Annotated in this window: 111 protein-coding genes, 2 tRNA genes and 1 other RNA gene (1 of these 114 cut by a window edge); 65 read left to right on the top strand and 49 right to left on the bottom strand. The window is 65.2% G+C overall.

Going from position 1 to position 110,370, the window contains the following annotated elements:
- The 6 genes in view from gntA to A6F65_RS11825 are tightly spaced (at most 8 nt apart) and all read left to right on the top strand, a layout consistent with a single transcriptional unit that may run on beyond the window.
- Positions 1–546: the 3' portion of a guanitoxin biosynthesis heme-dependent pre-guanitoxin N-hydroxylase GntA gene (gene gntA / locus A6F65_RS11850; RefSeq protein WP_067790626.1), read on the top strand. 105 nt of this gene lie to the left of the window's left edge; the window shows 546 of its 651 coding nt (coding positions 106–651); its start codon lies beyond the left edge, outside the window; the stop codon is at positions 544–546.
- The gene (locus A6F65_RS11845; RefSeq protein WP_067789155.1) at positions 543–1,139 is read left to right on the top strand and encodes a DUF1989 domain-containing protein; all 597 of its coding nucleotides are present in this window, start codon (positions 543–545) and stop codon (positions 1,137–1,139) included. The genes gntA and A6F65_RS11845 overlap by 4 nt, the downstream gene beginning before the upstream one ends.
- On the top strand, positions 1,139–1,420 hold the full coding sequence (locus A6F65_RS11840; RefSeq protein WP_067789152.1) for a hypothetical protein: 282 nt from the start codon (positions 1,139–1,141) through the stop codon (positions 1,418–1,420). The genes A6F65_RS11845 and A6F65_RS11840 overlap by 1 nt, the downstream gene beginning before the upstream one ends.
- Before the next feature lie 8 nt (positions 1,421–1,428).
- The gene (locus A6F65_RS11835; protein WP_157093135.1) at positions 1,429–1,929 is read left to right on the top strand and encodes a hypothetical protein; all 501 of its coding nucleotides are present in this window, start codon (positions 1,429–1,431) and stop codon (positions 1,927–1,929) included.
- Between the two features lie 8 nt (positions 1,930–1,937).
- Positions 1,938–2,192, top strand: a complete 255-nt coding sequence (locus tag A6F65_RS11830; protein ID WP_067789146.1) for a hypothetical protein — start codon at positions 1,938–1,940, stop codon at positions 2,190–2,192.
- Entirely contained in the window at positions 2,189–3,292 is a 1,104-nt protein-coding gene (locus A6F65_RS11825) for a glycosyltransferase (protein ID WP_067789143.1), read from the top strand. Before A6F65_RS11830 ends, A6F65_RS11825 begins: the two co-directional genes overlap by 4 nt.
- On the opposite strand, the gene A6F65_RS11820 is transcribed toward A6F65_RS11825, so the two are convergent.
- Entirely contained in the window at positions 3,285–4,172 is an 888-nt protein-coding gene (locus A6F65_RS11820) for a glycosyltransferase family 2 protein (protein WP_083989509.1), read from the bottom strand. The genes A6F65_RS11825 and A6F65_RS11820 overlap by 8 nt on opposite strands.
- On the bottom strand, positions 4,169–6,208 hold the full coding sequence (locus A6F65_RS11815) for an HAD-IIB family hydrolase (protein ID WP_067789140.1): 2,040 nt from the start codon (positions 6,206–6,208) through the stop codon (positions 4,169–4,171). Before A6F65_RS11815 ends, A6F65_RS11820 begins: the two co-directional genes overlap by 4 nt.
- An 80-nt stretch (positions 6,209–6,288) precedes the next feature.
- On the opposite strand from A6F65_RS11815, the gene A6F65_RS11810 reads away from it, so the two are divergent.
- Positions 6,289–7,320 (top strand): glycosyltransferase family 4 protein, encoded by a 1,032-nt coding sequence (locus tag A6F65_RS11810; RefSeq protein ID WP_067789137.1) that lies wholly within the window; start codon positions 6,289–6,291, stop codon positions 7,318–7,320.
- On the opposite strand, the gene A6F65_RS11805 is transcribed toward A6F65_RS11810, so the two are convergent.
- The 3 genes from A6F65_RS11805 to sppA all read right to left on the bottom strand — a co-directional run bounded on the left by A6F65_RS11805 (position 7,317) and on the right by sppA (position 10,293).
- A complete protein-coding gene (locus A6F65_RS11805; RefSeq protein WP_067789134.1) occupies positions 7,317–8,060 on the bottom strand; it encodes a Crp/Fnr family transcriptional regulator in 744 nt (247 codons plus the stop codon). The two genes, A6F65_RS11810 and A6F65_RS11805, sit on opposite strands and share 4 nt — an antisense overlap.
- Before the next feature lie 192 nt (positions 8,061–8,252).
- Positions 8,253–8,327 (bottom strand) — tRNA-Val (locus tag A6F65_RS11800).
- Positions 8,328–8,415: 88 nt separating this feature from the next.
- Positions 8,416–10,293, bottom strand: coding sequence for a signal peptide peptidase SppA (gene sppA, locus A6F65_RS11795; RefSeq protein WP_067789131.1), 1,878 nt, complete (start codon positions 10,291–10,293; stop codon positions 8,416–8,418).
- A gap of 135 nt (positions 10,294–10,428) precedes the next feature.
- Here sppA and A6F65_RS11790 point away from each other — a divergent pair, with 135 nt between their 5' ends.
- A complete protein-coding gene (locus tag A6F65_RS11790) occupies positions 10,429–11,466 on the top strand; it encodes an aspartate carbamoyltransferase catalytic subunit (protein ID WP_067789126.1) in 1,038 nt (345 codons plus the stop codon).
- Complete coding sequence (locus tag A6F65_RS11785; RefSeq protein ID WP_067789123.1) at positions 11,463–12,692, top strand: dihydroorotase; 1,230 nt, start codon at positions 11,463–11,465, stop codon at positions 12,690–12,692. Before A6F65_RS11790 ends, A6F65_RS11785 begins: the two co-directional genes overlap by 4 nt.
- Positions 12,693–12,774: 82 nt before the next feature.
- On the opposite strand, the gene A6F65_RS11780 is transcribed toward A6F65_RS11785, so the two are convergent.
- The 3 genes from A6F65_RS11780 to A6F65_RS11770 are packed head-to-tail and all read right to left on the bottom strand — an operon-like array spanning position 12,775 to position 15,581.
- Positions 12,775–14,217, bottom strand: a complete 1,443-nt coding sequence (locus A6F65_RS11780; protein ID WP_083989507.1) for an SPOR domain-containing protein — start codon at positions 14,215–14,217, stop codon at positions 12,775–12,777.
- Positions 14,218–14,238: 21 nt separating this feature from the next.
- Positions 14,239–14,841 carry a hypothetical protein gene (locus tag A6F65_RS11775; protein WP_067790617.1) on the bottom strand — a complete coding sequence of 201 codons (603 nt, stop codon included), beginning with the start codon at positions 14,839–14,841 and terminating at the stop codon, positions 14,239–14,241.
- A gap of 23 nt (positions 14,842–14,864) precedes the next feature.
- Positions 14,865–15,581, bottom strand: coding sequence for a ParA family protein (locus A6F65_RS11770; protein ID WP_067789118.1), 717 nt, complete (start codon positions 15,579–15,581; stop codon positions 14,865–14,867).
- Between the two features lie 277 nt (positions 15,582–15,858).
- Between A6F65_RS11770 and A6F65_RS11765 the strand changes: the two genes are divergently transcribed.
- The 3 genes from A6F65_RS11765 (at position 15,859) to bfr (ending at position 19,277) form a co-directional block, all read left to right on the top strand.
- The gene (locus A6F65_RS11765) at positions 15,859–17,043 is read left to right on the top strand and encodes an SPOR domain-containing protein (protein ID WP_067789114.1); all 1,185 of its coding nucleotides are present in this window, start codon (positions 15,859–15,861) and stop codon (positions 17,041–17,043) included.
- A gap of 44 nt (positions 17,044–17,087) precedes the next feature.
- Positions 17,088–18,398, top strand: a complete 1,311-nt coding sequence (locus A6F65_RS11760; protein ID WP_067789111.1) for a DUF418 domain-containing protein — start codon at positions 17,088–17,090, stop codon at positions 18,396–18,398.
- A gap of 387 nt (positions 18,399–18,785) precedes the next feature.
- Positions 18,786–19,277, top strand: coding sequence for a bacterioferritin (bfr, locus tag A6F65_RS11750; protein ID WP_067789105.1), 492 nt, complete (start codon positions 18,786–18,788; stop codon positions 19,275–19,277).
- Positions 19,278–19,295: 18 nt separating this feature from the next.
- Here the strand turns inward: bfr and A6F65_RS12980 are convergent, their stop codons facing one another.
- The 3 genes from A6F65_RS12980 to der all read right to left on the bottom strand — a co-directional run bounded on the left by A6F65_RS12980 (position 19,296) and on the right by der (position 21,502).
- Positions 19,296–19,502, bottom strand: a complete 207-nt coding sequence (locus A6F65_RS12980; RefSeq protein ID WP_157093134.1) for a hypothetical protein — start codon at positions 19,500–19,502, stop codon at positions 19,296–19,298.
- A gap of 102 nt (positions 19,503–19,604) precedes the next feature.
- Entirely contained in the window at positions 19,605–19,946 is a 342-nt protein-coding gene (locus A6F65_RS11745) for a PilZ domain-containing protein (RefSeq protein ID WP_083989503.1), read from the bottom strand.
- A 68-nt stretch (positions 19,947–20,014) separates the two neighbouring features.
- The gene (gene der, locus A6F65_RS11740) at positions 20,015–21,502 is read right to left on the bottom strand and encodes a ribosome biogenesis GTPase Der (protein WP_067789097.1); all 1,488 of its coding nucleotides are present in this window, start codon (positions 21,500–21,502) and stop codon (positions 20,015–20,017) included.
- A gap of 164 nt (positions 21,503–21,666) precedes the next feature.
- Between der and A6F65_RS12745 the strand changes: the two genes are divergently transcribed.
- Positions 21,667–22,305, top strand: coding sequence for a CHAP domain-containing protein (locus A6F65_RS12745; protein WP_083989501.1), 639 nt, complete (start codon positions 21,667–21,669; stop codon positions 22,303–22,305).
- Here the strand turns inward: A6F65_RS12745 and A6F65_RS11730 are convergent, their stop codons facing one another.
- Together A6F65_RS11730 and A6F65_RS11725 are read right to left on the bottom strand one after the other, a co-directional pair.
- Complete coding sequence (locus A6F65_RS11730; RefSeq protein ID WP_067789095.1) at positions 22,306–22,623, bottom strand: DUF3297 family protein; 318 nt, start codon at positions 22,621–22,623, stop codon at positions 22,306–22,308.
- A gap of 52 nt (positions 22,624–22,675) precedes the next feature.
- Complete coding sequence (locus A6F65_RS11725; RefSeq protein ID WP_067789091.1) at positions 22,676–22,876, bottom strand: hypothetical protein; 201 nt, start codon at positions 22,874–22,876, stop codon at positions 22,676–22,678.
- 159 nt (positions 22,877–23,035) lie between these two features.
- Between A6F65_RS11725 and A6F65_RS11720 the strand changes: the two genes are divergently transcribed.
- From A6F65_RS11720 to A6F65_RS11710, 3 genes are all read left to right on the top strand, one after another.
- Positions 23,036–23,120, top strand: a tRNA-Leu gene (locus A6F65_RS11720).
- 59 nt (positions 23,121–23,179) lie between these two features.
- Entirely contained in the window at positions 23,180–24,751 is a 1,572-nt protein-coding gene (tig, locus tag A6F65_RS11715; protein WP_067789088.1) for a trigger factor, read from the top strand.
- Entirely contained in the window at positions 24,748–25,329 is a 582-nt protein-coding gene (locus tag A6F65_RS11710; protein WP_157093133.1) for a hypothetical protein, read from the top strand. Before tig ends, A6F65_RS11710 begins: the two co-directional genes overlap by 4 nt.
- A gap of 21 nt (positions 25,330–25,350) precedes the next feature.
- Here A6F65_RS11710 and A6F65_RS11705 read toward each other — a convergent pair whose 3' ends face one another.
- A complete protein-coding gene (locus A6F65_RS11705; RefSeq protein ID WP_083989682.1) occupies positions 25,351–26,985 on the bottom strand; it encodes an amidase in 1,635 nt (544 codons plus the stop codon).
- 41 nt (positions 26,986–27,026) lie between these two features.
- Positions 27,027–29,144 (bottom strand): TonB-dependent receptor plug domain-containing protein, encoded by a 2,118-nt coding sequence (locus A6F65_RS11700; protein WP_169817028.1) that lies wholly within the window; start codon positions 29,142–29,144, stop codon positions 27,027–27,029.
- Between the two features lie 253 nt (positions 29,145–29,397).
- Between A6F65_RS11700 and A6F65_RS11695 the strand changes: the two genes are divergently transcribed.
- The 5 genes from A6F65_RS11695 (at position 29,398) to A6F65_RS11675 (ending at position 34,032) form a co-directional block, all read left to right on the top strand.
- On the top strand, positions 29,398–30,087 hold the full coding sequence (locus A6F65_RS11695; protein ID WP_067789076.1) for an ATP-dependent Clp protease proteolytic subunit: 690 nt from the start codon (positions 29,398–29,400) through the stop codon (positions 30,085–30,087).
- A gap of 190 nt (positions 30,088–30,277) precedes the next feature.
- Positions 30,278–31,546, top strand: coding sequence for an ATP-dependent Clp protease ATP-binding subunit ClpX (gene clpX, locus A6F65_RS11690; RefSeq protein WP_067789072.1), 1,269 nt, complete (start codon positions 30,278–30,280; stop codon positions 31,544–31,546).
- Positions 31,547–31,629: 83 nt separating this feature from the next.
- Positions 31,630–31,875 (top strand): phosphotyrosine protein phosphatase, encoded by a 246-nt coding sequence (locus A6F65_RS11685; RefSeq protein WP_237164823.1) that lies wholly within the window; start codon positions 31,630–31,632, stop codon positions 31,873–31,875.
- A 112-nt stretch (positions 31,876–31,987) separates the two neighbouring features.
- On the top strand, positions 31,988–32,482 hold the full coding sequence (locus A6F65_RS11680) for a MarR family winged helix-turn-helix transcriptional regulator (RefSeq protein WP_067789065.1): 495 nt from the start codon (positions 31,988–31,990) through the stop codon (positions 32,480–32,482).
- Positions 32,479–34,032 carry a serine hydrolase domain-containing protein gene (locus A6F65_RS11675; protein ID WP_067789062.1) on the top strand — a complete coding sequence of 518 codons (1,554 nt, stop codon included), beginning with the start codon at positions 32,479–32,481 and terminating at the stop codon, positions 34,030–34,032. Before A6F65_RS11680 ends, A6F65_RS11675 begins: the two co-directional genes overlap by 4 nt.
- A gap of 97 nt (positions 34,033–34,129) precedes the next feature.
- Here the strand turns inward: A6F65_RS11675 and A6F65_RS11670 are convergent, their stop codons facing one another.
- The 7 genes from A6F65_RS11670 to A6F65_RS11640 all read right to left on the bottom strand — a co-directional run bounded on the left by A6F65_RS11670 (position 34,130) and on the right by A6F65_RS11640 (position 39,787).
- Positions 34,130–34,696 (bottom strand): fasciclin domain-containing protein, encoded by a 567-nt coding sequence (locus tag A6F65_RS11670; RefSeq protein ID WP_067789058.1) that lies wholly within the window; start codon positions 34,694–34,696, stop codon positions 34,130–34,132.
- Between the two features lie 82 nt (positions 34,697–34,778).
- Positions 34,779–35,489, bottom strand: a complete 711-nt coding sequence (locus A6F65_RS11665; protein WP_067789055.1) for an anti-sigma factor — start codon at positions 35,487–35,489, stop codon at positions 34,779–34,781.
- Positions 35,486–36,058 (bottom strand): sigma-70 family RNA polymerase sigma factor, encoded by a 573-nt coding sequence (locus tag A6F65_RS11660; protein ID WP_067789050.1) that lies wholly within the window; start codon positions 36,056–36,058, stop codon positions 35,486–35,488. The genes A6F65_RS11665 and A6F65_RS11660 overlap by 4 nt, the downstream gene beginning before the upstream one ends.
- Position 36,059: 1 nt before the next feature.
- Positions 36,060–37,013 carry a cation diffusion facilitator family transporter gene (locus tag A6F65_RS11655; RefSeq protein ID WP_067790614.1) on the bottom strand — a complete coding sequence of 318 codons (954 nt, stop codon included), beginning with the start codon at positions 37,011–37,013 and terminating at the stop codon, positions 36,060–36,062.
- Between the two features lie 5 nt (positions 37,014–37,018).
- A complete protein-coding gene (mtgA, locus tag A6F65_RS11650; protein ID WP_067789047.1) occupies positions 37,019–37,690 on the bottom strand; it encodes a monofunctional biosynthetic peptidoglycan transglycosylase in 672 nt (223 codons plus the stop codon).
- A gap of 93 nt (positions 37,691–37,783) precedes the next feature.
- Positions 37,784–38,704: an RNA polymerase sigma factor RpoH gene (gene rpoH, locus A6F65_RS11645; RefSeq protein WP_067789042.1), complete on the bottom strand. Its 921-nt coding sequence runs from the start codon at positions 38,702–38,704 to the stop codon at positions 37,784–37,786.
- 138 nt (positions 38,705–38,842) lie between these two features.
- Complete coding sequence (locus A6F65_RS11640; protein ID WP_067789039.1) at positions 38,843–39,787, bottom strand: RluA family pseudouridine synthase; 945 nt, start codon at positions 39,785–39,787, stop codon at positions 38,843–38,845.
- A 124-nt stretch (positions 39,788–39,911) separates the two neighbouring features.
- On the opposite strand from A6F65_RS11640, the gene A6F65_RS11635 reads away from it, so the two are divergent.
- The 4 genes from A6F65_RS11635 to rnpB all read left to right on the top strand — a co-directional run bounded on the left by A6F65_RS11635 (position 39,912) and on the right by rnpB (position 42,156).
- Complete coding sequence (locus tag A6F65_RS11635; protein WP_067790613.1) at positions 39,912–40,310, top strand: M67 family metallopeptidase; 399 nt, start codon at positions 39,912–39,914, stop codon at positions 40,308–40,310.
- 72 nt (positions 40,311–40,382) lie between these two features.
- Positions 40,383–41,036, top strand: coding sequence for a histidine phosphotransferase family protein (locus A6F65_RS11630; protein ID WP_067789035.1), 654 nt, complete (start codon positions 40,383–40,385; stop codon positions 41,034–41,036).
- 1 nt (position 41,037) lies between these two features.
- A complete protein-coding gene (locus tag A6F65_RS11625; RefSeq protein WP_067789032.1) occupies positions 41,038–41,745 on the top strand; it encodes an N-acetylmuramoyl-L-alanine amidase in 708 nt (235 codons plus the stop codon).
- A 9-nt stretch (positions 41,746–41,754) separates the two neighbouring features.
- Positions 41,755–42,156: RNase P RNA component class A (gene rnpB, locus A6F65_RS11620), an RNA gene on the top strand.
- Between the two features lie 4 nt (positions 42,157–42,160).
- Here the strand turns inward: rnpB and A6F65_RS11615 are convergent.
- Positions 42,161–42,967, bottom strand: a complete 807-nt coding sequence (locus A6F65_RS11615) for a metallophosphoesterase family protein (RefSeq protein ID WP_067789028.1) — start codon at positions 42,965–42,967, stop codon at positions 42,161–42,163.
- 242 nt (positions 42,968–43,209) lie between these two features.
- Here A6F65_RS11615 and A6F65_RS11610 point away from each other — a divergent pair, with 242 nt between their 5' ends.
- Together A6F65_RS11610 and A6F65_RS11605 are read left to right on the top strand one after the other, a co-directional pair.
- Complete coding sequence (locus tag A6F65_RS11610; RefSeq protein WP_067789025.1) at positions 43,210–43,944, top strand: TorF family putative porin; 735 nt, start codon at positions 43,210–43,212, stop codon at positions 43,942–43,944.
- A gap of 119 nt (positions 43,945–44,063) precedes the next feature.
- On the top strand, positions 44,064–44,501 hold the full coding sequence (locus A6F65_RS11605) for a VOC family protein (protein WP_067789022.1): 438 nt from the start codon (positions 44,064–44,066) through the stop codon (positions 44,499–44,501).
- 16 nt (positions 44,502–44,517) lie between these two features.
- Here A6F65_RS11605 and nhaA read toward each other — a convergent pair whose 3' ends face one another.
- Positions 44,518–45,726, bottom strand: a complete 1,209-nt coding sequence (gene nhaA, locus A6F65_RS11600; protein ID WP_067790610.1) for a Na+/H+ antiporter NhaA — start codon at positions 45,724–45,726, stop codon at positions 44,518–44,520.
- A 109-nt stretch (positions 45,727–45,835) separates the two neighbouring features.
- On the opposite strand from nhaA, the gene A6F65_RS11595 reads away from it, so the two are divergent.
- From A6F65_RS11595 to A6F65_RS11575, 5 genes are all read left to right on the top strand, one after another.
- Complete coding sequence (locus A6F65_RS11595; RefSeq protein ID WP_067789019.1) at positions 45,836–47,227, top strand: glycosyl transferase family protein; 1,392 nt, start codon at positions 45,836–45,838, stop codon at positions 47,225–47,227.
- Positions 47,224–48,492, top strand: coding sequence for a hypothetical protein (locus tag A6F65_RS11590; protein WP_067789016.1), 1,269 nt, complete (start codon positions 47,224–47,226; stop codon positions 48,490–48,492). Before A6F65_RS11595 ends, A6F65_RS11590 begins: the two co-directional genes overlap by 4 nt.
- A 103-nt stretch (positions 48,493–48,595) precedes the next feature.
- A complete protein-coding gene (locus A6F65_RS11585; RefSeq protein WP_067789012.1) occupies positions 48,596–49,504 on the top strand; it encodes a sulfite exporter TauE/SafE family protein in 909 nt (302 codons plus the stop codon).
- Entirely contained in the window at positions 49,504–50,256 is a 753-nt protein-coding gene (locus tag A6F65_RS11580) for a TIGR02186 family protein (RefSeq protein ID WP_067789009.1), read from the top strand. The genes A6F65_RS11585 and A6F65_RS11580 overlap by 1 nt, the downstream gene beginning before the upstream one ends.
- 87 nt (positions 50,257–50,343) lie before the next feature.
- Entirely contained in the window at positions 50,344–52,095 is a 1,752-nt protein-coding gene (locus A6F65_RS11575) for an ATP-binding protein (protein WP_237164821.1), read from the top strand.
- Positions 52,096–52,097: 2 nt separating this feature from the next.
- Here the strand turns inward: A6F65_RS11575 and A6F65_RS11570 are convergent, their stop codons facing one another.
- Genes A6F65_RS11570 through A6F65_RS11555 form a run of 4 tightly spaced genes read right to left on the bottom strand, consistent with a single transcriptional unit; the run spans position 52,098 to position 56,847 of the window.
- Positions 52,098–52,877 carry a hypothetical protein gene (locus A6F65_RS11570; RefSeq protein WP_157093132.1) on the bottom strand — a complete coding sequence of 260 codons (780 nt, stop codon included), beginning with the start codon at positions 52,875–52,877 and terminating at the stop codon, positions 52,098–52,100.
- 22 nt (positions 52,878–52,899) lie between these two features.
- Positions 52,900–53,646, bottom strand: coding sequence for a 7-carboxy-7-deazaguanine synthase QueE (locus A6F65_RS11565; RefSeq protein WP_067789003.1), 747 nt, complete (start codon positions 53,644–53,646; stop codon positions 52,900–52,902).
- Positions 53,646–54,131 (bottom strand): DUF2262 domain-containing protein, encoded by a 486-nt coding sequence (locus tag A6F65_RS11560; protein WP_067788998.1) that lies wholly within the window; start codon positions 54,129–54,131, stop codon positions 53,646–53,648. Before A6F65_RS11560 ends, A6F65_RS11565 begins: the two co-directional genes overlap by 1 nt.
- 4 nt (positions 54,132–54,135) lie before the next feature.
- On the bottom strand, positions 54,136–56,847 hold the full coding sequence (locus A6F65_RS11555) for a valine--tRNA ligase (RefSeq protein ID WP_067790606.1): 2,712 nt from the start codon (positions 56,845–56,847) through the stop codon (positions 54,136–54,138).
- Between the two features lie 110 nt (positions 56,848–56,957).
- Here A6F65_RS11555 and A6F65_RS11550 point away from each other — a divergent pair, with 110 nt between their 5' ends.
- The 4 genes from A6F65_RS11550 to A6F65_RS11535 all read left to right on the top strand — a co-directional run bounded on the left by A6F65_RS11550 (position 56,958) and on the right by A6F65_RS11535 (position 60,544).
- Positions 56,958–58,073, top strand: a complete 1,116-nt coding sequence (locus tag A6F65_RS11550; RefSeq protein WP_067788994.1) for an ABC transporter permease — start codon at positions 56,958–56,960, stop codon at positions 58,071–58,073.
- 65 nt (positions 58,074–58,138) lie between these two features.
- Positions 58,139–58,987 (top strand): ABC transporter ATP-binding protein, encoded by an 849-nt coding sequence (locus tag A6F65_RS11545; protein WP_067790603.1) that lies wholly within the window; start codon positions 58,139–58,141, stop codon positions 58,985–58,987.
- A 10-nt stretch (positions 58,988–58,997) separates the two neighbouring features.
- Positions 58,998–59,936 carry an MlaD family protein gene (locus A6F65_RS11540; RefSeq protein WP_067788992.1) on the top strand — a complete coding sequence of 313 codons (939 nt, stop codon included), beginning with the start codon at positions 58,998–59,000 and terminating at the stop codon, positions 59,934–59,936.
- Between the two features lie 8 nt (positions 59,937–59,944).
- Positions 59,945–60,544, top strand: coding sequence for an ABC-type transport auxiliary lipoprotein family protein (locus A6F65_RS11535; protein WP_067788989.1), 600 nt, complete (start codon positions 59,945–59,947; stop codon positions 60,542–60,544).
- 7 nt (positions 60,545–60,551) lie between these two features.
- On the opposite strand, the gene A6F65_RS11530 is transcribed toward A6F65_RS11535, so the two are convergent.
- Genes A6F65_RS11530 through crcB form a run of 5 tightly spaced genes read right to left on the bottom strand, consistent with a single transcriptional unit; the run spans position 60,552 to position 63,777 of the window.
- The gene (locus tag A6F65_RS11530; RefSeq protein ID WP_067788986.1) at positions 60,552–61,247 is read right to left on the bottom strand and encodes an ATP12 family protein; all 696 of its coding nucleotides are present in this window, start codon (positions 61,245–61,247) and stop codon (positions 60,552–60,554) included.
- On the bottom strand, positions 61,244–61,495 hold the full coding sequence (locus tag A6F65_RS12975) for a hypothetical protein (RefSeq protein ID WP_157093131.1): 252 nt from the start codon (positions 61,493–61,495) through the stop codon (positions 61,244–61,246). The genes A6F65_RS11530 and A6F65_RS12975 overlap by 4 nt, the downstream gene beginning before the upstream one ends.
- Entirely contained in the window at positions 61,488–62,144 is a 657-nt protein-coding gene (locus A6F65_RS11525) for an HAD-IA family hydrolase (RefSeq protein WP_067788983.1), read from the bottom strand. Before A6F65_RS11525 ends, A6F65_RS12975 begins: the two co-directional genes overlap by 8 nt.
- Entirely contained in the window at positions 62,141–63,361 is a 1,221-nt protein-coding gene (locus A6F65_RS11520; protein WP_067788978.1) for an RluA family pseudouridine synthase, read from the bottom strand. The genes A6F65_RS11525 and A6F65_RS11520 overlap by 4 nt, the downstream gene beginning before the upstream one ends.
- The gene (gene crcB, locus A6F65_RS12970) at positions 63,361–63,777 is read right to left on the bottom strand and encodes a fluoride efflux transporter CrcB (protein ID WP_067788975.1); all 417 of its coding nucleotides are present in this window, start codon (positions 63,775–63,777) and stop codon (positions 63,361–63,363) included. Before crcB ends, A6F65_RS11520 begins: the two co-directional genes overlap by 1 nt.
- Positions 63,778–63,998: 221 nt before the next feature.
- Here crcB and rpsU point away from each other — a divergent pair, with 221 nt between their 5' ends.
- The 9 genes from rpsU (at position 63,999) to gatB (ending at position 74,093) form a co-directional block, all read left to right on the top strand.
- Positions 63,999–64,205 carry a 30S ribosomal protein S21 gene (gene rpsU, locus A6F65_RS11510; protein ID WP_067788969.1) on the top strand — a complete coding sequence of 69 codons (207 nt, stop codon included), beginning with the start codon at positions 63,999–64,001 and terminating at the stop codon, positions 64,203–64,205.
- A 117-nt stretch (positions 64,206–64,322) separates the two neighbouring features.
- On the top strand, positions 64,323–64,928 hold the full coding sequence (locus A6F65_RS11505) for an FKBP-type peptidyl-prolyl cis-trans isomerase (RefSeq protein WP_067788964.1): 606 nt from the start codon (positions 64,323–64,325) through the stop codon (positions 64,926–64,928).
- Positions 64,929–64,951: 23 nt separating this feature from the next.
- Positions 64,952–66,685 carry a DUF4153 domain-containing protein gene (locus A6F65_RS11500; RefSeq protein ID WP_067788961.1) on the top strand — a complete coding sequence of 578 codons (1,734 nt, stop codon included), beginning with the start codon at positions 64,952–64,954 and terminating at the stop codon, positions 66,683–66,685.
- A 44-nt stretch (positions 66,686–66,729) separates the two neighbouring features.
- Positions 66,730–68,499, top strand: coding sequence for a patatin-like phospholipase family protein (locus tag A6F65_RS11495; protein ID WP_067788958.1), 1,770 nt, complete (start codon positions 66,730–66,732; stop codon positions 68,497–68,499).
- A gap of 33 nt (positions 68,500–68,532) precedes the next feature.
- Positions 68,533–68,835 carry an Asp-tRNA(Asn)/Glu-tRNA(Gln) amidotransferase subunit GatC gene (gatC, locus tag A6F65_RS11490; RefSeq protein ID WP_067788953.1) on the top strand — a complete coding sequence of 101 codons (303 nt, stop codon included), beginning with the start codon at positions 68,533–68,535 and terminating at the stop codon, positions 68,833–68,835.
- A gap of 114 nt (positions 68,836–68,949) precedes the next feature.
- Positions 68,950–70,437 (top strand): Asp-tRNA(Asn)/Glu-tRNA(Gln) amidotransferase subunit GatA, encoded by a 1,488-nt coding sequence (gene gatA, locus A6F65_RS11485; protein WP_067788950.1) that lies wholly within the window; start codon positions 68,950–68,952, stop codon positions 70,435–70,437.
- Positions 70,431–71,393 (top strand): class I SAM-dependent methyltransferase, encoded by a 963-nt coding sequence (locus A6F65_RS11480; RefSeq protein WP_157093130.1) that lies wholly within the window; start codon positions 70,431–70,433, stop codon positions 71,391–71,393. Before gatA ends, A6F65_RS11480 begins: the two co-directional genes overlap by 7 nt.
- 42 nt (positions 71,394–71,435) lie before the next feature.
- On the top strand, positions 71,436–72,524 hold the full coding sequence (locus A6F65_RS11475; protein WP_067788944.1) for an acyltransferase family protein: 1,089 nt from the start codon (positions 71,436–71,438) through the stop codon (positions 72,522–72,524).
- Between the two features lie 63 nt (positions 72,525–72,587).
- Complete coding sequence (gene gatB / locus A6F65_RS11470) at positions 72,588–74,093, top strand: Asp-tRNA(Asn)/Glu-tRNA(Gln) amidotransferase subunit GatB (RefSeq protein ID WP_067788942.1); 1,506 nt, start codon at positions 72,588–72,590, stop codon at positions 74,091–74,093.
- 50 nt (positions 74,094–74,143) lie between these two features.
- Here gatB and A6F65_RS12965 read toward each other — a convergent pair whose 3' ends face one another.
- The gene (locus A6F65_RS12965; protein WP_157093129.1) at positions 74,144–74,776 is read right to left on the bottom strand and encodes a hypothetical protein; all 633 of its coding nucleotides are present in this window, start codon (positions 74,774–74,776) and stop codon (positions 74,144–74,146) included.
- 112 nt (positions 74,777–74,888) lie between these two features.
- On the opposite strand from A6F65_RS12965, the gene A6F65_RS11460 reads away from it, so the two are divergent.
- On the top strand, positions 74,889–75,344 hold the full coding sequence (locus A6F65_RS11460; RefSeq protein ID WP_067788933.1) for a tRNA (cytidine(34)-2'-O)-methyltransferase: 456 nt from the start codon (positions 74,889–74,891) through the stop codon (positions 75,342–75,344).
- Between the two features lie 99 nt (positions 75,345–75,443).
- On the opposite strand, the gene A6F65_RS11455 is transcribed toward A6F65_RS11460, so the two are convergent.
- The 3 genes from A6F65_RS11455 to A6F65_RS11445 all read right to left on the bottom strand — a co-directional run bounded on the left by A6F65_RS11455 (position 75,444) and on the right by A6F65_RS11445 (position 80,092).
- A complete protein-coding gene (locus A6F65_RS11455) occupies positions 75,444–78,338 on the bottom strand; it encodes a M16 family metallopeptidase (protein ID WP_067788928.1) in 2,895 nt (964 codons plus the stop codon).
- An 84-nt stretch (positions 78,339–78,422) separates the two neighbouring features.
- Complete coding sequence (locus A6F65_RS11450) at positions 78,423–79,148, bottom strand: ABC transporter permease (protein ID WP_067788926.1); 726 nt, start codon at positions 79,146–79,148, stop codon at positions 78,423–78,425.
- The gene (locus tag A6F65_RS11445; RefSeq protein WP_067788923.1) at positions 79,145–80,092 is read right to left on the bottom strand and encodes an ATP-binding cassette domain-containing protein; all 948 of its coding nucleotides are present in this window, start codon (positions 80,090–80,092) and stop codon (positions 79,145–79,147) included. Before A6F65_RS11445 ends, A6F65_RS11450 begins: the two co-directional genes overlap by 4 nt.
- An 89-nt stretch (positions 80,093–80,181) precedes the next feature.
- On the opposite strand from A6F65_RS11445, the gene A6F65_RS11440 reads away from it, so the two are divergent.
- The 3 genes from A6F65_RS11440 (at position 80,182) to clpB (ending at position 83,575) form a co-directional block, all read left to right on the top strand.
- On the top strand, positions 80,182–80,640 hold the full coding sequence (locus tag A6F65_RS11440; protein ID WP_067788917.1) for a hypothetical protein: 459 nt from the start codon (positions 80,182–80,184) through the stop codon (positions 80,638–80,640).
- Complete coding sequence (locus tag A6F65_RS11435; RefSeq protein WP_067788914.1) at positions 80,640–80,861, top strand: helix-turn-helix domain-containing protein; 222 nt, start codon at positions 80,640–80,642, stop codon at positions 80,859–80,861. The genes A6F65_RS11440 and A6F65_RS11435 overlap by 1 nt, the downstream gene beginning before the upstream one ends.
- Positions 80,862–80,995: 134 nt before the next feature.
- The gene (clpB, locus tag A6F65_RS11430) at positions 80,996–83,575 is read left to right on the top strand and encodes an ATP-dependent chaperone ClpB (protein ID WP_067788911.1); all 2,580 of its coding nucleotides are present in this window, start codon (positions 80,996–80,998) and stop codon (positions 83,573–83,575) included.
- 19 nt (positions 83,576–83,594) lie between these two features.
- On the opposite strand, the gene A6F65_RS11425 is transcribed toward clpB, so the two are convergent.
- The gene (locus A6F65_RS11425; protein ID WP_067788908.1) at positions 83,595–84,791 is read right to left on the bottom strand and encodes an acyltransferase family protein; all 1,197 of its coding nucleotides are present in this window, start codon (positions 84,789–84,791) and stop codon (positions 83,595–83,597) included.
- A gap of 296 nt (positions 84,792–85,087) precedes the next feature.
- Between A6F65_RS11425 and A6F65_RS11420 the strand changes: the two genes are divergently transcribed.
- From A6F65_RS11420 to A6F65_RS11410, 3 genes are all read left to right on the top strand, one after another.
- Entirely contained in the window at positions 85,088–85,870 is a 783-nt protein-coding gene (locus A6F65_RS11420; RefSeq protein WP_067788904.1) for an SDR family NAD(P)-dependent oxidoreductase, read from the top strand.
- Between the two features lie 19 nt (positions 85,871–85,889).
- A complete protein-coding gene (gene mtnP, locus A6F65_RS11415) occupies positions 85,890–86,768 on the top strand; it encodes an S-methyl-5'-thioadenosine phosphorylase (protein WP_067790600.1) in 879 nt (292 codons plus the stop codon).
- A 61-nt stretch (positions 86,769–86,829) separates the two neighbouring features.
- Positions 86,830–87,303, top strand: coding sequence for a MarR family winged helix-turn-helix transcriptional regulator (locus tag A6F65_RS11410; RefSeq protein ID WP_067788900.1), 474 nt, complete (start codon positions 86,830–86,832; stop codon positions 87,301–87,303).
- A 97-nt stretch (positions 87,304–87,400) separates the two neighbouring features.
- On the opposite strand, the gene A6F65_RS11405 is transcribed toward A6F65_RS11410, so the two are convergent.
- From A6F65_RS11405 to A6F65_RS11375, 7 genes are all read right to left on the bottom strand, one after another.
- Positions 87,401–88,414 (bottom strand): type II secretion system F family protein, encoded by a 1,014-nt coding sequence (locus A6F65_RS11405; protein ID WP_067788897.1) that lies wholly within the window; start codon positions 88,412–88,414, stop codon positions 87,401–87,403.
- Positions 88,415–88,427: 13 nt separating this feature from the next.
- Complete coding sequence (locus tag A6F65_RS11400; protein ID WP_067788891.1) at positions 88,428–89,399, bottom strand: type II secretion system F family protein; 972 nt, start codon at positions 89,397–89,399, stop codon at positions 88,428–88,430.
- 75 nt (positions 89,400–89,474) lie between these two features.
- A complete protein-coding gene (locus tag A6F65_RS11395) occupies positions 89,475–90,770 on the bottom strand; it encodes a pilus assembly protein CpaE (RefSeq protein WP_067788881.1) in 1,296 nt (431 codons plus the stop codon).
- A gap of 1 nt (position 90,771) precedes the next feature.
- Complete coding sequence (locus A6F65_RS11390; protein WP_067788877.1) at positions 90,772–91,425, bottom strand: CpaD family pilus assembly protein; 654 nt, start codon at positions 91,423–91,425, stop codon at positions 90,772–90,774.
- Between the two features lie 11 nt (positions 91,426–91,436).
- Positions 91,437–93,020 (bottom strand): type II and III secretion system protein family protein, encoded by a 1,584-nt coding sequence (locus A6F65_RS11385; RefSeq protein WP_067788873.1) that lies wholly within the window; start codon positions 93,018–93,020, stop codon positions 91,437–91,439.
- Positions 93,021–93,087: 67 nt separating this feature from the next.
- Complete coding sequence (gene cpaB / locus A6F65_RS11380; protein ID WP_067788870.1) at positions 93,088–94,197, bottom strand: Flp pilus assembly protein CpaB; 1,110 nt, start codon at positions 94,195–94,197, stop codon at positions 93,088–93,090.
- Positions 94,198–94,271: 74 nt separating this feature from the next.
- Positions 94,272–94,766 carry an A24 family peptidase gene (locus A6F65_RS11375; RefSeq protein WP_067788867.1) on the bottom strand — a complete coding sequence of 165 codons (495 nt, stop codon included), beginning with the start codon at positions 94,764–94,766 and terminating at the stop codon, positions 94,272–94,274.
- 91 nt (positions 94,767–94,857) lie between these two features.
- On the opposite strand from A6F65_RS11375, the gene A6F65_RS11370 reads away from it, so the two are divergent.
- Genes A6F65_RS11370 through A6F65_RS11360 form a run of 3 tightly spaced genes read left to right on the top strand, consistent with a single transcriptional unit; the run spans position 94,858 to position 97,176 of the window.
- Positions 94,858–95,829 carry an alpha/beta fold hydrolase gene (locus A6F65_RS11370; RefSeq protein WP_067788864.1) on the top strand — a complete coding sequence of 324 codons (972 nt, stop codon included), beginning with the start codon at positions 94,858–94,860 and terminating at the stop codon, positions 95,827–95,829.
- Positions 95,826–96,944, top strand: coding sequence for an NAD(P)/FAD-dependent oxidoreductase (locus tag A6F65_RS11365; RefSeq protein WP_083989489.1), 1,119 nt, complete (start codon positions 95,826–95,828; stop codon positions 96,942–96,944). The genes A6F65_RS11370 and A6F65_RS11365 overlap by 4 nt, the downstream gene beginning before the upstream one ends.
- A gap of 55 nt (positions 96,945–96,999) precedes the next feature.
- Positions 97,000–97,176, top strand: coding sequence for a YegP family protein (locus A6F65_RS11360; RefSeq protein WP_067788861.1), 177 nt, complete (start codon positions 97,000–97,002; stop codon positions 97,174–97,176).
- Here A6F65_RS11360 and rnhA read toward each other — a convergent pair whose 3' ends face one another.
- Genes rnhA through ispH form a run of 3 tightly spaced genes read right to left on the bottom strand, consistent with a single transcriptional unit; the run spans position 97,177 to position 99,605 of the window.
- Positions 97,177–97,629 (bottom strand): ribonuclease HI, encoded by a 453-nt coding sequence (gene rnhA / locus A6F65_RS11355; protein WP_067788857.1) that lies wholly within the window; start codon positions 97,627–97,629, stop codon positions 97,177–97,179.
- Positions 97,630–97,638: 9 nt separating this feature from the next.
- Positions 97,639–98,610, bottom strand: a complete 972-nt coding sequence (gene thrB, locus A6F65_RS11350; RefSeq protein ID WP_067788853.1) for a homoserine kinase — start codon at positions 98,608–98,610, stop codon at positions 97,639–97,641.
- A gap of 8 nt (positions 98,611–98,618) precedes the next feature.
- The gene (gene ispH, locus A6F65_RS11345) at positions 98,619–99,605 is read right to left on the bottom strand and encodes a 4-hydroxy-3-methylbut-2-enyl diphosphate reductase (RefSeq protein WP_067788850.1); all 987 of its coding nucleotides are present in this window, start codon (positions 99,603–99,605) and stop codon (positions 98,619–98,621) included.
- Positions 99,606–99,682: 77 nt separating this feature from the next.
- Between ispH and A6F65_RS11340 the strand changes: the two genes are divergently transcribed.
- The 9 genes from A6F65_RS11340 (at position 99,683) to tatC (ending at position 107,177) form a co-directional block, all read left to right on the top strand.
- Positions 99,683–100,333 (top strand): hypothetical protein, encoded by a 651-nt coding sequence (locus A6F65_RS11340; RefSeq protein WP_067788847.1) that lies wholly within the window; start codon positions 99,683–99,685, stop codon positions 100,331–100,333.
- Positions 100,334–100,441: 108 nt separating this feature from the next.
- Positions 100,442–102,190, top strand: a complete 1,749-nt coding sequence (gene argS / locus A6F65_RS11335; RefSeq protein WP_067788844.1) for an arginine--tRNA ligase — start codon at positions 100,442–100,444, stop codon at positions 102,188–102,190.
- Positions 102,191–102,193: 3 nt separating this feature from the next.
- Positions 102,194–102,970 carry an SPOR domain-containing protein gene (locus tag A6F65_RS11330; RefSeq protein WP_083989487.1) on the top strand — a complete coding sequence of 259 codons (777 nt, stop codon included), beginning with the start codon at positions 102,194–102,196 and terminating at the stop codon, positions 102,968–102,970.
- A gap of 80 nt (positions 102,971–103,050) precedes the next feature.
- Positions 103,051–104,070, top strand: a complete 1,020-nt coding sequence (gene nagZ, locus A6F65_RS11325; RefSeq protein WP_067788842.1) for a beta-N-acetylhexosaminidase — start codon at positions 103,051–103,053, stop codon at positions 104,068–104,070.
- Positions 104,067–104,885, top strand: a complete 819-nt coding sequence (locus tag A6F65_RS11320; protein WP_067788839.1) for a segregation and condensation protein A — start codon at positions 104,067–104,069, stop codon at positions 104,883–104,885. The genes nagZ and A6F65_RS11320 overlap by 4 nt, the downstream gene beginning before the upstream one ends.
- Positions 104,882–105,532: an SMC-Scp complex subunit ScpB gene (gene scpB, locus A6F65_RS11315; protein ID WP_067788836.1), complete on the top strand. Its 651-nt coding sequence runs from the start codon at positions 104,882–104,884 to the stop codon at positions 105,530–105,532. The genes A6F65_RS11320 and scpB overlap by 4 nt, the downstream gene beginning before the upstream one ends.
- Positions 105,533–105,591: 59 nt before the next feature.
- Complete coding sequence (gene tatA, locus A6F65_RS11310) at positions 105,592–105,852, top strand: twin-arginine translocase TatA/TatE family subunit (protein WP_067788832.1); 261 nt, start codon at positions 105,592–105,594, stop codon at positions 105,850–105,852.
- A 53-nt stretch (positions 105,853–105,905) separates the two neighbouring features.
- On the top strand, positions 105,906–106,346 hold the full coding sequence (tatB, locus tag A6F65_RS11305) for a Sec-independent protein translocase protein TatB (protein ID WP_067788830.1): 441 nt from the start codon (positions 105,906–105,908) through the stop codon (positions 106,344–106,346).
- A 3-nt stretch (positions 106,347–106,349) separates the two neighbouring features.
- Positions 106,350–107,177 (top strand): twin-arginine translocase subunit TatC, encoded by an 828-nt coding sequence (gene tatC, locus A6F65_RS11300; protein WP_067788826.1) that lies wholly within the window; start codon positions 106,350–106,352, stop codon positions 107,175–107,177.
- 88 nt (positions 107,178–107,265) lie between these two features.
- Here tatC and A6F65_RS11295 read toward each other — a convergent pair whose 3' ends face one another.
- On the bottom strand, positions 107,266–108,960 hold the full coding sequence (locus tag A6F65_RS11295) for an amidohydrolase (protein ID WP_067788823.1): 1,695 nt from the start codon (positions 108,958–108,960) through the stop codon (positions 107,266–107,268).
- A 119-nt stretch (positions 108,961–109,079) separates the two neighbouring features.
- Here A6F65_RS11295 and A6F65_RS11290 point away from each other — a divergent pair, with 119 nt between their 5' ends.
- Complete coding sequence (locus A6F65_RS11290; RefSeq protein WP_067788817.1) at positions 109,080–110,321, top strand: threonine ammonia-lyase; 1,242 nt, start codon at positions 109,080–109,082, stop codon at positions 110,319–110,321.
- The last annotated feature ends 49 nt before the right edge of the window (positions 110,322–110,370 follow it).

The following is a 110,370-nucleotide window of genomic DNA, read 5'->3' as shown; positions in this document are numbered from 1 at the left end:
CTGACGAGCGCGTGGAATGACGTGGCCGTTCACGGCCAGCTGCTGGAATGGAGCGCTGACTATGCTGCCGACCCGTCCGGGCTGCGAAGCTTCGTCGTCGTCTTCGGCGGACCGCGAGACTTGAACGAGGTCGAATTCGAAGAAGCGATGTGGGACCGGCTGCAATCGCTGGCCGCCAAGGATGGCTGGCGCGGCCAAAGATATTCCGACCAGGTCAGTAGCGATCCTACCGACCCGCACTTCTCGCTCAGTTTCGGCGGTCAGGCGTATTTCGTGGTCGGGATGCATCCGAACGCATCGCGGCCCGCGCGCCGCTCGCCGTACCCGACGCTCGTCTTCAACCTGCACGACCAGTTCGAGGCGCTTCGCCGCTCGCAGCGTTACGAGCGCATGCGTACCGCGATACTGGAGCGCGACCGCAAGCTTGCGGGCAGTCTGAATCCCATGCTCGCGCGGCACGGAGAGGCGAGCGAGGCTAGGCAGTATAGCGGTCGTGCCGTTGGCGACGACTGGTCGTGCCCGTTTTCCGATCCGCGCGCATCATGACCCATCGGATCGAACCCCGTTCGGGTGTAGCAATCGAGCTTTCGCGCGGAGACGAACTTGTCGTCATCGACCGGGAAGGCGGGCAGGTTAGCGACCTGGTCGCTTATGCTGCCGAGGATTTGGGCGAAGTGATCTCCAACGGGCGAACATTCGACTACGAGGAAAGCGTCAAGCTTACGACCGGATCACGGCTTTGGTCCAACCGGTCGAGGGTCATGCTGAGCATTCTCGAGGACACCGTGGGCACGCACGATTTTCTGCTTACACCCTGTTCGAAGGATACCTTCCGCCATTTCTATCCCGACAAACCGGTGCACCAGGGGTGCTTCGGCAACCTCGCAGCGGCACTCGCACCATATGGAATCGGCGAAGATGCCATTCCGACGGCATTCAATGTCTTCATGAACGTGCCGGTCGATAAGGGCGGAAAGTTGCGGGTCGATCCGCCGATAAGCAAGGCAGGGGACCTGATCCGTTTCAGGGCCGAGATGGATCTCATCGTCGGCCTTACCGCGTGTTCGGCCTACGCGTCGAATGGCGGGACGTTCAAACCGATCGATTACCGGGTGGAGAAGCCGGGGCGGTCGGCCTGATGCTGGAAGTGCTCGAATGGTATGGCGCAATCGCTGCCGTCATTGCGGCCCTTATCGTCGCATCGAATGTCAGTGCGCGCGTGACAGGGTGGGCTTTCGTGCTGTTCGTTACATCGTCCATGGCACTGGTCGCATGGGGGTTCCTCAGTCCGGACGCGGAAGGAATTGGCTGGCAGAATGTCTGCCTGCTGCTGATCAACCTGTTCGGAGTGTATCGCTATCTGCTTGCCGGCGATGGTGAGAATGAGAAGGCCGACGGGAATTCCGGGGCGAAGGCGTGAAATATCCTTTGCTGGCGCCCGTCGCCGGCCTCGTGGTCGTGCTGGTCGGGGTAGGCGGACATCTTGCCACCGGGACGATCTACTCCGCCCTTCACGCGCGCGAGATGCTGGAAGCCCTTACCGGTCCCGCGCTCTACCTCGGTAGCGCCATAGCCGCGAGTGCGGCAACAACGATGGCACTGATGCTGACCCTCCTCGGCCTTGTCCGCCGCGTCGATGCCGACTTCGACTTGCCCATGTACCGGCGTATCTACCTGGTAAGCATGGCGAGTGCCGTCTTGATGGCCGGTTCGGTTATCATGCTTCTGGTAATGACCTTGCCGATCGGCGAGTTCGAAAAGGTGCCGACGGACTGGTTCCCCGCCTTGTTCAAGGTGCTGTACTGGACGGTCGTCGGATTGAGCGCCTTGCTGGTCACGATGGTGACGCTGCTGTTTTCGACCATCCGGGCGCTCATCGCGCAACTGACCCCGCACGATGACGTCGATTTTCTGGCCCCGAAGAGTTAGGCACGGCGATGTTCACGCAGCTTCAGACTCCCCTTCCGGTCCACGTCCTGGAAAAAGGATCGGGGATGGCGTTCGCCGTGGTCGATTATGGTGTCGAGCATGACCTGATCTGGGTGACCGCGCTGGATGATGGCGGCGAGATCTGGTGCGTCCCCAACCCCAAGATACGCATGGCGGCCAACTGGACCATCGGGCGAGCGAAAGCTGAAGCCGGTGACACCAATTTGCCGGGCGGCAACGACAAGGAACGACATACGACATGACCGGGAAGCCGATTGCCTTTTTCGCGCATCACCAGGGGCGCGGTCACGCGAACAGGATCATGGCCATCGCCGAACACCTGCCGGAAACGCGCGAATTGGTCGTGCTGACGGCTGCTCCTGAACAGTTCGACGAAATGCCGCGCGAGGCCCGGATCATCGAACTGCCGAACATGATCGGTGCGCCATCGCGCAGCGCCGCCCTGCACGAGCAGCCGACGCCATCTGTCATGCATTGCGTCCCGCTCGGCGTCGCCGAGATGCGCGAGCACATGGGCATCATCGCCGACACCTTACGGCATACCGATCCGGCGCTGTTCGTCGTTGACGTATCCGCCGAAATCGCACTGCTCGCCCGGATCATGAGCGTTCCGGCTGTCTCCATCCGGATGCACGGCCAACGCGGTGATGCCGGACACCGGGCCGCGTACGAAGCCAGCGTTGGCATGCTTGCACCGTTCGACGAAGCCATGGAGCAGAGCGATTACCCCGAATGGGCTCGGCGGCGGACGCACTATACCGGCGGCCTGTGTACCACGCGCGATCCGGTTCTTGATAAGTTGAAGGCGCGTCAAAAGCTTGGCTTGGAGGAAGACTTGCCGATTACCCTGGTCATCGCGGGCGGCGGTGGATCGGGCACGCCGTACGCTCCGCTTACTGTCGCCGCTCGGGCGGAGCCAGATGCGCTATGGCTCGTCGCGGGACCCGTTCACAGGGAGGGGCACGAGACCGAATTCGGCAACCTTCGCGAACTGGGCTGGATCGATAACCTTACCGATTACCTCTCGGCAGCGGATAAGATCGTCGCCTCGGCAGGCGACAATACGGTTCATGAGATCGCTCGGGCGGAAAAGCCGTTCCTGTGCATCCCTGAATGGCGATATTTCGATGAGCAACGGGCGAAGGCGCAGCAGCTCGAACGGCTGGGCGCGGCGGTCGTCCGCGAAACTTGGCCCGCATCCATTCCGGAATGGCAGACGGTGCTCGCGGAAACAAACATGCTCGAACCCGGTGCGCTTGCCCGGCTCCACGATCCGGAAGCTGCCAGGAACGCCGCGCAATGGCTCGAAGAGGAAGCCGAGAGGCTGTGGCAATCTAGCTGAAACGGACGTGCGGCGGTTGCTCGCTGGCTTCCACCTCCGAACGGCTTGGCCTTCTCAATACCTGAAGTTCATCGCCGCTACGCCGGACCAGTCCTCGGCGGGCGAAATCGTCCAGCCAGTAATCCATGCACCACCGACCCCAGCGGTCATGGAAGGTCCGGGCATTGCGAACGATTGTGTCGAAATGCTGCAAGGGGGGCTTACACACGGTGTGGTGCTGGTGAAAGCAGATCGTCCCGCCGAGCCAATAGAGTTGCGCGCCGCTTGCCCGTAATCGCTCGGCGAAGTCAGTTTCTTCCGCACCATAACCGATATAGGCTTCGTCCATCCCGCCCGCATCCTTCCAAGTGCCACGCGACAGAATGAATGACAGTCCCCACAATTCGCCGAAATCATCAATGGGCGCGATCGAACAGTCTTCCAAGTTCGGTTTCGCCGGATGTCGCTCACCATGTGCCTTCAATTTTTCGTAATCCGGTACCTCAGCGTCCGTCATCCAGCTGCCCTGCTGTGCCGGAAGGTATCTGACCTCTGGCAGGAACACTTGCCTGGCATCTGCCGCGCATGCTTCCCTTGCCCGTCGAACAAACTGCGTATCTGCAATGCAGTCTACATCGAGAAATGCCAGCACGTCCCCTTCAGCAGCTTTTGCAGCACTGTTCCGCGCTTTCGCTAAGGGCAGGGGGTCGCCGTCAACACGAACGCATCGTACGGAAAACGTTAGATCGTCCGGATAATCCGGCGGGTCCGGCTGCATATAGGCAACGACCAACTCGTCCGGTTGCGAAACCTGCGCCCGAAGACCTGCAATCAGGTGATCGAAATGCGCCTGGCGACCGCGTATCAGCGTCAGCACGGAGACAGAGTTGAAAGCAGTCACCAGCTTCCCCGCGCCTGGAAGTGCTTCACGCCTTCAAGCACACCGGCCGCATGGCATGCCTTCGCGATATAGGCGTGCGAAAGCGCAGGGTCGTCACCGAGACCATCGCTCCAGTTACCGACGATGATGGGATGAACGCACGAACGAAGCATGCCCAGGTCATTTCCGCTATCCCCGGCGACAGCAACCCGTGCACGAAGCAGTCCCAGTTCGTCGGCAACATGGCTGACGGCGGATCCCTTGTTGATCCCGGCGGGGAGTATGTCGAGATAAAGTTGGTGGCTTGTCACCACTTCAACGGACACGCCGTTTGACCGGAACGCACGCTCGACCTCTTGCTTGTCTCGTCCATCCAGGAAGAAGCTGGCTTTTCCAGTGCGCTGTTCGAGAAGCGCTTGAGGCCTAAGGCCGATTTCGTTCGCAACGTCGTCGATGGATGGCCGGTCCCAATCCCGTTCGACGCTTCTCCGCCATGCCGCGTCTTCGACGAAGCAGCTGCGATCACGGTCGAACCAATGGATTTGCGTGCCCACGCTGCTGATGATGACGTCGGGGTTCGGAACGCCTTCGCTGGCCAGGATCGATTGCGCCGAATGGAAGCTACGCCCCGTAGCGATACCGAGCGCGACGTCATCGGACTGCGAGGCCTGCCATCGCAAGAACTCGCGCAAGCTGTTCCGGTCGCCCAGCAGTGTATTGTCGATGTCGCATATCAGAAGGCGCTGATATTGAGGTACTCGCACGGGAACACGAACGAGGTCTTCCAGAAGCCGGTGATAGACATCGCAGTGCGAGCGCCAGTCATACGTCGCTGCGGCGTCACCACCAGCGGAAGCGAAACGCACCCACTGCGAACGGTCGGTCACAATTTCCAGACAGGCCTGCGCGATGGCTTCGGGATCGATCGGACAGACGAGCGTCCCATTCTTGCAGCGCTCCACAATGTCATTGGGTCCACCGCTATCGGTCGCGACGACCGGCAGACGCGCCGCTGCCGCCTCCAGCAAGGTCAGTCCGAAAGGTTCGTTCAGGGCGGGGTTAACGAAGACCCCACCGCTCTGACGGGCAAGGGCGTAATAGGCCGGGATATCCTCCGGTTCATGGAATTTCGGATAAGCGACCTTTCCATAGAGATCATGCTTGTCGATCGCTGCAAGCAGTTCGTTCAGCACCTCGCGGCATTCCTGCTCCAGGTCCGCGATCAGCCCGCGACATCCGGCAACCAGTACCAGGTTTGCTGCGTCCTGCAGGCTCGGACTAGCCGCATACGCCTCGATGAGGCCGAGCAGGTTCTTCTTCCGCACCGGACGCGCGATGGCCAAGATGATGGGCTTGTCCGAATCGTTCAGGAAGCGGGCCACTTCGTTCGCGACCTTCGGGGTAACCTCCGCCCCTTCGAAATCGCTGAGATCGCAGCCTGGCGGGATCACCCGGATGCGGCCGCTCTCGGCGTTTGCATAATGGGCATATTGTGCTTCAGCTTCGTCGCGCGAACTCGCGATGATCGCATCGGCTGCCTCGACTGCATTCTCCTCGATAGCGATGCGAGTTTCCAACGCATCGTCGGTTCTGTCCGAGACTTCCCTCTTTACGGCACCGAGCGAATGACCGGTGAACACATAAGGTATGTCGAACTTTTCCTTCGCGTAGCGCGCCAATACCCCCGCATCGGCGTAATGTGCGTGGATCACATCGGGAAGTTCGTCCAGCGAGAGCAGGTATTTCCCAAAAGCTTCGCAGAGCTGCGCATGGCGCGCGTGCAATGCTTCCTTCGGCAGGTACTCAGCGCTTCCGTCGTCCAGCCTGACGAGCCGCAGATCCCCATCGGTTTCGCGACCGGCCCTGTAAACCGGGCCGAGTGTCGCCTCATCGAAGCCGCGCGTCACGATGTCGATCCGCGAAATTGTAGGGTCGCTTATGCTCGTGCGCGCGAGTTCAAGCAGGTATTTGATATGGCCACCAGTGTCGGCGGTGATCCCGTAGACGGTTTGATCGAGCTTAAGGCACCCTTGAAGAGCGACATGACATACGAACATGATCGGTTTCCCTTTGCGAGACACCGATGTCTGCTAGGGCTACTAAGTTCCTCAATTTGCGTGTAATAAAGGTTACATCCATGCGTATCGGCCATGTCGCGCCACTCGTGTACCCGGTCCCGCCTTCCACCTACGGGGGCACGGAACGAGTGATCGCGGACCTCGCCACTGCGCAGGCTGCGCTTGGCCATGATGTCGTCCTTTTTGCATCGGAAGACAGTGGGCTTGAGAGGGTTACACTTCTCGCTGGCCGACCGAGTCTCGCAGGATGGAAGGCGCAGGGTAGCGAACCTCCACCGGGACTGCTCGCAGCGCTTGAAGCAGATCAACTTCGCCAACTGCTGGCGCATGGCAGCGAGTGTGACGTCATCCACTTGCATGGCCCGGCGCAATCGAGTGCCGTCGCCGAAAGCCTGGGCATTCCGGTGTTCCGTACGATCCATTGGAGGGCGGACGAACTCGACCACAAGCTGCATTTCGAGCTTTTTCCAAAAGAGCGAGTGATCGCTATCTCGGAGCGACAAGCGAAAGATATTCCGTCCAGTAGTCTGGCAGGAACGGTGCACCATGGTATCCCCGTTGATCGCTATGCACTGGGAACCGGTTCCGGGGGCTACCTTGCATTCCTGGGGAGGATGACGGACCAGAAACGGCCCGACCGGGCGATAGCGCTAGGTGCGTCGGCGAACCTGCCGGTGAAGCTCGCAGGCCCGGTCGATCCGGGCAATCCGGACTATTTTGAAAGGGTTGTCAGGCCTAAACTCTCGGCAAACGTGCAGCATGTCGGAAGCGTGACCGACGCGCAGAAGCAAGCCTTCCTCGGCGATGCGGCCGCCCTCGTCTTCCCGATAGATTGGCCAGAACCCTTCGGCCTTGTAATGATCGAGGCAATGGCGTGCGGTACACCAGTGCTGGCATGGCGAAATGGCAGTGTGGCCGAGGTGGTGGATGAGGGCGTCTCGGGAATAATCGTGAACGACATGGCCGAGGCATCGGCGCGCCTGCCGGAACTTCTGACGCTCGATCGCGGCAAAGTCCGGAAGCGGTTCGAGGAACGCTTCGGTGTCGGACGGATGGCGGCGGCGATTACTGCGCTTTATCGCGCTGCCTAACGGTCTTCGAAGGAGTCCACCGCCAGCGCGCCGTCGCCGTAGAGATAGTCGCCTTCGAACTGTGCCAGTTTTCGCAGCGCTGCTTCGTCGAAAATCTTCACAACCCCATCACCGGTTGGTTCGAGGTAGCCGCGCTCGCGCAAATTGCGGAAGCTGCGGTTGGTATGCACCGGAGTGATACCGCAGGCCTCGGCATAATCGCGCTGGAGCAGGGGCACGGTCAGGCTTTTCCCGTTGTAGCGATCGACGAGACGCAGGCGCTCGATAAGTTCGCAGATGAGATGCGCGATACGGCCTTCCGCGTTGAGACGACCCAGTCGGAAAATCCATTCCCGATGCATCGCGGCATCCAGCAAGGTCGAAAACCACAGGGCACGGGCTAGATGGGCATTGCCGTCAATAAGCTTCGCGATGTCACTATGCTCGAAACAAGCGAATTTGCTGCGTTCCAACGTGGCGACGCTATGATCCAGCCTCTTCATAGGAAAGGCGTGAAGGTCCACGAAGTCCCCAGCGATGTTGACGCCCAGCAACTGCCTTTCACCCTTGTCGTCATCCAAATGACGCAGCACCGATCCTTCGATGAGGTAGTAGCTGCGGTCAAGGCGTTCGCCGCGCTTCACCAAGGTTTCGCGCGGTCCCAAATCGACGGTGCTCGATACCGTATCATCCAGCGCCTTCTTCTCCTGCGGACTTAGTTCTCGGCGCAGGCGCCCCTTCAGAAACAGCTCTGTCAGCATGATATGTCCTACGGTCGTTCCGGAACGCGGCTAATCAAAAGAGTGCCTTTGGTCAAAACAACCTATGTTAAGCCGCCCTATACTCGGTTGCTTGACGCGCTGGACACAGCCAATGCACGACGCATTCAGCAGCGCCTTTTTCATGTTTTTTTCATGGAAGGACAAACCAGCTCTTCTAAACCATTGAAAAGATGGTGGGCGCGGCAAGGATTGAACTTGCGACCCCACCCGTGTGAAGGGTGTGCTCTACCACTGAGCTACGCGCCCGCCGGCGGGTCAATGCCCGGCAGGGCCGCGCCAATATCCCCATCGGCGCGGCGGTGCAAGCCTTATAGACTGGCCCGGTGGCTTGTCCTTAAGGACGCGCGCCGTGCGCCAGCCAGCCCAGCAGGCCGGTGGTATTGCCTTCGCGCGGCAGCGAGGCGGGCGGGGCGGGGCATTCGAGGCAGCGGGCCTGCAGGCCCTGCGTCTTCAGCAATCCGTCGAGGTCCTGCCAGACGCGCGCGGTTACATCCGCCTCTCGCGCGGCGAACCAGCCAAATACGTCACTGGGCGCCTGCCGCGCATGCATGGATCCGCCCATGCCGGACAGGAATGCGCCGAAGCCGGTCTGATCGCTCTTGAGAAACTTGGGGTGCCAGTCATCGCCCAGTTCCGCCTGCTCGGCCGCCCATTCGAGCGCGCTGTCGAGATCGCCGAACTGGTCCACCAGGCCCATCTGGCGGGCCGTCCCGCCATCCCAAACGCGGCCTTGGCCAAGCTCGTCGGCCCGCTCCATCGTGATGCCCCGGCTCTTGGCCACCAGCGTCAGGAACTGGGTGTAGCCATGCTCCGTGGTGGCCTGCAGCAGCGTGTCGGCCTCCGGCGTGAAGCCTGCAAGCAGGTCCGGCTGGCCCGATAGCGGCGTGGTGCGCACGCCGTCGGTGGTGATGCCGTAATCGGCCAGCGTGTTCTCAAACGTGGGCACTACGCCGTAAATGCCGATGGAGCCGGTGATCGTCTCAGGCTCGGCAAAGATGCGGTCCGCCGGGGTGGAGACCCAGTAACCTCCGCTCGCGGCGACATTGGCCATGGACACGACCACGGGAATACCGGCCGCCTTGTGCCGCAGGATCGCGCGGCGGATCGCCTCGGAACCGGTCACAGTGCCGCCCGGCGAATCCACCCGGATGACCAGCGCGGCGAGATCGTCGTTCAGGGCATTGTCCAGCGCATCGACGATCCGCTCGGCCCCTGCCTCGCCCGGGCCGGCAAGGCCGTCGGAGATCGGGCCGGCGATGGTGATGACGCCGATGGCCTTGCCATCCAGGTCTTCATCCTGGTCGGCCAGCCAGGTGTCGTAATCCGTGCTGGCAAAGGCGCCGGGCATGTCGTCCCACTCGTCCTCGCCTGCCGTTTCGGCGACGCGTTCGCCCCATTCTTCGCGGGTGCCGATCTTGTCCACCAGCCCTGCATCCAGCGCCGCCTTGGCAAGGTCGCCGCGGCTTTCCTCGATCCACGGGGTGACTTCCGTGGTGACGCGCTCCACCTGTGCTGCAGGGCGGGCCTGCTTCACATTGGCGACCCATTCGGTCCACAGCGAGCCATAGAGTGCCTGCGCATTCTCGCGCGCTTCGGGGCTCATGCCGTCCAGCAGAAAGGGCTCCACGCCGCTCTTGTAAGTTCCGACGCGGTAGATACGCGCGTTGACGTTCAGCCGGTCAAGCAGTCCGGCGTAATACAGCCGTTCGCCGCCCGGACCTGCGATGACTGCACCGCCGAGGGGATCGACCCAGACTTCGGTCGCGTGCGCGGCCAGCATCATGGCATCGTCGGCATAGGCGACGGCATAGACATAAACTGGCTTGTCCGCCTTGCGGAATCGGTCGAGCGCGGCGCCGATGGCCTGCATGTGCACCTGCCCGCCGCCGGAGAAGGTGGACAGGTCCAGCGCGAGCGAGTTGATCCGTTCGTCTGCCGCTGCGGCATCGATCGCGGTTACGATATCGCGCGCCTCGTACTGCCGGACAGGCGCGGCGCCGCTCAGCAGGCTTTCCAGCGGATCGATTGCGGCGGCTTCCTCCACAACGAACCCGTCCAGCTCCATCAACAGCGCGCCATCGCGCACGGCGGCCGGGTTGGGCCGGTTCGTCAGTATGGCGAACAGCAGCGCGAAAAACAGCAGCAGGAAAATGAGCGCAAGCCCATCCTTGATGGCGACAAGAAGGTGCCAGACCTTGCGTGCGAAAGACATGTGCGTGCGTTCCCCGTTGCAGCAGAAGGTGCGACGCGCGGCCGCCTGGCTTGCAGCGATAGCGGCGGCAGGGCGCCCGGGTAAAGGCGAAACCGCTTGAAGCGCCGATGGCGCTCGACTAAGCGCTCGGCTTTAATGACTTCGCCGCAAACTCCCGCCGCTTCCAGCCGCTTCCCGGCCGGCGGGCGCGCATTCCCGCATCGCGACCTGACGGGCATTGCCCAGCTAGATACGCATGAGATCCTTTATGTGCTGGAACAGGCAGAGCAATATGTCCGGCTCAACCGCCAGCCCTCGAAACATTCCGATGCGCTGTCCGGCCTCACCATCATCAACGCCTTCTTCGAAAACAGCACGCGCACGCTGCTGAGCTTCGAGATTGCCGGCAAGCGGCTGGGCGCGGATGTGGTCAACATGCATGCGGCCCAGTCCAGCGTGAAGAAGGGCGAAACGCTGATCGATACCGCGCTGACGCTGAATGCCATGCGCGCGGATGCCATCGTGATCCGCCATGTCAGTTCTGGCGCGGTGCAGCTGATTGCGGAAAAGGTCGCCTGCCCGGTGCTGAATGCGGGCGATGGCAGCCATGAACATCCCACGCAGGCGCTGCTGGATGCCCTGGCGCTGCGCCACAAGCTGGCGGAGCAGGGGCGCGGCAGTGGGGATGGCATGCTGAACGGCATAACCGTGGCGATCTGCGGCGACATACGGCACAGCCGCGTCGCGCGCTCCAACATCCTCTGCCTGCAGGCGCTGGGCGCCATTGTCCGCGTCTGCGCGCCGCCCGCGCTGATGCCGGAGGGCATTTCGCAGATGGGCGCTGAGCCCTTCCACGCGATGGACGCCGCGATCGACGGGGCGGACGCGGTGATGATGCTGCGCCTGCAGAACGAGCGGATGGACGGCCAGTTCATCCCGTCCCCGCGGGAATATCGCCACCTGTTCGGCCTCACCGATGCGCGGTTGGCGCGGGCGAAGGACGATGTCATCGTCATGCATCCGGGCCCGATGAACCGCGGGGTGGAGATCGACAGCGATGTTGCCGACCGGCCCGGCACCTCCATTATTACCGACCAGGTGGAAATGGGCGTGGCCGTGCGCATGGCCTGCCTCGACATACTGACGCGCAAGGCGCGCGGCGTGGCGGGCTGGGGTGAGGGCGAGTGGATATGAAGCAGCAGCGCCCCCTGACGATCACCGGCGGCAAACTGGTTACGCCCGGCGGCATCGCCCCCGGCGCGCTGCGCTGCGTGGATGGCCGCATCGACGCCCTCGGCGATATAGCGCCGCAGGACGGTGACGAGGTGGTGGATGCAGGCGGCGCGCTGGTCACGCCCGGCCTCGTCGATTTCGGCGTGTTCGAGATCGAGAAGGCTGCCTGTCATTTCGGCGGGATCACCCGCGCAGGCCTGATGCCGGACCAGTCCCCGCCGCTCGATTACCCGGCGCGCGTCCGTTTTGCGGCGCAATATGGCAAGCCGGACTTGTGGGTTCATCCGATGGCCGCCGCGACCGTGGGGCTGGAAGGCGCGCAGCTGGCCGAACTGGCGCTGATGCACGATGCAGGTGCACGCGGCGTGTCCACCGGGCGCAAGTGGATTGGCGACAGCGGCACGATGCTGCGGCTGATGCAATATGCCGCCATGCTGGACATGGTGGTGGTCTGCCATGCGGAAGACGCCGGGCTGGCCGGGAAGGCCGTCGCAACGGCGGGCGAGATGGCCACGCGGCTGGGCCTGTCTGGCGCACCGGCAGAGGCCGAGGCGCTGGCGATTGCGCGCGACATTGCGCTGGCCGAGCTGAGCGGCGCGCGCGTGCATTTCCGGCAGGTCACCACGCGCGGCGGGCTTGATCTGGTGCGGCAGGCAAAGGCGCGCGGCGCGAATGTGACCGCAGGCGTGACACCGGCGCATTTCATGCTGTCGGACCTCGCAATGAAGGATTTCCGCACCTTTGCTCGCTTCTCGCCCCCGCTGCGCAGCGAGGAAGACCGGCAGGCGGTGATCGCGGCCATTTCCGATGGCACGATCGACGTGATTGGCAGCGGCCACGACCCGCGCGGGCCGGAAGACAAGCGCCTGCCCTTCGCCGATGCGGAGACCGGCATGGCGGGGGCGGAAACGCTCCTGTCACTGACGCTGACGCTGGTGCGCGATGGCGCTATCGACATGAGCCGCGCCTTCGACCTGCTCGCTGCTAACCCTGCGCGCCTGCTGGGCGTGGATGCAGGCGTGCTGGCAGATGGTATGGAAGCCGATGTGGCGCTGGTGGAGCCGGAGCGTCCGTGGGTGGTCGACAGCGCCCGCATGGCGTCCAGCGCTGGCAACACGCCTTTCGACCGCCAGCCCATGCAGGGCCGCGCCACCGGCCTGTGGAAGGGCGGCGTAAAGGTCGGCTGATCGCCTGTCCGGCGCAGTGCAAAAAGAAAGCCCCGCCGTTTCCAGCGGGGCTTCCAGGGGAAACTGACGTTTCGGTGCGGGCTTAGCGCGCGGCCATGCGCACGCCATTGTCGACCGCGCCCGGCATCGGGCGGCCTTCGGCATAGGCGAAGCAACCCTGTCCGTTCGACTTGACCTTGCCGCACATACTGGCGCTGCCCCGGCTGTCGAAACCGGCGGCGGACACGCGCCAGTATTTCTTGCCGCGAACCACGGCCTGCGTGATCACCATCTGGTGATCGGCCAGTTCGGGGTAACGCTTGACATAGATGCCCCAGGCGCGGCGTGCGCCCTGTTCGGAGGCGAAGCTGCCCAGCTGCACCAGGTGCGTGCCATCGGCCTGCTTGGCTGCGACGGCGCGTTCCGGCTTGGGAGCGGCGCCCTGGCGCACGGGAAGGGTCTGCACGACCGGCTCCTGCACGAAGCGGACGCTGTCCTTGGCGGCGCTGGCCAGCGAACCGCCCTTGGGGGCGGGTGCGGCGAAAGCGGTTTCGAAATCCTGGCTGCGCTGCGGCGTGCGCACAACTTCCTGCACCGGCTGCGCCACGGCAACGGCCGGGGCAGCCTGCGGTGCGACCGGCTGGCCGACGGCTGGCAGTTCGCGGGCTGCAGGGGCGGGATAGACAGGCGTGGAAACTGCGGCGACCTGCGGAGCGGCAGGCGCGACCGAAGCGGGCACGACCGAAGCGGGAACGACAGCCTGCGGGGCCGGATCGGCGGCAGCAAAGCCGGTGGCTTCAACCGCCAGCTGCTCCACGCCCGGATTGTTGGCGAGTGCCAGCTGCACCGGCTGGCCCATGTCGCGCACGCCGGCAGGCGCACCCAGCATTCCGGCCACGCGCTGCTGCCATGCTTCGGGCACGGCAAGCTGCGCCCACTGGCCCAGGCGCTGGTCCAGCTGGTCTGCCGGAACGTCCTCCGCCGCCATCAGGCGCGCTTCGCGCCACTGGCCGGCGAGGGCATAGGTGTAAGCGAGGTTCTGGCGCATCTTGGGCGTGTTCTCACCGCCGCGGATTGCCATGGACATCACCTGGATGCCCACATCGGGGCGGCCAACGAGAGCGTAGGCCAGGCCAAGGTCTGCCGGGTGGATGACATCCTCGAAATCGGACAGCACGGCTGCCGCTTCGCGCATCTGGCCATTACCGGCGAGGGCAAGGGCGAGCGAAAGCGCGTTGCGCGGCGAATTGTCGCCCAGCTTCATCGCATCGTCGAAGCTGGTAGCTGCAGCCTGGAAACGGCCCGCTTCCAGATAGGCATTGCCCAGCGTCACGCGGTAAACCGGGTTGCGCGGCTCTGCCATCACAGCCGCTTCGGCGTGCTCGATGGCGCTGTCGTGCTTGCCGGACGCCATGGCGGTCTGCGCCTTGCTGGCGGAAACCTCTGCGCGCGGCGCGGCCTTGGTGGCGCAGCCCCCCAGCATGACGGCTGCCATGGCGGTGGTGGCGACGAGGCCGATGGTGCGATTGTGCTTGGCGTAAGTCATGGTGACCCCCTTGCGGTGCGCTTACTTGCGCTTGCGCTCGACCTGGCGGGCGAGCTGTTCGATTTCCGGCGTGTCTTCGATGAAGCGATCGAGCGCTTCGGTAACGATCTGCTGAGCGCTGCGATCGAGCAGCGTTGCGGCCAGCTTCAGCTGCGTGTGCCGATGCTGATCGAGGCGCAGCGTGAAGGCGGCGCGGCGGCCCTGGTCCACGGCGCGGCGGCGCTGGGTGTTCCGGGCGGGCTTCTTGGCCACTTCAGGCTTCGCAGCGGGCGCTTCGGCCTGCGGGGCGGGCTGGGTAACACGCTCGGCAAGGTCTTCCTGCTGGCGGCGGACTTCCGGCACGCCGGCAAGCGGATCTGTCAGCTCGACATCTGCCTCATCCGCTTCCTCGTCATCCGCGAAATGCGTTTCCGCAGGGGTCAGTGGCAGGATTTCGGCCTCGCGCTGTTCGGCATGGTCATCGCCCATGTCGTTCCAGCCCAGGTCTTCAAGATTGGCAGCAGCGGCTGCGGCGCTCGATCCCGAACCCAGGGGAGCAAGCTGCGGGCGCATGGCGGGCTTTGCCGCACCCTTGCGGGCGAGCAGGGTCGGGCCCAGCGATGCGAAGGATTTTGTATCGCTCATGGCGGTGGTTCCTGCCCCCGTCATCACTGCGCCACGCGGCGGCCGAAACCACCTTGCGGACGCTGCATGCCGGGGTGCTGGGCAACCTGGCCCGGAGCGGCGAAGATCGTGCGGCGGAAATTGCGTTCCAGCCGGTCGGACATGTAATGCCACAGCGCGGTGACTTCCTGCGCGGAGCGGCCTTCCGGCTCCACTTCCATCACGGTGCGGCCATCGATCATGCTGGCGGCGAAATCGGTGCGGTGGTGCAGGGTGACCGGCGCCACGGTGCCGTGCTGCGACAGCGCGACGGCGGCTTCGGAAGTGATCTTGGCCTTGGGCGTTGCGGCATTGACCACGAAGATCAGCGGCTTGCCGGCGCGTTCGCACAGGTCCACCGTCGCACCCACGGCGCGCAGATCGTGCGGGCTGGGGCGGGTGGGCACCACGATCAGTTCGGCCACGGCAATCACGGACTGGATGGCCATGGTGATGGCCGGCGGCGTGTCGATCACGGCCAGCTTGAAGCCCTGCTGGCGCAGGGTCTGCAGATCGGAAGCGAGACGGGCGACCGTAGTATGGGCGAAAGCGGGAAATTCCGCCTCACGCTCGTTCCACCAATCGGCCAGCGAACCTTGCGGATCGATGTCGACCAGAACCACGGGCCCTGCGCCGGCGCGCTGCGCCTGCACCGCCAGGTGCCCCGATAGCGTTGTCTTGCCAGACCCGCCTTTTTGCGATGCCAGTGCCAGTACGCGCAATGGTCTACCCCCATCAAATCCGTGCTTCGGACAGGCATGGTGCCGGTCCTTCGTGAAGCGTGGTCGCAGAAGACAGTTTAATTTGGGTTAATGCGACGTGTTGTCTGGTCAGCTTGCGGCCGGGGCCATGGCAGTGGCCAATTGGGCCGTGTCGCAGGATGGGGCAGGGTGCAGATGCGCGATTTTGCAGTGCATAAAGGCTTTGCTAACGCCTGATTTACTATGGCAGGCTGCATGAAACCGTGCGGCTTGCCTGCACCGGTCACAAGGATCTGGAATGTTGCTGAACACCAAGACCCGCAAATTTGCCGCCCTGTTGCTGGCTGGCGCGCTGGCTGCGCCCATGCCCGCGCTGGCCGATGTAAAGGCCGGCGTGGATGCGTGGAGCCGCGGCGATTACACCGCTGCCGTACGCGAATGGCAGGGCCCGGCAGCCGCTGGCGATCCCGATGCCATGTTCAACCTGGCGCAGGCTTACCGGCTGGGCCGCGGCGTTGCCGCCGATCCGGCACGCGCAGAGCAGCTTTATGCCCAGGCCGCCGCGCGCGGACATTTGCAGGCCGCCGATACATACGGCCTGATGCTGTTCCAGAACGGTCGCCGGGAAGAGGCGCTGCCTTACGTGCGCGATGCCGCCCGCCGCGGCGATCCGCGCTCGCAATACCTTTTGGGCATCGCTCACTTCAATGGTGATTTGGTGGAGAAGGACTGGGTACGCGCTTATGCGCTGCTCACACTCGCCAATTCGCAGGGCCTGCCGCAGGCTGCCCCCGCCATTGCGCAGATGGACCAGCACATCCCGCTCGAACAACGCCAGCAGGGCGTTGGCCTGGCGCAGACGCTGCAGCAGGATGCCGATGCTGCCCGCGCCCGCGAGATGGCAGCCGCGGAGTTGGGAACGGGGCCGGCCATCGCCGCTGCCCCTCCCGGACCGCAGCCTGTGCCCAGTGCCAGCAACCGCGTGCCGCAGCCGGTGCAGCAGGCCCGCGTCTCGCCTTCCGTCGCCACGGCGGAAGCCGCGATCGAGGAAGCGGGCCGCGCCACCGGCATGGAAAGCCCCGCCGATGCGGGCGCCAGCTATGCGCGCGCAAACACCCGTCCGGCCGTGACGCCTGCCCCGGCACCGGCTCCCGCACCCGTGCGCGTGGCGACGCCCACGCCAACGCCTGCGCCTGCGCCCGCGCCGGTCCGCGTGGCGACCGCGCCTGCTCCCGCGCCCGCAGCAAACCGCACCAGCGGGCCGTGGAAGGTGCAGCTTGGCGCATTCGGGGTGCGCGGCAATGCCGAACGCCTGTGGGCCCGCCTGTCCTCGCGCTCCGAGATTTCGGGACGTGAGCGGCTGCTCATCCCCGCCGGCCGCGTGACAAAGCTGCAGGCCGGTGGCTATGCCTCGCGCGCCGAGGCGGAAGCCGCTTGTCGAAGCCTGAAGCGTTCCGGTCAGGAATGCCTTGTCACCCGCTAGCCATGGCAGGATAACGCCCCCGATCGTTTAATGGGGGATGGTCCATGGCCTCGCAGCCGACCGAAGATAACACGCCGGAAACCGCCGTTCTGGAGGGCACGCCCGACCAGCCGGTGAAAGAGACAAACCGCCTTACCAGCCTCGATTTCGTGCGCGGCGTGGCGGTGCTGGGCATCTTGTTCGCCAATATCGTCGCCTTCGGGCAGCCCTTCATCGCCTATATCTGGCCGCCTGCGCTGGTTGGCGGGAACGATGCGGCCGATAACCTCACCTGGCTGGTCCAGTTCGTGTTGGTGGACGGCAAGTTCCGCGGCCTCTTCTCGCTGCTGTTCGGCGCGGGGCTGTTCCTGTTCATGGAGCGGGCCTGGGCGCGCGGGTCCGGACGAGGGCTGCAGATGCGCCGCCTGTTCTGGCTGCTCCTGTTCGGCGTCAGCCATTTCTTCCTGATCTGGATCGGTGATATCCTGTCGCTTTACGCCGTTTGGGGCATGGTCGCGCTGACCATGATGAAATGGCGCGCGAAGTCGCAGATGGTGACCGGCGTCATTCTGTTGTGGCTGGGCGCGCTGTTCATGGTGGGCGCCATGGGGTCGCAATATGTCATGGGTGTGGGCACGGAGCCGATGGCCGGCGTCCCGGCCGAAGCCATCGAGGAAATCCGCGCGCTTCCGACCACCAAGCTGGATATGTCCGCCGAGGCTGCCGAGCTGTATGGCGAGGCGAGCTATCCCGAGATCGTGGAGGAAACCGTCACCACCCGCTGGAGCTGGTGGCTGAAGCAGGTGCTGTTCGTGGGCCCGACAGAGACGCTGGCCTGGATCCTGATCGGCATGGCTTACTACCGCCGCGGGCTGTTTTCCGGCGAATATGACAATGCAAAGCTGAAACGGCGCGGCTGGCTGTGGTTCGGCCTGGGCAGCGTGCTTGCGCTGGTCATCGGCTGGTGGCCCTATTCCACCGGCTTCGAGATGTTTGCCACCATGCTCAGCTTCAACGGGCTGGGGCGCCTGGCGCAGATCCCGCAGGTCTTCGGCCTGCTTTTCCTGCTGGTCGCCTATGCCCCGGCTGCGGTGAAGACGGGTATCGGCCAGCGGTTCGTTGCCGCCGGGCGCGTGGCCTTCACCAATTACCTCGGCACGTCCGTGGTGATGATGTTCATCTTCCACGGCTGGGCGCTGGGCCTTTATGGCGAGCTTGGCCGGCCGGAGCTGGCGCTGGTCGTCTTCGCGACCTGGGCCTTTATGCTGTGGTGGTCGAAATGGTGGCTGGAGCGATATCGCTACGGCCCACTGGAATGGCTGTGGCGCTGCCTGACCTATGGCCGCCGCTTCCCCATCAAGCGGGATGCCGCCTGAGGCTTCTTGCTATTGCAACCAATTCGCATTAGCGTGTTTCTCGAATCATCGGAGACACGTCCTGTACACCTGCGTCTGCAATGCGATCCGAGAGTGCGAGTTCCGCCGCCAGGCCCGGCTGTGCCCCGGTGATGCGGAGGCTGTGTACGCCTCGCTCGGCAAGGCTCCGCAATGCGGCACCTGCCTGGACGATGCGCAGGACGTGCTGGAAGAAGAGCGCCTGCTGGCCCGCCGTCCCGATCGCGAAGCAGCCTGACCTGAAGCTGATACGCATTCGCAAAAGCGCAGTTTTCTGCGGTTTTTGCGCATATCCCCCTTGCTAGCCGCGCGCACGGCGTGCATCCCCGCATCGTATTTCTAGAAAGCCAACCGGGAAGGGATCGGGCCATGAAGGGCGACGCGAAGGTCATCGAATATCTCAACAAGGCGCTGACCAACGAACTGACCGCCATCAACCAGTACTGGCTGCATTACCGGGTCCTGGCCGATTGGGGCGTGGCCAAGCTGGCTGAATACGAACGGCACGAATCGATCGACGAGATGAAGCATGCCGACCAATTGGCGGAGCGCATCCTGTTCCTGAGCGGGCTCCCCAATTTCCAGGCCATCCACAAGCTGAAGGTTGGCGAGACGGTGGAGGAAATCCTCCGCGCCGACCTGGCGATGGAGGAAGAGGCGATCCCGCTGCTGCGCGATGCCGCCGAATACTGCCAGCAGGTGAAGGATTACGTCTCGGGCCAGCTGTTCGAGGACATCCTCGCCAGCGAGGAAGAGCATGTCGATTTCCTGGAAACGCAATTCGACATGATCGCGCGCATGGGCCTGGAAAATTACGTCCAGCTGCAAAGCGAACCGGCGGGTGACGCTAAGGCCGGCTAAAGGCAGCCAGCCGCCGCGTCAGGCCAGTTCCCAGAATGTGGCGCGGCCCTTTCCATGGCGGCGCACGATGGCGACCTTGCGATCATCCTGCCTGATCTCGGCCGGGCGGCCGGCGGAATTGATGTCCGCGACAACAAGGGCCATGTGGAAACTTGGCGCTTGCAGCACCAGGTCGTCGCCGCTTCCGGCAACTGGCAGGTGGATGCTGAATGATGATCTGGCCACGCCTGGTACTTCCTGCCGCATTCGATGCGGTCAGTACGCTAAGCGCGCCAGAGACCCAGATCGTTCCCGAAATCAACAAACATCAGAAAGATTTTCAAATATTTAGCGCTTCTTCATCCAGTGCCAGAAGCGTGCAGTGGGCGTCAGGTCCTCGGCCCGCCGCGCGGCGATTTCGGATGCTGAGAGCAGCTGCGTCAGGTCGATCGGTTCCGCTGCACGGAAGCCGAAGCGGCGGCCCACAGCCCATACGACATCGCCGGTCATGGCATATCCGCGGTGGCGGATCTCCAGCACTTCGCCCTGCGCCGGCGGTTCGGCTGCGCGGCCCATCAGGCCGGTTTCGGAGATGTTCGCAATGGTCAGGTCTTGCCAGTCGCCGCTGCGCAGCATTTTGGCCTTTATCGTCGCCATCCGGCGCGATGACCGCTGTTTTTCCGAACTCATGGTTTGCGACCCCTCGGTTCCGCGCGAAAGCTGGAACCGGTTGTTAACCACGAAATGTTTTGAAAAGGTTACGCGAAGGGGTTTTTCGGGCTCTTCAGCGTCAACCGGACCGGTACCGCGCCGAAGCCCAGCTGCTTGCGAATGCCGTTCAGCAGATACCGCTCGTAGCTGCCGGGCAGGTCCGAAAGGCGCGTGCCGAAGATCACGAAGCGGGGCGGGCGGCTGCCGACCTGCGTGATGTAGCGCAGCTTGATCCGGCGTCCTCCGGGTGCGGGCGGGGGATTGGCGGCCAGTGCATCGTCAAACCAGCGGTTCAGCGCGGCAGTGGGCACGCGGCGGCTCCATGCCTCGCGCAGTTCGAACGCGGCGGCCAGCATGGTGTCCAGCCCCTTGCCGGTCATGGCGGAGACCGCCAGCAGCGGCACGCCCTTCAGCTGTGCCAGCCCTTCGTCCAGTGCGGCGCGGATGCCGTTGAACAGGCTGCTGGCGTCCTCGGCGATGTCCCACTTGTTGATTGCGATCATCAGCGCGCGGCCTTCTTCCAGCGCGATATTGGCGATCTTCAGGTCCTGCACTTCCAGCCCGCGGGTGGCGTCCAGCAGCAGCACCACGACTTCGGCGTAATCGACCGCGCGGCGCGCATCCTGCACGCTCAGCCGTTCCAGCTTGTCCTGTACCTTGGCCCTTTTGCGCATTCCGGCGGTGTCGACCAGCCGGATCTCGCGAGTCTCGCCGGACCGGGGATCATTCCACTCCCAATCGACGGAGATGGAATCGCGCGTAATGCCCGCTTCGGGCCCGGTCAGCAGGCGGTCCTCGCCCAGCAGGCGGTTGATCAGCGTGGACTTGCCCGCATTGGGCCGCCCGACGATGGCCAGGCTGAGCGGCGCGGTGTTGTCATGCTCTTTCAGGACGACAGGGACGGGCTGCCCGTTCTCGTCCAGCAATTCGCCATCGAGTTCGTCTTCGGCCCCGATCTCAGCCTCACCTTCCGGCTCAGCCTCCGGCTCCGGCAGAGGCGCGGCCTCGTCCTCGTCGCTTTCGAGGAAAGTGCGCAGCGCCTGGAACAGGTCCACCACGCCTTCGCCATGTTCGGCGGAGAATGCCACGGGCTCGCCGAAGCCCAGCGCGTAGCTTTCGTTGATACCGTCATTCCCGGCGCTGCCTTCGGCCTTGTTGGCCAGTAGCACCACGGGCACGTTCTGGCCGCGCAGCCAGCGTCCGATTTCCTCGTCCAGCGGGGTGATCCCGGCGCGGCTGTCGAACACGAACAGCGCCACGTCCGCGCCCTGCAGGGATATTTCGGTCTGCTTGCGCATTCGGCCGGGCAGGCTGTCGGGCTCGTCATCTTCCCAGCCGGCCGTGTCCACGGCTTCGAAATGCATGCCCAGCATGTCCACCTTGCCCATGCGGCGGTCACGCGTGACGCCGGGCTGGTCGTCGACCAGGGCGATCCGCTTGCCCACCAGCCGGTTGAACAGGGTAGACTTGCCGACATTGGGACGGCCGATGATGACCACTTGCGGTAGGCCGGGGGTGAGTGCGCGCGTTGACATGATGGCCCCGCAGGTGGCGTTTCGCGCGCCGAATGGCAAGCGCTGTCGCATCGCGCGCCGCCCTGCCGCATGCGCCCGGGGGCGGCGAAACGGCTTATGGTCAATATCGGTTAACCCTGACGGGCAGGCGCTGGCTAACCACTCGTGGTGCAATGGCCTGAACCATGAAAACGACACATGCCCTGACGATCCTGGCCGCTGCATCGGCCGCGCTCTCCGCACCGGCCGCCGGCAAGCCGCGCCCGTATAGTGCGGAACTGACCGCTCGTGCGAAGTCCGAACTGCCGCCTTACCTGCAATGCGTGCCCTATGCGCGCGAAGTCAGCGGGATCGGCATTTACGGCGATGCCTATACGTGGTGGAGCCAGGCGGAAGGGCGCTATGCCCGGGGCCGCCAGCCGAAGGTCGGCGCCGTGCTGGCCTTCAAGCCGCATGGCAACATGCGCCTTGGCCATGTGGCTGCTGTCAGCAAGATCGTCGATTCGCGCCGCATCCTGCTGCGCCATGCCAATTGGTCGCCTATCAATGGCCGCCGCGGGCAGGTGGAAGACGACGTGATGGCCGTGGACGTAAGCGAGGCGAACGACTGGAGCGCGGTGCGCGTGTGGTATCACCCGCTGCAGGCTCTGGGTAAGACTGCATGGCCGGTCCACGGCTTCATCTATTCGGGCAAGCCGGCGGACAGCCACAAGCAGCAATGGGCCAGCGCCAGCCATGTGCGCCAGCCCGCGCCCGCGCCGGTGCAGCCGCGCAGGGATGTGAAGCCCTCGCGGCAGTTCACCGCCGCATTCAGCGGTTTCTGATCAGCCGTCCTTCTTCGCGACCGGCGGATTTTCGCCAAGGTCTTCGAACCAGGCTTCCACCGGGCCGCTGAGCTTGATGGTCAGCGGGTTGCCCTTGCGGTCCACCGTCTTGCCGGCCTGGACGCGAACCCAGCCTTCCGAAATGCAGTATTCTTCCACATTCGTGCGCTGCGTCCCCTTGAAGCGGATGCCCACGCCGCGCTGGAGCACGTCGGCATCGAAGTGCTTGTTGCTGGGGTGGATCGCCAAGTGATCGGGCGGCACGTCCGGACCGGTCTTGGTTTCTGACTTTGCTTCGCTGGTGTTTTCTTCGCTCATGGCAGCGCCCTAGCCACGCTTTCGCGGCAAAATCAATCCGCCGGGGCGAACTCTAGTCCGGCGGCAGCATGGTGGCTGCATTGACGGCCGCATTGCTGGCGGCAGGATTCGCGCTTTTCCGGCGGCCCGGATGGTCGCTGTCACCGTCCCGGTCGGCAAGCTCCGCCGCGCTGACGGGGTCTGCGGCGGCATCGATGACGGGCGGGGTTGCGGGGGCGGTATCGGGCTGGTCGTAATCGCGGCTGGCAGGCATGGCACGGGCTCCTTCTGATGCCCTTTCACAACGCCCTGCCGCGCCCGCCTGTTCCGCACGCCCGTATCGGCCCGCAACGCCGCTTGCCCTTTGGCCTGTGTCTATATAAGGGCGCAGCTTCGTTTCGCAGGCGAGGCTTGCGTATGGCTTCGTCGGGCCGCGGGCGTGGCGGAACTGGTAGACGCGCTGGTTTTAGGTACCAGTATCGAAAGATGTGGGGGTTCGAGTCCCTTCGCCCGCACCAGTTCCTCTCGTTACGGGGAACCGGTGAGAGCCGTGAAAGCACAGGATAGAAGGTTTATAATGCAGATCGAGGAAACCACCAACGAAGGCCTCAAGCGCGCCTACACGCTGACGATTCCCGCCAGCGACATCGAAGGCCGCATTGATGCCGAGGTGAAGAAGGTTGCCCCGCAGGTAAAGATGCCGGGCTTCCGCCCTGGCAAGGTGCCGTCCAACCTGATCCGCAAGATGCATGGCGAAGCGCTTCACGGCGATGCCGTGAACACGGCCGTGCGCGAATCGGTCGACCAGCTGGTGAAGGAAAAGGACCTGCGTCCCGCCTTCCAGCCGCAGGTCGAACTGGTCGAGGGTTACGAGCAGGGCAAGGACGCCGAAGTTAAGGTGTCCGTAGAAGTGCTGCCGGCCATCACCGTGCCCGATACCGACAATCTGAAGCTGGAAAAGCTGAACGTCCCCGTGTCCGAGGCACAGGTTGACGAGGCGCTGTCCAACATCGCCAACCAGCAGAAGAGCTACAAGGACGCTGCCAAGTCGAAGAAGGCCGCCGAAGGCGACCAGCTGATCATCGACTTCACGGGCCGCGTGGATGGCGAGGAATTCGAGGGCGGCAAGGCCGAAGGCGCCCCGCTGGTGATCGGTTCCGGCCAGTTCATCCCGGGCTTCGAAGAGCAGCTGACCGGCACGAAGACGGGCGATGAGAAGACCATCAAGGTCACTTTCCCCGCCGATTACCCGGCAGAGCACCTGGCCGGGAAGGACGCCGAGTTCGACGTTACCGTGCAGCAGGTCAAGACCGAGACCGAAACGAAGGTGGACGATGATTTCGCCACTTCGCTGGGCCTCGACAGCCTCGACAAGCTGAAGGAACTCGTGCGCGGCCAGCTGGAGCAGGAAACTGCCGGCCTGACCCGCACGCAGATGAAGCGCCAGCTGCTCGACACGCTGGCCGCCGATCACGATTTCGACGTGCCGCCGACCATGGTGAACGCTGAATTCGAACAGATCTGGCAGCAGCTCCAGGCTGAAGCCGCCAAGGAAGAAGATCCTGCAAAGGCGCTGAAGGAAATCGAATCCGAAAAGGACGATTACGAGCGGATCGCGGAACGCCGCGTGCGCCTAGGCCTGCTGCTGTCGGAAATCGGCCAGGCCAACAACGTCCAGATCAGCCAGCAGGAAATGCAGATGCTGATCCAGCAGGCGGCCCAGCAGTATCGCCCGGAAGATCGCGACCGTTTCTTGGAATATGTCCAGAACGAGCCGATGGCCCAGGCCCAGCTGCGTGCGCCCCTGTATGAAGACAAGGTCGTCGACTTCCTGTTCGACAAGGCCGAAGTGACCGAACGCGACGTAACGCGCGAGGAACTGGAAGCCGCCATCGAAGCCGAGGAAGCCGCAGACGCGAAGCCGGCCAAGAAGAAGGCTCCCGCCAAGAAGAAGGCAGCGGCCAAGAAGTCGGACGACAAGAAGCCTGCCGCCAAGAAGGCAGCTGCCAAAAAGGCTCCGGCCAAGAAGGCAGCGCCCAAGAAGGCCGCCGCCAAGAAGGACGATGCCAAGGCTGACAAGAAGCCGGCTGCGAAGAAGCCTGCTGCAAAGAAGGCCCCGGCCAAGAAGGCAGCGCCGAAGAAGAAATGATGCGACGGGCCGCAGGCAAACCGAGCGGGGGATGGCTGGCAATTGCCGGCATCGCCATGCTGGCATGCCATGCGGCTCCCGCGCTTGCGCAGGACGCCGAGGCGCCTGTCGCACCCGTAGCGACTGCTGAAGAATCGGCCGACGAAACTCCTACCCTCGGCGATCCCACCGCGGAGCGTTGGTGGGTGTATGCCGGCGGCTATGGCGGTTGGAGCGCGATGGACGTGGACTCGGTCGTTCGCGACGCAGGTCTGGCGCGCTTTCAGTCCATCGGCATCGATCGCAAGGGGCCGCAGCAGGTGGACGGGCTGACCGCCGATTTATTCGTGTTGGACCGTGTCTATGATTGCGAAGGCGGTCAGCAATGGTCCGAGGAAGTGCGCTTCTTCAATTTCGACGGCAGCTTTGTACTGACAAAGCCGCTCGAGAAAAAGCCGCGCCCAATGACCGGATCGGAAGCCGGGCACTTTTTCCCCATCGCCTGCGGCGGCGAGGCGCCTTACGGTGCCAGCACGCTTAACTCGCTGATGAAGACCGGCCGGGACTGGCACACCGCGGCCGCAGAGGCCGGGGACTGACGCGGCGAACCGCGCCAGGGATTACAGCGCCTCGGTTGCTTCTTCCGCGTCCAGCTCCGTTCCCTCTTCCATCGCAGCTTCGGCTTCTGCCGCCGCTTCAGCGACCCCTTCCTCCATGAATTCCGGCTGCTGGTCAGCCCAGCTGCGGAACATCGGGCTTGGTAATTCGGCAGTGCGCGCCTGTTCGTAGGCATGTCCGATGCGCAGGATCTGCAGGTCGTCCCACTTGCCGCCGATGAAGCTGATGCCCACGGGCAGGCCTTCGACATGGCCCATGGGCACGGTCAGGTGCGGGTAGCCGGCGATGGCAGCGAGGGAGCCTGCGCCGATGCTGCCGTCGAAATTGTCACCCAGCACAAGGTCGATGGGCCATGCAGGCCCGCGCGTCGGGGCCACCAGCACGGCCACGCCATGCTCCTCCATCAGCGCGTCGATACCGTCCGGCCCGGCGAGCCGGAAACTGGTCGCGCGCGCTTCCTTGTAGGCGTCCTCGTCCGTGGCATCGGCGGCCATAATGAAGATTTCCTGCCCGAACCAGCGCAATTCCGTGTCGGCATTGGCTTCGTTGAAGGCAATCAAACCGCTCAGGTCGCGCGCTGGCAGGTCAGCCGGGCTATTTGCGAGATAATCCTCCAGCCCTTCGCGGAATTCGTACAGCAGCACGGCGTATTCCGCCTCGTACATGGCGCCGTCGGGTTCGTATTCGATGTCCACCAGCACGGCGCCGCGCGCGGCCATGTCGGCCAATGCCGCATCGAAGACCTCCGCGACCTGCGGATTGCCGCCAACCTGCTTGCGCATCACGCCGATGCGCACGCCCTGCAGGCTGGCCCCGGCGAGACCGGTGTGAAAATCGCCCGCATAGCTTGCGGCCTGCTCGGTCGCCGGGTCCATCGGGTCGCGTCCGGCCATGGCGGTCAGCAGCAGGGCGGCATCTTCCACGGTCCGCGTCATGGGGCCTGCCGTGTCCTGGCTGGCGCTGATCGGCACGATATATGTCCGGCTGACAAGCCCCACGGTGGGCTTGAACCCGACGATGCCATTCAGGCTGGCAGGGCAGGTGATGGACCCGTCCGTCTCCGTGCCCACCGCGCCCCAGGCGAAGCTTGCAGCCACCGCAGCGCCGCTTCCGCTGGAGGAGCCGCAGGTGTTGCGGTCGGTCGCGAAAGGATTGCGCGTCTGCCCGCCCACCGCGCTCCATCCGCTGGTCGAGCGGGTGGAGCGGAAATTCGCCCATTCGGACAGGTTTGTCTTGCCGAAGATGATCCCGCCATTGGCGCGGATATTGGCCACCAGCGGCGCATCGCGCCCGGTCATATTGTCCGCCAGCGCCAGGCTGCCCGCCGTGGTGGGCCATTCGCGGGTTTCGATATTGTCCTTCAGCAGGACGGTGCGGCCTTCCAGGACGCCGGAGTAATTCGTGACGCTGGCCTTGGCCTCCGCATCCTGGTCGTAAACGATCACCGCATTCAGCATCGGGCCCGCATCGTCGAAGCGTTCGATGTAATTGGTGTGGATGCGGATCGCGCTTTCCACCGTCGCCGGGGTGGAGATGAGCGTGATGGGCTCGCTGTCGACCTCCGCTTCCTGAGCGGCCGCGGGAGCAGCCAGCGCGGCGAGGGGAAGGGCGAGCGAAGCAAGGAGCGCGTGTTTCATGGGGCGCAACATGCCACCACTGCGCGCGCGTGCAAGCGCGTTTAGAAATTGCCCTTCAGCGTGAAGTTGAAGATGGGCCCGATATCGAGGTCGCGCACCTCGCTGAACAGCACGGGAGCGGTGTCGCGCGGGCCGTCATAGACCGTGCGCTCCAGGTAATCGCGCCCATTCCCGGCATTGTAGAGCGTGAGCGAGGCGGTCATCCCGAACACATCCTTGTGCTCTGCGGTGACGTAGAGATAGGTCGGTCCGTCCCGCGCCACACCCGCTTCGAACAGCCGGAAATAGGGTGTGAGGCGGTTGTGATCGACGCCGAAGCCGTATGCGACATCCGTGCCGGGAATATCATGGCGATACCCGACCGAGATGCCCAGGTCGCGCTGGTAGGAAAAGGCGCGCCGTTCCCCCGTCAGCGGATCGGGCAGGTCGGTGTCTTCGTAAATCGCGAAGATATCCAGCTGGGCGCCCTTTATGCCCGCAGGGTCGAGGTTGACCGTGCTATTGCTGGAAAAGCCGAGCCGCGAGGCAGCCTCGATGTTGCCACGCACCTCCACATTGCCGGGCAGGACGATGGTTTCCACCCGGTCTTCAATATCCTGATAATAGGCGCGCAATGTGGTCGATCCCCACACGCCCAGCGTCTTGGTCACCTCCAGCCGCGTCTCCCAGACCTGCGGCGGCACCAGGCTGGCATTGCCCTGCTTGTCCTGCCCGTCGCGCAAATCCACATCGGCCAGGAAATCGCCGAAGGACAGCTGCCCCACGCTGCGTTCCACCCGCAGCGAGATGTCGAGCCCCGTCATGGGCTTCCACGCCAGCGAGGCCTGCCCCTTGGGCCGCCAGAATTCGCGGCTGAGGCCACCCGGGCCAGTCTGCGACAGGCGCGAGAACTCTCCGCCGATCACCAGCTGGAGCGAGAGGTTCGGCGCCAGGCTGCGCGAGTGGGACAGGCTGGCGACGTAGCGATCTTCCGTCACGCCGCCGCTACCATCGGCAAAGGGCGCCTCGCCGAAGGTTTCGTCCGCCGGATCGTAAGTCCCGAGGAAGGCTTCCCGTTCGAGGCTGTTGAAGGCAGCCTCGCCCGCGATCTGCCAGTCGCCCGACAGCATCTTCCAGTCATACTCTAGGCGGCCGATGGTCTCGCGCCGCACCGTGTCCTGCCGGTAGGCATCGCCGAAGGGATCGTCTGTGCCGCCCAGCGGCGTTGTCAGCGCCTGCGAGCGGAATGTGCCGCTGTTCTCCGAGCGCAGGCCGATCAGCTTCAGGCTGCCGGGGCCGAGCGGGAACTGGAAATCGCCGCCCAGCTCGTAAGTGTAATCCTCCAGGTCGCGCCCCAGGAAGCGGGTGCGGTCCTGTCCAACCTCCGGCTCGGCGAATTCGTCGTCTGTCGAGGTGAAATATTCGCGGGTGTAGGATCCGCTCAAATTCAGCTTCGTGCCTTCCGCGATGTCCCAGCCCAGCGAGCCCGCAACCTTGGGATTGTCGCTGCCGCGCTTGCGCAGGATCAGCACGGTTTCCAGCGGGTCACCGGCGGCATCGAAGAAATAGGACGGCCCGCCCGATCCGCCGCGAAAGCCGTTGTTGGACAGCGCCAGCGTGAATTGCACCGGCCCGCTTTCACCGGAGATCGAGACCTCGCCGTGATACAGCTTTGGATCGGCGTATTTGGGCCGGAACTGCGCGCTATATTCGAACTGCCCGGTCAGCCGCCCGCCGCCGCGCGTGATGATGTTGGCGACCTGGCCGGAAAGACCCGGGATTTCCAGCGTCGCGCCGTCCACCACCTCGATCCGCACGACCTGCGAGACCGGGATGCGCTGCAGCTGGCTGCCCAGCGATTCGGTCTTGCTGGTCAGGCGCTCGCCATTGACCAGCACGTTGGAACTGGCCTGGCCAAGGCCGCGGCCCTGGTCTGCGCTCTGGATGGAAAAGCCGGGAATCTCTGAAAGGATGTCCTGCGCGCTGCGCGGGTTGAAGCGGGCGAAGTCTTCCGGCGTATAGACCGTGGCACCATCGCGCACCGGCTCGTCCGCTGGGGTGGCTTCGGCCTCGGCCACCGGCGCGGCGTCGCCCACATCGCCCATATCGCTCTGCGCGTGCGCTTCGGAATAAGCGGACAGCGCAAACGCGGCAGCAAGGCAGGCAATCCGGTTACTCATGCATTCTCCCATCGGGCAGGGGCCGCTATCGCGGCGTTTCCATGCCCCCCTTGAGACTGGCCCATAGCCGGATTTTTGCGAAGAACCGGTGTTTTCCGATGCATCGCCGCCTGCTTTCGACAAAGCGAATACGAAGCCGGACGAACGGCGCGCTTAACCACCCGTTATCGGCCCCCTTGCACAATTCGAATGCAGGCCCGACATAGGCGGCCAAGCGAAAGCGCACCCGCGGTAAAACAAGCAAGGAATTCCCATGATCGACCTGTTCGGTACCAATAACGCCCAGGGCAAGTTCACCACAGATCCCGAAACCGGCGCATTGGTCCCCGTCGTCGTCGAAAGCACCAGCCGCGGCGAACGCAGCTTCGACATCTTCAGCCGCCTGCTGCGCGAACGCATCGTGTTCGTCACCGGGCAGGTGGAAGACAATATGGCCAGCCTGATCGTGGCCCAGCTGCTGTTCCTGGAAAGCGAAAACCCCTCCAAGCCGATCAGCATGTACATCAATTCGCCCGGCGGCGTGGTGACGGCGGGCATGGCGATCCATGACACGATGCAGTACATCAAGCCGCGCGTCTCCACCGTGGTCGTGGGGCAGGCGGCTTCGATGGGCAGCTTCCTGCTGGCCGCAGGCGAGCCGGGCATGCGTATCGCGCTGCCCAATGCGCGCATCATGGTCCACCAGCCCAGCGGCGGCGCGCGCGGCATGGCCTCCGACATCGAGATCCAGGCCAAGGAAATCCTGCGTATCCGCAGCCGGATGAACGATCTCTACGTGAAGTATACCGGCCAGAGCCTGACCGATATCGAGAAGGCCATGGACCGCGACACCTTCCTGGAAGCGGAAGAGGCGATGAAATTCGGCCTGGTGGACAAGGTTTTCGAAACGCGCCCGGAAAACGAGCAGCCGGACGATAGCGGCAGCGGCGGCGCGCCCAGCTGAGGGCGCGGCACCCCGATAGCTTAACGCCCCGCTGCGTAACTGTAGCATTTTGGCAACCTTGCCTCTTCAGGGCAGGTCAAGGCGTCGGTATTAACCTAGTGACGATTGAAATTGCGCGCTGTGATGGGCAGGTTGTCCATCCGGGCGACTCCGGCAGGCGTGCTTCTGCGCCGCGGGACAGGACGAAAGAATGACCAAATTGAGCGGATCCGACAGCAAGAGCACCCTGTATTGCAGCTTCTGCGGCAAGAGCCAGCATGAAGTCCGCAAGCTGATTGCCGGGCCCACCGTGTTCATCTGCGATGAATGCGTGGAACTGTGCAACGACATCATCCGCGAAGAAACCAAGGGTGGGATTGCCGGCAAGAAGGACGGCGACGTGCCGACGCCGCAGGAAATCTGCAGCGTCCTGAACGATTACGTCATCGGGCAGGAACGCGCCAAGCGCGTGCTTTCCGTGGCGGTGCACAACCACTACAAGCGGCTGAAGCACGGCGGGAAGACGGGCGATGTGGAACTCGCCAAGTCCAACATCCTGCTGGTTGGCCCCACCGGCTGCGGCAAGACGCTGCTGGCCCAGACGCTGGCGCGCACCTTCGATGTGCCCTTCACCATGGCGGATGCCACCACGCTGACCGAAGCCGGCTATGTGGGCGAGGATGTGGAGAACATCATCCTGAAGCTGCTGCAGGCCAGCGACTATAATGTCGACAAGGCGCAGCACGGCATCGTCTATATCGACGAGATCGACAAGATCACGCGCAAGGCGGAAAACCCCTCCATCACCCGTGACGTTTCGGGCGAGGGCGTGCAGCAGGCGCTGCTGAAGCTGATGGAAGGCACAACCGCCTCCGTCCCGCCGCAGGGCGGGCGCAAGCATCCGCAGCAGGAATTCCTGCAGGTGGACACCACGAACATCCTGTTCATCTGCGGCGGCGCCTTCGCCGGCCTGGAAAAGGTCATCGGGGACCGCCTGCAGAAGCGCAGCATCGGCTTTGGCGCGCATGTCGCCGATCCGGACAAGCGCCGCGTGGGTGAACTGCTGGAGAAGACAGAGCCGGAAGACCTGTTGAAGTTCGGCCTGATCCCCGAATTCGTCGGCCGCCTGCCGGTGATCGCCACCCTGCGTGACCTGGACGAGGATGCGCTGGTGCAGATCCTGCGCGAGCCGAAGAACGCACTGGTGAAGCAGTACCAGAAGCTGTTCGAGCTGGAAGACGTGGAGCTGACCTTCACCGACGACGCGCTGGTCGCGATCGCGCAGAAGGGTATCGAGCGCAAGACCGGTGCTCGCGGCCTGCGCAGCATCGTGGAAGCCATCCTGCTGGACACGATGTTCGACCTGCCCAGCATGGAAGGCGTCACCGAAGTCGTGATCGACAAGGATGTGGTGGAAGGCCGCAAGGAGCCGGTGCGCGTGATGGAAAGCAAGTCCAAGAAGAAGGACGCGGCGGCCTGACGCGGCGGCGCTACCTCTTCGTCTGCGGCAAGAACCGCTGGCGGAGCCCCACTGCTGAACAGATATTTGCCGGCCGGGAGGACATGGACGTCCTCTCGGCCGGTATCGCATCGGACGCGGACACGCCCATCGATGCAGAGCTGGTGGCGTGGGCGGACCGCATCTTCGTGATGGAAAAACGGCAGGCCGCCGCCATCCGCGGGCGCTTCCCCGAAGCGCTGGGCGACACGTGGATCGTGTGCCTCGCCATTCCCGATCGCTATCGCTTCATGCAGCCCGAACTGGTCGAGCGCATAGAGCGGGCGATGGAACCTTTCGCACCGAGCTAAGGAACAGCCCGGGCCATGGCCTGCCGTGTCGCAGTCGCCGGAGTGGACACTCATGCCAAACTCTGCAAATACTTGCGCAAATTGTTGCAAAGATTCGCAAGGTGGGCAAATTATGAGTGATACCAGTGGCTTCCATGCCGCATATCTGGGGAAGAGGTTGCAGGACCTGATGGACCTCGCCCATGTCCAGATGCAGCGCGTCTATGATGCGGAGGGGCTGGAAATTCCTGTTCGCGGGTCCTCGACACTTCAGGCCCTGGGGCCGGATCGGCAGCTGACGCTGTCAGAGCTTGCCCGGATGCTGGGCCAGTCGCACCAACTGGTGTCACAGCGGCTGGGCCGGCTGGAGGATCGAAAGCTCGTTTCGGCCGCGCTCGATCCCAATGACGGACGCAAGCGCATCTATTGCCTGACGCCGGAGGGCCAGCGGGCGTGGTGCAAGCTGGACGAGATCATGGCGCGCGCCGGACGCATGAATGCAGAGCTGTTCGAGGAGATCGGTGTCGACCTGGTCGATGCGCTGGACCGGGCCATCGCCCGCTTCGAGATGCGCGACATGCCTGCCCGCATGGCGGAGCTTGGCGCCCGGCAGGGGGAGCCGGCATGATGCGCCTTGTCCCCAAGCTCGCCGCCCCGTTAGTCGCTGCCGCGTTCGCATTCGCCGCGCTTCCTGCCGCCCCAGCCGCCGCAAGTGACGCTGCAGCTTTCCAGCTGCCGCAGGATTATGCCCAGGCGGCCGGGCAGGCGGCGCAGGCCTATCACGATGCCGGCATGCTGGACGGTGTCGTCATCGTGGCCGATGCGCAGCGCGTGCTTTTTACCGGCGCATACGGGCAGGCGAATATCCCCTTCGGCGCTGCCTACCATGCGGATACGAAGGTGCGGCTTGCGTCTGTTTCCAAGCCTTTCACCGCCGCGCTCGTGCTGCGGCTGGAGGAGCTGGGCCTGCTATCGGTGGAACAGACGGTGGGCGAACTGCTTCCCGAATATGCCGAGGCGCCCTTCGCCGCTGTCACGCTTGACCAGCTGCTCAGCCATCGCTCCGGCATCCCGAATTACCAGTACACGGCGCCTTACCGCGCAGTTCAGTCGCGCGCCCTGATGACGGGCATGGTGGCCGCCCCCGTCACCGCGCAGGAGATGATCACGACCTTTGCCGATCGTCCGCTGGAGTTCGTGCCGGGCGAGAACCACGCTTACAGCAATTCCAATTACGTCCTGTTGCAACGCGTGATCGAGCAGGTCACCGGGCAGGACTTCGCAGCGGCGATGCAGGCCCACGTCTTTGGACCACTGGGCATGGATGACAGCGGCGTGTTGGACCATCGCTCCGTCGTGAAGGGACTGGCCGATGGCTACACCATGACACTGCAGGGATACGAAGCCCCGCTGCAGGCGCAGTTCATCGGCGTCGGTGCCCCCGGCAGCATCTATTCCACGCCCGGGGACATGGTCCGCTGGTTCGGAGCGCTGTTTTCCGGTCGGTTCTTCGCGCAAGCCAATACGCTGGAGAAGATGACCACCCCGCGTGCGAAAGCCTATAGCGAGACCAGCTTCATCGGATACGGCCTCTATACCAGCTTCGTGGAGGTGGATGGCAGGCAGGTGCGGGCCATCGGGCATGACGGTTGGGGGCCGCCTTTCACGGCAAATCTGCAGTATTTCCCGGATAGCGGCCTGATCGTGTTCGCGGCGGACGGCATCAGCGGGCCGGGCGGATGGACCTATGGCGAGACCGTGCGGCTGGGCGAAGACCTGTTGCGCATCGCCTATGGCGCGCAGGTGGATCCGCCTGCCACGCCGCCGGCCCTGTTGGTCACGGCAGCGATCCGGGCACGCGGCGTCGATGGCGGCATTGCGGCGTATGAGGAGGAGGTGGCGACAGGCGAAACGCCCATGCCCGCGGAGGCCGAACTGAACCGGCTCGGCTATGCCTATCTGACATCGGGCGAGAGCGAGGCTGCGACCGCGACCTTTGCGCTCAACGTGCGGCTCTATCCGCAATCGGCCAACGCGCTGGATAGCCTGGCGGAAGCCTATGGCAGCGCGGACCGCTGGGCCGAGGCAGCGGAGACGTACCGCCGCGCGCTGCTGCTCGACCCGGGCAATGCCCGCATGGAGAAGGCGCTGGTCGAGGCCGAAAAGCGTATCCCCTGAAACGAAGCGCCCCGCCCGACCCCAGCTGGGCATCGGACGGGGCGCGGGGGCGCTCGTGTGTGAGGGGAAACCGTGCGCCCCGTGCCTGCCGGCGAGATCAGCCCGGCAGGAAGACACCGTCGGTGACGTGGATCACGCCGTTCGACACATCGACATCGGCAGTGGTCACCGCCGTGGCGCGGCCTACGCCATCGGTGATGATGATCGTGTCGCCGGAAAGGCGGGCCGTCAGCGTGGCGCCCGAAAGCGTCTCGATGGTGGCGCTGCCGCCGTGCTTGCGGATCAGCGAGACCAGGTCTGCGGCCATCACTTCACCCGCGACGACGTGGTACGTCAGCACCGACTGCAGCGTTTCGCGGTTTTCCGGGGCCAGCAGCGTGGGGATCGTGCCATCGGGCAGCTTCGCAAACGCGGTGTCCGTCGGCGCGAATACGGTGAAGGGGCCCTGGCCGGACAGCGTGCCTGCGAGGCCCGCGCGCTTCACGGCGGTCACCAGCGTGTCGTGCACACCCGTGCTGGATGCGGCCTGCACGATATTGGGCTGGTTCTTCTTCATCGGCTTGTGATGGCCGGCGGTCACAGGGACAGCGGCGACCATTGCGGTCCCGCCCAGCGCCATGGCGATTGCACCTGCGGCGGCCTTGAAAGAGATGGATTTCGGCATTTTAAAACTCCTCATTTGTGCAAGCCCGTCCGTCCTTGCACATGGAGTTACGCAGCCCGCCGGCTGGCGGATGCATGTCGCGTCAGATTTTTTTCAGCGTAGCCTGAGCCACCACCGGGCCGGCCTCTCCGCCAGCGGGCGCGCCGCCCAGCGGCTCGCGCGTCAGCACCAGCTGCGATCCATCCGCGATGGCGGATGCCAGCTGCGTGTCGACCGGCACGCGGCGTTCCTCGCCCGGAGCGACGACGCCGAGCGAGCGGGCCGGGGCGTCCGGCATCACCAGCCACAATTCGTGGTCATGCACGCCATCGGCGGTCAGCCCGCTGGCCGATACCAGCATCTCCTGTCGGTCCGGCAGATACGTAACGCCCAGCCGCAGCGGCGTGTCGCCAATCGGTACGGACGCAACCAGCGGGGCGCTATCTGCGGGCGTCGTGGTGGCTGGCGAGGTGCCGATGGGCGCCGAGGGCAGGGTAAAGGCAAATACCGCCAACACCACGGCCGCTGTCGCCGCCAGGGCAGATACGATGCGCCAGCGCCGCACCTGCCGCGAGAGAGCGATGACCTGCCCGCCCTGTTGCGCATCGGCAGCTGCCAGCACGCGCTGCAGCATGTCGGCGGGCGGCTCGGCATCGCCCAGCTCCTCCAGCATCGGTGCAAGGCGGTCTTCCCACCAGGCAACGGAATCCGCGAATGCGGGCTCGCGTACCAGCCGGGCCCGCGCCTCCAGCAGCGCCTCGCCATCCAGCAGGCCGAGGACATATTCGGCGGCAAGCTGTTCCTGCTCGGTCATTCGGCGGCCTCCAGGCAAGATTTCAGGCGGGCGAGTGCGCGGCGGATGCGGCTCTTGATCGTGCCCAGCGGCACATCGTCGCGCTCGGCCAGGGCCTTGTATGTTTCGCCGCCGAAGAAGGACCGGCGGATGGCGCGCGCGGAGCCTTCGTCCAGCGTGGTGATGCAGTGCAGGATGCGGGCGCGGCTCTCGCGCCCCTCCATCGCCGCATCGGCCAGCGGGGCGCTGTCGGGCAGGGGCAGGGCGGCGCCCTCGCTCACCGCGCCGCCGCGCACCTTGCCCACGCGCAGGCGGTCCACAGCGGCATTGCGGGCCATCACGGCCAGCCAGCTGATCGGGCTGGCGCGCCCGGCATCGAAGCGATCCGCACGGGCCAGCAGCTTGATGTAAACGTCCTGCAAGGCGTCCTCGGCTTCTTTCCTGTCATCCAAGATACGCAGGCAGATGCCGAAAAGCTTCCGCGAAGTGGCGCGGTAAATCGGCTCGAGCGCAGATTTGTCCCCGCCGCCCAATCTCTGGATCAGGGCAGATAGCTGTGCGCGCGAGGTGTTGGCGGCGGTGTCTGTCACGTCAGCAGCCAGCTTCGCAGTTTTCGCGGCTGGTTTCCACCTGCAGCGTGGCGTGCTGGATGCGGAAATCGTGTTCGAGGCGGTGCGCCGCGTCGCGCAGGAAGGCGTCGCCCGGGTGGCCAGCCGGAATGACGAGGTGGGCGGTCAGCGCGGTCTCGGTGGTGCTCATGGGCCAGATGTGCAGGTCATGCACCGCCTCCACGCCAGGCAGGCCCGCCAGGTAAGCGCGCACGGCTTTTTCCTCGATGCCATCGGGCACGGCCAGCAGGCCCATTTTCACGCTGTCCTTCAGCAGGCCCCATGTGCCAGCGCCGATGACGGCCACGATGATCAGGCTGGTCACCGGATCGACCCACAGCGCGCCGGTGAGCAGGATTACCACGCCCGCCACAACTACGCCCAGCGAGACCAGCGCGTCTGCCGCCATGTGCAGGAAAGCGCCGCGGATGTTCAGATCGTCCTTGCTGCCGCGCATGAACAGCAGCGCCGTGGCGGTGTTGATCACGATGCCGATGCTGGCGACCCAGACCATGGTCCAGCCTTCCACCGGCGCGGGGTCGAACAGGCGGTCCACCGTTTCCACCAGGATCATGCCCAATGCCAGCAGCAGCAGCGCGGCATTGGCCAGCGCCGCCAGGATGGAGCTGGACTTGTAGCCATAGGTGAACCGTTCGTTCGGCGGTTTCTGGCCCATGTAATTTGCGCCCCAGGCGATCAGCAGGCTGAGGACGTCCGAGAGATTGTGCCCGGCATCGGCGACCAGCGCCATGGAGCCGGACCACAGGCCGAAGCCTGCCTCGACCAGCACGAAGATCGAGTTGAGCACCACGCCGATGGCAAAGGCGCGGTTGAAATCCTTGGGCGCGTGGGAATGGCCCCCATGATGATGATGAGCATGGCCGTGGGAGTGCCCGTGTGCATGCCCGGCATGCGAATGATGATGCCCCGCACCCATGCGGCTCACTCGTAAACGCAGGCATCCAGCCCGTCACGCGAAACCACGCCGATCCGGGCGCGGATCGTATTGCCGTAGCGGCGCACGAAGCCGGACGGGTTCTTCACGCTGCGTTTCTTGGGCAGGGGCAGGGCGGCGGCCATGCGCGCCGCCTCGTCCGGTGTCAGGCGGGCGGCGGAATGGCCGAAATACCGCTCCGCCCCCGCTTCCACGCCGTAAGTCCCGATCCCCGTCTCCGCGACGTTCAGGTAAACTTCCATGATCCGCCGCTTGCCCCACAAATTCTCGATCAGCAGGGTGAACCAGGCCTCCATCCCCTTGCGAAAATAGCCGCCACCCTGCCACAGAAAGACATTCTTGGCCGTTTGCTGGCTGATGGTGGAGCCGCCGCGGATGCGCCCGCCTTGCGCGTTCCTCTCGATGGCCTTCTCGATTGCCTCGCGGTCGAAGCCGTCGTGGCTGCAGAACTTCCCGTCCTCCGCCGCAATGACGGCGCGCACCATGTTGCGGTCTATGTCCGACAACGGCTCCCAGTCGCGCGTCACGCTGTTTTCGTCCAGCAGCATCGTGGCGGTGTAGGTGACCGGCAGGAAGCGCAGCACGATGACCAGCGCCAAGCTCAGCAGCACGAAACCGAGCGCGAATTTCAGCAGGAAGCGGGCGAGTTTCAGGGCCATGGGCGAGGAGGCTTAGCGGGCGCGGCGGGCAAAGAAAATCCTCCCCGAGCGCTGTGCCCGGGGAGGATTGTGATTTGCGTTACCGCGGATGGCTTATGCCGGTTCCAGCTCGGGGCTGGGCAGCATGCGCTCGGTCGCGATGCGGTGCATGGCCTTCTGGACCTTTTCGAAAGCGCGGACCTCGATCTGGCGGATGCGTTCGCGGCTGACGTCGTAGACCTGGCTCAGTTCTTCCAGCGTCTGCGGATTTTCCGTCAGGCGGCGCTCGGTCAGGATGTGCTTCTCGCGGTCATTGAGCGATTCCATCGCTTCCACCAGCATGTCATGCCGGAAGCGCGCTTCCTGCGCATCGGCGACGGTCTCGTCCTGCAGCGGGCGATCGTCGGTCAGCCAGTCCTGCCATTCGCCGGAGCCTTCTTCGCCGTTGCGCATCTGGACGTTGAGCGAGCCATCGCCGCCCATCATCATGCGCCGGTTCATGTTGATGACTTCCTGCTCCGGCACGCCCAGGTCGGTGGCGATCTTCGCCACGTCATCGGGATGCAGGTCGGAATCCTCGTAGGCTTCCAGCTGCTTCTTCATCCGGCGAAGGTTGAAGAACAGCTTCTTCTGCGCAGCCGTGGTGCCCATTTTCACGAGGCTCCAGCTGCGCAGGATGAATTCCTGGATGCTCGCCTTGATCCACCACATGGCATAGGTCGCCAGCCGGAAGCCGCGATCGGCCTCGAACTTCTTGACGCCCTGCATCAGGCCCACATTCCCTTCGGAAATGAGGTCGCTGACCGGCAGGCCGTAGCCGCGGTAGCCCATGGCGATCTTCGATACGAGGCGCAGGTGGCTGGTCACCAGCTGCGCGGCGGCATCGGGATCTTCGTGTTCCTCATACCTCTTGGCGAGCATGTATTCCTGCTCAGCCGTGAGGATGGGGTACTTCTTGATTTCGGAGAGATAGCGGTTGAGGCTCTGTTCCCCGCCGAGAGCGGGGATGGAAACCGCCTTGCCTGACTTGCTCACGTGTACTTGCCTTTCTCAGTGCCAGCCGCATGTTCGCAGGCCCCTGATGGGCACCTGCCGGAGGGCGGCCGCATGCATTGCCCCCATGTTCCGGTGTTATAGCATGATTCGGGGCGAAACGGGTGCTTTTCATCGATTTCAATGACCGGTTTCGTCGATGAGTTCCCGCATATCCTGCGGAGTTTCGCTTTCGAAGCGCATAGTTTCCCCTGTCACGGGGTGGATAAAGCCCAGAACCGCTGCGTGGAGCGCCTGCCGCTCGAAGCCGATCCGCTTCAGGATCGGCCGGATTCCGGCGGGACTGCGTCCGTAAACAGGGTCCCCTAATAGCGCATGGCCGATTGATGCGCAGTGAACGCGCACCTGGTGCGTCCTGCCTGTTTCCAGCCGGCATTCGATCAGCGTGCAGCCATCAAGCCGGCGCAGCGTGCGGTAATGGGTGACGGCATGTTTCCCGCGCGTGGAATCCCCTGGCAGGACGGCCATTTTCTTGCGATTTGCATCGCTTCGGCCAAGCCGCCCGGAAATCGTGCCCGATGGCGGATTGGGGTGTCCGCCCACCACGGCGAGATAGGCGCGCTCCAGCGAGTGATCGGCGAATTGCCTCGCCAGCCCCTCATGCGCGGCATCGCTTTTCGCCACCACAAGCAGTCCGGATGTGTCCTTGTCGATGCGGTGGACGATGCCGGGGCGCGCCACGCCGCCAATCCCGCTCAGGGAGCCGCGGCAATGGTGCAGCAGGGCGTTGACCAGCGTGCCGTCCGGATTGCCCGCTGCCGGGTGGACGACCATGCCCGCAGGCTTGTCCACCACCACAAGGTGTGCGTCCTCGAACACGATGGGCACGGGAATATCCTGCGGCTGCGCGGCCAGCGGCTCGGGCGCGGGAAGGTCTAAGGTGTAGGTATCGCCGGGGGCCGCTTTCGCAGAGGCGCTTTTCACCGGCCCGGAAGGCCCGGCGATGCGCCCATCGGCGATCAAAGCTTTCACCCGCTCGCGCGAAAGCTCCGTCACCTCGGCCAGCGCCTTGTCCAGCCTTCCGGCCGTGGCGATGACGGCATTTATGGTGTCCCCCGATCCCATTGCGGCGATGTGGGGTCGTTGAGGCTTCGCCACAAGTGCAGACAATTATGACCCGTTCGCCCTGAGCTTGTCGGAAGCGCAGCTGGGCGTTGCCCAACGGCCGCTGATGCGTATGGAGCATGGTATGGTGACGCTCTCTATCCGGCCTGATGCGATGTCCGCGCTGCTATCCGAGGCCTCGACAGCCCACCCCCGTGAATGCTGCGGCATCCTGCTGGGCGAAGGCACGCGCATCACCGCTATCCAGCCCGCCGCGAACGTCCATCCCGTTGCCCACACGCATTTCGAGATCGATCCGCAGGCGCTGGTCGATGCGCACCGCGCGGCGCGGGATGGCGGGCCGCAGGTGCTGGGCTATTACCACTCGCACCCCAATGGCCTTGCGCGCCCTTCCGTCACGGACGAGGCGCAGGCGGCGCATGACGGGGCGGTGTGGGCGATCATCGCGCAGGACGATGTGACGTTCTGGCGGGACGGCGAGGAGGGGTTCACGGAGCTTTCGTATGCGGTGGAGGAAAGGTAAGAGGCGTGCTAACCCTATGACATCACGGCATCCGCGCCTGTTGCGCGTTCAAACAGACTGGCTTTTTCCTGAATGACTTCCTCCACAGACCTTGCCGCCCTGATCTGCTCGCGCCTGTGCCACGATCTGCTCAGCCCCATCGGTGCGCTGTCGAACGGGCTGGAGCTGCTGGCGGATGAGCATAATCCGGAAATGCGCGCCCGCTGCATGGAGCTGCTGGACCAGAGCGCGAAGATCAGCGCGGACAAACTGAAGTTCTTCCGCCTGGCCTTCGGCGCGGCGGGCGGCTTTGGCAGCACGGTGGATGCCAGCGAGCCTAAGGCGCTGGTCGAGGGCCTGCTCGGCGCGGATAGCAAGGTAGAGCTGGACTGGTCCGTCGGCCCGTCGCACCTGACCAAGCCGGCCACCAAGGTCCTGCTGAACCTGTCCGCCATCGGGCTGGATGCCCTGCCGCGCGGCGGGCAGCTGGCCATCGGCGCGGAAGACCATGACGGCGCGACGGAAATCGCCATCCGTGCCTCCGGCCCGCGCATCGCCTTCGACAGCGGCATCGGCCAGGCGCTGGATGGCAGCCTGCCGGAAGACGAGCTTTCGGGCCGCACTGCGCCCGCCCACATGATCCGCCTGATCGCCACGGAAGCGGGCGGCGGCGTGCAATATGCCCTGACGGAAGAGGCGCTGGTGATGGGCGCTGTCCTGCCGCAGGCCGAAGGGATGATCGGCTGATATGAGCGACGAGCTGGTCCACCGCGAACAGCTTTCGCCCAATCGCAACGAGCGCAAGCTGCCCATTTCCATGGTGGTGATCCATTACACGGAGATGGAAAGCGCCGATGCGGCCATCACCCGGATGTGCGACCCCGAAGCGCAGGTCAGCGCGCATTACTGCATTTCCGAAGCCGGCGAGGTCGTGCGGCTGGTTCCTGAGGCGGAGCGGGCCTGGCATGCGGGCGTATCCTACTGGCGCGGCCACAAGGACGTGAATTCCGCCAGCATAGGCATAGAGCTGGACCATCCCGGCCACGGGCTTGGCTACCGCGAGTTTCGCGATGCGCAGATTGATGCGCTCGTCCCGCTGCTCGCCCGCATCGTGAAGCAGTATGACATCGCGCGGGCGAATGTGGTCGGCCATTCCGATATCGCCCCGCAGCGTAAGATCGACCCGGGCGAGCTGTTCCCGTGGGACCGGCTGGCGGAATACGGCCTGTGCCTGGCGCGGCCGGAGAAGCTGGAACTGGGCGATCCGTTCGACAACGATGCCAGCTTCTACCTCGCGCTGGAACGCTTCGGTTACGACATTTCGGACGGGCACAAGGCGGTGGAAGCCTTCCAGCGCCGCTGGCGGCCGGAGCGGATCGACGGGCAGGTGGACGGGCAGGTCCGCGCAATCCTCTATCGATTGCTCTTGGACCGCGACCGCGGATTGACTAGGTAAGCCCTCGCGTCGGGGAGCCGGGCAGCCGCGTGCCTTCGGGCGCGAGGAAAGTCCGGGCTCCACGAAACAAGGGTGGCGGGTAACGCCCGCCCGCAACGGGTCCGCCCGGTGCGAGGGAAAGTGCAACAGAGAGTAGACCGCCTCTCTTGAGAGGTAAGGCTGAAAGGGTGCGGTAAGAGCGCACCGGGGCGCCGGTAACGGGGCCCGCATGGTAAACCCCACCCGGAGCAAGGCCAAATAGGGGCCTCGCGCCAGCTTGCTGGCAGGGATGTTTCGTCCCGAGAGGCCCGGGTTGGCTGCTTGAGCGGCGGAGCAATCCGTCGCCCAGATGAATGGTTGCCGCCGCGGATACGGTCCGGTTTCGGATACCGTCCGTGGACACAGAACCCGGCTTACAGGCTCCCCGACGCTCCTTTTACGCCAACTCGCGCAGGCCCGCCTTGATCTTGCCCTTCTTGGTCTGGCGCGCTTCGAGATATTCGCGGGAAGTCCCTTCCAGCACGATGGCCGTCAGCCGGCCGGATCGGAATGCGCCGGTATCGAGGCCAATGCGGTTGCCGCGATCTTCCGGCTCGTCGCTGATCGTATGGCCGTGGACCACCACGGGGCCATGCGGTTTCTTGTGGCCCAGGAAGGGCTCGCGGATCCAGCGCATGTCCTGCCGCGTCTGCTCGTCCAGCGCCACGCCGGGGCGGATGCCCGCATGGACGAACAGGTAATCGCCCACCAGCACCGCATCCTCGAAGCCTTCCACGAACACGCGGTCTTTCTCGGGCACATGCTCGTTCATCAGCTTCTGCAATTCTTCCAGCGAGCTGTTGTTATAGGCCTTCTTCGGCACGCCATAGCTCAGCAGCGTTTCCTTGCCGCCATGGCGGATGAAATGGCGCAGCACGTCGCGCTCGTCGAAACTACGCAGGAACATATCCTCGTGATTGCCGGCCAGGATGCGCACGGCGCGCGCCTTCTGCAGCTTGCGGGCGCGCTTCACCACGCCGGCGCTGTCCGGCCCGCGGTCGATCAGGTCGCCCAGCAGCACGATGGTGGTATTGGCGGATTTGCGCGCGGCATCGTCGGCGTCGATCGCCGCGATCATCGCCTCGAACAGGTCCAGCCGCCCGTGGATATCGCCCACGGCATAAATGCGCTGGCCCGCCGGGACGGCAGCCGCGGGCGGCTTCGACTTCTTGCCGGCCATCCTGTTGCGCAATGCTTCGAACATGCCGGAACACTTGGAGCGCCGGGCGCGAAATGCAAGCGCAGCGAGGCATTGGGCTGGTGCGCAAAAGCAACACTTTGGCAAGGGCTAGGAAGGTTTCGCGCAATTTTCCTTGTGCAGTGCAGCATGACTCTGCATCATCCTTCTCATTCCTGCTGGAAGTGCGACCCGAAAATGAGGGAGCCCGATGCGGGAACGCAGGTGGGATGTAGCAAGGTTCAACCACAGCAATCGAGGAATTGCCCATGCTTACGTCCATCCGCAGCGCTTTCGCTGCAACACTTCTCGCCGGTTCCGTTTTCGTGGCCGCTCCTGCTGCTGCGCAGGATGGTGTCACCATTTCCGGCAATGCTTCCATCGTTTCTGACTACCGCTTCCGCGGCGTCTCGCTGTCGGGCGGGGATCCGGCCATCCAGGGCGGCATCGACGTGGAGACCGGTTCGGGCTTCTATGTCGGCACCTGGGGCTCCAGCATCGATGGCGGCCCGCTGTTCGGCGAAATGGAGCTGGACGTCTATGGCGGTTGGTCCGGCGAAGTCTCGCCCGGCATCTCCGTCAATGTCGGCGCCATTGCCTATCTCTTCCCGACCAATGATTTCGGTCCGGCCGATTACGGCGAAGTCTACGCCTCCGTCTCGCCCTCCATCGGCCCGGCTGAGCTGACCGTCGGCGCGGCCTATGCCTGGGACCAGGATGCGCTGGGCAATGACGATAACCTCTACCTGTACAGCGACCTGTCCGTTGGCGTGCCCACCACGCCGCTGACCTTCAACGCCCACCTCGGCTATACCGATGGTGCCCTGGCACCGGACTTCCTCGCCGGCGGCCTGGACGATAGCGGCCTCGACTGGTCGCTGGGCGTTTCGGCAACGCTGCTCGGCTCGCTGGAAGTCGGCGTGGCCTATGTCGGCGTCGAAGGCACGTCCGTCGACGGCTTCACCGACGACACCGTCGTTGCCACGGTGGGTGTCAGCTTCTGATCCGCCGCGAACCCGATTGACGAAGAGGCCCGCGTCCCGAATGGGGAGGCGGGCCTTTTCATTGCTGCCGTGTTTGGCAGTCATGCAGGGGCACAAGCTTGCGAAGGACACAGCGCGCCATGACCCGTTACCTGCACACCATGATCCGCACCGCCGATCCGGAGGCGACCGTCCGCTTCTTCGAGCTGATCGGTCTGCAGGAAGTCCGCCGCAAGGACAGCGAGCAGGGGCGCTTCACGCTGATCTTCCTGGCCGCGCCGGGCCAGGAGGACGTTGCCGAGGTGGAGCTGACTTATAACTGGCCGCCGGAAGACGGCAGCGCGCCGGAAGAATATGCCGGCGGTCGCAATTTCGGCCACCTGGCTTACCGCGTGGATGATATTTACGAGACTTGCCAGCGCTTGATGGACGCGGGCGTGACCATCAACCGCCCCCCGCGTGACGGGCACATGGCATTCGTGAAGGCGCCGGACGGCATTTCCATCGAATTGCTGCAGGACGGTTATCTGGAACCGCGCGAACCGTGGGCCAGCATGGAAAATACCGGCAGCTGGTGATCTGACGCGCGGCGGATCAGCCCGCCGAATCGATCCGCGTGTCTTCCGGGTGCGTGGTGGTCAGGCGCAGCACGACATAGCCCATGACCGCGCTGATGAGCGAGCCGAGCAGGATGCCGATCTTCGCTTCTTCCACCAGCAGCGGGTAGCGCGGGAAGGCCAAGCCGCTGATGAACAGCGACATGGTGAAGCCGATACCGCACAGGATCGTGACGCCCCACATTTCCATCCAGCTGCAGCCCGGCGGCTTTTTTGCGAAGCCCACCTTGTCCGCGATCACGACGGAGGTGAAGATGCCCACCTGCTTGCCGATGACGAGGCCTGCGGCGACTGCCAGCGGCAATGGATCGAGCAGCGCCTTCAGCCCCAGCTCGCGCACGTCCACCCCGGCATTGGCGAAGCCGAAGACGGGCACCACCAGATAGGCGTTCCAGCCCACCAGCGCATGCTCCACATTCTCCAGCATCGATCGTCCGTCGCGCCGCTTCATCGGGATAGTCAGGGCCGCGGCTACCCCGGCGATGGTGGCATGCACGCCCGAGAACAGGACGCAGATCCACAGCACCAGTGAGACGGCAATGAAGGGCAGCGTGCGGCTGACCCTGAACTTGTTCATGCCGATCAGCACACCCAGCACCGCCAGCGATGCCACGAGCCAGAACAGCTTGATGTTGGGAGTATAGGCCAGGGCGATAATGGCGACCGCGCCGATATCGTCCACGATGGCAACCGTCAGCAGGAACAGGCGCAGCGGCGAGGGGACGCGCGTGCCCAGCAGGCCGACCACGCCCATGGCAAAGGCGATATCGGTGGCAGCTGGGATGGCCCAGCCGGATGTCAGCTCGGTCTCACCCGACACGATCGCCAGGAACACGGCGGCGGGCACGGCCATGCCTGCGGCTGCGGCAAGGATCGGCAGGCGCCGCGCGGCCGGGTCGGCAAGGTTGCCGGAAATCAGCTCGCGCTTCACTTCCAGCCCGACGACGAAGAAGAAGATCGCCATCAACCCGTCGTTGATCCACAGGTGCAGCGTGTCGAGCTTGGGGATCGGCGTCCAGGGCAGCTTGCCGTGGAACAGCGCGTGATATTCGTGGCTGAGCGCGGAATTGGCGACAATCATCGCCGCCGCGGCGACAACGATCAGCAGGATGCCGGCAAAAGCATCGCTGACAAACAACGCCCGGAACGGGCGCACGGCGGCGCGAAAGAAACTGGTCTGGGCCATGCGCCGCTCCATTTAGGAAATCGCCGCCGGTTTCAACCCGCCAGTGAAGCAGCGTTGCCTTTTTCCCGAGACTCGGTAGCTTCGCTTAAGGGAAATTTCGAGGGGGCGCATGCAGGACTTGGCGGTCGCAGTGATGCAGGGGCTTGCCCTTGCCGAACGGGAATTGCTGCTGTTCGCAGGGATTTTCTTTATCATCGGCGCGCTGGACGAGCTGGCTATCGACATCAGCTGGGCGTGGTTGTGGCTGCGCGGACCCGCCCGCACCCGCTCGGTGGACCGTGCCTCTGCCGAGAAAGCCGCGCTGAAGGGGCATGCGGCGGTGTTCATCCCGGCGTGGTCAGAAGCGCAGGTCATCGGCACCACCATCGCGCATCTGCTGAAGGCATGGCCGCAGGCGGAGCTGCGCCTATTCGTGGGCGTCTATGCCAATGATCCCGCCACGTTGGAGGCCGCGCTTGAGAAAGCCTCGGGCGATCCGCGCCTGCGCCTTGTGGTGCTGGATAATGCGGGCCCCACCAGCAAGGCGGATTGCTTGAACCGGCTTTACGCCGCGATGCAGGCGGAGCAGGCGCGCCATGCGATCACCTTCCGGCAGGTGCTGCTGCATGATGCCGAAGACATGGTGGACCCGGCGGTGCTGGCCCTGATCGACCGCGCGCTGGAGACGGCGGATTTCGTCCAGATCCCGGTCCAGCCCCTGCCACAGAGGGCCTCGCGCTGGATTGGCAGCCATTATTGCGAGGAATTTGCCGAGGCGCATGCCAAGGCGATGGTTGTGCGCGATGCCTTTGGCGCTGCGCTACCCGCCGCCGGTGTCGGCTGCGCCTTTACCGGCAGTGTGCTCGCCCGGCTGGCCAAGGCCTCCGAAGCCGGACCTTTCGACCAGGACAGCCTGACGGAAGATTACGAACTTGGCCTGCGAGTGCGCGATCTGGGCGGGACGGGGCGCTTCCTGCGGCTGCGCGGTGACGACGGCGAACTGGTGGCGACGCGCGCCTATTTCCCCGCTGCGCTGCCCGACGCCGTGCGGCAGAAGGCGCGCTGGGTACACGGCATTGCCCTGCAGGGCTGGGACCGGATGGGCTGGGGCCGCGGCCCGCTGGAAAGCTGGATGCGCATGCGCGACCGGCGCGGGCCCATGGTCGCGCTCGTCCTTTTCCTGGCATACCTGCTGGTCGCCGTTGCGGGCCTGGCGAGCGTCCTGCGCAGTGCTGGCTATGCTCCCGGATGGGAGCCGACCACGGCCATGTGGTGGCTGCTGGCAATCAATGTGGCGATGTTCGGCTGGCGCGCGCTGATGCGCTTTGCCTTTACCGCCCGCGAATATGGCGCGTTTGAAGGGCTGCGCGCCGTGCTGCGGCTGCCGGTGGCAAATATCATCGCGATCATGGCGGGTCGCAGGGCGGTATTCGCCTATGCCCGCACCCTGCGCGGCGGACCGCCGCTGTGGGAGAAGACGCACCACCCGCTGCATCCCGCCATGGAGGCGAAGCCGCGATGAGCGCGCAGGACACGACACGCCGCGGGAAGCCGCTGGTCGTTCTCGCGACCCTGACCCTGTGCTGGGTTGGCGTGCGCGCGCTGACATGGGAGGGGATCCCACTTCCGCAGGACATGGCGGAGATGCCCGCGACCATGACCTTTGCCGATATGAGCCGGTCGAGCCCGGCAGACGTGGCAATCGAGACAGCCCCGCATGCAGCGCAGCCGGCCGAGGTTGCTGCGCAGGTGGCGGGAACGGAACCGCCGCTTCCGCGCGAACAGAAGCCACTGCCGGTCTCCACAGCACCGACCGCCACTGCGTTTGCGCCTGCAGAGCGATGGACGATGGACGTCCCTGCTTCGCCCACGATGCCTATTGTCCAGCCGCACAAGCATGATCCGGCAACGATGACGCCGCAATCGCGCGAGCCGATGCAGCCGCGCGTGGCGGCAGGCCATACGATGATGCTGGCGGCCGCGTTCTCGCAATCGACCCTGCCGCCCGAACTGCTCGCCTTTCTCGCCCCCGGATCGCTGCTGGGCGCGCCCGAACCCGCAGCACGGCAGGGCGGTTTTGCGAGCGCAAGCGCCGCCGATGTGCCGCTGATCGCCCGGACGCAATTGGCCAGCCGAAAGCGCTGGTCCGTCGATGCATGGGCGTTCTGGCGGCAGGATACGACCACGCCGATCACCTCCGGCCGCGCGTCCTATGGCCGCAGCCAGGCGGGGGCGGTCATCCGCTATCGCCCGTTCCCCGGCAGCCGCTGGCAGCCTGCCATCCATTTGCGCGGCAGCTGGGCGCTGGACGGCGCGCGCGAACGCGAGGCGGCGTTGGGCGTGTCCGCCCGGCCCGTTCCCGGAGTGCCCGTGGCTCTCGCCGCCGAGGGCCGCCTGTTCGATGGACCCGCCGGGACGGAGCTTCGCCCCGCCGCATTCGCCGTCACGCAATTGCCTGCAGCAGACCTGCCACTGGGCCTGCGCGGCGAGGCCTATGCCGCCGGCGGTTATGTCGGCGGGCGCGAGGCGACGCCGTTCCTGGACGGACAGGCGCGCCTGGAGGCCAAGGTGTTCGACCTGGCCGACCGTGCGAAGCTGCGCGTGGGTGCGGGCACCTGGGGCGGGGCGCAAAGCGGCGTGGAGCGGCTCGATGTCGGGCCCACCGCCAGCGTTCAGTTCCGGATCGGCCCGGTGCAGGGCAGGGCAAGCGCGGATTATCGCCTGCGGGTTGCGGGCGACGTGGAACCCTCCTCCGGCCCCGCGCTGACCATCTCCGCCGGCTTCTGAGCGAACCGCCCGGCTGACGCGGCGGGGTCACAGGCCGCCAGCAAAGCGCGCGGCGCCGCGCCAAGCATCTTCAATCCCGCGCGCCAATGCGTTAGGCGGGAGCATGGACGTCTACCTCCCCATCGCGAACCTTGCGGTAAACGGGCTGTATATCGTCCTGCTGGGAGCCTTCACCGGCATCCTGTCCGGCATTTTCGGCGTGGGCGGGGGGTTCCTCACCACGCCGCTGCTGATCTTCTACGGCGTCCCGCCGACCGTCGCCGCGGCCAGCGCCGCGACGCAGGTGACGGGCGCCAGCGTCTCGGGTGTGTTTGCGCACAAGGAGCGCGGCGGGGTCGATTTCCAGATGGGCACCGTGCTGGTGGTGGGCGGCATATTCGGGGCGATACTGGGGGCCGGCCTATTCAGCGCGCTGCAGGCCATCGGCCAGATCGATACGGTCATCAACGTGCTTTACGTCGCGCTGCTCGGCACCATCGGCGGCCTGATGGCGCGCGAAAGCCTGCAGGCGATGGGCAAGGTGAAGGGCAGCAGCCGCGCCGCACGGCGCAGGCATCACCCGGCAGTGGCCAATTTGCCGTTCAAATGGCGCTTCTATCGCAGCGGGCTCTACATCTCGCCGCTCGCGCCCCTGCTGCTGGGCGTGATCGTGGGCATCCTGACCATGCTGATGGGGGTGGGCGGCGGGTTCATCCTGATCCCGGCCATGCTCTACATCCTTGGCATGAGCGCGAATGTCGTTGTCGGCACCAGCCTGTTCAACATCCTGTTCGTCACCATCGCAACCACCATGACGCATGCCATGACGACCAAGGCGGTCGATATCGTGCTGGCGGTGCTGCTGCTGTTCGGATCGGTCACCGGGGCGCAGATCGGCACCAAGATCGCCCTTGTCGCGAAGCCGGAAATCCTGCGCCTGCTGCTGGCCGTGCTGGTGCTGTCCATCGCCATCATCCTGTTCTTCCGCCTGACCGTGGTGCCAAGCGAGATCTATTCGGTGGTGGGGCTGTGATGCGCCTTGCCTTCCTGCTGCTGGCCTTCTTCAGCCTGACCGCCCAGCGAGAGCCCATCCTGGTGCCCGAGATCAGCGAGCACGAGGTGCGCGTGCGGCAGGGCTTCGTAGGCACGGAGCTGCTGCTGTTCGGCGCGATACTGGAGCCGGATGGCCGCCGCGCGGGCACGAATTACGATATCGTCGTGGTGCTGAAAGGGCCGACCCAGGCCATCAAGCTGCGCGAGAAGGACCGTGTCGCCGGCATCTGGGTCAACGCGCAGAGCACCGATTTCCAGTCTGCGCCTTCCTATTTCGCCGTCGCCTCTTCAAAGCCGGTGGGTGAGATCGTGGATGAGCGCACCGCCGCGATTTACGAGCTGGGGCTGGAGCATCTGCAGCTCTCGCCATCGGGCGCGATCGACCCGGAAGAGCAGGCGCGCTTCACCGCTGGCCTTGTGGACCTGCGGCAGCGCAGCGGGCTTTATCGCAACGATCCCGGCGGCGTGACGATCAGCGAAGGCGTGCTTTACCAGGCGCGCATCCCGCTCCCATCCAACGTGGTGACAGGGACTTACACCGCCGAAACCTTCGCCATCACGCAGGGGCGCGTCATCGCCTCTGCCACGACCGAGGTCGTGGTCAGCAAGACCGGTTTCGAGGGGCGCGTGTTCGAATTCTCGCAGGACTGGCCCTTTGTCTACGGGGCCTTTGCCGTGCTGCTGTCCATCATGATGGGCTGGATGGCCGGGCGGGTATTCCGACTGGTCTAGGAGGCCCGTGGTCGGGGTTGACCCGATCTTAACCAGCAAAAGCCTATCGGTATCGCAGACCAATAACGGGATTGCGGGACCAGAATCATGACCGATATGCCTCCTCGGCAGCAGTTTTCCGACCAGCAGGGCAGCGCGAATGCGCAGGCCCAACCACAGGCCCATCCGCAAGCTGCGCCCCAATCCGCCCCCCAACGTCCGCCCCAGGCCGCCCCGCAGGCAGCTGCGCAGCCGTCCGAATGTGCCAGCCAGCCCATCGGCGTCGTGCTGGAAATTGCCGGCTCGGGCTCCATGATTGCGCTGGATTTGCAGCGCCTGACCGAATGCGCCGATGATTGCGACCCGTCCGTGGCACTGGCCGGGCAGGTCGGCAGCCAGGTGAAGATCAAGACTGCCGACGGCTGGCTGCTCGCCAGCGTGCGCGACCAGAAGCAGGACCGCCGCAGCGAAGGCATCCTGGCCAGCATCGATTTCATGGGTGAGGGCACGGAAGAGAAGCTGACCGGCAAGATCAGCGGTTTCCGCCGCGGTGTGACCCGCTATCCCATACCCGGCGCGCTGATCTATCCTGCCACCACGCCCGACCTGAAGCAGATCTATGCCAGTGACGGGCGCAGCGCGATCCAGATCGGCACGGTGTATCCGACCGACGACATCCGCGCCGGCGTCTATATCGATGCCATGCTGGGCAAGCACTTCGCGCTGCTCGGCTCCACCGGTACGGGTAAGTCCACCAGCGCGGCGCTGATCCTGCACCGCATCTGCCAGGCCGCGCCCAAGGGCCACATCGTGATGGTCGACCCGCACGGCGAATATTCCGCCGCGTTCAAGAACACCGGCACGATCTTCGACGTATCCAACCTGCAGATGCCGTATTGGCTGCTGAATTTCGAGGAACACTGCGAGGTGATCCTGACCAGCCAGGGCAACGACCGGCAGGCCGATGCTGACATCCTGGCCAAGTGCCTGCTGAAAGCACGGGGCAAGAACCGTCTGGCCGAGCAGCTGGGCAAGATCACCGTCGATTCGCCCATTCCCTACCTTCTCAGCGACCTTTCTACCGCGATCGCGGACGAGATGGGCAAGCTGGACAAGGCGACCAACACCGCGCCCTTCATGCGCCTGAAGACCAAGCTGGAAGAGCTGAAGGGTGATCCGCGCTACCAGTTCATGTTCTCCGGCATGCTGGTGGGCGACACGATGGCGGAGTTCATCTCCAAGATCTTCCGCATGCCCAGCGACGGCAAGCCGATCTCCATCATCGATGTGTCAGGCGTGCCTTCGGACATCACTTCCACCGTGGTGGCTGTGCTCAGCCGCATGGTATTCGATTTCGCCATCTGGGGCCGCGAGGAAAAGACCGCGCCGATCCTGCTCGTGTGCGAAGAAGCCCACCGCTACGTGCCGTGCGAGAAGAATGCAGATGGCTCGTCGGTCGGCCGCATCCTCAGCCGTATCGCCAAGGAAGGCCGGAAATACGGCATCAGCCTGGGCCTGATCACACAGCGTCCGTCCGACCTTGCCGAAGGCGTGCTGTCGCAGTGCGGCACGATCATTTCGATGCGTCTCAACAACGACCGCGACCAGGCCTTCGTTAAGGCCGCCATGCCCGAAGGCGCGCGCGGCTTCCTCGATTCCATCCCGGCGCTGCGCAACCGCGAATGCATCATCTGCGGCGAGGGTGTGGCCATCCCCATCCGCGTCAGCTTCGACAACCTCGAAGAGAGCAAGCGCCCGGCATCCGAGGATCCCAGCTTTACCGACCTGTGGAACCAGTCCGGCGGCGAAGAAGACGCCGTGCTGCGCACCGTCCAGAGGTGGCGCGCGCAGGGGAAATGAGCCTAGCGTGCCGGAGTCAGGAAGGTCGCGACCAGCAGGGCGCGCCGGCCTGCGGTCTGTTGCTCTATGCCCTTGACCAAGTGAATGGCGCCTTCGCAGCGCTGGATGTCGTCCAGCGCCTCAGCCGCCCCCGAGTCGGACAGGAACATCGACACCTGCAATTCGGACGCGCCGCGCACCCGCATAGTCTCGCCCAGCGCCGCAAGGTCTGCAGGCGTCGTCTTGAAACGCAATTGCTGGTCCGCGCGGCCCGCAGCCATGGCCTTCACCTTGGATGCGGCGCTCTGGCCGATCAGCTGCAGCACGCTGTCGGGCAGCGGATCGTCCACCTGCATCCGCCCCATGATGTAATCGCTGCAAAGTACGGGATCCTGCGCCAGCAGCCCGTCCAGCAGCGTGCCCTCGTGCTGCAGGACGACTGACAGGGCCTCGTCGGGCGCAGCAGCGAAGTCGTTGGGATGGCGCGCCATGAAACGGGCCAGCTCACTGCTGCCAGCGTCGGCAACCGCCTCGCCAGATTGCTGACCCATCGCGGCTTCCGCCATGTTTTCCAGCATCGCCTCGTATTCTTCCGGGAAATGCGTTTCGATTGCCTGGATGATTGCCAGATCGCCCGGGCGCGATTTCATGGCAGCCTCGATCTCGTTTTCGACCTGCTTGGTGGGATTGAAGAACTCTTCCACCCCGCCCGCCATCACCATGCGGACGATCAGGCCGCAAACGATCAGGCCGATGATAACGCCGATCAATTGCGATGGCGATGTCCTCGATGCGAAACTCATGCTTTCATACCCCCACGTCCAATTACGTCCCCCGCGTATCGCCAAATAGGTGGATATGCGCTCGGTCGGTGACTTGCAGGCCGTACTCGGCCGCCAGTGGCTCTATCCAGTCCATGCGGGCGCTAAGCGCCGCGCTGTCTGTGCCTTCGGGCATCAGATATGTGCGCTCTTTGGGCAGGGCGTATAGGTCCGACAGTGCGAGCACTTCGGCCACGTCATCCGGCTGCGCCACGACGAACTTGAAGAAGGCGCGCGGGTCCACCGCGTAGGCGCGCAGGCGTTCCGGCAGCAGGGCGAGTTCCGGCGCATTGCCGCTGTGGGCCAGTTTCGGGCTGACATTGTACTGCGTGACGCGGACGTCGAGTGCGGGCGGGGCGGTGGTGGTGCCGTTGGTCTCGATCTCCACCTCGACGTCAGGCAGGTGCTGCAGCATCCGGGCCAAAGCCGCGCCCTGCAGCAAAGGCTCGCCACCGGTGATGACGAGGCGCTTGCGGCCTGTTGCCGCCACCAGCCGCGCGGCTTCGGCCTCGTCCAGCTTCACCTGGTTGGCCGCGCGGGCGAATGTCTCGCCGCTGCGGTGCGGGCGCCTGAACTTTTTGGCGTCGCCTTCCCAGTGCCAGGTATAGGCCGTGTCGCACCACACGCAGGCCAGGTTGCAGCGCGAGAGACGGATGAACGCCACCTCCGCACCGCAGCTCGGGCCTTCGCCCTGTATGCTGGCAAAAATCTCCGGGTCGCCGGGCGTGATCGTGGCAAGGGTGAGGGCCATCAGCCTTCCATGGTTGCTTCTTCGATGCCGCCCTGGAGAGTGCCGAAGGCGACCACAGCGTGCTCTCCGAAAATCTCGTCATCATCGAAATAGAAAGACACAGAACCGCCCTCTCCGGTGCAGATTGACTGCAGGATCAGACGGTCGGCGAATTGATTTTCTGTCAGATGCTGGTGCGCGCCGGGATCAAACCAGTTTTCGGCCCAGAGTGGATAGCAGTCCCGGATGATGGTTGCGCGTGTTTCCTGGTTCCAGCGCTCCGTATCCTGCAACAGTGCATCCATCGTATCGAAGCTGTCTTCGATGACAACGCCGCCAAGCGAATCCGGAGCGAAGAAGACGGAGCGCCCGTCCCATTCCACTTTGACATGCTCATGGATGCCGGTCCCGTCATCCGCAAAATGCCCGTAGCGTGGATGCGTGTAAGGAACCGCCCTTGGCAGGCTGCGTGACAGCCCCAAGCCTTCGAGGATGCGGCGCAGCACTGGATTAACCCAGCCGCGCCAGCGCCGCTTCCAGACGGGCCACTTCCGCCTCGTGATGGGCGTGATCGGCGCGGGCCTTTTCCACGGCTTCGGGCTTGGCGCGTTCGACGAAATTGGCATTGCTTAGTCGCCCGGCGAGGCTGGCCGCTTCCTTGCGGCTGAGCGCCATGGCCTTGGTAAGCCGTTCACGCTCCGCATCCACGTCGATCACGCCGTCCAGCGGGACGATGAACACGTCCTCACCCGCCGTCACCTGCATGGCCGCGCCTGCGGGTGCATCGGCGAAGTGGACGGGCGTCAGGCGCGCAAGCCGCTCGATGGCGGCGCTGCTGCGCTCCACCACGGATTTCGCAAGGTCGGACGGGGCGGGGCAATAGGCTGCCAGCTTTGCGCCGGGGGAAATGCCAAGCTCGTTGCGGGCAGCACGCGTGGCGGTGGTGAGCGCGATGACCCAGTCGATCGCCGCCACGGCCTGCTGCGAGACCTCGGCGCGAGGCTCCGGCCATTTCGCCACGATCAGCTCGTAGGAACGCTCGCCCTGTGCATGCCACAGCTCTTCGGTCACGAAGGGCATGAAGGGGTGCAGCATGACCAGGATCTGGTCGAGCGCCCATCCGGCAACGGCGCGCGTTTCGACCGCGGCATCGCTGTCCGCATCGCCGTTCAGCACCGGCTTGATCAGTTCCAGGTACCAGTCGCAGAACCGGTCCCACACGAAGTGATAGATGGTGTTGGCCGCCGCATCGAAGCGCAGGTCGGCCAGCGCCTTTTCCAAACCCTCCACCGTCTGCTGGACTTCGCCGATGATCCACTGGTTGGCGGCCAGCCTTGCTGCCGGGGCCTTCAGCGTGTTGGAGGCGCCGATACCGTTGGACTGGCAGAAGCGCGCCGCGTTCCACAGCTTGGTGGCGAAGTTGCGATAGCCCTCCACCCGGCGCTCATCCATCTTGATGTCGCGGCCCTGGCTTTCCATCGCCGCCATGAAGAAACGCAGCGCATCCGCGCCATATTTGTCCACCAGGCCGAGCGGATCGACCACATTGCCCTTGGACTTGGACATCTTCTGCCCGTCCGGCGCGCGCACCAGCCCGTGCAGGTACAGCCGCGGCCAGGGGTTCTGGCCCGTCAGATGGCGGCCCATCATCATCATGCGCGCATCCCAGAAGAACAGGATGTCGAATCCGCTGATCAGCAGGTCATTGGGATAGTGTTTCCGGACAAGATCCGTCTCGTCCGGCCAGCCGAGCGTGGCGAAAGGCCACAGGGCGGAGGAGAACCATGTATCCAGCACGTCCTCGTCGCGCGTCAGGGCAACGCCGTCACCGGCCAGCGCCTGCGCTTCTTCCTCGGTCTCCGCCACGAAGACCTCACCGCCAGGGCCATACCAGGCCGGGATGCGGTGGCCCCACCAGAGCTGGCGGCTGACGCACCAAGGTTGGATGTTCTCCATCCAGTTGAAGAAGGTCTTCTCCCAGGTCGCGGGGACGATCTCGATATCCCCGTCGCGCACGGCCTGCATCGGGGCTTTGGCGAGTTCTGCGGCATTCACATACCACTGGTCGGTCAGCCACGGTTCGATCACCACGCCGCCGCGGTCGCCATAGGGGGTCTGGATGGTGCGCGGCTCGAAATCCGCTTCCACTTCCTCGCCGTCTTTATCCTTGGTGACATGCGGCACCAGGAAGCCGTCCTGCTTCATGCGCTCCACCACCAGGTCGCGCGCGGCGAAACGGTCCAGTCCCACGAATTCGGCGGGGATCAGCCCGTCGGCCACCTGCACCACGGCAGCATCGGCATCGAACATGTTGAGCATGTCGCCCGCCGCGATGCCGGCACGCTTGCCCACGTCGAAGTCGTTGAAGTCATGGCCCGGCGTGATTTTCACCGCGCCGCTGCCCAGTTCCGGATCGGCATGCTCGTCCGCCACCACCTTCACGCGGCGGCAGGTGATGGGTAGCAGGATGTCCTTGCCGATCACGCTGGCATAGCGCTCGTCGGTCGGGTGCACGGCCACGGCCATGTCGGCCAGCATGGTTTCGGGGCGCGTCGTCGCAACCTCGATATGGCCCTCGCCGCTATCCAGCGTGACGCCATCGGCAAGCGGATAGCGGAAGCGCCAGAAGCCGCCCTTGGTCTCGCGCGTTTCCACTTCCAGGTCGGAAATGGCGGTCTTCAGCGCCGGGTCCCAGTTCACCAGCCGCTTGTCGCGGTAGATCAGGCCATCGCGGTGCAGCTGCACGAAGGTCTTCAGCACGGCGCGCGTGAAGTGATCGTCCATCGTGAACTGTTCGCGGCTCCAGTCCATCGAACAGCCCAGGCGGCGCAGCTGGCGGGTGATGTTGCCGCCGGATTCCTCTTTCCAATCCCAGACTTTCTCCACGAACTGCTCGCGCGAGAAATCGGTGCGCTTCTCGCCCCGCTCGCCCATCTGGCGTTCCACTACCATCTGCGTGGCGATGCCGGCATGGTCCGTGCCCACCACCCACAGCGCATCCTTGCCGCGCATCCGCTCGTACCGGATCACGATATCCTGCAGCGTGTTGTCCAGCGCGTGCCCGATGTGAAGGTTGCCCGTCACATTCGGCGGCGGGTTCACGATCGTATAGGGCTGCGCATCGCTGCGCTCGGGCCGGAAAAGGCCGGTTTCTTCCCAATGGGAATACCAGCGCGCCTCGATATTGGCGAAGTCGAATGTCTTGGGGAGTTCGGTGCTCATGTCGCGGGCAGCCTTGCCAGCGCGCCGCGGCCTGCGCAACACGCTATTGCCCCGGCAAATGCGGGGCAGCGCGCTTGCCAGCGGGCGGATTTGCCAGCATAGCCAACAGCATGCGGGACTGGGCCAGCTATGAATTGCAGGATGGCGGTAACGGGGGTGGCAATACGCTGGTCCTGAAGGGCCCCATGCTGGTGTCCACCATCGGCGTGCTGGACCCGCAATTGCGCCAGCTGGACGCGGATGTTTCGCGCATCGACCTCTCCTCCGTGCGGGAAATCGACACCGTCGGCGCGTGGCTGGTGCTGCGCTTCTGCCGCCGCAACGATTGCGCCGTGGAAGGGGCAAGCGACGAGGCCAAGGTCCTGCTGGAGGCGATCGGTGAAACCGCCACCGATGTCGATGTAAAGCCGCCTCGCGACAACCTCCTCGTCCGCGTCCCGGAAGGGGTGGGCGAAACGGTGATGGGCTTCGCCAAGGGCGCGAAGCAGATGGTCAGCTTCCTGGGCGCATTGCTGTTCGCCATCGGGCGGATGATCCGCCGGCCGAAGCGGTTTCCCGGCAAGGCGCTGGTCCGCCAGCTGGAACTGGTGGGCGTCAGCTCGCTGGGCATCATCGGGCTCATGAGCTTTCTGATCGGCATCGTGGTGGCGCAGCAGGGCGCTGCGCAGCTGCGGCAGTTCGGCGCGGAAATCTACACCATCAACCTGACAGGGCGGCTGGTGCTGCGCGAACTTGGCGTGCTGATGACGGCGATCATGGTGGCGGGCCGGTCCGGCTCCGCATTCGCCGCGCAGATCGGCACGATGCAGCTGACGGAGGAGGTGGACGCCATGCGCACCATCGGCGTCTCTCCCACCGAGAAGCTGATCTTCCCGCGTGTCATGGCAGCGGTGATCATGATGCCGCTGCTGGGCTTCTTCTCATCGGTCGTGGCCATCGTCGGCGGGGCCTTTGTGGCTGACCTGACGCTCGGCATACCCTTCCTGAACTTCCTGCAGCGCATCCAGGAAGTGGTCCCGCCCTACGATCTGTGGGTGGGCCTGATAAAGGCACCCGTCTTTGGCCTGATCGTGGCCATGACCGGCTGTTACCAGGGCATGCAGGTGAAGGGGAATGCCGAGGATGTCGGCCTTCGCACCACCAAGGCAGTGGTGTTCGGCATCTTCATGGTGATCGTGCTCGATGCTTTCTTCGCGGTCTTCTTCACGGAGATCGGCTGGGCATGAGCACGATGGATCCGGAAGACCTGGAAGACCTGATCGAGGACATCGAGTCCGAGACGAATGAGGAAATGCACGACCGGTTCGTAGGGGAATACCCGATCCGGATTTCGGGCCTGACCAATCGCTTCGGAACGCAGACCGTGCATGACGACCTTGCGCTGGACGTGCGGCGGGGGGAAATCCTGGGCGTGGTGGGCGGATCGGGCACGGGCAAGTCCGTGCTGATGCGGAGCATCATCGGCCTTCAGCGTCCGCAGGAAGGCTGCATCGAGGTGTTCGGGCGCGACATCATCGCCGCCGAACCGGACGAGGAAATCGGCGTGCGCAGCCGCTGGGGCGTGCTGTTCCAGGGCGGTGCGCTGTTCTCCACCCTGACCGTGGGCGAGAACGTGATGGTCCCGCTCAAGCAGTTCTATCCCGAACTCTCGCCGGAACTGATGCGAGAGATTGCCCGCTACAAGGTGCAGCTCTCCGGCCTGCCGGAAGAGGCGGTGAACAAATATCCCAGCGAGCTGTCCGGCGGCATGAAGAAGCGCGCCGGCCTGGCCCGCGCGCTGGCGCTGGACCCGGAACTGCTGTTCCTGGACGAACCGACCGCCGGGCTCGACCCCATCGGCGCTGCCAAGTTCGATGAACTGACGCGCGAAATGGCGGACACGATGGGGCTGACGGTGTTCCTGATCACGCATGACCTGGATTCGCTTTACGCCATCTGCGACCGCGTGGCGGTGCTGGCGGACAGGCAGGTGATCGCAGTCGGCACGATCCCCGAACTGCTGGAAATGGACCACCCGTGGATCCAGGAGTATTTCAACGGACCGCGCAGCCGGGCCGCGATGGACAGCCATTCGCGGGCAAATCCACGGGCAGATGCGGCGGACACCGGCATAGACAGCACCCGGGCTGGCGGGGCATAGGGGCAAGGCAATGGAAACACGGGCCAATCATCTCTGGGTCGGGGTCGTCACCCTGCTGCTGCTGGCGGGCCTCGCCGCGGCGATCGTCTGGATCGTCGGCTGGGGCGCGCAGGACCGAAAGGAATACGACATCTTCTTCCCGCAGGCCGTGGAAGGCCTTGCCACCGGCAGCCAAGTGACTTTCGCCGGCGTTCCCGTGGGCAAGGTGGAGCGGATGAACCTGTGGGAGAAGGACCCGCAATTCGTGCAGGTCCGCATCAGCGTGCAGCCGAACGTGCCGATCCTGCAAGGCACCACCGCCACCGTGCTGGGCAGTTTTACGGGCGTTTCCACCATACAGCTGGACGGCGCCCGAGCTGGAGCGCCCGCGATCGTGGCGATGGGCCGTGACGGAGTGCCGGAAATCCGGCCCAAGGCAGGCGGTATCGGCGCGATCCTGGCAGGCGCGCCGCAACTGCTGGACAGCCTGACGACACTGACGGACCGGCTGACGAATTTCCTCTCGCCGCAGAACCAGCGTTCGCTGGAAGGCGTGCTGGCCAACGCCGACCGCACGCTGGGCGAAGTGGCGGACAGCGGGCCGCAGATGCGCGAGACGCTGGCACAGCTGGAAGCGACGCTGGCGCAGGCCGAAGGCGCGCTGGCCCAGTTCGAAGGCACGCTGGGTTCGGCGGACAATCTGCTTAACCAGGAAGGCCCCGCGCTGGCGGCGGAGCTGCGCACCACGCTGGCCTCCGCACGGCAGGCCGCGGGCGAGCTGGAGAAGACGTTGAGCGAGGCGCAGCCCGCGATGCAGGAATTCCGCACTTCCACACTGCCTGCGCTGGAGGCGACCATGGTTGACCTGCGCCGCACCAGTTCCGCCCTGCGCAATCTGACCGAAAAGGCTGACGAGCAGGGTATCGGCGGCCTGGTCGGCTCCCCGCCGCTGCCGGATTACGAACCTTGAGGACGATTATGGCCCATCCCATTCGCTTTCCTGCAATCCGCGGCGCTGCGATGGCGCTGGCGCTGCTCGGCCTCTCGGGCTGCATCAGCTTCGGCGAGGATCCGCCCGAAAGCCTGCTGACCCTGACGCCGGACCGGCTGGCAGCGGAAGGCACGGGCTCGCAAGGTGACTTGCAGAATGCCCTGTCGGTCGTACCCTTCGACACGCCGCAGCGCCTGAACGTGACGCGGGTACCGGTCTATGTGACGGACAGCTCGCTGGCGTACCTGCAGGATGCCATCTGGGTGGAAAAGCCCGCGCGCCTGTTCCAGCGGCTGATCAGCGAAACGATCCGCAGCAAGGGCACGCGCATGATCGTGGACGGCGATCTTGGCTACACCGCCGGGACGAAGCTGTCGGGCACGCTGTCCGAAATGGGTTATGACGCCGATACCGGCACGGTGACGGTGCGTTTCGATGCTACGCTGCGCGCGCAGGACGGTACGGTGACAACCCGCCGTTTCGAAGCAAGCGAGACCGGTATCGCCCCCCTTGCCGGCCCGGTGGGCGACGCGCTGAACCGCGCGGCCAACAAGGTGGCGGACGAAGTGGCGGAATGGGTCGGCTGATAGCGGCCTAGCGCTGCGCCAGCGAGGCGAAGCGCACAGCCTGCCTGAACGCGCCCAGCCGCGCTGCCCGTGCAGCTTCGGCCTCGGCATCCTTGCCCCACAGCTCTGCCTGCCAGTCTTCCTCCGCATTGGCGGCGGCGAACAGCGCATCGGCATCCGCGCCCGCATCCAGCGCGGCCAGCCCTGTCACCAGCGATGCGGCCATCGGCACGGTGGTTTCCAGCGAAGCCAGCTCCCACTGCGAGTATCGCTTCAGCTCCGTCTCAAGCGCGGTCATTGTCGCGGCGGGCTGGGCGGAATGGATGATCCCGCTCACGCGTTCGAAGCGGCAGTCCAGCCGCGCCTCGCAGGCCTGCAGCAGCGGCTCCCACAGCTCTTCCTGCCGGGCCAAATGCGCGCTGCCGGGATCGGCGCGGTAACACAGCGTGTCGGTCTGGGCGTAGGGCAGCAGGCGAGCGATGCTGGCATCGCGGTCCTGCCCGACACAGTCGATGGCGTAATCGGCCAGGTCGCGAAGCACGAAACCGTGCGGGTCCACCACCTCACCCTGATCGCGCCATTCCTGCGCCAGCGCCTCTGCCAGCGCCTGCGTGGGCAGCAGCAGCGCGTGGCCGCCCTGCGTTTTCAGGACCCGCTCGTCCAGCGCCAACTGCCAGCAGCCCTCGGACTGCCGGACAGTCACGTCCTTCCAGAAGCGCTTCATGCCTTCGGGCTGCGCCAGCGGCGCGCCAGCATGCGCGGGATCACGATGAACAATGCGCCGCCTGCCAGCACCAGCAGCAGCGGAACCGCGATGTCCATGCCTGCCGCCTGACGCAGGTAAATGCCAGTCAGGATCGCCGCGATGCCCACAAGCCGCACCGCCTGCATCGTGAAATAACGCCGCTTCGCCAGTGCCGCTGCGGTTTCGTAAGCCGGGGTTGGCCGGGGGGCGTTGTCTGGATCAGCCAAGGATCAGCTCCTGCAAATGGGCGCTGTCGCGGGCCACGGCTTCGGCCCCGGCGGACAGCAGTTCTTCCGGCGCGTGATAGCCCCAGGCCACCCCGATGGCGCGCACGCCTGCATGCCGGGCCATCATGATATCATAGGTGGTGTCGCCGATCATCACCGTGGCGGCGGGCGCGGCGGCCTCGTCCTCCATGCATGCCTCCAGCATGGCGGGGTATGGTTTCGACGGGTGGCGGCTGGCGGTGTGGAGGCTGGTGAAATGGCCCGACAGGCGGTGCGTTGCCAGCGTGGCCTCCAGTCCGCGATCGGACTTGCCGGTTGCCACCGCCAGCGCCCAGCCATGCGCCTTCAGCGCCTCCACCAACTCGCGGATCCCGGGATAAAGCGGCTCGCGCAAAGACCCGTCCATCCGCGCCTCGCGAAACGCGGTCTTGTAAGCCTCCACCACATCGCCGCGTTGCGCAGATGGCAGGTCCGGGGCGAGCTTCATCACCGCCTGCGGCAGGCTGAGGCCGACGATCCGCCGCACGGCGTGACTATCGGGCTGCGGCACACCGGCCGCGTCGAAAGCGCGGGCCATGGCGGTACAGACCGCCGCCTGCCCGTCCACCAGAGTGCCGTCGCAATCGAATACGGCAAGGCGCGTGGTCACCGGCGCGGACCCCTGGCTCCGGCGCCCTTCGCCGGGCCGCCCTTCGCCGGGCCTCGAGAGGTTTTGGGCGCAGGGCCCTTTCGCTTCGCGCCGGGGGCGGACTTTTTGCCCAGCTTGCCGCGCGGGGGCTTGTCCTTCTTCACCTCGCCGCGCTGCTTGCGCTCGCCGCGGCGTTCCTTGCGGACCTGCTTGGCGTGGCGCTTGGCCGCCTGCTTCTTTTCCGCAGGGGTGCGGGCCGGGCGGCCGAATTCGAGCGGCTCGGCATCGGAGCGGGAGGGGTCGAAACCCAGCTGCTCCATGCTCGCGGCAAAGTGTTCCGGCAGATTGGCGATCTCGTCCAGCGTCTCGCCGCCGGGCGCCTCGATCACCAGCCGCCGGGCGTGCAGGTGCATCTTGCGGCTGATGCTGCCGGTCAGGAAGGCATCCTGTCCGCCATATTTCCCGTCTCCCACGATTGGGTGGCCGATGGCGGTCATGTGGACGCGCAGCTGGTGCGTGCGCCCGGTCAGCGGCATCATCTCCACCCATGCGGCGCGGTTGCCGGCGCGTTCGATCACGCGGTAGCGCGTCACGGCGCGCTGGCCGTTTTCGTGGTCGACATGCATCTTCTCGCCGCCCGTGCCGGGCTGCTTGGCCAGCGGCGCCTCGATCGTGCCCTCCATCACGTCCGGCACGCCGGTGATCAGGGCCCAGTAGACCTTCTTCGCATCGCGGGTGGAGAAGCGCTTGGAAAAGAACGCCGCGCTGCCGGGACTGCGGGCGACCAGCAGCAGGCCGGACGTGTCCTTGTCCAGCCGGTGGACCAGCCGCGGGCGGGGATCTTCCGCATCGGCATAGGCGTCCAGCAGCCCGTCGATATGGCGCGATGTCTTCGTGCCGCCCTGCGTGGCCAGGCCCGGCGGCTTGTTCAGCACCAGCGCGGCCTTCGTGCGGCTGATCAGGATCTCGCGCGCCAGTTCGCGGTCTTCGTCCGAAAGCTCGCGCACCCGGCGCGGGCCGCGCGGTGCGTCGCCTGCGGGCGGCACACGCAGGACCTGGCCTGCCTCCAGCCGGGCGTCGGGCTTCACACGCTTGCCATCCACGCGCAGCTGCCCGGTGCGGGCCCACTTGCCCACCATGCCGAAGCCTATCTGCGGCAGGTGCCGCTTGAACCAGCGGTCCACCCGGATGCCGTCATCGTCCTGTTCGACGGTGAATTGCCTGACCTCGTCCGCCATCAGTTGAACAGCCGCACGAAGTTGAGGCCGACGAACAGCCCGACAATGCCCAGCGCGACGGACAGCATCACGTAAAGCGCGGCGAACAGGAAATTGCCCCGCTCTATCAGCAGGACCATTTCCAGGCTGAAGGCGGAAAAGGTGGTGAAGCCGCCCAGCAGGCCCACGCCCACGAACAGGCGCAGCTGCTCGCTCCATTGTGCCTCGCCCCCGTTCTTGACCAGCACGCCGGCCAGCACGCCCATCAGCAGGCTGCCGATGGTGTTGGCCGCCAGCGTGGCGAAGGGAAAGGCGGTGACGGCGTCAGGGCCAAGCCACTGCGTCATCACGCGGCCCAGTTGGTAACGCAGCACGGCGCCGATCGCGCCGCCAAGCGCCACGTTCATGCTGGCCGTTATGGGGGAGGGGGTGTCCATGCATCCGCCCTTAAAGGGGCGGGGCCCCGCGTGGAAGGGTAAAGGCGCGCAAATCCTTGCATCGCATCGCTGTTTCGCATACATGGCGCGCTGTGAAGGGCCGGTCCGGAACGGATTCGGCGCTTTTTTCGTTTGTTTACCGGCTGGTGCAACCCGCGCCGATCTCTCGCGGGCTCTGACCGCTCTTGCCGGACGCTGAAAGGATTAGGTGGCTTAAGTTTATGCAGATCATGGTTCGCGATAACAATGTCGAGCAGGCCCTGCGCGCGCTCAAGAAGAAGCTGCAGCGCGAGGGGGTGTATCGCGAAATGAAGCTGCGCCGCCATTACGAAAAGCCGTCCGAGAAGCGCGCCCGTGAAAAGGCTGCTGCTGTACGCCGCGCCCGCAAGATGGAGCGCAAGCGGATGGAGCGTGACGGTATCAAGTGATTCGCTTGAACCTTTCGCAACGATAAGCCAAAGGGGCGCGGGGGACATTCCTTCGCGCCCCTTTGCTTTTTCCCCCCGGCGCATCCCTGTGCCGCCAGTTTTCAGGATCCGTTTTCCATGGCCGAAGTCACCCGCGTACCCTTGCAGCCCATCGAAAAGGGCTCGCTCGCAAAACTGTGGCTCGGCGTGCTGCTGGTCGTGCTGGTTTCGGCCGGGATCGCCTGGGCCGTGGCGCCCAAGGGCGTGTCGGTGGACACGATCACGGCTGGCGAAGGTGCCAGCCCGACGGCGGAAGACGTGGTCTTCATCAAATATGTCGGCAAGCTGGAAGACGGCAGCGAATTCGACCGCGGCGAGAAGCTGCCGATCCCGACCGGCGGCCTGCTGCCGGAAGAGGGCGTTCCGCTTCCGCTGGAAGGCATGATCCCCGGCTTCGTGGAATGCGTCACCCAGATGCAGAAGGGCGGCACGTATGAGTGCACGATCCCGTCCGACCTCGCGTATGGCGCCGAAGGCAGCACCAATCCGCAGACCGGCGAAGTGGCCATCCCGCCCAATTCCGACCTGACGTTCGAAGTGACGCTGGTGGACTTCATGCCGATGGCCGATTTCCAGCAGCGCGTGATGGCCCTGCAGCAGATGATGGCCCCGCCTGAGGGCGCTGAAGGCGCAGAAGGCGCACCGGCTGGCGGCGCGGCGCCGGAGGCTCCGGCCACCGAATAAGGACCACTTCTGGGAGGGCGCACATGACCGACGCAGGCGAAACCGAAACACTGGACGCTGCGGCGGGCGATGCGCCCTACGCCAATGACTGGAGCCTGCGGCCCTGGTTGCTGGCAGGCCTGCTGGCCATTGCCGGGCTGCTGATTCACCTGCTGACGGATGGTGCAGGCAGCGAAACGCCGCTGCGCGTGGCGCTGGCCACATTCACCTTCTTCACGGCCATTGGCGCCGCCTTCACCCTGGACGAGGACGACCTGGTCGCGCCCGCCATCTTCGCTCTGGTTATTGGCCTCGTCATGGCTGGCCTCAGCTACCACGCGGTGGACCAGGGCGACCGCGTGGCGGACGAGGAATATGCCGTGGCCGCGGGCGTGTTCTTCAGCCTGCTGGCCCTGCCGCTGTTCCAGGCAGGCTTCCACCGCCTGCGCTTCCGCACGGATTACAAGGCGACTCACTGGCACGTGTGGAGCGATGCCATCACGGCAGCCGGCGCGCTGGCCTTTACCGGCCTGTCCTGGCTGGTGCTGTACCTGCTGGCATCGCTGTTCGACCTGATCGGGATCGACTTCCTCGAACTGCTGACGCGGGAAGGCTGGTTCGGCTGGATGTTCAGCGGCGCGGCCTTCGGGGCAGCGCTGGGCGTGCTGCGCAACCAGTTGAGCATCATCGGGACATTGCAGGGCGTCGTGATGCTGGTGCTCAGCCTGCTGGCCGTGCCTTTTGCGCTCGCCATGATCGCCTTCAGCGCCGCCTTCCTGCTCAGTGGCGGGCAGGCGCTGTGGGATGCCACGGATTCCGCCACGCCGCTGCTGCTGGCCTGCGCGGTTGGCAGCTTCGTGCTGGCCAATGCCGTCATCCGGGACGACGATGCCGCGCGCAGCAGCAATGCGGTGATGCAGGCCAGCGCGGTCATCCTGTCGCTGGCAATCTTCCCGCTTTCCGTCTTCGCCGCTATTTCCATGGGCATTCGCGTGGACCAGCACGGTCTTGCGCCGGAACGGATCTGGGCGCTGGTCGCCATCGCGGTCGCTACGGCTTATGGCCTCGCCTATTGGGTTGGCATCGCGCGCGGGCGGATGGCCGGGTGGAGCGGCCAGCTGCGCGGCGCCAATTTCAACCTCGCCGTGGGCGCCAGCGCGCTGGCGCTGTTCCTCGCCCTGCCGATCCTGAACTTCGGCAGCATCGCGACCGCCAACCAGATTTCGCGGCTGCAATCGGGCGCTGTCTCGGTGGAGGAGTTCGATTTTACCGCCTTGCGCTGGGACTTCGGCGCGGCGGGGCGGCGCGGTCTGGAGCGCCTCAAGGCTGAAGGCGGCGAGATTGCCACGCTGGCGCAGGAAGCGCTGGACCAGGATGAGAGGCCATGGGGCCGCCTGCGCAACCGGCGCGCGGCGGAGGATATCGACCTGCGCATGCAGCCGGAAAACCCGCAGCTGCGCGCCAAGGTGATCGAGCGCGTGCGATATAACCGCTGGCAGTGCGAGGAATTCTGCGTCGGCCTCGACCTGGGCGTCGGGGAGGATGGCAAGCAGCGCGTCGCCGTCATATCCGGCAGCAATTACGAAATCATGCGTTTCGATCCTTCGGGCGATGCCGAAATAGAGGCCGAGCTCGCCGTGGAAGAGACGGCCATCGAAGTGGAGGGCGGTGCGCGCGGTGGCTCTGTCACGCGCGATTCCACGGTCGAAATCCGCGACGTGCAGAAGCGCTATATCTTCGTCGACGGGAAGCCGCTCGGGCGGCCGCTGCCGGACTGACGGTCACAACCGCGCGAATGACAGAATACCGAAGGGGGCAATCGGTGAGCGAATCCAGTCTGAAGCATTTTTCCCTGTTCGAAGGCGTGCCGCATGATGCGCTCTCTGCGCTGGAAACCGCGGCCCAGCCGCGCGACCTTTCCGGCGGGGACCGGCTGATAGAGCGCGGCAATGACGCGACCACGCTGCAATTCGTCCTCAGCGGCCGCCTGCGCGTGGCCAATGCGGCCGGCGTCACCGTGGCGCATATCGAAGCGGGCGAAGTGGTGGGCGAGCTCGCCTTCTTCGCGGATGGCAAGCGCACAGCGGATGTCTTCGCCATGCGCGACACGCAGGTGCTGGAAATCACGCGCGAGGATTTCGAGCGGATCAGCGCCGATCACCCTGCGCTGACCCATGTGATGCTGCGCCTCGTCTCGCAGCGGCTGGTCGCGGCCACGGCGCGCAGCGGTGCGGTGGTCAAGACCGTGCCGCGCGTCATCGCCGTGCTGCCTGCCGGGGACAGCAAAATGCCGGATGGGCTGCTGGACCGCCTGGCCGATGCCATCCGCAAGGCCGAACCGTCTGGTCCGGGCGTCGCGACCATGGCCAGCGAAGGCAGCGCGCCGGGCGATTACCTCGGCTGGCTGGCGGAGCGCGAGCACGAGGGTGCTTATGTCCTCGCCGATGCCTCGGGCGCAGAGGAATGGGGCCGTGCGGTGTGCCGCAATGCCGATGCGCTGCTGATGGTGGCGACCCCGCATGCCGCCTCCCCGCAGCCCAGCGCGCTGGAGACGGCGGCGATGGACTGGATCGAACCGGAAGACCGCACGCTGTTGCTGCTACGCGATGCGGCCTCGGTGGAGATCACGGGTTCGCGCGCATGGATCGATGCACGGGCTGCGAAACTCCACCACCACGTGGCGCTGGACCGGGACGAAGATTTTGCAAAGGTCGGCCGCTTCCTGACCGGCAATGCCGTGGGCCTGGTGCTGGCGGGCGGCGGCGCACTGGGTGCGGCGCATCTTGGCGTGATCAAGGGCCTGCAGGAAGCCGGCATTCCCTATGATTTCATCGGCGGGACCAGCGCGGGCGCGGCAATGGGCGGTGCCATCGCGCAGGGCCTGAGCGTGGCCGAAGTGCTCGACCAGATGGAGGCGATGTTCATCGAGGCCAAGGCCATGAAGCGCCTGACCATCCCGGTCCACGCGCTGCTGGACCACCGGACCTTCGATCACGAGCTTTCCACACGCTACGGGAGCAAGGACATCGCGGACCAGCCGCATTTATTCTTTGGCATATCGACCAACCTTTCCACCAATTCGCTGCACATCCACCGCTCCGGCCCGCTGTGGGAATGCGTGCGCGCGTCCGGATCGCTGCCCACGATCCTGCCGCCCTTCATCGATGCCGATGGCAATATCCTGGTGGATGGCGGCGTGCTGGACAATATCCCGGTGCGCGTGATACGCCAGCTGAAGACCGGGCCCAACATCATCGCCGCGCTGGGCGATCCCACGGCGGAATGGCGCGTGGATGCGGAATATTCCGACGTGCGCGGGCCAGGGGCCCTGCTGCGCGACCTGCTGCTGCGCCGCAAGCCGGAGAAGAAGATCCCCTCCATCGTGGAGACCATGTCCAATTCGATGGTGGTGGCCAGCCGGATGCTGGTGAAGGAGATGGATTCGCCCGACGATGCCGTGCTGGAAATCCCCCTGATCCCCGGCATGGGTATCATGGACTGGGACCAGGGGCGCGAGCTTGCCGAAATGGCCCGCCTGCATGTGCTGCAGCAGGCGCAGGGAGAAGGCCCGCTCACCCGTTTCGTCGCTTGATGGCGCGCGCCGCTGCGGCTAACGCTTTGCGCCATGTCTGTGACCCGTGAAGAAGTGGCCAAGATTGCCGGCCTGGCGCGCATCGCGATGGACGATGCGGAGCTGGACCGCATGGTCCCCGAACTGAACAACATCCTCGACTGGGTGGAAACGCTGGCCGAGGTGGACACTGCCCAGGTAGAACCGATGACCGCCGTCATCCCGCAAGCCCTGCGCCTGCGTGAGGACGTGATCGACGCCGACCCGCTGACCGGCGGCAATGTGCGCGAAAAGGTGCTGGCGAATGCGCCTGCGGCGGAACACGGCTTCTACGGCGTGCCCAAGGTGATCGAGTGATCGCACGCGCAACCTGCGTGACCATGCACGTTATCCCCGGCGCAGGCCGGGGTCTCCTTCAATCTGACGAAGCGCAAGCGGGACGAGGTCCCAGCCTTCGCTGGGACTCATAAGATGACAGAACTCACCAATCTCGGCGTAAAGGCCATCCGCGATGGCGTGAAAGCCGGCGACTTCACCGCGCGTGAAGTGGCGGAGGCACATAACGATGCGGTCGCGGCCGCCAACGAGGCTCTCAACGCCTTCATCGTCACCACGCCCGAAATCGCGCTGCAGGCCGCCGACCTCGTGGATGCGGACCGCGAGGCGGGCAAGGACCTTGGCCGCATGGCCGGCGTGCCGATCGGCATGAAGGATTTGTTCGCCACGCGCGGCGTGCAGACCACGGCGGCCAGCCACATCCTCGAAGGCTTCACCCCGCAGTACGAAAGCACCGTCAGCCACAATCTGTGGTCCGAAGGCGCCGTGATGCTGGGCAAGCTGAACCTCGACGAATTCGCCATGGGCTCCAGCAACGAGACGAGCCATTTCGGCAATGTCGCCAACCCCTGGCGCCGCGCACGGGGTGACAATGCCAAGCTGGCACCGGGCGGTTCCTCCGGCGGTTCCAGCGCCAGCGTGGCCGCGCGCATTGCCGCTGCCGCCACGGGCACGGATACGGGCGGCTCCATCCGCCAGCCCGCCGCCTTCACCGGCATCTGCGGCATCAAGCCGACTTATGGCCGCTGTTCGCGTTGGGGCACGGTGGCCTTTGCCAGCAGCCTCGATCAGGCAGGCCCCATGGCCCGCAGCGTGGAAGATTGCGCCATCATGCTGGAAGCCATGGCAGGCTTCGATGCGAAGGATTCCACCAGCCTCGATGCGCCCGTGCCGGACTGGTCGGCTGCGCTGGACGCAGACCTGAAGGGCAAGCGGGTCGGCATCCCCAGGGAATACCGGATGGAGGGCACGGACCAGGCCATCCTGGACCTGTGGGACAAGGGCGCGGACATGCTGCGCGATGCGGGCGCACAGATCGTCGACATCTCCCTGCCGCACACCAAGTATGCGCTGCCCGCCTATTATATCGTCGCTCCTGCCGAAGCCTCCAGCAACCTCGCCCGCTATGACGGCGTGCGATACGGCCTGCGCGACCTGCCCGAAGGCGCGAACTTGCAGGACATGTACGCCGCCACCCGCGCCGATGGCTTCGGGGAAGAGGTGAAGCGCCGCATCCTGATCGGCACCTATGTGCTCAGCGCCGGTTTCTACGACGCATACTACACCCAGGCGATGAAGGTGCGCACGCTGGTGCAGCGCGACTTTGCCGAGGCGTGGCACGATTGCGACGTGGTGCTCACCCCTACCACGCCCACCGCCGCCTTCGCGCTTGGCGACAAGAGCGACGATCCGCTGGCCATGTATCTGAACGACGTCTTCGCCGTGCCCGCTTCGCTGGCCGGTCTCCCGGCCATGAGCGTGCCGGGCGGACAGGACGCGGACGGTCTGCCCTTGGGCCTCCATCTAATCGGCCAGCAGATGGACGAACAGGGCGTGCTGAACGCAGCCCTAGCCATCGAACAGCGCGCCGGGTTCACCGCCCAGCCGGAGAAGTGGTGGTAGGCAAGCGCAGCCTTACGGACCGGCTGGCCGACCTCTTCCTCGCCCTGCTGGTCCGGCTCATTGCGCCATTGCTGCGTGCGGCGTGCCGCCGTCCTGCGGATTTCCCTGCGCTCCAGAAAGCGGCCGACCGGGCGCGGGTGCAGCTTCGCTCCACGCATTACTACCACCCAACATATGCCGATGCGGACCTGCCTGCCGATGTCACGCAGCCGCGCGACCTGCCGGGGCTGGACCTGGACGAGGCGGGCCAGCTCGCCCTGCTGGAGCGGTTCGATTACGCCGAAGAGCTGTCGCAATTCGCCGCCGCGCCGCAGCCCGGCCTCGCCTTCCATTACGGCAATGGCAATTTCGGGGAGGGGGATGCGGACGCGCTTTATGCCATGATCCGCACGCTGAAGCCGCGCCGGCTGGTGGAGATCGGCAGCGGCTTTTCCACCCGCATGGCCGCTGCCGCCATCGCCCATGCCGCCCGCACCGACGATGCCTATCGCTGCGATCACACCTGCATAGAGCCTTATGAGATGCGCTGGCTGGAAGAGCTGGGCGTGAATGTCGTGCGCGAACGGGTCGAGGACGTGGACCGCGGCATCTTCGACAGCCTTCAGGCGGGCGATATGCTGTTCATCGACTCCAGCCATGTCATCCGGCCTTTCGGCGACGTGCTGACCGAATACCAGCGGATCATCCCGCGCCTGGCGAAGGGCGTGGTGGTGCATGTGCATGACGTTTTCACACCGCGCGATTACCCGGAACGCTGGCTGCGCGAGGAGCGGCGCCTCTGGAACGAGCAATATTTGCTGGAGACCATGCTCGCCCATTCGCCGCGCTACCGCGTGCTGCTGGCGCTGAACTGGCTGCACCACGCGCATCCCGAGCGGGCGGCAGCGGCCTTCCCCGGCCTCGCCCGAAGGCCCGATGCGGAGCCGGGATCGTTATGGTTCGAAGTGGCGGCATAGCTTGCGCGCGCTGCACACAGGCGGCTATCGCTCCGCTCGACCATGACAGCTGCGACAACCAGACCCGCCGGCTCCGCGCCAACACCGCCCGGCCATCCCGGCAAGCTGCGCACGGTGGAGATGGGGCGCGGCATCGCGGCGCTGGCGGTGGTGGCGTTCCATGTGAATGCAACGGCCAGCTTCAACGGCCTCGCCACCAGCATCTGGACCGGGCCGCTGCAATTCGGCGTGGACTTCTTCTTCGTCCTGTCCGGCTTTATCATCACATACGTCCATCGCGCCGATGTGGGACAGACGGCGAAGGCATGGCCTTACGCCTTGAAGCGCTTCATCCGGCTGTATCCGCTGCTGTGGCTGGTGGTGGGCGGCTGGATCGTGCTGCGTACGCTGATGGGCGAAATGCCAAGCGCGGCGGAGGCGGGGACGTCGCTGCTGCTTTATCCCAGCACCGCCATGCCCGTGCCCAATGTGGTGTGGACGCTGCGGCACGAGATCCTGTTCTACCTCGCCTTCTGTGTCGCCATCGCCAATCGCACGGCCGGCCTCGCCCTGTTCGGCGCGTGGACGCTGGCGGTGCTGTGGCAGATGGCGATGATCGCGGGCGGCAATCCGGTGGAAGGCGTTGGCGCCATGGTGCTGTCCAGCTTCGTGCTCGATTTCGTGATCGGCGCGCTGGTGGCGCTGCTGGCCGCGCGCCGCCGCGTCGACAGCTGGTGGCCGCTGGTGCTCGGCTTGGTGCTGGTAGTCGCTTATTCGGCCAGCTGGGTGGTCTTCGGCTGGAGCCGCACGGGCACGCTCGATTACACCAGCTGGGGGAACCTGCTGATCCCGCTTGGTGGGCTTGCCTTCGGCCTGACGCTGTACGGCCTGCTGTGCGTGGAGGACCGCGTGCGCGTGCCGCAGTTTGCCGTCCTGCTGGGCGGGGCGAGCTATGCCATCTACCTCGTCCATGTGCCCGTGCTGGCCGTGCTGCAGCGCTTCATCGCACCGCTGGGGGACGGGATCGCGCATGTGCTGCTGTTCGCGGCTGCCAGCGCGGCGGGCGTGGTGGTCCACCTGCTGTTCGAACTGCCGGTGACGAAGGCGCTCCGCAATCGCCTGCTGCCGCGCCGAAAGCCCGCTGACGCTTGAATTGTGCGCCCCCCGCGCTATCGCGGACAGGCACTTGCGAACACGCATACAGAGACATTTGACATGAGCGATTCCACCTACCGCATCCAGGGCGCGACCGGCGAATGGGAGGTCGTGATCGGCCTTGAAGTCCACGCCCAGGTCACCAGCCAGGCCAAGCTGTTCAGCGGCGCTGCGACCGCCTTCGGGGCGGAGCCGAACAGCAATGTCAGCCTGGTGGATGCGGCCATGCCCGGCATGCTGCCCGTGCCGAACCAGGAATGCATCCGCCAGGCGGTGCGCACGGGCCTCGCCATCGATGCGCAGATCAACAAGTGGTCGCGCTTCGACCGCAAGAATTACTTCTACGCCGACTTGCCGCAGGGCTACCAGATCAGCCAGCTTTACCACCCGATCGTGGGCGAGGGATCGCTGACTATCGACGCGGACGAGAAGGCGGGCATCGCGCAAGACAAGGTCATCGGGATCGAGCGCATCCATATCGAGCAGGATGCGGGCAAGCTGATGCATGACCAGCATCCCACCATGTCCTATGTCGACCTCAACCGCAGCGGCGTGGCGCTGATGGAAATCGTCAGCCGCCCGGACATGACCAGCCCGGCCGAAGCGGGCGCCTATGTCCGCAAGCTGCGCAGCATCCTGCGCTATGTCGGCAGCTGCGACGGGAACATGGAAGAAGGCTCCATGCGCGCTGACGTCAACGTGTCCGTCCGCAAGGTGGGCGACACGGAGCTGGGCACGCGGACCGAGACGAAGAACGTCAATTCCGTGCGCTTCGTGATGCAGGTCATCGAATACGAGGCGAACCGCCAGGTCGGCGTGCTGGAAGATGGCGGCAGCGTGGACCAGGAAACGCGCCTGTTCGACCCCGGCACCGGCACGACGCGGACTATGCGCAGCAAGGAAGACGCGCATGATTACCGCTACTTCCCCGATCCGGACCTGCTGCCGCTGGTTCTGGAGCAGAGCTTCGTGGACGACTGCAAGGCCAGCCTGCCCGAATTGCCGGACGCCAAGCGCGCCCGCTACACCGGCGAGCTGGGCCTGACCGATTACAACGCGCGCGAACTGACGGCGGAAGTGGAAACCTTCGCCCGTTTCGAGCAGCTGCTGGAGGAAACAGCCAAGGCCACCGGCAAGCCGGAAGCCAAGGTCTCGACGCAGGTCGCCAACTGGGCGCTCTCGGTCGCGCCGGGCGTGATGAAGTCGCTGGGCGATGAAGCCAACCCCGCCCACGCCACTGCCGCCGCGCAGGCGCAGATACTGGCGATGCAGGACAAGGGCGAGATTTCCGGCGGCCAGGCCAAGGAAATTTACGAAATCGTCCTGAAAACCGGCCGCGACCCCTCCGAAATCGCCGAGGCGGAAGGCCTGAAGCAGGTCAGCGATACTGGCGCCATCGAAGCCGCCGTGGACGACATCATCGCCGCCAATGGCGACAAGGTGGAACAGTACAAGGCGGGCAAGGACAAGCTGTTCGGCTTCTTCGTCGGCCAGACCATGAAGGCCATGCAGGGCAAGGCGAACCCGGCTGTCGTGAACCAGATTTTGAAGGACAAATTGGGGTAGTCACCGCCGCACGGCAAGCCACCGATCTTTTCTGATCCGAGGTCGAACGCTTACGATATTTTGCGTTTTATTCTTGGCTTGGCATTTTTCGCATATTCAAGAAAATTGTCCGCGATTCCGGTAGCGATCTTCTGCTCTACGTCTTCGAAGTCGGTTCCTTCCTCAATTGGGAATAGCTTTAATTTATTGCCTCCTTTACCCTTGTGGCGATAGGTCCATTTTTCATTATCGGTGTAATACCGAAAATCAAATCCGGTTAGAAAGCGGTCGCCCCAGACAATATCTTGAATCAATTTATGATCGCGAATGTGTAGCTCGAAATAGCACGGGTTTGAGGAATCTTCGCGCCGACCTTTCCTTTTGTTGGTAGTATTCAGGTCTTCCGAGGTAAGGTGAGGTATTACCTTTGTGTCAGGTGGAAGTCCGAGTGCGGTAACCGGATCAGCCTCTATCACTGCCGATATTTGCAATTCGGGAGTCGCAATGGATTCGAAATCTTGGGGTACATCGCTGCGGCCCCGTCCAAAATGGAGCTGCCCGACGATAAGGGGAATGTCGTCGAATTTCTCCGCCGACCAGACGTGCAATTCGCATTTGGGCTCTTCTGGAGCTTCTTGCGCAACCGCTGATGCGGCGCCTGCGCTAAAAGCTGAAATACAAAGAAAGAACGATACCCTGCGCATGTGTGCGGCCCCTCGCAAAATGTTGCCTGAAATAGACCAGAACCTTGTCTGGACCAGCAAGAAAATTGTCAATCAAAAGGCAGAAAATAGCATATAGGTCCAACGGATTAGCATGACCGCCATCGTCCTCGTCCAGCCTGAAATCCCGCACAATACCGGGGCCATCGGGCGCACCTGCGTGGCGCTGGATATGGAGCTGGTGCTGGTCCATCCGCTGGGCTTCGCGCTGTCGGACAAGCACCTGAGGCGTAGCGGGCTGGATTACTGGCAGCATGTGCGGCTGGCAGAGTTCGCGGACTGGGCGGCGTTCCTGGCCGAGCGGCAGCCGCGCGGCGACCAGCTGTTGCTGTTCGAGGAGGATGGGGAGACCAGCTTCTACGACGCGGAATACCCGGAGGATGCTTATCTCGTTTTCGGCAGCGAGACGCAGGGTATCCCGCCCGCCATCCGCGCGGCCCATGCGGACCGGCAATTCCACCTGCCGATGCGATCGCCGCACATCCGCAGCCTCAACCTCGCCAACACGGTAACGGCGGCGGCCTATCAGGCTTTGCGGCCCACGCCTTAAAGTTCTCCGCTCACCCTGAGCTTGTCGAAGGGTGACTGGCGCCGTGCCAGCCATCCTGCTTCGACAAGCTCCGCATGAGCGGTTGAGAGAGCGAAAATTCTACCGCAGGCTGGCGGCGTCCAGATATTCGATCTCCATGTCCAGGCCTTCCAGCTGGCTGTCGATCACCTTGCGGTCACCCACCACGATCACCACCAGATTATCCGGCTGCAGGTACTGCGCCGCGGCCGCGTTGAGCTGCGGCGCGCCGAGACCGGCGTAGATGCTGGGCAGGGTGGCGTAGTAATTGTCCGGGCGGCCGAGGCGGCGGTTCTGCACGATGGCGCCCAGCACCTGGCCGTTGGTTTCGAACCTGTTGGGCAGGTTGCGGATATTGCCCTGCGTCACGCGCTGCAATTCCACATCGTCCACTCCGCGCGCGGCGGGGAAGGCGGTCATCTCCTCGAAGATCAGTTGGATGGAATCGCCCGTCCGGTCGGACTGGACCGGGGTGAACACCGTCAGCAGGCGCGGCCCGGCATTGCTGGTGATGGTGCTGCGGATGCCATAGGTCCAGCCCTTGTCCTCGCGCAGGTTCGAATTCAGCCGGCTGAGGAAGCCGCTGCCGATCACTTCATTGGCCAGTTCAAGCGCTTCGGTCCCCTGCGAGGTGCCGGTCAGCGGCAGAGCGCGGGCGAGCAGCAGCACGCTTTGCGGGCTGTTGGGCCGGTCGATCACCACCAGGCGCGGGCGCGCGTCAGGCAGCGCGGTATCGAGCGGAGCCTTCTGCCCTGCGGCAGCGGCCGGCTCGGCCCAGTCGCCGAAAGCCATCTCCAGCTGCGGCAGGAGCTCTTCCATGGTCACATCGCCCACCACGGTGATCTGCGCCTTGGAGGGGCGGATCCACGCGGCATGCAGGCTGGACAGCGCATCGGGCGTCACCAGCCCCAGCGTGGTCGCGCGGCCCAGTGCGCCGACAGAACCGTAAGGGTGGTCATCGCCGAAGATCAGCGGCCCGGCGGCCAGGCTGGCAAGGCCCGTGGGGCTGGCGAGCTGCTGGTCGATGGCGGCGAGGCGCTGGTCGCGCACACGCTGCGTCACATTGGCATCGAAGGCCGGGTTGCGCACCACATCGGCCATCAGCATCAGCGACGGGGCAAGGTTGGCGGTCAGTGCGGTCAGACCCACGCTGGTGGTGTCCACCGAAAGGCCGGTGGAGATATTTGCGCCCAGCAGCTCCTGCTCCTCGGCGATCTCGACCGTGCTGCGGCTGGTCGTGCCTTCTTCCAGCATTGCCACCATCAGGCCCTGCGCGCCGGAGGTCTGGCGCGTGTCGGCGGAGTAACCGGCATCGAATTCCAGCAGCATGGAGACCTGCGGTACAGCGGTGCGGCGGGCCAGTGTCACCGGGATGCCGTTGGAAAGCGTGGCGCGCTCGATCGTCGGGAAAGTGACCGGCGGCGTGTCCTTCAGTGGCGGGAATTCGCGCGGCGGGCCGGTTTCCAGCGGCGGGGCGGGCAGCTTGGCATCGGGCTCCGCCGCGGCGACGGTATCCTCGTCACCCCAGCCGCCCATGCTGCCGCCATCTTCCGTCCGCTCACCCGGTTCGATCACCAGCGTGAAGCTGGGGCGCGAGGTCCAGCGCTGCATTGCGCCCTGCACATCGGCAGGGGTCAGCCCGGCCATGCGGTCCAGTTCCACCCGGTAATGCCCCGGATTGCCCGCATACAGCAGGCCTTCGGCAAGGATCATGCCCTTGCCGCCAAAGCCGCCAACGCGCTCCAGCCCGCTGATCTGCCCGGCCACGGTCTGCGTGGCGGAGCGGGCCAGTTCGCCCTGCGTGGGACCACCGGCGAGGTAATCGCCCATGATTTCGCCAAGGCGCGCCTCTGCCTTGTCGGCATCGACCCCCGGCTTCACATCGACGGAGACGATCAGCATGGACAGGTCTTCGAACTGAAGGCTGTAGGCCGAAACGCTGGTGGCCAGCTGCTCGTCACGCACCAGGATATTGTCGAGGCGGCTGGAGGCGAGGCCGCCCAGCACGTTCATGCCGATGGCCAGCGGCACGGCATCGGGATCGGTCAGTGCCGGGCCGGTCCATGCGCGCACGATGCGGGTGGCGGGCACCTGGTCCACCATTACGCGGCGCACGGGCGCATCCAGCGTGACCGGGCCGGCGGACACGTCCACCACTTCGGGACCTCGCGGGATGGCGCCGAACCAGCGTTCCACCATCGGACGTGCGGTTTCCACGTCGATATCGCCGGCCAGAACCAGGACGACATTGTTGGGCCCGTAATTGTCCATGAACCACTTGCGCACATCGGGGATGCTGGCGGCGGAAAGGTCCGCCATGCTGCCGATGGTGGAGTGGCGATAGGGGTGGCCAACCGGCAGCAGCCCGTCAGCCAGGGCATAGAAGGTCAGGCCGTAAGGCTGGTTATCGCCCTGCCGCTTCTCATTCTTCACCACGTCGCGCTGCTTATCCAGCTTCTCCTGCGTGACTGCGCCCAGCAGGTAACCCATGCGGTCGCTTTCCATGAACAGCGCCAGGTCCAGCGCGCCCGTGGGTACGGTTTCGACGTAATTGGTGCGGTCGTACCAGGTGGAACCGTTGGTGCTGGTCGAGCCTGCGGCTTCCAGCGGGATGTCGAAATTCTCCACATTCTCGCTGCCGCCGAACATCAGGTGCTCGAACAAATGGGCAAAGCCGGTCAGGCCGCGCGGTTCGTGCTTCGATCCGACGCGGTAATAGGTGGTCACGCCCACCAGCGGCGTTTTGCGATCGGTGTGGACCAGCACGGTCAGGCCGTTGTCCAGCTCGAACCGCTCGTAGGGGATGTTCACTTCCGAAGTCAGCGCGGATAGCGGGGCCGGCTCTGCCATATCCGCCGCCTGCGCGGGCGCGGGATCGGCGGCTGCCATGGGCGCGGTCTGCTCCATGGTCTGGCAGGCGGCAAGCGCCAGCGGTAGGAGTGAGATTGTGGCGAGCTTGGAAGTCATGCGGCGCATCAGGTGTCCCCCGGGAACGATATGGTATTGATTCTGCGGTGCAGGCTAGCAGCGTATCCGGGGGTTTCCAGCGTTTCCGGCGAATTAGCGAAAGGCGCGGCGCGGCAAATCGACGAGCAGCAGACAGCAGGCGACGAGACCACCGGCCAGGCCCATCCACACCGGGTCCAACGGCGCGTCCGGCCCCACGCTGCGCAGCGTGATGACCCAGGGGAACCAGTCCGCCTGGTCCGTACCGGTCAGCATGACAGCCAGGCCGACCATGGTCCCGGCAATGCCCACGGCAAGCGGGATGACGAAATTGGCATAGCGGAGCGCGATCCACGCCTGGATTGCCACGACCAGCGCCGCGGCGCCCAGCAGCCTCACGGAGGCCTGCGCCACCTCCACGAAGCCGAAGCTGCCTACCGGCGTGTAGCCCGTGGCCAGCCCGCCGAGCCAGCCGACCAGATAAGCGTAGGCAAAGACCAGGAAGGTCATCCCGGCAACGGCCGTGCAGATGATCACCAGCTTCGCTGCAAAGACCTGCCACCGCGGGAAGGGCTGGGTCAGCACGTGGTCCCAGCTTTTCGCGCGGTGTTCCACCTGCGCCACCAGCGTGCAGAAAGTGGCAATGACCATGGGCAGCAGGAACATGGCCCACAGCGGCAGCACGAAGCCGCCCATCATCGAGCTCCAAGCCGGTGCCCGGTCATTGGCCAGCATGGCAAACATCACCAGCAGCGCGGTCAGGCCCGGCACCACCAGGGCGAACAGCAGGGCGAGCGAGCCGCGCAGCTTGGCGGCCTCCCATCGGATCAGGCGGATCATGCGGCTTTCCTTTCATTGGTTTGAGCTTCTTCGGTCGGCGCGGCGCTGCCCTTGTAGAGGTCCTCCAGCGAGAGCCGCTGCGAGCCCAGCGAGGAGACGGCGAGGCCTGCCTCCACCAGGATGCGGTTGATGCGGGCGCATAGCGGGGCGAGCTCGCCATCGGGCGGCGCGTCCACGGTCAGGGTGGCGCCGCCGGAGACATGCGCCGCGAGGCCTTCGGCTGTGAGCAGCGACGTGGCACGCGCAGCATCGTCCACCTCCAGCGCGATGCGGCGACCGCTGCCTAGCAGGTCCTGTAGTGGTCCCTGCATCGCCAGCCTTCCCTTGCGCAGCAGGCCGACATGGTCCGCCACCTGCTCCACCTCGCCCAGCAGGTGGCTGGAGATCAGGACGGTGCAATCCATGCGGGCGGGCAGGTCGCGCACCAGGGCGCGCATGTCAGCGATGCCGTCGGGGTCGAGGCCATTGGTCGGCTCGTCCAGCAGCAGCAGCTTTGGACTGCCCAGCAGGCTGCGCGCCAGGGCCATGCGCTGCCGCATGCCGAGCGAATATTCGCTGACGCGGCGCGCGGCATCGGCGCGCATATCCACCACCTCCAGCACCCGGTCGACCTCGCTGGCGGGCAGGCCCAGCAGGCGGCGCGCCACGTCCAAATTCGCGCGGCCGCTGCGGTGGTCATAGAGGGCGGGGCTTTCGATGAAACTGCCCACCTGCCGCAGCAGGGACAGCCTGTTTTGCCCAAGTGGCTGGCCCAGCAGGCGCACCTCGCCCGCATCGGCCGGCATCAGCCCCAGCAGCAGGCGCATCGCCGTGGTCTTGCCCGCGCCGTTGGGGCCCAGGAAACCGTAAACGCGCCCGGCCGGGACGCTGAGATCCAGCCCGCGGATCACCGGCTTGCCGCCCAGGCTCTTTCGCAATCCGTGGGTTTCTATCGCTGCATGCATTGCATTCCGCCTCACATTTCGTTTAAGTCTTGCTTAAAGCATCGCTTGGCGCGAATTTAAGTCAAGCTTAAATTTCGAAGGAGTGTGAAATGGACGGATCGAAGCGCTATGCAAGGCTGGTCGCGCTGGCCGCGGGCGGCTGCACTGTGCTGCTTGCGCTGTTCCTGCTGCTGGAGGCGACATCGCTGATCGGCGGGTGGACTCAGCCCGGATACTGGTCCTTCCGGCGGCTTTCGATGATACCGTACCTGCTGGCCGTGGCCGACATCGCGCGGGCCAGCTGCAAGGTTTCGAAAGGCGCCGCGCTGCCCGATGCGCTGCCCAAGATGCTGCGCCGCGTGGGCGCGCTGCTGGCGCTGGGCGGCTTCATGGACCTGACGGGCACGTCACTGCTGCTGATGGCGATCTGGCCGGACCGGTTCTCCACCATCGCCCATTTCGACCCATCCTACCTCGCCGTGATGGTGGTGGGCATGATGCTGTGGCTGGTCGGGCGGCTGGCGGCGCGGGCCTTTGTCATGGCGAAAGAGCTTGAGGAGTTCGTCTGATGCCGATGGCGATCACGCTCGACCGGGTGCTGCAGGATCGCGGGCTGACCAGCAAGGAGCTGGCCCAGCGCGTGGGCATCAGCGAAACGCAGCTGTCGCTGTTCAAGTCCGGCAAGGTGCGCGGCATCCGCTTTTCCACCCTGTCGAAGCTGTGCCTGGTGCTGGATTGCAAGCCTGGCGAACTGCTGGATTACGAGCCCGACCCAGCCGACATGGAGTGAATTCTCCGCCTGCCCCCTCGCAAGCGCGCGCAAGGGTCCTATATGCGAGTAACACACCTGCCGGAGCGCAGGGTCTTGTGTTGCAAATTGGCAACACTATGTGGGCAGGGACAGTTTGAAAGAGGGCACTTCGCATGGACCTTGAAAAATTCACCGATCGGGCGCGCGGCTTCCTGCAAAGCGCGCAGACCGTTGCCATCCGCATGAACCACCAGCGGATCACGCCTGCGCACCTGCTGAAGGCGCTGCTGGAGGATAGCGAGGGGATGGCGGCCGGCCTGATCCAGCGCGCCGGCGGCGACCCGCGCCGCGCGGTGGACGAGGTGGATGCCGTGCTGGCCAAGATCGCTTCGGTGACCGGGGGCGGGGCGCAAGCGACGCCGGGCCTCGACAATGATGCCGTGCGCGTGCTGGACCAGGCCGAGCAGGTCGCGGAAAAGGCGGGCGACAGCTATGTGACCGTCGAGCGCCTGCTGATGGCGCTGGCGCTGGCCAAGACCACCTCTGCCGGCAAGGCGCTGGAGGAGGCTAAGCTGGATCCGCAGGCGCTGAACGTCGCGATCAACGAATTGCGCGGCGGCCGCACGGCGGACAGCGCCGGGGCGGAAAACGCCTATGACGCGATGAAGAAATACGCCCGTGACCTGACCGAAGCGGCCCGTGCGGGCAAGCTGGACCCGGTGATCGGCCGCGACGAGGAAATCCGCCGCGTGGTCCAGATCCTGGCCCGGCGCACCAAGAACAATCCCGTCGTGATCGGCGAGCCCGGCACCGGCAAGACCGCCATCGCCGAAGGCCTGGCCCTGCGCATCGCCAATGGCGACGTGCCGGACAGCCTGCGCGACCGGCAGCTGATGGCGCTGGATTTGGGCAGCCTGATCGCAGGCGCGAAATATCGCGGCGAGTTCGAGGAGCGGCTGAAGGCCGTGCTGGACGAGGTGAAGGGCGCGGACGGCCAGATCATCCTGTTCATCGACGAAATGCACACGCTGATCGGCGCGGGCGCGTCCGAGGGTTCGATGGATGCGGGCAACCTGCTGAAACCCGCCCTTGCGCGCGGCGAACTGCACTGCATCGGCGCGACCACGCTGGATGAATACCAGAAATATGTGGAGAAGGACGCCGCCCTGCAGCGCCGTTTCCAGCCGGTCTATGTCGAGGAGCCGAGCGTGGAGGACACCGTCTCCATCCTGCGCGGCCTGAAGGAAAAGTACGAGCTGCATCACGGCGTGCGTATCACCGACGGGGCCATCGTGGCGGCCGCGACCCTGTCCGAACGCTACATCACCGACCGTTTCCTGCCGGACAAGGCCATCGACCTGATGGACGAGGCCGCCAGCCGCATCCGCATGGAAGTGGAAAGCAAGCCGGAGGAAATCGAGAACCTCGACCGCCGGATCATCCAGCTGAAGATCGAGGAATCCGCGCTCGGCAAGGAAGCCGACGAGGCGTCCAAGGACCGGCTCGCCGCCCTACGCGAAGAGCTGGCAAACCTCGAGCAGCAGTCGAGCGAACTCACCACACGCTGGCAGAACGAGCGCGACAAGATCCACGCCGAAGCGCGCGTGAAGGAAGAGCTTGACGCCGCCCGTATCGAGCTGGAGCAAGCGCAGCGCGAAGGCGACCTGCAGAAGGCGGGCGAGCTGTCCTACGGCACCATCCCGAAGCTGGAGAAGCAGCTGGAGGAGGCTGCCGGCCATACCGAAAACGCCCTGCTGCGCGAGGAAGTGACCGAGGACGATATCGCCGGTGTCGTTTCCCGCTGGACCGGCGTGCCGACCGACCGGATGATGGAAGGCGAACGCGAGAAGCTGCTGAAGATGGAAGAGGCGCTGGGCAGGCGCGTGATCGGGCAGACGGACGCGGTCAATGCCGTGTCCAAGGCGGTGCGCCGCGCGCGCGCAGGCCTGCAGGATCCGAACCGCCCGCTGGGCAGCTTCCTGTTCCTGGGCCCGACCGGCGTCGGCAAGACGGAGCTGACCAAGGCGCTGGCGCAATTCCTGTTCGACGATGACCGCGCGATGGTGCGCATCGACATGAGCGAGTTCATGGAAAAGCACTCCGTCGCCCGCCTGATCGGTGCGCCTCCGGGCTATGTTGGTTACGATGAAGGCGGCGTTCTAACAGAAGCGGTTCGTCGGCGGCCTTACCAGGTCGTGCTGTTCGACGAGGTGGAGAAGGCACACAGCGACGTCTTCAACGTGCTGCTGCAGGTGCTGGACGATGGCCGCCTGACGGACGGGCAGGGCAGGCAGGTGGATTTCAGCAACACGCTGATCATCCTCACTTCCAACCTCGGCAGCCAGTACCTGTCAAACCTGACGGACGACCAGAAGGTGTCCGATGTCGAAAGCCAGGTGATGGACGTGGTGCGCGGGCATTTCCGCCCCGAATTCCTGAACCGGCTGGACGAGATCATCCTGTTCCACCGCCTGGCGATGGAGCACATGGCTCCCATCGTCGATATCCAGGTCGCGCGCGTGCAGAAGCTGCTGAAGGATCGCAAGGTGGTGCTGGACCTGACGGACGGCGCTAAGAAGTGGCTCGGCCGCGTGGGGTACGATCCCGTCTATGGCGCGCGTCCGCTGAAACGCGCGGTGCAACGCTACGTGCAGGACCCGCTGGCCGAAAAGATCCTGGCCGGCGAAGTGCCCGACGGCAGCACCGTGCGCGTGGACGAGGGCGACGGCGAGCTGCAGTTCAAGGTGAGCTGATAACTCAGGACCGGCGTCGTCAGAGCCGCAGGTGAATACCGCGCCGGTCCAGCGGCCACAGCAGCGCGGCGATGGAAAGAGCGACCACGCATCCCCACGCGAAAGAGGCGAACCACGGGTCCGGTATCACTGCGAGCATTGCGCTGTTGCCGAGCGATTGCAGCGTTGCAGATGGGTCCCCGCCTGTCAGCGGAACGCCCGCCATCGCGGCGACAATTATGGACAGCGAAAAGGCCAGGATCGCATTGCCGCCCAGGATGCGCAGCGGCGCGAGCAGGCGCGCGAGCCGCAGCTTCACCGCCAGTGCCATGCCCAGCAGGAACAGGAACGAGAAGCCGACGGTCAGCAGCACGAAGCTGCTGGTCCAGATCTTCTTGTTGATGGGGAACAGGCCGTCCAGCAGCAGGCCCGCCCCGATCAGGGCCGCACCGATCGCAGCCAGCAGCACCAGCCGCCAGCGCGGGAAATCGCGCCACAGGCCCACCGCCAGCACACCCGACAACACATTGGCCGTGGCGGGCAGCGTGGAGAGCAAGCCTTCCGGGTCGTACACTACCGGCCCGCGCCAGGCCTCCGCGCCCAGCGGCCACATATGCTGCGGCGTGAACACCGCCCGGTCGATCACGGCGGGCAGATTGCCGACCTTCGACAGATCGCCCGCGCCATACCCACCCGCAGGCACGACCACCAGCAGCGCCCAGTATCCCAGAAGGATCGTGATGATGGCGCCAAGCACGGCGAGCGGACGCAGCTGCGTGCCGCTATCCTGCATCCGCCGCGCCGTCAGCGCCACAACGCCCACGGCGAGCAGGTAACACAGGGCAATGCGCTGCAGCACGCCGGGGATGCGCCACGTCGTCTCGTCCGTTGGCCCTACGGGCGGGGAGCCGAGCTGGCCTGCGATCACATAGACATAGTTCAGCGCCAGCCCCAACAGCACCAGCCCAGCCACGCGGCGCAACAGCTTGCGCCGGAAGGCATGGGCCCCGCGCACCGGATCGAGCGAGCGGCCATATGTCAGGCCCAGCGCCATTCCCACGCCGAACAGGAAATCCGGGAAGACGAGATCGGCAAAGGTCCAGCCATGCCAATCCGCATGCTGCAATGCCGGAAAATGATGCGCCCAGTCCCCGGGCGTGGTGACCAGCACCATCACGAAGACGGCAAAGCCGCGCAGCAGGTCCAGCTCCTCCAGCCTTCTTGCCTGCGCTTCCATGCAGCTACCCTCTCCACGCTGTGATCGCTCACATCCTATCGCGGAACAGGGCGCTTTCCTACTGCTAACGCGGGTTGGATGGGTGCAGTCATGTTTACTGCTGATGATTTCTTCTTTGCGCCACCAGCTGGGCTTCGACGGGGTCCGATCGACCGCGCCGGATTTTGTCCCATGGACTGTGTAACACCTGTAACACCTTTCAGCTTCGCGGGGCGGAAGCTGAACGGATTGCAGGGCTGGAAGGCGGCGCGCGAAGGGGCTAAGCCGCGCGTCGAACGCCATTCGAGAGGACACCCATGAAGATCGACTCCAACACTGCCGCCGTGGTCACCGGGGGCGCATCGGGCCTCGGCGAAGCGACTGCCCGCGCGCTCGCCGCGAAGGGCGCGAAGGTCGCCATCTTCGACATGAATGTAGAAGCGGGCGAAGCGGTCGCGGCGGAGCTGGGCGGCGTGTTCTGCAAGGTCGACGTCAGCGACGAGGCCAGCGTGGATGCGGGTTTTGCCAAGGCGCGCGAGGCGCACGGGCAGGAACGCGTGCTGGTGTGCTGTGCGGGCATCGTCAGCGGCGCGAAGCTGGCCAGCCGAGACAAGGAAACGGGCGAGGCGAAGAGCCACTCGCTGGCCCAGTTCGCCAAGACCATCGCCGTCAACCTGACCGGCACCTTCCTGTGCGCAGCCAAGAGCGCGGCGGGCATGCTGTCGCTGGACACGCTGGATGATGGCGAGCGCGGCGCGATCATCACCACCGCCAGCGTTGCGGCGGAAGACGGCCAGATCGGCCAGGTCGCTTACGGGGCCAGCAAGGCGGGCGTGAAGGGCATGGTCCTGCCCATGGCACGCGACCTCATGGGCGAGGGCGTCCGCGTGAACGCGATCCTGCCCGGCATCTTCGAGACGCCCATGATGGCCGGCATGCCGGACAAGGTGCGCGATGCGCTGGCCTCCAGCGTCCCGTTCCCCAAGCGGCTCGGCGTCCCGGCTGAATATGCCGACCTTGCGGTGTTCATGATCGAAAGCGGTTACATGAACGGCGAAACCGTGCGGCTCGACGGCGCGATCCGCATGGCGCCGCGCTGAGGCCGGGCCTGTGGCGCTGATGCATCCGGAAGGTGGCTGGCACATCGGCGTGCTGGGCGGTTCGGGCCTGTACGATCCCGGCGCGCTGGACGATGTGCAGGAAATCGCCGTGCGCTCCGCCTTCGGAGAGCCTTCGGGACCGGTGGTGACCGGCACGCTGGAAGGCGTGCGCTTCACCTTCATGGCGCGCCACGGGGCAGGCCATCGCATGGCCCCCTCCCACGTGAATTACCGCGCCAATGTGGACGTGATGAAGCGCTGCGGCGTGACGGACCTTGTCGCCATGAGCGCGGTGGGATCGCTGGACGAGGCCCTCGCACCCGGCCGCTTCGCCGTGGTGGACCAATTCATCGACCGGACCACGGGGCGGGAACGCAGCTTCTTCGGGCCAGGGATCACTGCGCATGTCGCCTTCGCCGATCCGGTCTGTCCGCGCCTGTCCGGCCTGTTGGCGGGCGCAGCCTCGGATGCGGGTGCGGGCGTGCATGAGGGCGCGACCTATGTCGCCATCGAAGGCCCGCAGTTCAGCACGCGCGCGGAAAGCCGCCTTTACAGGCAATGGGGCGCGCATGTGATCGGCATGACCGCCATGCCCGAAGCGCGCCTCGCCCGCGAGGCGGAGCTGCCCTATGCGCTGGTGGGCATGGTGACGGATTACGACGCCTGGCGTGATGGCGAGGCCGCGGTCGATACGGCGCAGGTGCTGGAGACCATGCGCGGGAATGCGGATCTGGCGCGCAATGCGCTGCGGGCCTTTGCCGCCGCCCTGCCGAAGCGGCGCGAGGCCAGCCCGATCGACCGGGCGCTGGACGGCGCCATCGTCACGCCGAGGGATGCGTGGGACGAAGCATCCGCAGCCAGGCTGGACGCCGTCGCGCGGCGCATCGTGGCAAGCTAGCTGCCGGATATCGCGGCGAAGACCCTTGCAATTGCGGGCGAGGGCCGCAAACTGGTTACCGATGACCCCTATCTCCCGCCTCGACGACTTCCTGCCCTATTGCCTCTCCACCACGTCCAATGCGGTGAGCGCGCGCATCGCGCAGGAATATCGCAAGCGTTTCAGCCTCTCTGTCCCCGAATGGCGGATCATGGCCGTGCTGGGCGATGCCGGCGGCGTGACCCAGCGCGAGCTGACGGAGCGGACGCTGATGGACAAGGTTGCCGTCAACCGCGCATGCAAGCTGCTGTCCGAACGCGAGCTGATCGCGCGAAAGCCCAATGCGAAGGATGGCCGATCCCACCTGCTCCACCTCTCCGAAACCGGGGAGGAGATGTACGCCAAGATCATGCCGGTCGCGCGCAATATCGAACGCCAGCTTTTCGCGGGCTTCTCGACCGAGGACGTGGACCGCTTCCGCCACATGCTGCGCACCGTGCGAGCCGAAGTCGGCGACCTCGATTCTGACAGCCTGACGGACGGCAGCTACCGGTAAGTCCAGCCGGCGATTGCACCGGATGCAGAAGACCCCGCGATGGCCATGGCCGCCGCGGGGTCTTCGCTTTCGGGTCCGAAAGTATCGGTAAACCGGGCTAGTTGCTCCCCGGCCCGTCGCCACCAAAGGCGTCGGCGATGGAACAGGCTGCCGGTCCAAGGATCACGATGAACAGCACCGGGAGGATGAACAGGATCAGCGGCACCGTCATGATGGCCGGAAGGCGCGCGGCCTTCTCTTCGGCGCGCATCATGCGCTCGTTGCGGAATTCCGCTGACAGCACGCGCAGGGCGGAGCTGAGCGGCGTACCGTAACGCTCGGTCTGGATCATGGTGGTCACCACGCCCTTCACCGCTTCAAGGTTCACGCGGTAGGCCAAGTTCTCGAAGGCCTGGCGGCGTTCGCTGAGGAAGGACAGCTCGATGGCGGTGAGGGCAAATTCGTCGCCCAGTTCCGGATAAGCCCGGCCCAGTTCCTTGGCCACGCGGTTGAAGGCGGTGTCGACTGTCAGGCCGGCCTCGGCGCAGATGACCAGCAGGTCGAGCGCATCGGGCAGGCCCTTTCGAACCGAGTCCGTGCGCTTGTTCGACTTGTTCTTCAGGAACAGCTCGGGGCCCTTGTAACCGGCGATGACCAGCGCAGCGAAACCGCCGAAGCGCTTCATGCTGCCCCACTCGGGGAAAGTGTCGCTCCAGTAGAACAGCATCACGCCCAGGAAGCCGAGCACGATCGGCAGGATCATGCGCGCAAAGATGACGACAACCGCCCATTCCTTGTTGCGGTAACCGGCCTGCGCCAGCTTCTGCTCGATGATCTTGACCTGGCTGTCCTGCAGGACCTTCATGCCCTGCAGTGTGTCCTTCACCTTGTCGGTGGTGTCGGTGCGCCGCACCAGGCTGGTGCGTTTCTTGGCCGTGGCCTTGACGATGCCCGCCTTCAGCTCGTCACGCCGCGCATTGAGCGACTTGACCCGCTTGGCCATCGGATCCTTCACCGTCAGCGCGGCATAGACCGCGAAGACGACTGCCAGGGCGGCGATGCCCGCCAGGACAGACCCGACGAGGATGACGTCGACGCCGAGAAGCGTGGGGCCGGAATTTTGCTGGATCATCGTTCCGTCTCCCTCAGATCTCGAAGCTGACCATCTTGGCCATGATGAAGACGCCGATGCTCATCCAGACCAGGCCGCCAAGGCCGGTCACGATCAGGCGGTCGTCGGTGAAGAAGCCGCCGATGTAGGACGGGTTCATCCAGTACACGAGGCCGAAGACGATGAAGGGCAGGGCGCCCACGATATAGGCGGAAGCCTTGGATTCAGAGCTCATGGCCTTGATCTTCAGCTTCATCTGCGCGCGCTTGCGCAGCACGTCTGCCAGGTTGGAAAGCGTTTCGGCCAAGTTGCCGCCCGTCTCGCGCTGGATGGCCAGCGTGATGACGAAGAACTGGAATTCCGGCGTGCCCAGGCGGTCAGCCGATTCCTGCAGCGCCTCTTCCATCGTGCGGCCGATCTTGATGCGCTCCACCGTGCCGCGGAATTCCTGGCCCACCGGGCCCGGAACTTCCTGTGCCACCACGCCGAGCGTCTCGGTGACGGGCAGGCCGGAGCGCAGGCCGCGCACCAGCAGCTCGATCGCGTCGGGGAACTTGGCGTTGAAATCCGCCGTCCGCTTCTTGATCAGGCGGTTGACCCACAGGTGCGGCAGGCCCGCGCCAGCGAACAGCCCGACGGCCAGCGCGAGCAGCGCAGCGCCCGTCTTGAGGTAAAGCAGTACGGTAATGACCAGTCCGATGCCGAGCGAGGCATAAAGGTAATTCGCCACGGTCCAGTTCTTGCCGGAGCGTTCCAGCCGCAGGCCCAGCGCTTCCGAACGCGAGGCGGAACCTGCGATCTTGTGCATCTTGGGTTTGCGGGCGGCAATCGCCTTCTTCAGCTGGCTTTCGACCTTGGTGGTGGTGCTTTCGGAGTGCCTGTCGCGCACGCCTTCCAGGCGGCGGGCAGCTTCCTTGGCCGGGCTCTTCTGCCCCATCAGGGAATAGCCGATGACCAGCAGCATCATAAGGCCGCCGGCAAAAAGCAGGATCTGCATGATATTCATCGCGCTATCGGTCCCCGGTCAATTGGTTCGTGATGGGCGGCGCGGCTCCCTTGCCGGAAACCGCGCCCGCCGTTGTTACTCAGCTGCTTCGCGGGCCGGTTCGGCCTTTGCAGCGGGTTTCTTGCCCAGCAGCGACTTCAGGTCGAACTTGCCGAGCAGCGAGGTCGGACCCGCTTCGGTGATGTCGCCTGCTTCCTCGTCGGCTGCGCCCATGATGGCATTGCCGATGTCGCGCATGACCGATGCGGCCTTGCTGGAGGAATTCGCCTCGATGAAGGTCTGGCCGAGCTTCGCTGCGTTGACCGCGGCCTTGTGATCGAACGGGATCACGTAATTGATCTTGCGTTCGATGCTGGCTTCGAAGTCGGCCTTGCTGATTTCGGCTGCGCCGCTCTGCACGCGGTTGGCAACCACCAGGGGCTGCACGCCGGGCGCATTGGTCTTCAGCCAGGACAGGATACGGATGGTGTCGCGGGCGGATGCCAGCGTCATTTCCGTGACCAGTGCCATGACATTCATTTCCTGCAGCACGTGCGGGAAGTTGATCAGCATGTTGCGCGGCAGGTCCACCACCGACATCTCGAACGACTGGCGGAATTCTTCCTCCAGCTGCACGAAGGCGCTGCCATCCGTCATCAGCGGCGAGTTGATCGGCGCTTCTGCGGAAAGGATGGCAAGGTTGTCGTTGGCGCGGATCATGGCGCGTTCGATGAACAGTCCGTCGATACGGCTGGGGTTCTCGATCGCGTCGGTCAGGCCGCGGCCCGGCTCAAGGTCCAGCGAAAGCGCGCCCGTGCCGAAGTGGACATCAAGGTCCAGCAGCGCGGTGGGCATCTTTGCATCGGCGCTGAACATCCATGCCAGCGAAGTGGCAAGGGTGGATGCACCCACGCCGCCGCGCGTTCCCACGACGGCGGTGGCAACATGCGACTTGGTCGCTTCGCCTTCGCCATTCTTGGGGGCCATGAATACGGACTGCGCCTGCGTCAGGGCATCGCGCACCTGGCCAGAGCTCAGCGGCTTCAGCAGGTAATCGTGGATGCCGCTGGCCAGCAGGTCGCGGTACAGGCGCACGTCGTTGACCTGGCCGATGGCGATCACCACCGTGCCCGGCTCGCAGACTTCCGCCAGCGCGTTGATATCGTTCAGCGGGTCTCCGCTTTCCGACAGGTCGACCATCAGGATGGCCGGGCTGGCGGAAATCGACAGGGCCTGCACGGCATTGCGCAGGCCGCCCTTGTTGCACTTCTCGGGCTGCCAGCCCATTTCGATGATGATCGGGCGCAGCTGGTCCAGCGCCGCATCGTCGCAGATGAAGGCTGCAAACGGATCGCGGTTGCCCGCAAGGTTCGGTTTCCAGGGTGCGTTCATCTTACTCGCCTTTCGAAGAAACTGCGGGCAGGCCGCCAGCGCCGGTCGGCTGCTGGTCGCGATAGGTTTCGATCGCCTTGTTGCTGCTCATAATCACCGTGTTGCCATTGCCGTCGGCGCCGCGGATCAGGTGCTCGGGATCGGCAACCATGGCAGCCATGTTGCTGTTCACGGCGCAGCCGAAGCCCTGCGAGGTGGCGTTCTTGCCGAAATCCGGTGCCTTGTCGGACCAGTTCGGGCAGCCCGGCACGTAAGCGACGGAGCGGGTGATCGTGACACGAACCGTGCCCGGCTCGACGTAACCGGCGGTGACCGGTGCACCCGGCTGCACGAGCAGGCCGTAACGGCCGGCAATCGCTGCGACGTCTTCCGCCACGGCGCGGTTGCCGCTGGGATCGTCGATGGCGACACGTGCGCCGTAACCCACGCCCATGCTGGAAAACCAGTCATTCAGGCGCTGCTGTTCCGTCACCGGCAGGCCGGCGGCAGTGGCGCGCAGGTCCAGCGCATAGCTCTGACGTTCGACAACCGGCTGGTTGACCGAATTCAGGCTGCGGTTGGCCGGCTCGCTACCGGACATGCAGGCCGAAAGACCCATGCCGAGGGAGAGGGCGAGCGCCGTGGTTGCGGCGCGTTTCAGGGAAATCTTGTTCATCTTAGCCTCTCTCAATTGATGCTGAAGCCGGGGGCGACTGCTTCGGCGCGCTGGCCGGAAGCGGGCTGGCGCCGACGGTCACGCGGCTGGCCGCCTGCGACTTCGGGCTGGCCTTGGTCGATCAGGCTGACCTGGGGATCGGGTGCGGGCTGACCGGCAGGCTGCGGCAGCGGGCGGCTTGCGCCGGATACCCCGTCCGTCTCCTGGTTCAGGAACAGCTGCTGCCCGGCGCTTGGCGCGCGGTAGCCGTCAGTCGGCAGGACGATGTCACGGTCATTGACCGGGCGCACCAGATACGGGGTCACCACGATCACCAGTTCGGTCTCGCCGCGGCGGAAGTCCTGGCTCTTGAACAGATTGCCGATGATCGGCAGGTCGCCAACGCCCGGCGCCTTGTCGATCGTGGACTGCGCATTGTTGCTCAGCAGGCCGGCAATCATGAAGCTCTGGCCGCTGCCCAGTTCCACCGTCGTTTCCGCGCGGCGGATGGTGAGGGCAGGGATCTGGAAGCCGTTCAGCGTCACTGCGCCCTGGCTCGAAAGCTCGGACACTTCGGGACGCACGCGGATCGAGATGCGGCCATTGGCCAGCACGGTCGGCGTATAGGACAGGCTGACACCGTACTTCTTGTACTCGACGGTGGTCGTGCCCAGGCCCTGGCTGAGCGGGATCGGGAATTCGCCACCGGCCAGGAATTCGGCCGTTTCGCCCGACAGTGCGGTCAGGTTCGGCTGCGACAGCGTGGTCACCAGGCCGTTGCGTTCCGCAAGGTCGAAAGCGGCGCCGATGTCGAGGCCGAGGAAGCTGCCAACCACGCCCAGCGTCGTGCCGGGGCTGATCGGGCTGATGTTCGTGCCGGGCGTCTGCGCACCGCCAGCGCCAATGGCCTGGCAGGTCGTGGAGCCGACACAGGTCACGCCGCTGCCGGGGGCAAACGTCGGGGCATAGCCGTCACGGCCCTGTCCGATACCGAACTGGATGCCGCTGGTGCTGTCGATGGTGGTCAGGTTCGTACCGATTGTGCGAACCAGCGACCGGCTGACTTCGGCAAAGCGCACGCGCAGGTTTACCTGCAGCGGGGTCGCCATGCGAAGGCGGGAGATGACATTGGCATCTTCGCCCACGAAGGCTGCGACGAGGCGCTCTGCCTCTGCCGCATCTTCCGGAGCGGCCACGGTGCCGGTCAGCAGGAAGGTGTTGGTGCCCATGGTGGAAACCTGGATGTTGGCTTCCGGCATGGCGAGGCGCAGCATCTGGTCGACGCTGTCGATGTTCGAACCAACGCGGACATTGGCGGACCAGATGATGTCGCCCGCAGCGTTGCTGGCGTAAATCGTGGTCTCACCGCCTGCGAGGCCGAAGACGTAGAGCTGGCGGCGGCTTTTCACCTGCACGTCGGCCACCTGGTCGTTCGCCACGAAGATGTCGGTCATGTTGCCGGGCACGTTGACCAACTGGCCACGCCCGATGCTGAGCGCGATGTCCTGCGAAGGCGCGATCACGTTCTGCGCGGTGGCGGAACCCACCGGCACTGCGGCCAGCGGGGCCAGCGCACAGGCAGCTCCCAGGATTGTTTTCAGAAGACGGCTCTTCATGGTCTTGCCCCTCGGTTCGGGAATTCGGGCCATTGCGGCCTGCGAATGGGTGTTGGCGCGGTGCATCTCAGCGAACCACGGCCTGGGCGGCGGGCACGGTGCTGGCTGCACCGGACAAGCCGCGCGATGATTGGGTGGTCAGGTCCCGGCCGGACTTGCCGATCGGTTCTGCCGTCGTTTCCTTGCCGCGGGTCACGTTGACCACGGGGCCGGCGGGGCGTGCGACGCCGGGCTGGCCGGCGGGAGCGCCGCCCTGCTGCGGTGCGGCTGCAGGGGCCGGAGCCGGGGCAGCTGCACGCTGCGAGGGAACGGTGCTGCGCTGGAAGCGCGACACGTCGCCGCCCGTCACATAGCTGGTGGCACCATCTTGCGGGCGAGCCATGGCTTCCTTCAGAAGGGCTTCTTCCTCTTCCTTGCTGACGCCATCGGGCACGGTCACTTCACCCGAAGCGATGGCGCGTTCCAGTTCGGACTGGTTATCCGCGATGGAGCGCAGGGAGAGGGAAAGCGTGCCGATGGTCTGCGCCACGGCGATCTTTTCCGCGATGCGCGGCGTCACTTCCAGCGTCACTGTACGCAGGGCGCGAACAACGGTCTTGCCGTTCTCGTCCGTCGTGGTTTCAGTGGACTGGTCGGTGGCGAGCACGCGCAGGTTGCGAAGGATCGTCTCGGACGCCTGCAGGTTCTGGCCTTCCGCGCCATTGACGGTCTGCGTCAGGACCAGGTCGACACGGTCGCCCGGGAAGATGAAGCCGCCAACGCCGGTCTTTTCCGACACGGGGACGGTGATGGCGCGCATGCCGGGTGCAAGGGCAGCCGCCAGGAAGCCGCGGTCGCCCGGGCTTACAAGCGAGCCCTGCGTTACGGGTTCACCGGCAGTCACTGCGTGACGCACAACGGTGCCGAGCAGCTTGCTCATATCCGCTTCGCCTTCAACGAAATAGGCGTCCTGCACCATTTCCTGCGGCCACAGCTGGTAGCCGATGGCATCGGCAGTGATGATCGTGCCGACCGGCAGGCCGCGCTTGGCGACCAGGACCTTGGGGCCCTGCGGTACAGCGGGTGCGGCCTCGGCCTGCGGGGCAGACGCCCCAGCGAACATGCTCCGCGCGGCAAATGCCGTGCCGACCGCGATGATCAGCGCACCTACCAGCAGAATAAGCTTCTTCCTGTCCATCGAACTCAAGGCCCCCTAAATGGAAATGGGATTACGATTGACCGCTGATACGGCGGGATTGGTTAAAATCGGGTTCATGGCGCCATGACGGCAGCTTGCGCTGCGGCCGGCATGTAATGGCTGGAAAGCACCCACAGCCCGGCCATCGAAATCGCCACGCCATAAGGGATCGCCAGACGCTCGCGGCGGCCGCGCAGCATGTGCACGGCGGCAAACACGATGGTCAGCACGCCGCCCAGCAGCGCCATCATCACCAGCAATTGCAGGAACCACTGCGGCTGTATCCACAGCGCAAGGGCGGTCAGCAGCTTCACGTCGCCGCCGCCCATGGCGCGCATCGCGAACAGCACGGCCAGCGCCGCGAATGTCACCAGCGCCACGCCTACTTGCGTTGCGATGTCGGGCCACAGGGCCATGCCGCTGGCCCACCAGAACACCGGCGCACCCAGCGCGACGGCGCCGGTCAGCCAGTTGCCGATGGTGCGGCTTTTCAGGTCGGTGAATGCGGCAATAACCAAGGCCAGCGCCAACAGCGCCAGCAGGCCATATTTGATTGGATCGTCCAGCACTGTGAAATTGCCCCCTTGAACCTTCAGGGCGAGTGCTACAGGCGATGGCTTACCAAATAGTAACCACGCGAGCGAAGGTGGAATTCACCACATGGACACCGTGACACGCGAATTTCCCGATACGAGGCACACGGCCACCACCGTGCCGTCCAACGCGACAGAGACGCTCTGGCGCGCAGAAGACGGGCACAGGATCCGCACGATCATGTGGGCGCCGCCCGAAGGCGGCATCCGCGGGTCCATCCTCTTCATGCCGGGCCGCGGCGATTTTTACGAAAAATACCTCGAAACATTCGAGCACTGGCGGCTGCAGGGCTGGCAAGTCAGCGCAGCGGACTGGCGCGGGCAGGCAGGCAGCGGCCGGCTGGGCACGGACAAGACCACCGGCCATGTGGAGGATTTTGCCACCTGGACGAAGGACCTTGCGCAGTATTGGGATCACTGGCGCGAGACGACGCCCGGCCCGCACGTCATCGCCGGCCACTCCATGGGCGGGCACCTGGTGCTGCGCGCCGTGGCAGAAGGACGGGTGAAACCGAATGCCATGATCCTGAGCGCCCCGATGCTGGGGTTCCTGCCCGAAAGCGTGCCGCTTGGCGTCAGCGCATCGCTGGCGGCGATCATGCGCCGCATCGGCGATCCGCGCCGCCCGGCATGGAAGGTGAGCGAGAAGCCCGGCACGCAGCTGGAGACCCGCATCAAGCTGCTGACCCATGACGAGGACCGCTATGCCGATGAGGCCAAGTGGATAGAGCAGCGCCCCGTCCTGAAGATGGGACCGGGCAGCTGGGGGTGGCTGACGGCCGCCATAAATTCGATCAAGTACCTCGAATCGCCGGGTACGCTGGAGGCTATCGAGGTGCCCAGCTTCATCTTCGGGACCTCGGCAGACCTGCTGGTTGGCTTCAGGGCAATCGAACGCGCGGCTTCGCGGATACCCGGCGCTGATTTCCTGCCCTTCGGGAAGGAAGCGCGGCACGAGATCCTGCGCGAGATCGACCCGGTTCGCCAGCGTGCGCTGGGCGGCATCGACGACTTCCTGGACCGGCATTTCCCGGTGTGAACGACGCATACGACATCGCCATCATAGGCGCGGGCATGGCTGGGGCCAGCCTGGCTGCCGAGCTGGTTTCGCTGGGTGGTGACAGGCTGCGGGTGCTGCTGCTGGAAGCGGAAGCGCAGCCGGGCTACCACACCACCGGTCGCTCCGCCGCCTTCTGGGAGGAATGCTACGGCGGGCCGGGCCTGGTCCCGCTCACGCTCGCATCCGGCCCTTACCTGCGCGACAGCGGCTTTCTTGCCCCGCGCGGCGCGCTGTATATCGGGCGCGATGAAGACGCCGCAAAGCTGGACGCCTTCCAGCAGCGGTTTGCACGCACGCAGGCCAGCTTCGAGCGGATCGGCCGTGCTGGGATCGAGCAGCGAATCCCCAAGATTTCCAGGGACTGGACGCAGGCGATCTGGCAGCCGGATTGTGCCGACATCGATGTGGCCGCGCTCCACCAGCATTACCTGCGACTGGCCCGCGCCGGCGGTGTTCAGCTGCGATGCAATGCGCGGGTCAGTGCCATCCGGCGTATGGGCGAAGGCTGGCAGGTCGAAACCGAAACCGGGCAGGTCGTCCGCGCGGGCAAGGTCGCCAACGCAGCCGGGGCGTGGGCGGATCGTATCGCCGCGATGGCTGGCGCTGCGCCGGTCGGCATCACACCGCTACGCCGCACCGTGGCTGTCCTGCGCACCGATCCGCCAGCCCCGGCAGCCTTGCCCCTGACGCTGGACATCTCCGGCGAGTTCTACTTCCGCCCCGATAGCGGCCGCGTGTGGCTGAGCCCGCATGACGAGACGCCGAGCGAGCCTTGCGACGCGGCGGCGGAGGAGATCGACGTGGCCCGTGCACTGGACCGCTTCTCGCAGGTGATCGGCTGGCGTGTGGAGGCGGTCGAACATCGGTGGGCTGGCCTTCGCAGCTTCACCGCGGACCGCATGCCGGCTTATGGCTTCGACCGGGCGGAGCGCAGCTTCTTCTGGTTTGCAGGGCAGGGCGGCAGCGGCATCCAGACGGCCCCTGCTGCCGCGCGGATGGGGGCGCAGGTGATGCTGGGGCTTGGAAGCGACGCGATGACGAGTGGGCTGTACCCGGCGCGGTACGATCCCGCGCGGTTTTCGCCTGCCCCCTAGCCAGCAAGCAGACATTTGTTAGGGTGGCCGCCGAATCAACCAGAGAGGACACCCGATGGCTCACCATTTCGAGATCTACAAGGACAAGGCCGGCGAATTCCGCGTGCGCTTCAAGTACAATTCCGAAGTGATGTTCTCGACCGAAGGCTATTCCAGCAAGTCCAGCGCGAAAGCTGCGATCGAATCGATCCAGAAGAACGGGCCGGGCGCGGAAACCGTCGACAATTCCTGATTACTGAGCGGCAGCGCTGCGGGCGATTTCGTCCGCAGCGTCGCTTGCCAGCCGGTCGACGCGTTCGTTTTCCGCGTGGCCCGCATGGCCTTTCACCCACTGCCAGCTGACGCGGTGGGGCCGCACGGCCTCGATCAGGTCGTGCCACAGATCCGCATTGCGCACCGGCTTCTTGCTGGCATTGACCCAGCCGCGTTTCTTCCAGCCGTGGATCCACTTGGTCATCCCGTCGATCACATATTTGCTGTCGGAATAGACGGTGACGTCGCACGGTTCGGTCAGCGCATTGAGCGCATGCAGCACGGCTGACATTTCCATGCGGTTGTTGGTGGTGTCCAGCTCCGCCCCGGCCAGTTCCTTCTCATGCTTGCCCATGCGCAGCAGCGCGCCCCAGCCGCCCGGCCCGGGATTGCCCTTGCAGGCCCCATCCGTGAAGATCTCGATCGTTTTCATCACCCCGCCTTAGGCCTGATCCCGCAAGGTAAACACATCCTCGCCGCAGGCGGTGTAGAATTCGAGGCGGCGCACGAAATCCATCGGGTCCTTGCGCACCACCAGCGCATCGGGCGGCGTGTGTATCCAGTCATGCGCCCGCGTGGCGATGAAGCGCATGGCCGCGCCGCGCGCGAGCAGTGGCAGGGCGGCCCGCTCCTCTTCGCTGACGGGGCGCACCGCGTGATAGCCCGCCAGCAGCGCCGCACCGATCTGTGCGCGGTATTCGCCATGCGCATCGAAGCTCCACGCGGCATGTGTCACCGCCAGGTCGTATGCGTACATGCCGTCGCAGGCGAAATAGAAATCGATCAGGCCGGTCACGTCCTGTCCCAGCGTCAGGACATTGTCGGGAAACAGGTCGGCATGGATGATCCCTGATGGCAGGCCCTGCGGCCATTCGCGCACGATGGGGGCAAGATGGCGCTCAACCGCCTCGGCCAGTGCGGCATCAATGGCGGCAAGCTGCGCATCGCCGCAATCGTGCAGCATGTCCTGCCACTGCGCCGGGCCCAGCGTATTGGCGCGCCGTCCGGCGAAGTCCGCCGCATCCAGGTGCAGCTGCGCCAGTGCGCGGCCGACCGCCTCTGCTTGCGCCGCATCGGGATGCGACAGCGATACGCCGGGCAAATATTCGATCAGGGCCACGGGCTTGCCGCGCACTTCGCGGAAGGCGGCGCCATCGCGGTCATGGATGGTGCGCGGGACCGGGCTGCCCTTGGCAGAGAGATGGTCCAGCAGGCCGAGGAAGAAGGGCAGGCCTTCGCGCTCGGTTCGCTCCTCATAAATGGTCAGGATGAAGCGCGCGGCCGTGGTTTCCACGATCCAGTTGGAGTTTGAAACGCCTTCCGCGATGCCCTTGGCGCTGCGCAGTTCACCGACGTCGTAATGCTGCAGGAGCTGGCCGATCTCCTCCGTCGTCAAATGGGTATAAACGGCCACGGGGGCGCTCAGTCCATCAACTGGCGCGGCAGCTTGAACACCATCTTTTCCTCGGCGGTCTTGACCTTCAGCAGTTCGACCTCGCGCCATTCGGACAGCTTGTCGAGCACCTCGCGCACGAGGAGTTCGGGCGCGGAGGCACCGGCGGTCAGGCCAAGGGTGCCAACGCCTTCGAGCCATGCGGGATCGATGTTTTCTGCCCGCTGGATCAGCTTTGCATCCGTGCCGCAGCGCTCCGCCACTTCAACGAGGCGCACCGAATTGGAGGAATTGGGCGCACCAATCACCAAGACCAGGTCCGCGCCGGGCGCGATTTCCTTGACTGCCGCCTGCCGGTTGGAGGTGGCGTAGCAGATATCCTCCGCCTTCGGCCCGACGATCTGCGGATAGCGCACGCGCAGCGCCTCCACGATGTCCGCCGTGTCATCGACGGAAAGCGTGGTCTGGGTCAGGAAACCCAGCGCATCGTCCTGTGTAAAAGGCAGTTTCTCGACGTCTTCCAGCGTCTCCACCAGCGTCATCTCGCCGGGTTCGACCTGGCCCATGGTGCCGATGACCTCGGGATGGCCTTCATGGCCAATAAACAGGATGTGCCGACCCTTTTCGATCTGGCGTTCGGCCTGCCGGTGCACCTTGCTGACCAGCGGGCAGGTCGCATCGAGGTAATCGAGGCCGCGCTGCTCCGCTTCGGCCGGTACGGCCTTGGGAACGCCATGCGCGCTGAAGACGACCGGAACCCCGTCCGGCACCTCGTCCAGTTCCTCGACGAAGATGGCGCCCTTCTGCTTCAGTCCCTCGACCACGAAGCGGTTGTGCACGATCTCGTGCCGGACATAGACCGGCGCGCCATAACGCTCGATCGCCTTTTCCACGATCTCGATCGCGCGATCGACGCCGGCGCAGAACCCGCGCGGCGCAGCGACGAGCACTTGCAGCGGCAGTTTGCGGCCGGAAGCATTGGCGGTGGGGGCGTCATTCTGAAAGGGGGCGTTCATGCAGGGCGCTCTAGCGGTTGTGGCCTTCTCATGAAAGAGGTAGGGCGCTGCCCCGAACTGACAAGGAATTCCAGTCGATGATGTCTCGCAAGGTCCTGATCACCGCCGCCGCCACAGCTTTCGCGCTGGCAGGCTGCCGCTCCGAAGGCGATATCGTGGTGGAACAGGGCGTTGGTATCAGCGCGCTGCGCACCACCTGCCCGGCTGTTGGCGTTCCCGATTACACGGGCAACCTGACCACCTTCACCCGCGAAGGTGCCCGCACGGCCGATGCGATCGACGTCACCGCCAGCATCACCAACGTGCGCAGCACGTGCGACGAATCGGGTGACCAGGTCTATGCCACCGCGACATTCGACGTGCTGGCACAGCGGCGCGACAATCGCGGCGCGCGCACCGTAACCCTGCCGTATTACTCGGTCGTCATGCGCGGCGGCAGCGCCGTCGTTGCCAAACGCATTGGACAGGTCACGCTGAACTTCGCAGACGGTGAATACCGCGCGCAGGGCACGGGCACGGGCGCTGCGTGGATCGACCGGGCGGCGGCGACGCTGCCCGAGGATATTCGCGCGCAGATCACCCGCCGCCGCCGTGCTGGCGAGGCTGATGCAGCCGTCGATCCGCTGACCCAGCCCGAAGTGCAGGCCGCGCTGGCGCGTGCTTCGTTCGAACTGCTGGTCGGTTTCCAGCTGACGCAGGACCAGCTGCGCTACAACGCCACGCGCTGATTGGCAGGGCACGGCGCGGGGTAGCCACCTCGCACCTGCCTGGGACCGATTCTGTCGAGGCCTTGCAGGTGCTTTCCCGCAGCGCGCAAACACGCTAACGGCGCGGCCATGCCTGCACCCGATACGCTTTACGCCCAGTTCACTGCCAAGATCTCCGCTGCGCTGACCGCGCTGGAGAAAGAAGGCCACCTGCCGCCCGGCACGCCGCATGCGAATGTGAGCGTGGAGCCGCCGCGCGATCCCTCGCATGGCGATCTTGCTACCAATGCAGCCATGGTTCTGGCCAAGCCTGCAAAGACCAATCCGCGCGCGCTGGCCGAGCTGATTGTCGGCAAGCTGGCGGACGATCCGCTGATCACCAGCACCGAAATCGCCGGGCCGGGTTTCATAAACCTGCGCCTTGCCCGGCAGGTCTGGCTAGGCGAGCTGGAAGCCATAGCCGCGCGCGGTACGGATTACGGCCGCTCCACGATGGGCCACGGGCGCTCCGTCAACGTGGAATATGTCTCCGCCAACCCGACGGGCCCGATGCACATGGGCCATTGCCGCGGGGCAGTGGTGGGCGATGCGCTGGCCAGCCTGCTCGAATTCGGCGGGCACGAGGTGACGCGCGAATATTACGTCAACGATGCCGGCGCGCAGGTACAGACGCTCGCCCGGTCCGCGCATCTGCGTTACCGCGAGGCGCTGGGCGAGGACATCGGCGAGATTCCCGAAGGTTTCTATCCCGGCCCTTACCTGATCCCAGTCGGCAAGGCGCTGGCCGAGGAATTTGGCGACACATACCAGGGCGCGCCCGAGAGCGAGTGGCTGGACCTGTTCCGCACTCGCGCAGTCGCGGCGATGATGGAAATGATCCGGGGCGACCTTGCGCTGCTGGGCATCCGCCACGATGTCTTCGCTTCGGAAGCCGAATTGCAGGCCGCCGGTAAGCCGGAAGAGGCAGAGAAATGGCTGCGCCAGCACGATCTCGTCTATGATGGTGAGCTGGAAAAGCCCAAGGGCAAGACGCCGGAAGACTGGGAGGCGGTGGAGCTGCCTCTCTTCCGCTCGACCCGATTCGGGGACGACCAGGACCGTCCCATCAAGAAGAGCGATGGCAGCTGGACCTATTTCGGCGCGGACCTCGCCTATCACATGCAGAAGGCGGAAAGCTCCGACGAGCTGATCGATATCTGGGGCGCGGACCATGCCGGCACCGTCAAGCGCATCAAGGCCGCAGTCGAAGCGCTGAGCGAAGGGAAGGGTGAGCCCGTGCCCTTCGATGTGAAGCTGGTGCAGATGGTGCAGCTGCTTCGCGGCGGCGAGCCGGTGAAGATGTCCAAGCGGTCCGGCAATTTCATCACCATCGCGGACATGGTGGAGGAAGTCGGCAAAGACGTGGTGCGTTTCACCATGCTGACCCGCAAGCCCGAAGCCCAGATGGATTTCGATTTCGCCAAGGTGGTGGAAGCGTCCAAGGACAACCCCGTCTTCTACGTCCAATATGCCCATGCACGGATCCATTCGACGCTGCGCAAGGCAAAGGCGGAAGAAGGCGTGGAGCCGTCCGGTGACAATCTTGGCCTGCTGGGCGAGGACGAAATCGCGCTGATCAGGGAAGCCGCGCAATTCCCGCGCATGGTGGAAAGCGCAGCGCAGGCGCGCGAGCCGCACCGCATCGCTTTCTACCTCTACGACCTCGCCGGGGCCTTCCACGCCTACTGGAATGCCGGGAATGACGACCCGCAGAAACGCATCATCGTGGCACAGAATGCGGAACTGACCGCAGCAAGGCTTTTCCTTAGCTGCCAAATCGGGCAGGTTTTACGCAATGGCCTGTCCGTTTTGGGGGTCGAGGCGGTTGAGGAATTGTAAGACATGGCCGGACCGGAAGATGACGATCGGTTGGAAGAGCACGAGCTGGTCCAGGAAGACGACCTGGAACTGGACGATAGTGACGAGCTCGACCTCACCGACGAGGACGAGCCGCTGCCCTGGCTCGAAGGCGATGACGAGTACGAGGAAGAGGACGGCTACGATACGCCACGCCTGATCGCCTATGCCCTGCTTGGCCTGCTGGCCCTGCTGCTGCTGATTGGCGGCATCTGGTGGCTCAACCGCGATCGCCCGGACCCGGAAATGGTGGCTGACGGCAGCACGATCGAGGCGCCCGAAGGCGATTACAAGGAAAAGCCGGAAGATCCCGGTGGCCGCCAGGTCGAAGGCACGGGCGATACCAGCTTTGCCGTTGGCGAAGGCGAACAGCGCGAAGGCCGCGTGGGCAGCAGTGCCCCGTCGCCCAGCATCGACCGTTCGCAGGGCTCCGGCTCCAGCGCCGCATCCGGCAGTGGTTCGGCGTCGGGCTCCGGCTCCGGCTCGGCTTCTGCCTCCGGGTCTGCCAATGGCACTGCATCTGCCAGCGGTGGTGTCGGCGTGCAGCTGGGGGCGTTCTCCAGCCGCGAGAATGCGCAGGCCGCATGGAACACCTATTCCGGCCGTTACAGCGCGCTCAGCGGCGCGAAATACCGCATCGTGGAGCTGAAGCGCGATGGCGGCACGCTCTATGCCCTGCAGGCTGTCGCGGGTGACCGCAGCGCGGCCGGCAAGCTGTGCACGGCCCTGCGCGGCCAAGGCGGGGACTGCCAGGTCAAATAGCCGCGCCACGCGCATGTTTTTGCACATTTTCGCCCGCCCCGCGCCTTGCGCAGGGCGGGCGAAATTGCGACTCTGCCACCATGCTTCCGGTCATCTTCTCTCCCAGCGGTCCTGCCCTGACGGAAGATGAGCGCGCTTTCTTCGCAGAGGCCGATCCGGCGGGCTACATCCTGTTCGGCAGGAATTGCGTGGACGCGCAGCAGCTGCGCCGCCTGACGGACGATTTGCGCGCGCTCCATGGGCGGGACAAGCTGTTGGTCTCCATCGACCAGGAAGGCGGCCGCGTGGCCCGTCTTCGTGCGCCCAACTGGACCAATTACCCGGCCGGCGAGGCTTTCGACCGGCTGTATGAGATCGCCCCCGCCAGCGCGATAGAAGCGGCGCGGGTCAACGCCCACGCTCTCGCGCTGGAGCTTTCCGCCATGGGCATCACCGTCGATTACCACCCGCCGCTCGATGTGCGGCAGGAGGGCGCGCACGACGTGATCGGGGACCGCGCGCTTGGCCGCGAATCGCAGCGCGTGGCGGCATTGGGCCGCGCCATCCTGGACGGGCTGGCGCGCGGCGGCGTGGCGGGCTGCATCAAGCATATGCCGGGCCATGGACGCAGCGCGGTGGACACGCACAAGGAACTGCCCACGGTCACCGCCTCTGCCGAGGAGCTGGAGACCGACATCGCGCCCTTCGCCGCGCTCAATTCCGCGCCCATCGGGATGACCGGCCACCTGATCTTCACCGAATGGGACGCGGATAATCCCGCGACGCTTTCAGAGACCGTCATTCGCGACATCATCCGCGGGCGGATCGGGTTCGACGGGCTGCTGCTGACGGACGATATCGACATGCAGGCGCTCGATGGCCCTCTGCCGGAGCGCGGCGCCCGCGCGCTGGCGGCAGGCTGCGATATCGTGCTGAATTGCTGGGGCAAGATGGACGACATGCAAGGCCTGGCCGAGGCCTGCCCCGCCATGTCCACCCAGACTGCTGAGCGGCTGGAGCGCGCGCTCGCCGGGACGCAGGTGGATGCGGCCTCTGGCGACAGGGCGGAGCTGCTGGCCAAGCGCGACAGCCTGCTCGCCATCGAGGGGGCCGCCGCATGACGGATGAGGGCTTCCTGCTAGACGATGTCACCGCGCCTGCGACGCAGGACGGCGACGACTGGGCCGGCCCCGCCTCCGCGCCGACCGATGACAGCGCGCTCTACCTTGAGCTGGATGGCTGGGAAGGCCCGCTCGACCTGCTGCTCGACCTCGCACGGCGTCAGAAGGTGGATCTGCGCCAGATCTCCATCCTGGCGCTGGTCGACCAGTACCTCGACTACATCGACACGGCCGAGGCGCTGAAGCTGGAAATTGCTGCCGATTACCTCGTGATGGCGGCGTGGCTGGCTTACCTCAAATCCGCGATGCTGCTGCCGAAGGAAGAGCAGGAGGATCCCAGCCCCGAGGAACTGGCCCTGCGGCTGCAGTTGCGCCTGCAACGCCTCGGCGCGATGCGGGAAGCGGCGGCGCGGCTGCTGGCGCGGGACCGAGTTGGGCGCGATGTCTTCCTGCGCGGCGCGCCGGAGGGGCTGCGCGTCGAGAAGGTGCGCGCCTGGCAGTGCGACTGGTACCAGCTAGTGCGCGGCTATGGCGACGTGCAGCTTCGTAACGAGCCGGTTGTCCACATGGTGCGCGAACGCCCCGTGATGACGCTTGATTCGGCCTTGGACCGGGTCTCCTCCATGCTGGGCGTCAGCCTCAACTGGATGGAACTGCGCGATTTCCTGCCGCGCGAGGCGGACCCGCGCCTGAAGCGTTCGGCGCTCGCATCCAGCTTCGTCGCGGCGCTGGAGCTTGCCCGGCTCGGTAAGGCGGAGATGCGGCAGGAGGAAACCTTCGGCCCGCTGCACCTGCGCAAGGGCGCGGCCCGATGACGGAAGCAGACGACCTTCTGCGCGCGGTGGAAGCGGCCCTGTTTGCAGCAGAAGAGCCGCTGACGGCGGAGCAGCTTTCCGCCCATCTCGGCGATGCGGATGTCCGCGGCGCACTGGCTGAATTGCAGGGGCATTATGCGAAGCGCGGCGTGCACCTGGTGGAGCGCGCCAAGCGCTGGCAGTTCCAGACCGCGCCGGACCTCGCGCATTTGCTGCGGCGAGAGAAGGAACAGGTCCGCCGCCTCAGCCGCGCGGCCACGGAAGTTCTGGCCATCATCGCCTATCACGAACCCGTCAGCCGTGCGGAGATCGAGGCGATCCGCGGCGTGCAGACCGCCAAGGGCACGCTGGACGTGCTGATGGAGGCCGGATGGGTGCGGGCAGCGGGGCGGCGCGAGGTCCCAGGCCGTCCGCTGATTTACGCCACGACGCTGGAATTCCTCGTCCATTTCGGCCTGGAATCGCGCCGCGACCTGCCGGGGATCGACGAATTGAAAGCCGCCGGCCTGCTCGACCCGGTGGACGATGCCTATGGGGCCCTGATCGGCGATACGGATCTGGGCGACGACGCAGGGGATACCGCCGAGGAAGATACGGACACAGACGCGTCCGGTGCGGACCTGGATGACGAAGAGCCTGCGTCCTGACTGGCAAGTGCCGTGCAAAGCGCCTATATTGCCGGCAAGCTATTTGAGAGAGACACCCCATGGGCATCGGTTGGCCACAGCTCATCATCGTTGCGATCCTGGTCCTCGTCCTGTTCGGACGCGGGCGGATTTCCGAAATGATGGGCGATTTCGGCAAGGGCATTTCCAGCTTCAAGAAGGGCATGAAGGAAGAGGAGGCCGGGGGCTCCTCCGACAAGCCTGACTCCGCCCGGATCGAGGGGCCGCACCACGAGGCAAAGCCGGCCTCGCAGGCCGCCGCCGATCCGCAGCCGGCGGCGGACAAGACCACCGAAAGCTGATTTCCTGACCGGGTTGCCCCGCGCAGCCCGGCTCGCGCCCGGAGCACATTTGCATGTTCGACATCGGCGCCTTCGAGCTGTTGCTGATCGTGGTGGTCGCCATCGTGGTGATCGGCCCGAAGGACATGCCGCGTGCCATGCGCACGGCTGGCCGGTGGATCGGCAAGGTCCGCAAGCTGTCCGGCCATTTCCGCGCCGGGATCGACGCCATGGTGCGCAATGCCGAAATGGAGGAAATGGAGCAGAAGTGGAAAGCGCAGAACGAGAAGATCATGCGCGAATATCCCGATGGTGCCCCGGCGGAGATGGAACCGACTGGCGCGCTGCCCGGGCCTGCTGCTCCCGCCGCTGACAAGGCCGGGACTTCTCCCGAAGACCGGCTGCCGGAAGACGCCGCGGCTGCGGATTCGCGCCGCGCGAAGGCGGCGAAGCCATTGCCGCCTGCTTCGGACGAGCCGGAACTGCCGCTTTCCTCGCAGGACGGGCAGGACTGAGCCATGGCCCTGCGCATCAGCGATATTGACGAGACACAGGCCCCGCTGCTCGATCACCTGGTGGAGCTGCGCAAACGGCTGGTGCGCGCCGTACTGGCGCTGGTCGTTGGCTTTTCGATCTGCCTGTTCTTTGCCGATCCCATCCTCGGCTTCCTGGTCCAGCCGCTGAAGGATGCCTTTCCAGATGGGCAGGGCCAGCTGATCTTCACCAAGCTGTACGAGGTGTTCTTCGTGGAGCTGAAGGTGGCGCTGTTTGCCGGCTTCTTCGTCAGCTTCCCGATCATCGCCAACCAGCTATGGGCCTTCATCGCTCCGGGGCTTTATGTGAAGGAGAAGAAGGCCTTCCTTCCGTTCCTGTTGGCAACGCCGATCCTGTTCACGCTGGGCGGGGCGCTGGCTTACTACGTCGTGATGCCAACCGCGTTCCGCTGGTTCCTGGGCTTTGAAGGGCAGGCCGGCGGAATGGAGATCGAGGCGCTGCCTGCGGCAGGCGATTACCTCGGGCTGGTGATGCAGTTCATCCTGGCCTTCGGGTTCAGCTTCCTGCTGCCGGTGTTGCTGCTGCTGCTGAACCGCGCAGGTATCGTCAGCCGCCAGCAACTGGCGGGCGCGCGGCGTTATGTCATCGTCGCGGTGTTCGCCGTGGCGGCCATCATCACGCCGCCCGATCCCGGATCGCAGCTGCTCCTCGCTATCCCGCTGCTTTTCCTGTTCGAAGGAAGCCTGCTGCTGATGCGCTTCAGCGAGCGGAAAGGCGACGCGGACAGCGAGCAGCCGGCGGAGGCAGCGCCTGCGGACGAAGCCTCGGCAGAGGCGAAAACCACCGACTGATCGTCATCCCAGCGGAAGCTGGGTTCTTTCTCGGGTAAAGCGCGAGGGGCGAGAGATCCCAGCTTTCGCTGGGATGACGAGCTAGAAATTATCGCCCGTCATCCGCCATCGCGTCTTCACCCGCGCCATCACCATTGGCGTCATACACTTTCACGCCGCCGATCCATGTCTCCAGCACGGCAATCTCGCGCGTGTCGGTGACGCTGGCCATCAGCGGGTCGTCGCTAAGGAAGACGAAGTCCGCACGTTCGCCGACCACCAGCCGGCCGAAGCGTCCGTCACCATAGCCAGCCCAGGCCGCACCCGCGGTGAAACCAGCCAGCGCCTGTTCGCGGCTGACGGTTTCTTCCGGTCGCCAGCCGCCGAAGGGCTCGCCGCTCTTGTCCGTGCGGCTGATGGCAACCGCGAGGCCATCGATCACATCGGGAAATTCCACCGGTACGTCGGACCCGAAGGCCAGCGGCGCGCCGGCAGCGGCGAGGCTGCGCCAGGCATAGGCGCCGGTCAGCCGGTCCGGCCCCAGCCGTGCCTCGGCCATCAGCCGGTCGGAGGTCTGGTGCACGGGCTGGACGCTGGCGATGACGCCCAGCTCGCCGAAGCGGACGATATCGTCGGGGTGCACGATCTGCGCGTGTTCGATGCGCCAGCGCTGCTCGGTCGTGTAAGTCGCGCCAAGCTCCTCGATGGCGTCCAGCGCCTCACGATTGGCGGCGGTGCCGATGGCGTGGATCGCCACCTGGTATCCGTCCATCGCCGCGCGGCTCATGAAATTGCGCAAATCCGTGCCGCCGATCAGCGGCAGGCCGCGTTGGCCCGGCGCATCTTCATAATCTTCCAGCAGCAGCGCCCCGCGCGAGCCCAGCGCTCCGTCGAGATACAGCTTCACGCCGTTCAACCGCAACCGGTCGTCATACAGCCAGCGCGTGGGGCCCGTGCCGCCGATCAGCACCATTTCCGGCACGCCGGTGGCATAGGCCATGATGCGCACGACCAGCCGCCCGTCATCGCCCGCGCGGCGGAAGGTCATCCAGTCCTCCACGCTCGTGCCCATATCCGCGATGGCGGTGATCCCCTGGCTGACGAGCAGGTCCTGCGCCTTGGCCAACGCCACGTCGCGTTCGTCCGCGCGCCATGCGGGCACCTTGTCCGCCACCAGCGGCATGGCGGCATCCACCAGCACGCCCTCGGGCGCCTTGCTACCTGCAATCCGCTCTATGCGCCCGCCTTCGGGGGAGGTCGTGCTGGCCGTCACGCCGGCAATTTCCAGCGCGCTGCTGTTGGCCCAGCCGGCATGGCCGTCCACCCGCTCCAGCCAGACGGGGCGGTCGCCGACCACCGCGTCGAGGTCGGCAGCGGTGGGATAGCGGCCAAGGCCCCATTTCTCCTGGTTCCAGCCGCGCCCGATGATCCATGCGCGCCCAGGGTTCGCCTCTGCATAAGCGGCGATGGTGGCTAGCGCGTCCTCCAGCGAGGTCGTCCCGGACAGGTCCAGCACCATCAATCCCATCCCAAGGCCCATCACGTGGCCATGCGCGTCGATGAAGCCCGGCACCATGACGCGGCCTTCGCCGTCCACGCGGTATTCGGTGCGCGGCAGCGGATCGCCCATCTGCAGGATCTGCACGATGCGGCCGTTCTCGTCGAACACCAGCGCGGCGAAGCGCGTAACCTTGCCCTCGCGGTCGATGGAAATACCGTTGATGTTATCGACCAGCGTATCGGCCATGGCGGGCGCGGGGACGAGGGCGATAGCGGCGAAAAACAGGAGGAGCTTGCGGATCATGGCGAGAGTGACGTCCCTTGGAAAACCTGCCCGCTTCCTGCCGACTTGCCCGTGCTAAAGCAATGCCATCGCGCTCCGCGCTTTCCTTCGCCTGCGAAATCGGATTAGGGCGTGGGGCCATGGACACCGGAACGACGCCCGAACAGGCCCCCGAACTAACGCTGGACGATGTGCGCGCCGCTGCGGAGCGGATTGCCGGACAGGTGGTGCGCACGCCCTGCATGCATTCGCAGACGCTTTCCAACATCGTGGGCACGGATGTCTGGCTGAAGTTCGAGAACCTGCAGTTCACGGCAGCTTACAAGGAACGCGGCGCGCTGAACGCCCTGCTGCTGATGGACAAGGCGCAGCGCGAGCGCGGCGTGATTGCGGCCAGCGCGGGCAACCATTCGCAGGGCCTCAGTTACCACGGGCGGCGGCTGGGCGTGCCGGTCACCATCGTGATGCCCAAGACCACACCGATGGTGAAGGTGATGCAGACCGAGCAGGTTGGCGGCAATGTGGTGCTGGAAGGCGAGACTTTCGACGAAGCTTACGCCCATGCCCGCCAGCTGGAGCAGGAACTGGGCCTGACCTTCGTCCACCCCTTCGACGAGCCCAATGTCGCTGCCGGGCAGGGCACGGTGGCGCTGGAGATGCTGGAAGATTGCGGGGAGATCGACACGCTGGTCGTCCCCATCGGCGGCGGCGGGTTGATGAGCGGCATGGGCACGGCGGCACGGGCGCTGAAGCCCGACATCGAGCTGGTGGGCGTGCAGGCGAAACTCTACCCCAGCATGTATGACCGCCTGACCGGCAAGGACCTGCCTTGCGGCGGCGACACGCTGGCCGAAGGGATTGCCGTGAAGAAGCCGGGCGACTTTACCGGCCGCATCATCGAGAAGCTGGTGGACGAGATCCTGCTGGTGGACGAGCCATCGCTTGAAAAGGCGGTGGCGCTGCTGCTGCAGATCGAAAAGACCGTGGTGGAAGGAGCGGGCGCTGCGGGCCTTGCTGCCGTGCTGGCCCAGCCGGAACGCTTTTCCGGGCGCAAGCTGGGGCTGGTGTTGTGCGGCGGCAATATCGATACGCGCCTGCTGGCCAATGTGCTGCTGCGCGATCTTGCTCGCTCAGGCCGCATCGCGCGCCTGCGCATCACCCTGCAGGACCGGCCCGGCGCGCTGTACAAGGTGATGCGCGAATTCCAGGCGCACAACGTCAACATCCTGGAAATCTACCACCAGCGCATCTTCACGGACTTGCCTGCCAAGGGCCTTGTCACGGACATCGAATGCGAGGCGCGCGACCGCGAGCAGCTGGACCAGCTCGTCGCTGCGCTGCGCGAAGTGGGCTACAACGTTAGCCAGGTGGAACTCAACTGACCGAAAACGGGTCGGTTTTTCCACAAGCGGCTTCCCGCTGTGCAAATTA

The organism is Paraurantiacibacter namhicola (assembly GCF_001687545.1).
In the GTDB taxonomy this organism is placed as follows: Bacteria; Pseudomonadota; Alphaproteobacteria; order Sphingomonadales; family Sphingomonadaceae; genus Paraurantiacibacter; species Paraurantiacibacter namhicola.
Note: the sequence above shows the minus strand (reverse complement) of the source record. Positions and strands in the feature narration are given on the sequence as shown.

Coding starts and splice junctions, on each gene's coding strand:
- A6F65_RS11640 (WP_067789039.1), bottom strand. CDS start 39,787: ATGGGATCGGGGGACACCATAAATGCCGTCATCGCCACGGCCGGAAGG.
- A6F65_RS11725 (WP_067789091.1), bottom strand. CDS start 22,876: ATGCCTGCCAGCCGCGATTACGACCAGCCCGATACCGCCCCCGCAACC.
- A6F65_RS11815 (WP_067789140.1), bottom strand. CDS start 6,208: ATGTTCGTATGTCATGTCGCTCTTCAAGGGTGCCTTAAGCTCGATCAA.
- A6F65_RS11425 (WP_067788908.1), bottom strand. CDS start 84,791: ATGGAAGCGCAGGCAAGAAGGCTGGAGGAGCTGGACCTGCTGCGCGGC.
- A6F65_RS11785 (WP_067789123.1), top strand. CDS start 11,463: ATGAAGCAGCAGCGCCCCCTGACGATCACCGGCGGCAAACTGGTTACG.
- cpaB (WP_067788870.1), bottom strand. CDS start 94,197: ATGGACAGGAAGAAGCTTATTCTGCTGGTAGGTGCGCTGATCATCGCG.
- A6F65_RS11530 (WP_067788986.1), bottom strand. CDS start 61,247: ATGAAGCGCTTCTGGAAGGACGTGACTGTCCGGCAGTCCGAGGGCTGC.
- A6F65_RS11320 (WP_067788839.1), top strand. CDS start 104,067: ATGACGGATGAGGGCTTCCTGCTAGACGATGTCACCGCGCCTGCGACG.
- A6F65_RS11590 (WP_067789016.1), top strand. CDS start 47,224: ATGAGCGCGCAGGACACGACACGCCGCGGGAAGCCGCTGGTCGTTCTC.
- A6F65_RS11340 (WP_067788847.1), top strand. CDS start 99,683: ATGATGTCTCGCAAGGTCCTGATCACCGCCGCCGCCACAGCTTTCGCG.
- rnhA (WP_067788857.1), bottom strand. CDS start 97,629: ATGAAAACGATCGAGATCTTCACGGATGGGGCCTGCAAGGGCAATCCC.
- A6F65_RS11570 (WP_157093132.1), bottom strand. CDS start 52,877: ATGAGTTTCGCATCGAGGACATCGCCATCGCAATTGATCGGCGTTATC.
- A6F65_RS11550 (WP_067788994.1), top strand. CDS start 56,958: ATGCGGGACTGGGCCAGCTATGAATTGCAGGATGGCGGTAACGGGGGT.
- A6F65_RS12965 (WP_157093129.1), bottom strand. CDS start 74,776: ATGCGCAGGGTATCGTTCTTTCTTTGTATTTCAGCTTTTAGCGCAGGC.
- A6F65_RS11395 (WP_067788881.1), bottom strand. CDS start 90,770: ATGAACGCACCCTGGAAACCGAACCTTGCGGGCAACCGCGATCCGTTT.
- gatC (WP_067788953.1), top strand. CDS start 68,533: ATGTCTGTGACCCGTGAAGAAGTGGCCAAGATTGCCGGCCTGGCGCGC.
- A6F65_RS11290 (WP_067788817.1), top strand. CDS start 109,080: ATGGACACCGGAACGACGCCCGAACAGGCCCCCGAACTAACGCTGGAC.
- clpX (WP_067789072.1), top strand. CDS start 30,278: ATGACCAAATTGAGCGGATCCGACAGCAAGAGCACCCTGTATTGCAGC.
- A6F65_RS11840 (WP_067789152.1), top strand. CDS start 1,139: ATGCTGGAAGTGCTCGAATGGTATGGCGCAATCGCTGCCGTCATTGCG.
- tatC (WP_067788826.1), top strand. CDS start 106,350: ATGGCCCTGCGCATCAGCGATATTGACGAGACACAGGCCCCGCTGCTC.
- A6F65_RS11535 (WP_067788989.1), top strand. CDS start 59,945: ATGGCCCATCCCATTCGCTTTCCTGCAATCCGCGGCGCTGCGATGGCG.
- A6F65_RS11695 (WP_067789076.1), top strand. CDS start 29,398: ATGATCGACCTGTTCGGTACCAATAACGCCCAGGGCAAGTTCACCACA.
- A6F65_RS11825 (WP_067789143.1), top strand. CDS start 2,189: ATGACCGGGAAGCCGATTGCCTTTTTCGCGCATCACCAGGGGCGCGGT.
- A6F65_RS11610 (WP_067789025.1), top strand. CDS start 43,210: ATGCTTACGTCCATCCGCAGCGCTTTCGCTGCAACACTTCTCGCCGGT.
- ispH (WP_067788850.1), bottom strand. CDS start 99,605: ATGAACGCCCCCTTTCAGAATGACGCCCCCACCGCCAATGCTTCCGGC.
- nhaA (WP_067790610.1), bottom strand. CDS start 45,726: ATGGCCCAGACCAGTTTCTTTCGCGCCGCCGTGCGCCCGTTCCGGGCG.
- A6F65_RS11500 (WP_067788961.1), top strand. CDS start 64,952: ATGACCGACGCAGGCGAAACCGAAACACTGGACGCTGCGGCGGGCGAT.
- rpsU (WP_067788969.1), top strand. CDS start 63,999: ATGCAGATCATGGTTCGCGATAACAATGTCGAGCAGGCCCTGCGCGCG.
- A6F65_RS11455 (WP_067788928.1), bottom strand. CDS start 78,338: ATGCGCCGCATGACTTCCAAGCTCGCCACAATCTCACTCCTACCGCTG.
- A6F65_RS11520 (WP_067788978.1), bottom strand. CDS start 63,361: ATGGCGGACGAGGTCAGGCAATTCACCGTCGAACAGGACGATGACGGC.
- A6F65_RS11295 (WP_067788823.1), bottom strand. CDS start 108,960: ATGATCCGCAAGCTCCTCCTGTTTTTCGCCGCTATCGCCCTCGTCCCC.
- A6F65_RS11710 (WP_157093133.1), top strand. CDS start 24,748: ATGATGCGACGGGCCGCAGGCAAACCGAGCGGGGGATGGCTGGCAATT.
- A6F65_RS11655 (WP_067790614.1), bottom strand. CDS start 37,013: ATGGGTGCGGGGCATCATCATTCGCATGCCGGGCATGCACACGGGCAC.
- A6F65_RS11440 (WP_067788917.1), top strand. CDS start 80,182: ATGGACGGATCGAAGCGCTATGCAAGGCTGGTCGCGCTGGCCGCGGGC.
- A6F65_RS11665 (WP_067789055.1), bottom strand. CDS start 35,489: ATGACCGAGCAGGAACAGCTTGCCGCCGAATATGTCCTCGGCCTGCTG.
- A6F65_RS11615 (WP_067789028.1), bottom strand. CDS start 42,967: ATGTTCGAAGCATTGCGCAACAGGATGGCCGGCAAGAAGTCGAAGCCG.
- A6F65_RS11605 (WP_067789022.1), top strand. CDS start 44,064: ATGACCCGTTACCTGCACACCATGATCCGCACCGCCGATCCGGAGGCG.
- scpB (WP_067788836.1), top strand. CDS start 104,882: ATGACGGAAGCAGACGACCTTCTGCGCGCGGTGGAAGCGGCCCTGTTT.
- nagZ (WP_067788842.1), top strand. CDS start 103,051: ATGCTTCCGGTCATCTTCTCTCCCAGCGGTCCTGCCCTGACGGAAGAT.
- A6F65_RS11555 (WP_067790606.1), bottom strand. CDS start 56,847: ATGAGCACCGAACTCCCCAAGACATTCGACTTCGCCAATATCGAGGCG.
- A6F65_RS11760 (WP_067789111.1), top strand. CDS start 17,088: ATGGCCTCGCAGCCGACCGAAGATAACACGCCGGAAACCGCCGTTCTG.
- clpB (WP_067788911.1), top strand. CDS start 80,996: ATGGACCTTGAAAAATTCACCGATCGGGCGCGCGGCTTCCTGCAAAGC.
- A6F65_RS11705 (WP_083989682.1), bottom strand. CDS start 26,985: ATGAAACACGCGCTCCTTGCTTCGCTCGCCCTTCCCCTCGCCGCGCTG.
- A6F65_RS11400 (WP_067788891.1), bottom strand. CDS start 89,399: ATGAATATCATGCAGATCCTGCTTTTTGCCGGCGGCCTTATGATGCTG.
- A6F65_RS11370 (WP_067788864.1), top strand. CDS start 94,858: ATGGACACCGTGACACGCGAATTTCCCGATACGAGGCACACGGCCACC.
- A6F65_RS11580 (WP_067789009.1), top strand. CDS start 49,504: ATGCGCCTTGCCTTCCTGCTGCTGGCCTTCTTCAGCCTGACCGCCCAG.
- A6F65_RS11540 (WP_067788992.1), top strand. CDS start 58,998: ATGGAAACACGGGCCAATCATCTCTGGGTCGGGGTCGTCACCCTGCTG.
- tatA (WP_067788832.1), top strand. CDS start 105,592: ATGGGCATCGGTTGGCCACAGCTCATCATCGTTGCGATCCTGGTCCTC.
- A6F65_RS11780 (WP_083989507.1), bottom strand. CDS start 14,217: ATGACTTACGCCAAGCACAATCGCACCATCGGCCTCGTCGCCACCACC.
- A6F65_RS11680 (WP_067789065.1), top strand. CDS start 31,988: ATGAGTGATACCAGTGGCTTCCATGCCGCATATCTGGGGAAGAGGTTG.
- A6F65_RS11810 (WP_067789137.1), top strand. CDS start 6,289: ATGCGTATCGGCCATGTCGCGCCACTCGTGTACCCGGTCCCGCCTTCC.
- A6F65_RS11745 (WP_083989503.1), bottom strand. CDS start 19,946: ATGAGTTCGGAAAAACAGCGGTCATCGCGCCGGATGGCGACGATAAAG.
- gatA (WP_067788950.1), top strand. CDS start 68,950: ATGACAGAACTCACCAATCTCGGCGTAAAGGCCATCCGCGATGGCGTG.
- mtnP (WP_067790600.1), top strand. CDS start 85,890: ATGCATCCGGAAGGTGGCTGGCACATCGGCGTGCTGGGCGGTTCGGGC.
- A6F65_RS11670 (WP_067789058.1), bottom strand. CDS start 34,696: ATGCCGAAATCCATCTCTTTCAAGGCCGCCGCAGGTGCAATCGCCATG.
- A6F65_RS11685 (WP_237164823.1), top strand. CDS start 31,630: ATGGACGTCCTCTCGGCCGGTATCGCATCGGACGCGGACACGCCCATC.
- A6F65_RS11445 (WP_067788923.1), bottom strand. CDS start 80,092: ATGCATGCAGCGATAGAAACCCACGGATTGCGAAAGAGCCTGGGCGGC.
- A6F65_RS11765 (WP_067789114.1), top strand. CDS start 15,859: ATGTTGCTGAACACCAAGACCCGCAAATTTGCCGCCCTGTTGCTGGCT.
- A6F65_RS11790 (WP_067789126.1), top strand. CDS start 10,429: ATGACTTCGCCGCAAACTCCCGCCGCTTCCAGCCGCTTCCCGGCCGGC.
- A6F65_RS11630 (WP_067789035.1), top strand. CDS start 40,383: ATGACTTCCTCCACAGACCTTGCCGCCCTGATCTGCTCGCGCCTGTGC.
- bfr (WP_067789105.1), top strand. CDS start 18,786: ATGAAGGGCGACGCGAAGGTCATCGAATATCTCAACAAGGCGCTGACC.
- A6F65_RS11845 (WP_067789155.1), top strand. CDS start 543: ATGACCCATCGGATCGAACCCCGTTCGGGTGTAGCAATCGAGCTTTCG.
- A6F65_RS11595 (WP_067789019.1), top strand. CDS start 45,836: ATGCAGGACTTGGCGGTCGCAGTGATGCAGGGGCTTGCCCTTGCCGAA.
- A6F65_RS11390 (WP_067788877.1), bottom strand. CDS start 91,425: ATGAACAAGATTTCCCTGAAACGCGCCGCAACCACGGCGCTCGCCCTC.
- tatB (WP_067788830.1), top strand. CDS start 105,906: ATGTTCGACATCGGCGCCTTCGAGCTGTTGCTGATCGTGGTGGTCGCC.
- argS (WP_067788844.1), top strand. CDS start 100,442: ATGCCTGCACCCGATACGCTTTACGCCCAGTTCACTGCCAAGATCTCC.
- A6F65_RS11475 (WP_067788944.1), top strand. CDS start 71,436: ATGACAGCTGCGACAACCAGACCCGCCGGCTCCGCGCCAACACCGCCC.
- A6F65_RS11460 (WP_067788933.1), top strand. CDS start 74,889: ATGACCGCCATCGTCCTCGTCCAGCCTGAAATCCCGCACAATACCGGG.
- crcB (WP_067788975.1), bottom strand. CDS start 63,777: ATGGACACCCCCTCCCCCATAACGGCCAGCATGAACGTGGCGCTTGGC.
- A6F65_RS11450 (WP_067788926.1), bottom strand. CDS start 79,148: ATGATCCGCCTGATCCGATGGGAGGCCGCCAAGCTGCGCGGCTCGCTC.
- A6F65_RS11405 (WP_067788897.1), bottom strand. CDS start 88,414: ATGATCCAGCAAAATTCCGGCCCCACGCTTCTCGGCGTCGACGTCATC.
- A6F65_RS11435 (WP_067788914.1), top strand. CDS start 80,640: ATGCCGATGGCGATCACGCTCGACCGGGTGCTGCAGGATCGCGGGCTG.
- A6F65_RS11505 (WP_067788964.1), top strand. CDS start 64,323: ATGGCCGAAGTCACCCGCGTACCCTTGCAGCCCATCGAAAAGGGCTCG.
- A6F65_RS11775 (WP_067790617.1), bottom strand. CDS start 14,841: ATGAGCGATACAAAATCCTTCGCATCGCTGGGCCCGACCCTGCTCGCC.
- der (WP_067789097.1), bottom strand. CDS start 21,502: ATGTCAACGCGCGCACTCACCCCCGGCCTACCGCAAGTGGTCATCATC.
- sppA (WP_067789131.1), bottom strand. CDS start 10,293: ATGTCTTTCGCACGCAAGGTCTGGCACCTTCTTGTCGCCATCAAGGAT.
- A6F65_RS11410 (WP_067788900.1), top strand. CDS start 86,830: ATGACCCCTATCTCCCGCCTCGACGACTTCCTGCCCTATTGCCTCTCC.
- A6F65_RS11575 (WP_237164821.1), top strand. CDS start 50,344: ATGACCGATATGCCTCCTCGGCAGCAGTTTTCCGACCAGCAGGGCAGC.
- gatB (WP_067788942.1), top strand. CDS start 72,588: ATGAGCGATTCCACCTACCGCATCCAGGGCGCGACCGGCGAATGGGAG.
- A6F65_RS11360 (WP_067788861.1), top strand. CDS start 97,000: ATGGCTCACCATTTCGAGATCTACAAGGACAAGGCCGGCGAATTCCGC.
- A6F65_RS11330 (WP_083989487.1), top strand. CDS start 102,194: ATGGCCGGACCGGAAGATGACGATCGGTTGGAAGAGCACGAGCTGGTC.
- A6F65_RS11730 (WP_067789095.1), bottom strand. CDS start 22,623: ATGAGCGAAGAAAACACCAGCGAAGCAAAGTCAGAAACCAAGACCGGT.
- A6F65_RS11625 (WP_067789032.1), top strand. CDS start 41,038: ATGAGCGACGAGCTGGTCCACCGCGAACAGCTTTCGCCCAATCGCAAC.
- A6F65_RS12745 (WP_083989501.1), top strand. CDS start 21,667: ATGAAAACGACACATGCCCTGACGATCCTGGCCGCTGCATCGGCCGCG.
- A6F65_RS11585 (WP_067789012.1), top strand. CDS start 48,596: ATGGACGTCTACCTCCCCATCGCGAACCTTGCGGTAAACGGGCTGTAT.
- A6F65_RS11565 (WP_067789003.1), bottom strand. CDS start 53,646: ATGGCCCTCACCCTTGCCACGATCACGCCCGGCGACCCGGAGATTTTT.
- A6F65_RS11385 (WP_067788873.1), bottom strand. CDS start 93,020: ATGAAGAGCCGTCTTCTGAAAACAATCCTGGGAGCTGCCTGTGCGCTG.
- A6F65_RS11420 (WP_067788904.1), top strand. CDS start 85,088: ATGAAGATCGACTCCAACACTGCCGCCGTGGTCACCGGGGGCGCATCG.
- A6F65_RS11635 (WP_067790613.1), top strand. CDS start 39,912: ATGGTGACGCTCTCTATCCGGCCTGATGCGATGTCCGCGCTGCTATCC.
- A6F65_RS11700 (WP_169817028.1), bottom strand. CDS start 29,144: ATGAGTAACCGGATTGCCTGCCTTGCTGCCGCGTTTGCGCTGTCCGCT.
- mtgA (WP_067789047.1), bottom strand. CDS start 37,690: ATGGCCCTGAAACTCGCCCGCTTCCTGCTGAAATTCGCGCTCGGTTTC.
- A6F65_RS11830 (WP_067789146.1), top strand. CDS start 1,938: ATGTTCACGCAGCTTCAGACTCCCCTTCCGGTCCACGTCCTGGAAAAA.
- tig (WP_067789088.1), top strand. CDS start 23,180: ATGCAGATCGAGGAAACCACCAACGAAGGCCTCAAGCGCGCCTACACG.
- A6F65_RS11675 (WP_067789062.1), top strand. CDS start 32,479: ATGATGCGCCTTGTCCCCAAGCTCGCCGCCCCGTTAGTCGCTGCCGCG.
- A6F65_RS11545 (WP_067790603.1), top strand. CDS start 58,139: ATGCACGACCGGTTCGTAGGGGAATACCCGATCCGGATTTCGGGCCTG.
- A6F65_RS11805 (WP_067789134.1), bottom strand. CDS start 8,060: ATGCTGACAGAGCTGTTTCTGAAGGGGCGCCTGCGCCGAGAACTAAGT.